Here is a 112,315-nt window from a genome sequence, read left to right on the forward strand (position 1 = left end):
ACCGAACTTTAGGGAGAACGTTGTCCACGCACAAGCATCGCGCCGAAAGCGGCGCGTTTGTAACGACTAGTGTTTGTCACACCCCGCGATGGCGTCGGGGGCATGAAGGAAGGCGGCTTGCGTTTCGCCTGACTTTGCGCTGGCGGTCAGCCCCCGCGACGCTGCACCACCAGATTGCTGACGAAGATCTGCACCACTTCATCGTTCTGATTCAACGTTGTCGTGCGCGCTTTCACCAAGCCTTGCTGGGGCCGGGTCTTGGACGGCCGCACTTCAAGCACTTCGCTTTCAATCCGCAATTCGTCGTCCGGGCGCACGGGAAGCGGCCAGCGGATTTCGTCCACGCCGGCGCCGATGATGCCGCCCGCGGGTTTGAATTCGCTGGCGACCAACAACTGCATCGTCAGCGCGGCGGTGTGCCAGCCGCTGGCGGCCAGGCCTTTGAATAGCGTGGCGCTGGCGGCCTCTTCGTCCACGTGAAAGGGTTGCGGGTCGAATTCGGATGCAAAGGCCTTGATGCGCTCGCGGGTGACGCGCACGCGGGCGGTGCCGATAAAGCGTTGTCCGGGGCTCAGGTCTTCCAGGTAGTGCGGGGGCATGGGGTTTGGCTCCATCCAATGGGCAATGAATTCAGGGCAATGAATTCAACGCAACGAATACAGGGCAACGAATTCAGGGCAACGGAAACGTCAAGCGGCGGCTTTCGGCGTCAGGGACGCAATCAATTCACTGCGGCAGGCCTCCAGGATTTCGTCGGCCAGCGGGGAATCATCGGGGCAGGCGCGCGACAGTGCCACCGCTCCAATCACGTGGGCAAGCAAGTCGATGCGTTTGGCGCGGGCGCGTTTTGGGTCCGCGTCCTGCGGCGCGGCGTCGTCCCGGCCCAGCACGGCCAGCATGTCTTCGATGCCCGCCGCAAAGGTGGCCTTGACGTCGTCTGATTGGCGCGCGGCGTCGCCGCACAGGGCGGCCATGGTGCAACCGGCGCTGCGCCCGTCGCGGTGCGCGCGTGATACGTAGACGCTGATGAACTTGGCCAAGTCCATGTCGCCCGTCATGGCCAGGGATTGCGACAGCCCCGACGCGGCCGTCTCCGCCATCAGGTCGGCCTTGGACCGGAAGTGTTTGTAGAAGCCGCCGTGGGTGAAACCAGCGGCCGCCATCAATTCGGCCACACCCACGCCGTCGTAGCCGTGCTCTCGGAACAGGGCCGATGCGGTCTCGACGATATGCGCCCGGTTGGCCTGCGCCTGCGCCTTGGTGACTCTCATTCTCTGTCCCTCATTCGTTGTTTCTCACTTCGCGGCCCACATCGCGTGCCTCGTTGATCAATGCAGTGCCCAGGACGTGAATATACATTGATGTCGATCATCATCAAAGTACTTGACGATTTAGATGTTGATCATCATCATTAACGCCGTTAGCGCATCCAGCGCCAGCGCAACAGGCCAAGCACGCACTTTCGGCCTTGGCGCTCAACCCTCTTCGATGGACCCGACCATGACCGACAACGCTTTGTTCCAGCCCTACCAACTGGGACCCCTGACGCTTTCCAACCGCATCGTGATGGCGCCGCTGACGCGCAACCGCGCCGAGGCGGGCTTCGTACCCAGCCGGTTTGCCGCCACGTACTACAGCCAGCGCGCCTCCGCGGGCTTGTTGATTGCCGAGGCAACGCAGATTTCGCGGCAGGGGCAGGGCTATCAAGACACGCCGGGGATCTACACGCCCGCGCAGGTCGAGGGATGGCGCCAGGTGACGCAAGCCGTGCACGCCAAGGGCGGCAAGATCTTTCTGCAGTTGTGGCATGTGGGCCGCGTGTCGCACGTGGACTTGCAAGAGAACGGAGCCGCGCCCGTGGCGCCGTCCGCCATCCGGGCCGAGACCAAGACGTTTGTGAACAATGGCTTTGTACCGGTGTCGACGCCGCGCGCGCTGGCGTTGGAGGAACTGCCCGGCATCGTCAACGATTTTCGCCAGGCGGCGGCCAACGCCATCGCGGCGGGCTTTGACGGCGTGGAAGTTCACGGCGCCAACGGCTATCTGCTTGAACAGTTCGCCAAGGACGGCGCCAACCACCGCGACGATGCTTACGGCGGCTCGGTGCAGAACCGTGCCCGGCTGTTGCTTGAAGTCGTCCAGGCGGTGGCCGCAGAGGTTGGCGCTGACCGCACAGGCGTGCGGATCTCGCCGGTATCGCCCGCCAATGGCATCTCGTGCAGCGACCCGCAGGCGCAGTACGACTACATTGCCGACCAACTGAATGCGCTGGGCGTGGTCTATCTGCATGTGGTGGAAGGCGCCACGGGCGGCCCGCGCGACGTGGCGCCGTTTGACTACGATTCGCTGCGTCGGCGCTTCAAGAAGACCTATATCGCGAACAACGGCTATGGCCTGGACCTGGCTGCTACCCAGCTTGCCCAGGGCCATGCCGACCTGTTCGCATTCGGGCGTCCGTTCATCGCCAACCCGGACCTGGTCCAGCGCCTGAAGACGGACGCGCCGCTGGCGCAGTTGGACCCGGCCACGCTGTACGGCGGCGGCGCGGAAGGCTACATCGACTATCCGGCGTTGGCTGACGTGCGCTGAGCCGCATTGACTCCTCTTGACCCGCTGCGCATCGCGGCGGGGTCCATTCCCACTTACAAAGAGAGCTGCAAGATGAATTCCTCCACAGTGTTGATTACCGGCGCGTCCTCCGGCATTGGCGCAACCTATGCCGAACGCTTTGCGCGGCGCGGCCATGATCTGGTGCTGGTGGCGCGCGACCAAACCCGGCTTGACACCCTGGCCGCGCGCTTGCGGCAAGACCATGGCGTTGCGGTCGACGTGCTGGTGGCAGACCTGACGCGCGACGACCACATCGAAGCCGTCGAGGCCAGGCTGCGCGATGACGTCCGCATCCAGATCCTGATCAACAACGCGGGCGCCGCGCAGACGGGCAACTTTGTGGCGCAAACGCCCCAGGCGGCCGGCCAACTGGTGGCGTTGAACACGACGGCCCCAACGCGGCTGGCCAGCGCCATCGCGCCGCGCCTGGTGCAAGCGGGCACGGGCGCTATCGTCAACGTGGGGTCGGTGGTTGGCTTCATGCCGCAGTTCGGCATGGCGGTCTACGGCGCAACCAAGGCCTATATGTTGTTCCTGTCGCAGGCCTTGCACGAAGAGCTGTCGCCCGCCGGCGTCTATGTGCAGGCTGTGCTGCCCGCCGCCACGCGCACCGAGATCTGGCAACGCGCGGGCATCGATATCAACGCGCTGCCGGAAGTGATGGATGTGGGCGAATTGGTGGACGCCGCGCTAGTTGGCTTTGACCGGCGCGAAACGGTGACGATCCCGCCGCTGCATGAGGCGTCGCGCTGGGAGGCCTTGGACGGCGCGCGGCAGGCGCTGTTGGGTGACATCAAGATGGCCAGCGCGGCGGCACGCTATCAACCGTCTTGATGCGTCGCGACCGCGCGGCTGCGGGAGCGGCCGCAGTTGTGCCTGGGTTGTGCCCGGGTTGTGCCTGATATTGCGCCCGGCATGCGCCGGGCGCAAGGCTACCCGCCTGGAAATCAAGTCACGTTGACCGAGATTTTTCGCGGCTGCGCTTCGCGCAGGCGCGGGATCTGCAAGGTCAGCACGCCGTGCTTCAAGTTGGCGGTGATGTTGTCCTTGTCCAGGTCATGGCCCAGCGTGAAGCTGCGGCGGAACAGCGGTTCGCGCAGCTCGTTGTGCACCAGCCGCACCTCGGCCGGCACCTGCACCGCGGCTTCGCCTTCGATCAGCAGTTCGTTCGACTGCACCTTGATCGATAGCCTGTCCTTGGACACGCCCGGCAGGTCCGCCAAGAGCGTAATGCCGGTGGCGTTCTCGTAGATGTCCACGGCGGGCAGGGTGGCGGGGCGGTTGCTGTCGTTCGCGACCTTGGCCAAGGACTCCGAGCCGCGCGTGGCGGTCAGTTGGTTCCGTTCTTCCATGATGGTCCTCCTGTGTCGTCAACGTGCGTTCATTGGATGGAGATCAGGCGCGGCTTGGCCGATTCGCGCTTGCCGATCGAGATGCAAAGGCAGCCGTCGGTGTAGCGCGCCTGGATGTTTTCCGGGTCGGCGTCGCTGGGCAGTTCCACCACGCGGCTGAAGCGGCCACGCGCGCGTTCGCGGGCATACAGGGTGGTTTGCCCGGCAGGTTCCTCTTCGCGCCGTTCGCCGGAAATGGTCAGCAGGCCTTTTTCCATGGTGACCTCAAGCGCTTCCGGATCCACGCCGGGCACGAAGGCCACAACTTCAATGGAATCGGCGCAGGCGCCCACGTTCACGGGCGGAAAATCCCCGCGCGCGGTGGAGCGCAGGTTGGAAGGCGCGGTCGAGGACCGCAGGATTTTGTCCAGTTGCTGCAGGGTGTCCAGGGCGGAACTGATGCCGCTATCGAAAAATGGATACGTTGCCATGTTCGTCTCCCGATAAGGTCTGGTTCAGACGGCGTCTGGCATTGCGGCTGGGGAAACCTGTGCTGCGCTGCCTCGCCATAGCGCAAAAGTGGTAGCGGGTTGGCAGGCTTCAAGAGTGGGGTTTGATTGATTTCTTCAATCAAGTCAGACGGAAAAATTGCTGATTTTTAGCAACGCAATTTCAAGGGGGAAATTTTTGGCGCCACCTTGCTGGCGGAGTCAGGCGTCGAACAAGGCGCGCTCGTTGTCGAAGACCTCAACCAGGTAATCAACAACCGTGCGGATGGGCGGATCTTTACGGTCTTGCCTGCGCGTCAGCAACACGATTTCGCGCGGTGGCGGTGCATCATCCAGCGTGCAGGCTTGCAGCCCTGGCGTCGTGCGTCCAAGGTAGTGCGGCAGTAGGGCAATGCCCACGCCAGACTGCGCCGCCAAGGCTTGCGCCGCCTGGTTATTGGCCCGAAAAGCCAGACGTGCCCGAGGGAAATGCCGTGCCAGCCAGGCGGCTTCGGGCAGATAGGCGTTGGCCTCGTCGAAGCCGACAAACACCGGTTCGGCGCCGCTTGCTATCCGTTCGCAACACGCCGCATCGCCGTAAAAGCCATACGCGATGTGCCCCAGCGGCTTCGCAATGAAGTCACCATCCTGGGGGCGGCCCAGCCGTACCGCGATATCGGTGACATGCCGTTCAAGGCTTACCGAGCGCAAGTCGGTGGCCAGCTCAATATCGATGCCGGGATGCCGCAGCCCCAGCCTGGCTAGCCGGCTGACAAGAAACCCCTGCGATAGCGCGGGCGGGGCGTTGACCCGGACCAGGCCGCGTAACGCGTTGTCCGCACCGGCGCGTCCCAGGGTGTGGACCGCGGCTTCCATGTCGCTTGCCGCCGCCAGCGCGCGGCTGCCGGCGGGGGTCAAGACGTAGCCTTCGGGCCGGCGTTCGACCAGTTTTTCGCCCAGGGTGGCTTCCAGCGACTGGAGGCGCCGCGAAATTGTCGAATGGTTGGTTGATAGCGCCCGCGCGGCGGCCGAGAGACTGCCGTAGCGACCTAGCGCGAGGAATACGCGGATGTCCTGCCAGTCGGGCTCTGTGCGTTTTTTATCAGCCATTGGGCAAGAATAGCGGATTTTCGATCAGCGCCAATACGCCTAATGTTCCTCTCACATCAACCCCATCTGTGAAGGAAACATCATGAGCAATGAACGGAAAGTCGCCATCGTCACGGGCGCATCGCAAGGGCTGGGCGCGGGTATCGCCCAGGCATTCCTGGATCGCGGCTACCGGGTCGTGGGAACGTCGCGGTCAATCCAGCCGTCGGACGATCCCAACTACCTGACCATCGCCGGGGATATCGGTGACCCCGCCACGGGCAAGGCTGTCGTGGAACAGGCGTTGGACCGCTTCGGCAGGGTGGACACGCTGGTGAACAACGCCGGCATTTTCATCGCCAACGCCTTTACCGCCTATACCGAACAGCAATACCGAGACATGCTTGCCACGAACCTGGCGGGCTTCTTCTACACGACGCAACACGCCGTGGAGGCGATGCTGAAGCAGGGCGGTGGCCACATCGTGCAGATCACCACGACGCTGGTCGATCACGCGAATTCCAACGTGCCGTCGGTGCTGGCGTCCTTGACCAAGGGGGGCCTGGCCGCCGCCACGCGTAGCCTGGCCATTGAATATGCAACCCGGAATATTCGCGTCAACGCGGTGTCGCCGGGCATCATCAGGACGCCCATGCATGCGCCCGACACGCATCAGGCCTTGGCGGCATTGCACCCCATGAAGCGTTTGGGGGACATCGCCGATGTGGCGCAGGCGGTACTGTATCTGGAGGATGCCGGCTTTGTGACCGGCGAGATCCTGCATGTTGATGGTGGACAGGTGGCGGGCGCCTGAGGGCCAACCCCCAATCCGTGGCAACGTTTGGTTCAAAGGAGAACAACCATGCCCTACGTGAATATCAAAGTTACCCGCGAGGGCACAGCGCCCGGTGCCGCGGCAACGACGCCCGAACAAAAGCGGGCGCTGATCAAAGGCGTCAGCGACCTGCTGTTCGAGGTGCTGGGCAAGCCGCATGCGTCAACCTTCGTGGTGATTGACGAGGTGGAGCTGGAGAACTGGGGGGTAGGCGGCGTAACTGTGCCCGAATACCGGGCGCAACTTGCCAAGGCGGACAAGTCGTAGCGGCCCGCCTTGGCCGGCTTGACCCTTAGCCGCCGATGGGGGTTGCTTACCCCTGGCGGCCCATGATGCTCAACGCCACCGCTTCAGCAATCTTGATCCCGTCCACGCCCGCCGACAGGATCCCGCCCGCATACCCCGCGCCTTCGCCCGCCGGGAACAGCCCTTGGGTGTTGATGCTTTGCAGCGTGTCGTTGTCGCGCTTGATTCGCACCGGCGACGACGTGCGCGTTTCCACGCCGGTCAGTACGGCGTCGTGCATGCCGAAGCCCTTGATGGTCTTGTCGAAGGCGGGCAGCGCTTCGCGAATGGCGGTGATGGCGAAGTCGGGTAGCGCCGTGGCCAGGTCGGTCAGGTGCACGCCCGGCGTGTAGGACGGCAGCACGGAACCGAATTCCGTCGACGCCTTGCCCGCGATGAAGTCGCCCACCAACTGGCCGGGCGCGCTGTACGTTTCACCGCCCAGCACGAAGGCCTGCGATTCCCATTTGCGCTGGAAGTCCACGCCGGCCAGCACGTGTTCCGGGTAGTCTTGCTCGGGCGAGATCCCCACCACGATGCCTGCGTTGGCATTGCGTTCGTTGCGGGAATACTGGCTCATGCCGTTGGTGACGACGCGGTTCGGTTCCGACGTGGCGGCCACGACGGTGCCGCCCGGGCACATACAGAAGCTGTACACCGAACGCCCATTGCTGGCGTGATGCACCAGTTTGTAGTCGGCCGCGCCCAGGATGGGGTGGCCGGCGCTGGGGCCGAAGCGCGCCTTGTCGATCAGCGACTGCGGGTGCTCGATCCGGAAGCCGATCGAAAACGGCTTGGCTTCCATGAACACGCCCTGCTCATGCAGCATCTGGAAGGTATCGCGCGCGCTGTGGCCGATGGCCAGCACCACGTGATCGGCTTCGATGTGTTCACCACTGGCCAGCGTGACGCCGGTGACCTGGCCGTTTTCGCGTTGCAGCGTTTCCACCTTGCTGGAAAAGCGCACTTCGCCGCCCAGCTTGGTGATGGTGTCGCGCATGACTTCCACCATGCCCACCAGCCGGAACGTGCCGATGTGCGGCTTGCTGACGTACAGAATTTCTTCCGGCGCGCCGGCCAGCACAAATTCCTTCAGGACCTTTTCGCCGTAGTGCTTGGGGTCTTTGATCTGGCTGTACAGCTTGCCGTCCGAGAACGTGCCCGCGCCGCCTTCGCCAAACTGCACGTTCGACTCGGGGTTCAGGATGCGCTTGCGCCACAGGCCCCAGGTGTCCTTGGTGCGTTCCCGCACGGCCTTGCCGCGTTCCAGGATGATGGGCTTGAAGCCCATCTGCGCCAGCACCAGGCCGGCGAACAGGCCACAGGGGCCGGTCCCGATCACGATGGGGCGCTTGGCCAACGTGGCGGGCGCCTGGGCGACGAATTTGTATTCGGTGTCGGGCGTGGGCTTCACATGACGGTCGTCATGAAAACGAGCAAGCAGCGCCGCTTCATTTTCAACGTCGATATCCAGCGTATAGGTCAGCAGGATATTGTGCTTTTTGCGCGCATCGTAGCTGCGCAAAAAGATGGTGAAGCCATGCAGGTCGCTAGCCGGAATGCCCAGTTTCTTAAGAATCGCGGCGGGCAATTCTTCGGGCGTGTGGTTCAACGGCAGCTTGATTTCGGTCAGTCGCAACATGCTTCGGTCCAGAGGGTGGGCGATCACAACGTCGCCAAACGCGGGATTGTACTGGAGCGCTCAAGCGGCGGCGTTGCCGATTCGCCACCACGGGGAACCTGCCCCAGGCGCTTCCATCGCCACCCGTTCCCCCATCACAGGCGTCGTCAGCGCGACCCCTTTGGACGATGCCAGCGCCGCGATCCGTTCAAACGGGTCTTCCCACGCATGCAGCGCCAGATCGAAGGTGCCGTTGTGGATCGGCAGCAGCCAGCGGCCGCGCAGGTCCAGGTGGGCTTGCAGGGTTTCTTCGGGCTGCATGTGCACGAAGGCCCAGCGCTTGTCGTAGGCGCCGGTTTCCATCAGTGTCAGGTCGAAGGGGCCGTAGGCGTCGCCGATGGCTTTGAAACCGTCGAAGTAACCGCTGTCGCCGCTGAAGAAGACGCGCAGGTCGGCGTCCTGGATGACCCACGAGGCCCACAGGCTGCGGTCCGTGTCGGTCAGGCCGCGTCCCGAGAAGTGCTGCGCCGGGGTGGCGGTCAGGCGCAGGCCGTCGACGTCGGTGGATTGCCACCAGTCCAGTTGTTCGACGCGCGCGGGGTCGACGCCCCAGGCGATGAGCTGGTCGCCCACGCCCAAGGGGGTGATGAAGCGGGCGGTCTTGGCGGCCAGCTTGTCGATGGCGGCGCGGTCCAGGTGGTCGTAGTGGTTGTGCGACAGGATCACGCCGGCAATGGGCGGCAGGTCTTCGATGGAAATGGGGGGCGCGTGAAAGCGCGCGGGGCCGGCCCATTGGACGGGCGAGGCGCGCTTGGAAAATACCGGGTCGGTCAGCCAGTAGCGGCCGCGCAGTTTCATCAGGATGGTCGAATGGCCCAGGCGGTACAGGCTGCGGTCGGGCGCGGCTTGCAGGTCGGCCAAAGTGATGGGGCGTACGGGAATCGTTTGCGCGGGGACCGTGCCACGGGGCTTGGCGAAGAAGAAGGTCCACATGAGCTTCACGCCTTGCCAGAAGCCCAGCGAGGGGCGCGGCAGCGGGTTGCGGAAACGGCCTTCATGGTGTTGGGGCGACTGCGGGTAGCTGGGTTGGGCGGACGGGCAAGAGGTGAGGGCGGTCACGGCTAGGGTTCCAAGCGGGAAGGGGCAAGGGCGTTGCGGCTGATACAACATGCACCGCGCAAAAATTACACTGCGCAGTGTAGTTTTGATTTTCTGAAAAGTACACTGGCCGGTGTAAAATTTCGCGTCGCCAATGGGGCGAGTTTCAGCCACATACTTCAGCCACATACTTCAGCCGCGCACATCGACGCGCACACCTCGCCCGCGTGCGCCACCCACCTGACAACGAGCCCGCTTCATGCCCAATCCCCCGCTCCGCCTGACCGACCGCAAACGCCAGGCCATCGTGCGCGCGGCGGTGGAAGAGTTTCGGTCAGCCGGGTTTGATGCCACCAGCATGGACCGCATCGCCGCTGTGGCTGGGGTCTCCAAGCGCACGGTCTACAACCATTTCCCCAGCAAGGAAACGCTGTTCTCGTTGATTCTTGAAGAGCTATGGGCCAGCAGCGCGGCCAGCGTTGCGCTGGCGTATCGGGCCGACGTGGCGCTGGATCAGCAGTTGCGGCAGTTGCTGATGCAAAAGCTGGACCTGCTGGCGGACCCCAACTTCATCGACTTAGCGCGCGTGGCCATGGCTGAAATCATCCATTCCCCCGAACGCGCCCAGGCCATCGTGTGCCGCATGGGCGAGAAAGAGGGTGGCGAAACGGCGTGGATACGCGCGGCGATCCAGGACGGACGGCTAGTGGATGTGGACCCTGAGTTCGCCGGCCACCAGTTGCAGGGGCTGGTCAAGAGCTTTGCCTTCTGGCCGCAGGTCACGCTGGGGCAAGCGCCATTGAGCGCAGCAGAGCGTAAGCGCGTGGCTGATTCGGCGGTGGAGATGTTCCTGGGGTGCTACGCGCGGCGGGGGTGACGGGCGCCGTATCAGACTGAATGAAGGATCCAAGCATCCCTTGTTTTCACGGCGAGCAACGGAGAATTAAGCCTTTGGCGTAAACGGGTGGCAGCCAACCCGTACGCATCAATGTCGATTGCCATTAGTTGTCAGTTGACAACCTTGCCGATCGATTGAATACTGGGGGCTTACATGGTTCGTTCATCACATCCAAAGAAAGAGATTGAATCGGTGTTGCGTCACGCAGAGCAACAAGGTTGGCGCGTGAGGCTTGGTAGTGGTCATGCGTGGGGCCGCATCTATTGCCCCTACAACGATCAAGATTGCCGTCGTGGTGAGTTTTGTATCGCCAGCGTGTGGAGCACACCGAGAAACGCCGATAGCCATGCACGTTTGCTGCGCCGCGTACTGAATCAATGCACTGCGCATCTTGAGCAGACTAGAACCCTATCCCGTCGGGAGCCCTAACAGTGGAATACACCTTCACCTTGCGATATCGGTTGGGCCAAACCGAAGAGTCGCTTGACGACCTGATCGGCCGTCTGGCCGAAGCAGGTTGCGACGATGCCCTGGTCGGATCGGGGCAGCCTGGACGATTGGCGCTTGAATTCGCGCGAGAGGCCAACAGCGCCCGGGCGGCGGTGCATGGCGCATTGGCGGATGTGAAGCGCGCGATTCCTTCCGCGCGCTTGATCGAAGCCGGCCCTGACTACGTGGGGCTGACGGATGTGGCCGAGTTGATGGGCATGTCGCGCCAGAACATGCGCAAGCTGATGCTTGCGTATTCAGACAGCTTTCCCTCGCCGGTGCATGAAGGCAAGGCGTCTATTTGGCGCTTGTATCCCGTGCTGGATTGGTTGAAGGCCAAAGGTGGGTATGACGTGGATGACGGCTTGCTTGAGGTGGCCCGGGTGGTGCTGGACGTGAACGTCGCCAAGGATGGCATGCGGGCGCCGCCGTCAGCGCAACGGCAACTGGAGCGCTTGTTGGCTTGAAACGGTCAGCTTGAAACGGTTGGCGTGAACGGTGGGCGTGATCGCTTAGCCGCCGCCGCGCCTGCTAGAACAGATTCAACGCCCGCGCCACCCATAGCGCCAATCCCACGGCAATGCCGATCAACAATGCGCGGCGCAGCCCGCCGCTCTTGGGAACGGCCCCGGGGGACGCGGCTGGGTCGGCACTTGCGCGCGCAATTTCGGCGGCCTCAAGGGGGCGCGCCGGTGCGCTTGCGATAGCGTCCGCGCTGCCGTTGTCCGTCTCAATCGTGAACGCAGGCTTGCCTGCGCGCGCCGCGTGATCACCGGGCAGGTCTTCGATCTGCACGCCGGCGTTTTTCAGCATGTCCCACAGGCCTTTCATGCCTTCGCCGTCGCGCAGCGACTCGATGCGTTCGCGTTCCGCGCGCGGTACGTCGTCCAGGCTGTCGTAGTGGCGGCCGTTGACGGTGACCGCGCCGTTGTCAATATCGACCTTGAACGCTTCGCCGTTTTCCGTGCCGGCGTAGCTCCATTTTTCTTGCACGCTGACGCTGCCCAGCTTCCCGCCCAGCAGTTCTTCGATGTTCTCTTGCTGCTCGGGCGTCAAGTTCGTGGTGGAACTCCAACTGCGTGTTGTCGTCGAACTTTTCCAGATCTTCGTCTTGTCGTTCATGCCTGCCGTCCTTGGTGTTCCAACCGCGAAATATACAGAATTCGTTCACCTAACTGTCAGAAAAGCCCGCTTTTGCGGGCTTCTTACTTTGTCCTTAAAGCAAAACACTTTTCCATGTCAATAAATTCAATCTGATCTGGTCCTACAAGCAGATCAGATGCATGAATAAGCGCATAATGCCAGCACCTTCTCTTACGTCCCCATTGAAGAGCAGGTTCAAATTTTTCTGAAGTACAGAGCGTGTTGTCACTAGCTCGGCAGTTCGTGTTTCCAGGGTTCATGTTCGGTAGCGCGCTAGGACAACTTGGAATATTCACGGAGATGTCTATGACAGATGATGCAAAGCCGCGTCGTCGGTTTCTTCAGGCGTTGGCGATCGTGCCCGCGTCGACATTGGCGGTTGGCGCGCTGACCACTGGCTGTACCAACGCCGCGGACGACAAGACCGCCGCGGCGGCCAAGCCCTACGAACCCACCTATTTCACCAAGCCCGAATGGGACTTCATCGTTGCCGCGGTGGATCACCTGATCCCCGCCGACCAATATGGTCCGGGCGCGATCGAAGCGGGTGTGCCGGAATTCATCGACCGTCAGATGGAAACGCCGTTCGGCCACGGCAAGCTCTGGTACATGCAAGGCCCGTTCCACACCGACCAGGTGCCTGAACTGGGCTATCAGCTGAACCAAAACCCGCGCGAGGTCTATCGCCACGGCATTGAAGCCTGCAACGCCTGGTGCGTGAAAACGCACGGCAAGGTCTACGCCGAACTGGACAAGCCCTTGCAGGAACAGATCCTGAAAGACCTGCAAGGCAACAAGATCAAGCTGGAAGCCGTTCCCGCATCCACCTTCTTCAGCTTCCTGCTGGCCAACACCAAAGAAGGCTTTTTTGCCGACCCGATGTACGGCGGCAACAAGAACATGGTGGGCTGGAAGATGGTGGGCTTTCCCGGCGCGCGCGCCGACTACATGGACTGGGCCGACCAGCCCAACGTCAAGTACCCCTATGGCCCCGTGTCGATCTCTGGGGAAAAGGGTTAATCAATCATGGCAATCAAGAAAGACAAAGTTGATGCGGTACTGGTCGGATTCGGCTGGACCGGCGCGATCCTCGGCCAAGAGCTGACCGAAGCGGGCTTGCACGTGTTGGCGCTGGAACGCGGCGGCATGCAAGACACCCCCAAGGACGCCGAGTACCCCAAGGTGATCGACGAGCTGGCGTATTCGGTGCGCGGCAAGCTGTTCCAGGACCTGTCGAAAGAAACCGTGACCATCCGCCATGGCGTGGACGATGTGGCCGTGCCGTATCGGCAGAACGGTTCGTTCCTGCTGGGCACGGGCGTGGGCGGCGCGGGCTTTCACTGGAACGGCATGCACTACCGTGTGCTGCCCGAAGAGCTGGAACTGCGCACGCGCTACGAAACGCGCTACGGCAAGAGCTTCATCCCGGAAGGCATGACCATCCAGGACTTCGGCGTCACCTACGACGAACTGGAACCGTACTTCTCCAAGTTCGAATACGTGTGCGGCACGTCGGGCAAGGCCGGCAACCTGAACGGCAAGATCGTGGAAGGCGGCAACCCGCTGGAAGGCAAGCGCAGCAAGGAATTCCCGCTGGCGCCGCTGACCACCACCTACGGCGCGCAGTTGTTCGAGAAGGCCGCGCGCGAGGTGGGTTTCAACCCCTATCCGACGCCCGCGGCCAACGCTTCCGCCCCGTACACCAACCCCTATGGCGTGCGACTGGGACCCTGTAATTTTTGCGGCTTCTGCGAAAACTACGGCTGCTACATGTATTCCAAGGCATCGCCGCAGACGACGATTCTGCCGGTGCTGCTGAAGAAGACCAACTTCGAACTGCGCACGCATGCGCAAGTGATCAAGGTCAACCTGGATTCGACCGGCAAGAAGGCCGTCGGCGTGACGTACATCGACGCGCAAGGTCAAGAGATCGACCAGCCGGCCGACCTGGTGATCCTGTCGGCGTATCAGATGCACAACGTGCGCCTGCTGCTGCTGTCGGGCATCGGCAAGCCGTATGACCCCAAGACGAACGAAGGCGTGGTCGGCAAGAACTACGCCTACCAGATGAACGGCGCGGTCAACGTGCTGTTGCCCAAGGGCACGCAACTGAACCCCTTCGTGGGCACGGGCGCGGGCGGCGTCGGCATGGACGATTTGAACGGCGACCAGTTCGACCACGGCCCGCTGGGTTTCGTGGGCGGCGCCAGCATCCGCCACGTGCGCTACGGCGGCCGGCCGATCAAGCAAACGCCCACCACGCCGGGTACACCGTCGTGGGGCACGGCCTGGAAGGCCGGCGTGCAAGATGCCTACCAGCGCTACATGACGATCGGCATTTCGGGCTCGGTGATGTCGTACCGCGACGCCTACCTGTCGTTGGACCCGACCTACAAGGACGCCTTCGGCCAGCCGCTGTTGCGCATGACGTTCGACTGGCACGACAACGAGTTCGACATGCTGGGCTACATGGGCAAGCGCATGGAGACCGTGGCCAAGGCCATGAACCCGGAAAAGCACTTCGTGGCGGTGCGCAAGAAGGGCGCGCGCTATGACACGCGCGTCTACCAAAGCACGCACAACACGGGTGGCGCGATCATGGGCTCGAACCCCAAGGAAAGCGTGGTCAACAAGTACCTGCAAAGCTGGGATGTGCCGAACGTGTTCGTGATGGGCGCCTGCGTGTTCCCGCAGAACATGGGCTACAACCCGACCGGGTTGGTGGGCGCCTTGGCCTATTGGGCCGCGCAGGCCATCCGCGATCAGTACCTGAAGAACCCCGGCCCGCTGGTCCAGGCTTAAGGAGACGGAACAATGTTGAAGCAAACCATTGTTGCGGCCTTCTCGGCCCTGGTCGCCAGCACCGCTTTCGCGGCGGACGGCACGCCCGCGTCGAACGACGCCCAGATGATCAAGCAGGGCGAATACCTGTCGCGCGCCGGCGATTGCATTGCCTGCCACACGGCTGGGGGCGGCAAGCCCTTTGCCGGTGGATTGGGCATCGAATCGCCGCTGGGCACGATTTATTCGACCAACATCACGCCCGATAAAGAAACCGGCATCGGCAACTACACGTACGAGGACTTCGACCAGGCCGTGCGCCATGGCAAGGCCAAGGATGGGCATTCGCTGTATCCGGCCATGCCTTACACCGCCTACGCCAAGGTCACGCCCGAAGACGTGAAGGCGCTGTACGCGTACTTCATGCATGGGGTCGAGCCGGTCAAGCAGGAAAACAAGGACACGGATATCTCGTGGCCGATGTCGATGCGCTGGCCGCTGACCGTGTGGCGCTGGATGTTCGCACCCGACGTCGTCAACGGCCCGGCCGCCAGCGACCTGAAGGGCGCGGACCGCGCGGCGCTGCTGCGTGGCCAGTACCTGGTTGAAGGGCTGGGGCATTGCAGCACCTGCCACACCCCGCGCGGCTTTGCCTTGCAGGAAAAAGCACTGAGCGACGCGGACGGCTCGGCCTTCCTGTCGGGCGGCGTGGTGGAAGGCTGGCTGGCCAAGAACCTGCGCGGCGACGTCGTGGACGGCCTGGGTAGCTGGACCAAGGAAGACATTGCCGTCTTCCTGAAGTCGGGCCGCAACGGTCATTCGGCCGCATTTGGCGGCATGGCGCAGGTGGTGCAAGACAGCACGCAGCATCTGACGGACGACGACCTGAACGCCATCGCCGTGTATCTGAAGAGCTTGCCGCCGGTCAACAAGGATGCCGCCAACAAGCCCTTGGCCTATGACGAAACCGTGGCGCAGGCGCTGCGCACGGGCAAGGACAAGGGCGACGGCGCCATGGCGTTCCTGAACAACTGCGCGGCCTGCCATCGCAGCACCGGCAAGGGTTACACGGAAACGTTCCCGCAGTTGGCGCTGAGCTCGACGGTGAATTCGGCGGACCCGACGTCGCTGATCCACATCGTGCTCAAGGGTGCGCAGATGCCGGGCACGACGGCGGCCCCCACCGCCTACGCCATGCCTGGCTTTGACTGGCGCATGACCGACAAGGAAGTCGCCGATGTGGTGACCTTCGTGCGGTCAAGCTGGGGCAACAAGGGCGCGGCGGTCAGCGCGTCGGATGTGGCCAAGGTCCGCAAAGACGTGGGCGCGGCAGCGCAGCCGGCGCGATAAGGTGGTGTTGGGTGGGCGGCCATTGACAAGAATTCGCGCCAAGCGCAATCTCTTGCCCATGCGCCGCCCCCTGACCGCCTTCGCCGTGATTATTAGCCTCCTTGGTACCAAGGTGGGTTAGCGCGCATCGGCATATCGCTACATAAACCCGCCAACCGGCGGGTTTTTTGTTGGCTCGCCAGGCACACGCTCCAGGAGAGCCTTGCATGACACCTTCGTCCTCGTTACCCGGCACCTTGCACTTTCTCTGCGGCAAGATCGCCGCGGGCAAGTCCACATTGGCCGCGACGCTTGCCTCGCAACCCGGCACGCTGTTGATCAGCGAAGACCATTGGCTGGCGGCGCTGTATCCCGGCGAGATCCAGGGCATCGCGGACTACGCGCGTTGCGCCGAGCGGCTGCGCGACGCCATGGGCGGCCATGTGGCGGCAGTGGTGGGGGCGGGGGTGTCGGTGGTGCTGGACTTTCCCGCCAACACGCGCCCGGCTCGGCAATGGTTGCTTGAGGTGGCGCGGCAAGCGGGTTGCCCGCATCAGCTGCATTATTTGCAGGCGTCCGATGCGCTGTGCAAGGCGCGGTTGCGCGCCCGCAATGCCGCCGGCACCCATGCGTTTTCCACCTCGGACGCGCAGTACGACGCCATCACCGCCTACTTTGTCGAACCCGATCCAGAGGAAGGGCTGAACATCGTGCCGCACGTGCAACGCTGAAAATAGTGGCAAAAATGGCCCGGTGCGACGCCGGGCCGCCTGCTATGATTACTGGATAAAAAACCAGCTATCCAGCCCGGCCGATGTTTCCCCCGCACCGCTACTACTACTTGCACAATTTCCAGCGCGCTTTGGCGTGGGTCGGCGACCGCTATGTCGACCTGCTGGACGCTGACGAGCACCGTTTTCTGGCTGACTTTCAGGCCCTGCCGCAAGCCTCGCAGGCCTTGATGGTGCGCATGCTGATGCGCCGTGGGCCGTGGTTTCGTGCCAGCCGGCTGGTCTATGAGGAAATCGGCGGCGCGGTGGATGCGGCCGCGCCGCTCGCGGCGCTGGGTTGGCTGGACGCGCTGGCGCCGATGTCGCTGGACGAACTGTTCGGCCTGCATACCAAGCCGGAACTTTGCCGGCTGGCTTTGGATCTGCCCCTTAAACCCTCCGCCCGCAAAGCCGATCTTCTGGACGCCCTGCGCGTCGCGCACGACACCCCCCGGCCATACGCCGAATGGTTTCCGGGTTCGCAAGAACCCGTCTGGCGCGTCATGGTCGGCGATCTTTGCGAACGCTTCCGGCTGATGTTCTTCGGCAATCTGCACCAGGACTGGTCGGAGTTCGTATTGGCCGACCTGGGTGTGTTCCAGTACGAGACCGTGCTGTTTGATGCCTCGTCGCGCGCGTTCCAGACGCGGGCAGACGTGGATGCTTATCTGCAATTACATGCGTGCCGCACGGCGTTGGATGACGGCGCGGACGTTGCCGCTTTGCTGGCCATGGTGCAAGGCTGCGTCAGCCAGAACGCCTGGCTGGAAAAGCGTCGCGCCAAGGTGCTGCTGCGGATCGGCCAGGCGTGTGAACGCGCGCAGGATTGGGCAGCGGCGCAAGCGGCCTATGAACACTGCGCCTACCCCGGCGCGCGCCATCGTCGCATTCGCGTCCATGAACGCATGGCGCGGTATGACGAGGCTTTAACCCTGGCGCTGCAAGCGCGCGACGCGCCCGAAAGCGAAGAGGAAAGCCAGCGCGTGGCCCGCATGCTGCCGCGCTTGTATCGCGCCGTGGGTCAGGGCCGGCCCACCCGCGCGCCCGCCCACGCCGTGCCGCGCACCGACCTGACGCTGCAACGGCCAGCCACACCGGCGTCGGTCGAATTCGTCACACGCGACCACCTGCATCAAGACGATGCGCCCGTGCATTACGTGGAGAACGCGCTGCTGAATTCCCTGTTCGGCCTGCTGTGCTGGCCGGCCGTGTTCGCGCCCTTGCCGGGCGCGTTCTTTCACCCGTTCCAGCGTGGCCCGGCCGACCTGGACGCGCCGGATTTTCACGAACGACGCCAGGCGCTGTTCGCCGATTGCCTGGCGCAGTTGGACACACCGGCTTATCGCGACCTGATCCTGCAACGCTACGCCGACAAGGCGGGCGTGCAGTCGCCGTTTGTGTTCTGGGGCGCCTTATCCGAAACCTTGCTGACCCAGGCGCTGGACTGCCTGCCCGCCGCGCACCTGAAGCTGGTCTTTACTCGCCTGCTGCGTGACGTAAAGACCAACCGGTCAGGCCTGCCAGACTTGATCCGCTTCTGGCCGGCCGAGCGCCGCTATGAGCTCATTGAAGTCAAAGGCCCCGGCGACAAGCTGCAAGACAACCAGATCCGCTGGTTGCAATACTGCGTGGCGCACGGCATGCCGGTCCGCGTTTGCCACGTTACGTGGCAGGAGGGCGCGGCATGAGCTACGCCGTGGCGGTGCGCGCGCTGTGCGAATTCACGGCGCGGGCCGGTGACCTGGACTTGCGCTTCACGCCCGCGCCAAGCGGGGTGGAGGGCATGGCGGGGCACGCGGTCGTGACGGGGCGGCGCGGGCCTGACTACCAGACCGAGGTGTCCTTGTCCGGCCAGCATGAAGGCCTGCTGGTGCGGGGGCGCGCCGATGGCTATGACCCCGTGGCTAATCAGCTTGAAGAGATCAAGACGTACCGAGGTCAGTTGGACAGCGTGCGCGAGAACCATCGCGTGGTGCATTGGGCGCAGGCGCGGGTCTACGGGCATCTGCTTTGCCAAGCGCGCGGGCTGGAACAGGTGCGCGTGGCGCTGGTGTATTTCAACGTGGTCACCGAGGAAGAAACGGTGCTTACGGAAACGCACGACGCCGCCGCGCTGCAAACGTTCTTCCAGGAACAGTGCGACCGCTTCCTGGCATGGGCCAAGACCGAACTCGCGCATCGGCAGGCGCGCGATGCGGCGCTGGAAAAGCTGGCGTTTCCGCATGGTGAATTCCGTGCCGGGCAGCGCGATCTGGCCGTGGCTGTGTACCGCACGGCGCGTGATGGGCGCTGCCTGATGGCGCAGGCGCCCACCGGTATCGGCAAGACGCTGGGTACGATCTTCCCCATGCTCAAGGCCAGCCCCGGCACTGGCCTGGACAAAATCTTCTTCCTGGCGGCCAAGGGCTCGGGCAGGGCGCTGGCGGTTGAAGCGCTGGACACGGTCAACGGGCAGCCCGCCGCGCCCGGCTTGCGCGTGCTGGACTTGCAGGCGCGAGATAAAACCTGCGAGCATCCGGACCTGGCCTGCCACGGGGATTCCTGCCCCTTGGCGCAGGGCTTTTACGACCGCTTGCCCCAAGCGCGTCAGGCAGCGGTGCAGCACGCACGGCTGGACGCGCCCACGGTGCGCGCCGTGGCTCGTGAACACAGCATCTGCCCGTACTACCTGTCGCAAGAGCTGATCCGCTGGAGCGACGTGGTGGTGGGCGACTACAACTATTACTACGATTCGTCGGCCATGCTGTACGCCATGACGCAGGCCTACCAATGGAAGGTGGCGGTGCTGGTGGACGAGGCGCACAACCTGGTTGACCGCGCCCGCCGCATGTACACGGGGGACTTGGATCAGGCCTCGTTGTCGGCGGCGCGCTATGCCGCGCCGAAGGCCTTGAAGAAGCCGCTGGATGGTTTGCAGCGGTCGTGGAATGCGCTGAACAAGAAGCAGGCAGAACGCTATCAAGCGTATGACGCGGTGGCGCCGGGTGTGCTGGCGGCCGTGCAGAAAGCGGTGGGCGCCATCATGGAATACATGGCCGAGTCCCCCTTGCCGCAAGACGACCCGGTGCTGACGTTCTACTTCCAGGCGCTGCAATTCATGCGTCTGGCCGAGCAGTTCGGCTCGCATGCCTTGTTTGATGTGACGCTGTCGGACGTGGGCGTGGCCAGCGCCAAGACCCGGCCGTCCACCCTGTGCGTGCGCAATGTGATCCCCGCGTCTTACCTGGCGGCGCGCTATGCGGCGGCGCACGCTACCGTGCTGTTCTCGGGCACCTTGAGCCCGCAGCAGTTTTATCGCGACACCTTGGGGCTGCCCAACGAAACACCTTGGATAGACGTGGCCGCGCCGTTTCAGGCCGAGCAACTGGCGGTGCGCGTGGTGGGCAATGTGTCCACCCGCTATCGCGACCGCGAGCGTTCGCTGGCGCCCATTGTTGACCTGATCGCCACGCAGTACGCGGAACGCCCGGGCAATTACCTGGGCTTTCTCAGCAGCTTTGACTACCTGCGCCAGGTGTCGGACCTGATGCGCGCACGCCATCCGACGGTGCCCATCTGGCTGCAAACGCCGGGCATGGACGAAGCGGGCCGGGCAGGGTTTCTGGCGCGTTTTACCGAAACCGGCCAGGGCGTGGGCTTTGCGGTGCTGGGCGGCGCGTTCTCGGAAGGGGTGGACCTGCCTGGCAAGCGGCTGATCGGCGCCTTCATCGCCACGCTGGGCCTGCCGCAAGTGAACGCCGTGAACGAAAACATGAAGCGCGCGATGGACCTGCGCTACGGCGAAGAAAACGGCTACGACTACACCTATCTGTACCCCGGCATGCAAAAGGTGGTGCAGGCGGCCGGCCGCGTGATCCGTACCGAAAGCGATGTGGGCACGGTGCACCTGATTGACGACCGCTACCGCCGCGCCAAGGTGCGCGGGCTGCTTCCTAGCTGGTGGCGGGTGGACTAAGCCGCGCCGCGACCGTTTCGCGCCGGCCCAGTAGCAGGGTGATGCACAGCGCCGTCAACACGGCGATGCCGGCCAGGGCATGCAGCACGTGACGAAAGGCGCTGTCATAGGCGTCGTGCAGCAGTGGCATGGTCTCGGCCGTTGCGTGCGGCAGCAGTGCGGCGGCTTCGTCCAATTGGCCCAGCGCCGCGCGGTTGGCGGCCATCACCAGGGCTTGAGCTTGTGGTGCGTTTGACTGTGCTTCGACCTGGACTCCGGGCTGGGGGGCGGGCAGGGTGGCCGGCAGTGAGGCCGACAGTGAGGCCGACAACTGCGTCTGGATCAATAGCGCCAGCAGCGCGCTCAGTACCGCGATGGCAACGCCGTCGGCCGACACGCGCACTGTGTTGAAGATGCCGGTCGCCATGCCGACGTTGCGCGCATCGACCACGCTGACCGCCATGGCGTCCATCAAACCCCATGGCAGACCGATGCCGCAGCCGATCAACAGCATGGGCATCCACAGGCCCGCCGCGCCCGCGGCCATCACGTCGGCCAGCCAGATCAAGCCCGCCGCCACCGCGATCAGTCCGATGGCCGACAGCAGGCCAGGGCGGAACCAGCGCGTCAGCAGCGCGGCCAGGAACGGCACGACCAGCAAGGGCGCGGCCAGGCCGATCATCAGTTGCCCGGCTTCCAAGGCGCTGTAGCCGTCGATGCCGATGAAGCGGCCGGGCAGCAGCGCGATCAGCGCGATGAACAGAAACGCCGGCGACGCCGCCAAGACCTGCACGCCCACAAAGCGCGGGCTGCGAAACAGGCTCAGGTCCAGCATGGGGCGGGCGACGCGGCGTTCAATACGCACGAAGGCCACGGCCAGCAGCACGGAAGCCAGCAGCGCGCCGACGACGTGAGCGTCCGTCCAGCCCGCCTCGGGCGCCAGCAAGATGCCGTAGGTGAACAGCCCAAGCGCGCCGGTAAAGCTGATGGCGCCCGGCCAGTCCAGCCGGCCTTGCGCCACGCTTGCCGTGGGGCGCACGCTGATGGCCACCATGACGGCGCCCAGCAGACCCACCACGCCCGTGGACAGAAACACCCACTGCCAGCCGGCCACCTGCACCATCCAGCCGGAAGCCAGCGGCCCGAACGACAAGCCGATGCCGAAGGTGGTGCCCAACAGGCTGAACGCGCGGGTGCGCGCCACGCCATGGAAAAGCGGCGCCAGCGACGACATCGCCGCGGCAAACGCGGCCGCGCCGCCCACGCCCTGCATCAAGCGCATAAAGTTGATCCAGCCGGTCGTGGGCACGAACGCAATGGCGAAGGTCGTGACGCAAAACATCGCCAGGCCCAGCAGCCACACCCGCCGAGGCCCCACCAGATCGGTCAGGCTGCCCGCCACCATGATCACGCTGCCGTAGGCCAGGATGTAGCCGTTCAAGATCCAATTCAGTTGCACGGGCGTGCCGCCCAGGTCGTGGCTGATGGACGGCAGCACCACGGCGGGGCCGGTGAAGCACAGCGGAATCAACAACGCGGTCAGGCAGGCCGACAGCAGTTGCAGCCAACGGTGGCGGGGGGCTGGAAAGGGGGTGGAAAGGTCGGGGGTAGGCATGACGCACATCAGGGAATACAAAAGGGATGGCCAGCTTATGAGCCCCGGCATAAAAGAAAAATAGGCTAGGATTCCTAACATTCCGGACGTGGATGTCCGCATTGGAGCGTGGTGAATGGATAGCCTGAGCGGCATAGGGGTGTTCGTGCTGGTGGCGCAAGCGGGCAGCTTTGCCGAGGCGGGGCGCGTGCTGGGGGTGTCGCCGTCGGCGGTGGGCAAGAGCATTGCGCGGATGGAAGCGCGCTTGAAAGTGCGGCTGTTTCATCGCAGCACCCGCCAGCTTGCGTTGACGCCGGAAGGCGAAAAATTCCTGGATCGCTGCCGCCGCATCTTGTGCGAGGTCGAAGCGGCTGAACTGGAATTGTCGGCGGCGTCCGACGCACCGCAGGGCAAGCTGCGCGTGAGCCTGCCGCGCTATAGCGGCTTGTACGACGCCAGCATCGCCAGCTTCATGCGGCAGTACCCCGCCGTGGAACTGGACCTGGATTTCACCGACCGGATGGTGGACGTCATCGGCGAAGGCTACGACGCCGTGGTCCGTTCGGGCGACATGGACGACTCCGGCTTGAAGCGCCGCCGCCTGGGCGCGTTTCGCCGGGTGCTGGCGGCATCGCCCGACTATCTGCGCCAGCACGGCACGCCCAAGCGCGCGGCCGACCTGATGCGCCATGCCTGCCTGCATTACCGCTATCCGGCCACGGGCCGTCTGGAAAAATGGCCGTTCAAGCTGGGACCGGACGCCCAGGCGCCCGAACTGCCCTTGACGCTGGTGTGCAACAGCGTGGAAACGCGGCTTGCGCTGGCCGTGGGCGGGCAGGGCATTGTTTGCCTGCCGGACTTCACGATCCGCCGCGAGCTGGCGGCGGGGCAATTGCAACTCGTCATGGAAGACCGCACGCGGGGCGGCGGCACGATGTGGGCGCTGTGGCCCGCCAGCCGTCACGCGTCGCCCAAGCTGCGCGTGTTCATCGACCACCTGGCGCAGCATTTGTTTCCGCAAGGGTAGTGCTGGCCCCGCCCAGCTTGCGTAGTATGTCGTCTGGGTGAACTGGCCAACGCGCCAGCCTGACAACGACCAAGACATTCCGGAGACCCTCGCATGCCCCTCGCCACGCCGACCGACGCCGCCAGCCTGAACCCCATCGTCGCCATGCCGGCGCATGCCTTGTCGGACGCGATCCGGCGCCGCGAGCTGTCCTGTGTCGAGGTCATGCGCGCGTATCTGGCGCACATCGACAGCGTCAACCCGAAGATCAACGCCATCGTCGCCCGCCGCGACGCCGATGCGCTGCTGCGCGAAGCCGCCGAGCGCGACGCGCAACTGGATGCGGGCCAATGGCTGGGCTGGATGCATGGCATGCCGCAGGCGCCCAAGGACCTGACGGCCGTGCGCGGCATGGTCACGTCGATGGGCTCGCTGGTCTACAAGGACCAGGTCACACAGCACGATTCGATCATCGTCGAGCGCATGCGGGCGTCGGGCGCCATCTTCATCGGCCGCACCAACGTGCCGGAATTCGGCTTGGGCTCGCATACCTACAACCAGGTTTATGGCACCACGGGCAACCCCTACGACCCATCCAAGACGGCGGGCGGCAGCAGCGGCGGCGCGGCGGCGGCGCTGGCTGCGCGCATGCTGCCCGTGGCCGACGGCAGCGATTTTGGCGGCTCGCTGCGCAACCCGGCTGCGTTCTGCAACGTGTACGGCATGCGGCCGTCGGCGGGGCGCGTGCCGTTCGGGCCGTCGCCCGAAGTGTTCCTGAAGCAACTGTCGTATGAAGGGCCAATGGGCCGCACGCCGCGCGACGTGGCGCTGCTGCTGTCGGTGATGGCGGGGCACGACAAGCGTTCGCCCTTGTCGTTGCGCGACGACCCCGCGCAGTTCGCCACGGCATTGGACGCCACATCAGACGCGGACCCGCGCGGCAAGCGCATCGGCTGGCTGGGCGACTGGGGCGGTTACCTGCCCTTGGAGCCGGGCATTCTGGACGTGTGTGCGCAAGGCTTGGCCACACTGGATACCGTGGGCTGCGACGTCGTTGATTACCAGGTGCCGTTCGCGGGCGACCGGCTGTGGCGCATGTGGTTGACGCATCGCCACCTGATGGTGGGCGGCCAATTCCATGCGCTGGTTCAAGACCCGCAAACGCGCAAGCTGCTCAAGCCCGCGCTGATCTGGGAAGTGGAAGGCTTGGACGGCATGACCGCGCACGAGGTCTATCAGGCCACGCAGGAACGTAGCGCCTGGTACCAGACGGTGCTGAGCATGTTTGAAGAGGTCGATTTCCTGGCGGTGCCGTCGGCGCAGGTGTTTCCCTTTGACGCCACGCTGGACTGGCCCAAGCACATTGCCGGGCGCGCCATGGATACCTATCACCGCTGGATGGAAACCGTGACGCCGTGGACGCTGGCGGGCTGCCCGGTGATCAGCGTGCCGGTGGGCTTCAGCCCGCAGGGCCTGCCGATGGGCATGCAACTCATCGGCCCGCCGCAGGGCGACCTGGATGTGTTGCGGCTGGCGCAAGCCTATGACCAGGCGTGCGACTGGGTACAAGCCCACCCGCCAGCGTCGCTGTGGCAAGCGGCCTAGCCACGCCTGCGGTACGCACTGTCACGGAAAAACACAAGTTCCTGTAAGCGGACTTTGCGTTTTTCTGACGGACATCCCCAAATTTACGGGGATTTCCCTAGTTTTTCATGGCTCGCCGCACTCGCCTTTGCAATAATCAGTGCATTTCCCCACATCCGGTAATGGGTGGGTCGGGCGTTGTCGTGTTGAACCTGCACAAAGGTCTACCTGAATGAAGAATCTGACTCTGCGCCAACGCATTCTGGCCAGCTTCATGGTCATCTTGGCCATCATGACGTTGATGGTGGTGGTTGATTACCGACGCCTGCTGCACATTGAAGATGAAGTGGTGATGATCAACACGGACGCCGTGCCGGGCATCTACTACAGCACGTCGATACGCGCGTCGTGGTTTGCCGGGTTCGTGGTGGTGCAAGACGCTTTCAACAGCGATTCCGACGCAGAGCGCCGCACGGTGCTGGAGGCGCTGCCCAAGAGCGACCAGCAGTTGGAAGAGCACATCGACTTTTACCGCCGCACGATTTCGCGCGAGGACGATCGCGCGATGTTCGCGGATTTCGAGAAGGCCTTGCAGGATTACAAGCGCATTCGTGCCGATATCCTGGGTAGCGCGATGGCGGGCGATACGCTTGGGGCGAAAAGCCGCGTCAAGAATGAATTGCGGCCCGCCTTCTACCAGGGGCGCGACATCCTGGCCAAGATGGTGGTGGAAAACAAGAAGCAGGCAGACGAGGCCGCCGTCAGCATCAAGAAGGCCGTGGATGCCGCCGAATACGGCATGTTGTTGTCGCTGGGCCTGGCGATCGCGGCCGCGATCGTATGCGGCGTGATGCTGATGCGCGCCATCGGCAACCCCATGCGCGACATCGTCAAGACCCTGGAATCCACCGGCAGCGGCGACCTGACCCGCCGCCTGGCCTTGGCGCGCAAAGACGAATTCAACGCCATCGAAACCGGTTTCAACGGCATGGTGGACGAACTGACCGGGCTGGTTGGCAAGACCCAGCGTTCGGCCGTGCAGGTGGCGACGTCGGTGACCGAGATTGCGGCCACGTCCAAGCAGCAGCAAGCCACCGCGTCCGAAGTGGCGGCCACCACCACCGAAATCGGCGCCACCTCGCGTGAAATTTCCGCCACATCACGCGAGCTGGTGCGCACCATGACCGAAGTGTCCAGCGCCGCCGAGCAGACCGCGTCGCTGGCCGGCAGCGGGCAGGTTGGGCTGGCGCGCATGGAAGACACGATGCGCAACGTGGTGGGCGCGGCGGGCTCGGTGAATGCCAAGCTGGCCATCCTGAACGAGAAAGCCGGCAATATCACCCAAGTGGTTACCACGATCACCAAGGTGGCGGACCAGACCAACCTGTTGTCGCTCAACGCCGCCATTGAAGCCGAGAAGGCCGGCGAGTACGGCCGTGGCTTCGTGGTGGTGGCGACCGAGATCCGCCGACTGGCCGATCAGACCGCCGTGGCCACGTATGACATCGAACAGATGGTGCGCGAGATCCAGTCGTCGGTGTCGGCGGGCGTGATGGGCATGGACAAGTTCTCGGAGGAAGTGCGCCGGGGCATGGCCGACATGCAGCAGGTGGGCGACCAGTTGTCGCAGATCATCCAGCAGGTGCAGACGCTTGCGCCGCGCGTGCAGATGGTGAACGAAGGCATGCAGGCGCAGGCAACGGGCGCCGAGCAGATCAACCAGGCCTTGCAGCAGTTGAGCGACGCCGCCCAGCAAACCGTGGAATCCCTGCGCCAGTCCAGCCTGGCGATTGAAGAGCTGACGGTGGTGGCCAACGACCTGCGCAGCGGCGTGTCGCGCTTCAAGATCTGAGCCCCGTCATGGCGGAACTTGCACCATCGTCCTCGTCCGGCCCCTTAAGGGCGGCCGGGGCGGCCGCGCGGCGGCTGTATCTGCTGTTTCGCATCGGCGGCGACCGCTATGCGCTGGATGCGGGCGAGGTCATCGAGGTGTTGGGCTTGCGCACGTTGAAACAAGTGCCCGGCGCGCCCTTGTGGGTGGCGGGCATGCTGGACAGACGCGGCGCACCGGTGCCCGTGATCGACATGAGCGAGCTCGCGGGGCAGGGCGCCGCCGCCCGGGTCACCAGCACCCGCCTGGCGCTGGTGCATTACCGGCCGGCTGCGGCTGCGACTGCAACTGCGGCTGCAACCCCGGCTGCAACCCCGGCTGCCACTGCAACGGCGTCAGCAACTGCAGCTGACCCCAGCGCGTCTGACCATGTGCTGGGGCTGATTCTGGAACACGCTACCGAGACCCTGCATTACGACCCGGCCGCGTTCCAGCCTTCGGGCCTGGACAGCCCCAACGCCCGCTACTTGGGGCCGGTGCTGAGCGATGCGCACGGCATGGTCCAGGCCGTGCGCGTGAATGACCTGCTGGCGCCGTCCGTGCGCGCGATGCTGTACCCGGCCGACCTTGATGGCGAGGCCCAGCCATGATGCTCGTCGACGAATTCAGCGCCTTGCTCAAGCGCAAGATGGGGCTGGATAGCGGCTCCATCGGCAAGGCGGCGGTCGAACGCGCCGTGCGCCACCGCATGAACGCGGTGGGCGTGGCGGACGAACACGAGTTCCTGCGGCGGCTGCACACGGTGGCCGACGAAATGCAGCAACTGATCGAAGCCGTGATCGTGCCCGAGACCTGGTTTTTCCGCTATCCGGAATCGCAAACCGCCATGGTCAGCCTGGCACGTGAACGCCTGTTCGCGGCCGGCGTGCCGGAAAGCCGGGTGCTGCGGATATTAAGCGTGCCGTGCGCCAGCGGCGAAGAACCGTATTCCATTGCCATGGCCTTGCTGAATGCAGGCGTGCCCGCCGCGCGCTTTCAGGTGGACGCCGTGGACATCAGCGAACGCATGGTGCAGTTCGCGCAACGCGCACTGTATGGCCGCAACGCATTCCGTGGCGACGACCTGGCGTATCGCGACCGCCACTTTGTTGAAACGGCCGACGGCCATCAACTGAATGCGCAGGTCCGCGAGCGGGTCCGCTTTCAACACGGCAACCTGTTCGACGGCAACCTGCTGGCGGGCGTGGCCCCGTACGACTTCGTGTTCTGCCGCAACTTGCTGATCTACTTCGACGGGCCGACCCAGGAACGTGCCGTGCAGGTGCTGCGGCGCTTCACGCGCAATGACGGCGTGATTTTTGTCGGGCCGGCCGAGACCAGCCTCTTGACGCAGCGCCGCCTGCCCGCGCTGCCGTTGGCGCGATCGTTCGCCTTCCGGGCGCAGGCCTTGCCGCCACCGCCTGAGCCCGCGACGCGGGCCATGGGCACGGCGGGGGGATTGGGTGCCACCGCAGTCACCCCCATCGTGCATGCCTGGGCGCCGCCCCGGCGGCCCGTGGCGCAGGCGCCGGCCGCGCGACTGCCCCTGGCGCATGCGGCAATCGCCCCGGCGCCTGGCAATGGCGACACCAGCGCGGCAAACGGCAACACCAGCACGGCCATGGGCAACACAAACGCCACGGCATCGCTGCGCCAGATCGCGCAGATGGCGGATCGCGGTCGCGTGCAGGACGCCTTGGCGCAATGCCGCGCCCACATAGACCTGCACGGCGTCAGCGCCGACGGGCTGCATCTGCTGGGCCTGTTGCAAGACGCCGCCGGCGACGCGCATCAGGCGCAGGCGGCTTACCGCAAGGCGCTATACCTGGACCCGACCCACCGCGAAGCGCTGCTGCACCTGGCCGCCTTGATCGCATCGTCAGGCGACATCGAAGGCGCGCGCCGCTTGCAGGCGCGGGCGGCGCGACAGGAGGCCCGACGTGATTGAGTCTCTTGTGCGCCTGTCCGACATTGACGACTGCTGGAACCGCATCGGTATCCGTGGCGACAAAAGCTGCGACCAGTTGCCCACGCATGTGCATTGCCGCAACTGCCCGGTCTATGCGGCGGCCGCCAAACGCATTCTGGACCGGTTGCCGCCGCAACTTGAGTCGTTCGACAGCGATATCGAGCAGCCCCGGCAAGACGTTCGCTTGTCTTCGCTGCTGGTATTCCGCGTGGGCGCGGAATGGCTGTCTCTGCCGACGCGGGCCCTGGACGAGGTGGCCGCCACACGCCAGATCCTGACGCTGCCGCATCGCCGCGACCCGGCGGTGCTGGGCGTGACCAATGTGCGCGGCACCTTGACCGTGTGCGTGTCCTTGGCGCGCCTGTTGGGGCTGGACGCGGCGGGCGATGACACGCGCGAGCGCCCCGGCGCGGCCCGCATGCTGATCTTCGGCGGCGCGGGCCGGGCCGTGGTGCTGCCGGTGGACGAGGTTGAAGGCATTCATGCCGTCAACCTGGACCAACTGGAACCGCTGCCGTCAACCGTAGAGGGCGCCAGCGTGAAGTACTCGCGCGGGGTGGCCCCATGCGGTGGTCGCAGCGTGGGTGTGCTGGATGAAGCCCTGTTGATGCAAGCTTTGGAACGGAGCCTGGCGTGAACCCGGACGAGATGCGCGACGCCTCCTTGCTTGAGCTGTTCCAGCTTGAGACCCGCACCCAGGTGCAGGTGCTGAACAACGGCCTGCTGGCGCTGGAACACGACCCGACGTCGGCGGCCCAGCTTGAGGCCTGCATGCGCGCGGCGCATTCGCTCAAGGGCGCCGCCCGCATCGTGGACCTGCACCCCGCCGTGCGTATTGCGCACGCCATGGAAGACTGCCTGGTGGCCGCGCAGGAAGGGCGGCTGCGCTTGCAGGCGGATGATATCGATGCCTTGTTGCTGGGCACTGACCTGCTGCAACGGGTGGCCACGCCCGGCGCGGATCTGGGTGGCGAGATCGATGACCTGGTGGTGCGCCTGAGCAATGCGCCGGCTGTCCCGCCCGCGCCGACCCGTGCGCCCAGGCCGTCGGATTACTTGCCGCCGATCCAGCGCTTCGACGATTTGCCGGCCTCGGCCCGTGTCCCGCAACCGGGCCGGACGGCGGCAACGGCGGCGGTACCCACTGCGGGTTCGAGTGCACTCCCGACCGCCAGCCCGAGCCCGAGCTTGGCAGTGACACCACCGCCGCCGACAACACCCCCCGCTCAGCCGACGACACGCCGCAGTTCCGACCAGGGCATCTTCGAAGGCGAGCGCGTGCTGCGCGTTACCGCCGACACGCTGAACAAATTGCTGGGCCTGTCCAGCGAGACGCTGGTGGAGTCGCACTGGGTTGGCCCATTCGGGGCATCCATGCTGCGGCTGCGGCGCTTGCAGGCGGGCGCCGCGCAGGCGCTGGACGGCGTGCGCGGCGCGCTGGCCGGCCAGCATGTGGACGCCCGTGCGCAGGCGGCGCTGGACGACGCCCAGCGTATTGTTGAGCAATGCCAGCAAGAACTGACCCAGCGCACCAACGAAGTCGATGAGTTCGGCTGGCGCATGAGCCATCTGGCCCAACGCCTGTACGACACCGCGCTGGCTTGCCGCATGCGGCCCTTTGGCGACGGCGTGGGCGGCATGCCGCGCATGGTGCGCGACCTGGGCCGCTCGCTGGGCAAACAGGTACGGCTGGAGATCGAGGGCGACACCACGCAGGTGGACCGTGACATTCTTGAAAAGCTGGACGCGCCGTTGATGCATCTGCTGCGCAACGCGGTGGACCATGGCATTGAAATGCCGATGGACCGCCTGGACGCCGGCAAGCCCCCGGAAGGCCTGATCAAGCTGTCGGCGCGGCACTCTGCCGGCATGCTGGTGGTGGAACTGAGCGACGACGGCGCGGGCATTTCGTTGGACCGGCTGCGCATCGAAGTCGTGCAGCGCAAGCTGACCACGGCCGACACCGCGGCGCGCCTGAGCGAAGCCGAACTGCTGGAATTCCTGTTCCTGTCCGGCTTCAGCACGCGCGGCGAAGTGACCGAGATTTCAGGGCGCGGCGTGGGCCTGGACGTGGTGCAGACGATGGTGCGCCAGTTGCGCGGCGCGGTGCGCATTCATCAGACCAGCGGGCAGGGCACGCGCTTCGTGCTGGAAATGCCCTTGTCGCTGTCGGTGGTACGCAGCCTGCTGGTTGAGGTGCAGGGCGCGATCTATGCGTTTCCGCTGGCCTACGTCAGCCATGCCTTGCAGGTACGCAGGGAAGACATCGAACAGTTGGAAGGCCATCAGCACTTTCGGTTCATGGACCGGCAGGTTGGCCTGGTGTCGGCGCGGCAGATCCTGCGGGGCGGCGAGCCCGCGCCCGCAACGGAATCCGTGGCGGTGGTGGTCGTGGGCGATCACGACAAGCGCTACGGCATCGCGGTCGACCGCTACGTGGGCGAGCGCACGCTGGTGGTGCAGCCGCTGGACCCCCGGTTGGGCAAGGTGCAGGACGTGATGGCGGGCGCCTTGATGGACGACGGCACGCCGCTCTTGATCCTGGACGTGGAAGACATGCTGCTGTCAGTGCGGAAACTGATCGAAGCCGGCCGCCTGACGCGGGTGGACGGCGCGGGCCAGGTCGCGCAGACGCGCCGCCGCAAGCGCGTGCTGGTGGTGGACGATTCCCTGACCGTGCGCGAACTGGAACGCAAGCTGCTGGTGAACCGGGGCTTTGACGTGGCCGTGGCGGTTGACGGCATGGATGGCTGGAACATGCTGCGCGGCGAAGATTTTGATTTGGTCGTGACCGATGTGGACATGCCGCGCATGGATGGCATCGAACTGGTGTCGCGCATCAAGGCCGACGCCAAGCTGCAAGGCCTGCCGGTGATGGTGGTGTCGTACAAAGACCGCGAGGAAGATCGGCGGCGCGGGCTGGATGCCGGCGCTGACTACTATCTGGCCAAGGGAAGTTTCCATGACGACGCGTTGCTGGACGCCGTCGAAGACCTGATCGGAAAGGCACTGACGTGAGAATCGGCATCGTCAACGATCTGCAAATAGCGGTCGAGGCCCTGCGGCGCGCCATCGCGCTGGAACCGGGGCTGGAAGTGGCGTGGGTGGCGTCCAACGGCGAAGAGGCCGTGGCGCAGTGCGCGCGCGACCGGCCCGACGTGGTGCTGATGGACCTGATCATGCCCGTCATGGATGGGGTGGAGGCCACGCGCCGCATCATGGCCGAGTCGCCGTGCGCGATTGTGGTGGTCACCGTGGACGTGGCCCGCCACACCGCGCGCGTGTTCGACGCCATGGGCCACGGCGCGCTGGACGCGGTGGATACGCCCGTGGTCGGCGGGGGCGACCTGCGCAGCGCCGCCGCGCCCTTGCTGCGCAAGATCCGCAACATCGGCTGGTTGATCGGCCGCTACGGCAGCCGGCCCAACTTGACCCCGGTGCCCCACGCGGCCGCGCGCGCGGATGCGCAACGGCTGCTGGTCATCGGGGCGTCGGCGGGTGGGCCGGCCACGCTGGCCCAACTGCTGCGCGATCTGCCGCTGAGTTTCCCCGCCGGCATCGTGCTCGTGCAGCATGTGGATGCGTCGTTTGCGGCGGGCATGGCCGACTGGTTGAACGACCAGGTGCTGTTGCCCGTGCGGCTGGTGCGCGAAGGTGAACGGCCCTTGCCGGGCCAGATCCTGCTGGCGGGCACCGACGACCATCTGCACCTGCTGGCCGACGGCACTCTGCGCTACACCCCGGACCCCAAGGAAAGCCTGTACCGGCCGTCCATCGACGTGTTCTTTCATAGCGTGGCGCAGCACTGGCGCGGCACCGCCGTGGGCGTGCTGCTGACCGGCATGGGTCAGGACGGCGCGCGCGGCCTGAAGGCCATGCGTGAACGCGGCTGCCTGACCATTGCGCAAGACCAGGCCACCAGTGCCGTGTACGGCATGCCCAAGGCGGCGGCCGCCTTGCAGGCGGCGGTGGAAATCAAACCGTTGGACCAGATCGCGCCGCGCGTGATCCAGGCCTTGGCCTGAGCGCCCAACATTGCCAGACATCAAGGAATAGCGATGCACCCTCCCATAGACAGCGCAGGCTCGGCGGATTTGAGCGCGCACGCGGCCATGGTGCTGCTGGTTGACGATCAGGTCATGGTGGCCGAAGCGATCCGGCGGGCGCTGGTCGTCGAGGGCAATATCGATTTCCACTATTGCTCGGACCCCTACAAGGCGCTGACGGTGGCTATTCAGACGCGGCCCACCGTCATCTTGCAAGACCTGGTGCTGCCGGGCGTGGACGGCTTGAGCCTGGTGAAGGAATACCGCAACCACCCGGTCACGCGCGACATTCCCATCATCGTGCTGTCCACCAAGGAAGACGCCGCCATCAAGAGCGCGGCGTTTTCCTCGGGCGCCAACGATTATCTGGTGAAGCTGCCCGATTCCATCGAACTGGTGGCGCGCATCCGCTACCACTCGCGCTCGTATCTGGCGCTGGTGCAGCGCGACGAGGCCTACCAGGCGCTGCGTCAAAGCCAGCAGCAACTGCTGGAAAGCAATATGGAATTGCGCCGGCTGACCAATTCCGACGGCTTGACGGGCCTGGGCAACCGCCGCTACTTCGATGAATACCTGAATGCGGAATGGTTGCGCGCGCGCCGCGATGGCCGCGAGATCAGCATGTTGATGATCGATGTGGACCACTTCAAGGCCTACAACGACACCTATGGGCACATAGCAGGTGACGAAGCGCTCAAGCGCGTGGCCAACACCATCTTCGCTAGTTGCGACCGCTCCACCGACCTGGCGGCCCGCTTTGGCGGGGAAGAGTTTGCACTGGTGCTGCCCGGCACGCCCGGTGGCAGCGCGCGACTGGCAGCCGAAAAACTGCGCCGCGCGGTCGAGGCCATGCAGATTCCGCAAAAGGATACGGGGTCAGGGCCCTGGCTGACCGTCAGCATCGGCACGGCCACGGCCATTCCCACGAATGACCAGCCCTGCACCGACCTGATCCTCACGGCGGACCGCGGTCTCTACCAGGCCAAGCGCAACGGCCGCAATCGGGTCGTGCCCGGCCAGATGCAAGCGGACGAATAGGCGTTATCGTCGCAACATGCGACACGCGCCTGCCCGGTCGGCTGGAATCCCAGAGTAAGAGGCACACCATGACGTATTCGACTTATCACAAGAAGGATATTTTTGGACGCCCGCTGCATGCGGAAACGCAGATGATGTCCTATGGCTATGACCCCTTTCTGTCCGAAGGCGCGGTCAAGCCGCCTGTCTTTCTGACTTCTACCTTTGCGTTCCGGTCCGCCGAGGACGGCGCGGCCTTCTTTGATGTGGTGTCGGGCCGCAAGCCCCTGCCGCAAGGCGAATCGGCCGGGCTGGTCTACAGCCGCTTCAATCATCCCAACCTGGAAATCGTGGAAGACCGGCTGGCCTTGCTGGACGGGTCCGAAGCGGCGGCGGTTACGGCCAGCGGCATGGCCGCCATCAGCGCCGTGTTGATGGCGTTCTTGCGCCCCGGCGACCAGTTGGTGCAGTCGCTGCCCTTGTATGGCGGTACCGAGACGTTGATTGCCAAGGTGTTTCCGGAATGGGGCATCGGCTCGCATGCCATCCGCGACGGCCTGTCGCCCAAGGCCATGCGCGCGGCGCTGGAGGAAGCGGCGACCAAGGGGCCCGTGCGCGTGCTCTACGTGGAAACGCCGGCCAACCCCACCAACGCGCTGATCGATTTCGAAGGCATGAAGAACGAGCTGGATGCCTTTGAAACGCGCCACGGCTATCGCCCGGTGTCGGTCTGCGACAACACGCTGCTGGGGCCCATTTTTCAAAAGCCGGCCGACCATGGCGTGGATCTGTGCGTGTATTCGCTGACGAAGTACGTGGGTGGCCACAGCGACCTGGTGGCGGGCGCCGTCACGGGCAGCAAGGACCTGATCAAGAAGGTGCGCGCCATACGCAGCGCGTTCGGTTCGCAACTGGACCCGCATTCCTGCTGGATGATCACGCGCTCGATGGAAACGGTGGTGCTGCGCATGAAGCAGGCGGCGCGCACGGCCACCAAGGTGGCGCAATGGCTGGCCGGCAATCCTTATGAGAAGGTCGCCATCTTTCATCCGGAAATGATCTCTGACCGCGCCTACCAAGAGGTCTACAAGCGCCAGTGCACCGGCCCCGGCTCAACCTTCGCCTTCGTGCTTGATGGCGGCCGCGAGCGGGCGTTCCGCTTTATCAATGCGCTGCATCTGTTCAAGTCGGCGGTCAGCCTGGGCGGCACGGAATCGCTGGTGTGCCACCCGGCGTCCACGACGCATTCCGGCGTACCAGCCGAGGAACGCGAGGCGGCGGGCGTGTCGGAAGGGCTGATCCGGATTTCGATCGGGCTGGAGCACGAAGAAGACCTGATCGCGGATATGGACCACGCCTTCCGTATTCGCTGACAGTCGCGGGCGGGGGCGCTGGCCTGGCGCAGCGCCTCGGCACAGGCCCCCGGATCAGGCCCTCGGCTTAGGTGCTCGGCTTAGACCCCGGATCAGCCCGGATCAGCCCGCTGCCGGCTGCCGGCGCGTGCGGTTCAGCAGCACGAACGCGGCGGTGGCCAGCAGCATGACGGTGGCGGTGGCGATCACGGCGGCATAGCCGGTGTCGAACGCGGTCTTGGCCAAGTGCGTCAAGGTGGCCGCGAGGTCTGTCGGTAGGCCTTCCGCCACGATCAACGCTTCGTCCAGGCTGTCACCCAGCGCGGGCGCCGCGGCCAGAGCAGGGGGCACGTCCAGCGTGTTGGCATAAACGCCCGACAGGATGGACCCCATCAAGGTCACGCCCAGCGCGCCGCCCAATTCGTAGGACACCTCTTCAATCGACGCTGCCATGCCGGCGCGTTCCGGCGTGGCGCTTTGCATGATGGAGCTGGACGCCGCCGTCATGGTCGCGCCGATGCCCAGGCCCAGCACGCTCAGGCTGAGCATCTGCGGCAGGATGGCGCCGTCATAGCAGAGCAGATAAGCGCCCATGCCCGCGGCCGACACGGCCAGCGCCAGGAACATCAGGCGCGGGCCACGCACATAGGCCAAGAGCCAGCCCGCCAGCGGCCCCGCCACGAAGGCGGCAAGCGGCAGCGGCAGGATGAACAGCGCGGCCTGGATCGGCGACATGCCCAGCACCAATTGCAGGCGTTGGCTGAACACCAGTTCCAGCCCCAGCAGCGCGGCGCCCGCGAACAGGGCGGCAGCTACGCCCGAACTGAAGGTGGCGTTGCGGAAGATGGCGAAGTCGATCAGCGGATACGGGCGGCGACGCTGGCGGCGCACGAACAAGGTCAAGATGGTGACCCCAGCCGCGCAAGCCAGGCCGGCATGTAGCCACGAGGTGGTGGCGCGGCCCAGTTCTTTCAATGCATAGGCGCACAGGATCAAACCCGCCATGACTTGCAAGGAGCCCATCAGGTCCCAGGGGCGGGCGGCGGCGGGGCGGCTGGCGGGAATGCAACGCCAGGCCAGCGGCAGCGCAAGCAGCACGATGGGCACATTGATCAGGAACACCGAGCCCCACCAGAAATGCTCCAGCAGCACGCCGCCCACCACCGGCCCCAGCGCCGCGCCGCCGGACGCCACCGAAGCCCAGATGCCGATGGCCACGGCACGCTCACGTTCCTGGGCGAACGTCAGGCGGATGATGGACAAGGTGGCGGGCATCATCATGGCCGCGCCCACCGCCAGCAGCACGCGGGCCGCGATCAGCGACGCCGCGCCCGGCGAATAGGCGGCGGCCAGCGAGGCCACGCCGAAGACGACCAGCCCCATCATGAACAGGCGCTTGTGGCCCAGCCGGTCACCCAGCGTGCCCATGCCCAGCAACAGGCCCGACACGACCAGGCCGTACACGTTCACGATCCATAATTTTTCAGACGCGGTGACGCCCAGTTCGTGCGTGAGCCGGGGCAGGGCGGTATACAGCACCGTCATGTCCACCACGATCAACAACAAGGCGATGGACACGATGCCCAGCACCAGCCAACGGCGCGGGTCGGCCGTGGCGACAGCGTTCGAATGAGTCCGCTGCATAGTTCTACTCCTGTGTAAACCACACCCGGCCGCGCTGTTTCGGCGGCGCTACGAGTGCAAGGTCGGCATTATCTATCTGTTTATTTGCCTTAAAAAGTTTGATTCCATCTATAAAATAGATGAATTAAGGAGGGCAACATGCAATGGACCCTGGATCAACTTCGGCATTTCGTGGCGGCGGCGGATGCCGGTTCGTTTTCGGCGGCCGCGCGTGCGCTGGGCCGCGCGCAGTCCGCCGTGAGCACGTCGGTGGGCCTCTTGGAAGCCGACCTGGGTGTGGAATTGTTCGACCGCTCGCGGCGCAACGCCACGCTGACGCCCGCCGGCGAAGTCATGCTGCAAGAGGCGCGTGAACTGCTGCGCCAGGCCGGCGGGCTGGACCAGCGGGCGCTGTCTTTCGCGGCGGGGCAGGACGCGCGGCTGGCGATCGCGCTGGACGAGGCGCTGCCGTATCAGGTGCTGGGCGCATTGATGGTGGAAGTGGCCGACCGCTTTCCCGCGCTGGAACTGACGCAGTTGAACGGCACCGCGACCGAGGTGGCCGACTACGTGCAGCAGGGTCGCGCCAGCATCGCGTTCCACTTTGACCGGGGCGACCCCGGCAGCGCCTTCGCGCACCGTTACCTGGGCAACGTGGCGCAGGCGGTGTTCGTGGCGTCGGGGCATCCGCTGGCGGCCCTGGCCGAAGTCACGCGCAGTGACCTGGCGCGCTACCGGCAACTGGTCATGCAGATGGAAGGCGTGGAAGAGGTGGTGCTGAGCCCCACGGTCTGGCGCACGGACAGCTTCTACAGCATTGCCGGCATGGCGGCGGACGAACTGGGCTGGGCGATCCTGCCGCTGAACATCGCCGAATACGAGAGTTTTCGCCGAACGCTGACGCGGGTGCCGTGCACGGGCCTGTCCTTGCCGATGTTGTCGGTGCGCACGTTGTGGCTGCAAGGCGCGTCGTTAAGCGCGACCGAGCTGTGGTTGCAGCAGCGCATGGAGCAAATGCTGGGGGGGACGAAGGGAGGTGAGGCGAACGCGGGCTAAGACGAACGCGGGCCGGGGCGCTTGGCCACTGCCGGGTCGTTGGCTCAGCCAGCTTAGCTAAGCAGCGCCGTGACCAAGTCCCCGCCGCCCGCGCTGTCGTCGGTGAAATTCAGCGCGGTCTGTACGTGTTCCAGGTGTTCGTCCATCAGCGCGCAGGCGCGTTCGGTGTCCCCCGCGCGCGCGGCCTCGATGAAAGCGTGGTGCTCTTGCGACGAGCAACTGGCGTCATGCGAGCTTTGGTACAGCACGGTGATCACGGCGCTGCGCGCGGACAGTTCGCGCAGCATGCCCGTCAGCACCGAATTGCCTACGGCTTCGGCCAGCAGAATGTGGAAGTGTCCCAGCAGATGGTTGCGCTTTTGCACGTCGCCGGCTTCCAGCGCCAGCCGTTCCTCGGCCAGGTGGGCGTCAATACGGCGGTAGTCGGCGGCAGTGGCGCGCGCCACGAATTCCTTGGCCAGCGCGGCTTCCAGGATGCGGCGCACGGCGTAGACCTCGCGCGCCTCGTTGGCGTCCGGCTTGCTGACAAACGCGCCCTTGTCAGGAACGATGTTGATCAGCTTGTCCTTGGACAACATCAGCAGCGCCGCGCGAATCTTGGTGCGGCTGACCTTGTAGACCCGCGCCAGCGCCTCTTCGCGCAGCCGGGTGCCGGGGGGAAGCTTGTGCGCCACGATGGCGGCGGCCACTTCCTTGGCAATATCGTCGGCGCTGGGGTCTAGCGGAACTTCCTGAGTCATGGGGCGCGGCTGCGGCGGCCGGAGGGGAAAACAATCGGGCAGCCAGTCTATCAAAAACCCGGACAGGAAAGGCAGACATTTTTTGCATACAAACGTAGCATGCAAAGAAAGCCGCCGTCCCGTCCGGCTTGTTTTGGCCCTGTTTCAGGGCGCTTTACCCGGCAGCCCGGTCAATCCTTCGCCATCAGCCCCAGATACTCGATCAGGCCCTTTTCCTTTACGAACGTTGTCTGGGCCCAGGCCTTGTAATCCGCGCTGTTGCGGTACGCGGGTTCCTGGTTCAGTTGCTTCATGACGTCCATGCTGGCCTTGTCGAACAGCGCTTTCTTGAAGGCGTCATGCAGCGTTTTCACGACGGCCGGGTCCATGCCCTTAGGGCCGGCCAGACCGTACGGCGAGGTCGACACGACCTTGTAGCCAAGCTCCTGCGCGGTGGGCACGTCGGGCCAGCGCGTGGTGCGCTTTTCGCCGAAGGTGACCAACAGCCGCATCTTGCCGGAGTCCACGAACTGGTCCCAGCCGGTGGCGTCGCTTTGCGCCATGACGTGGCCGCCCAGCAGCGCCTGCTGCATGTCGGCGTTGCCCTTGAACGGCACGTGGTTCAGCTTGACCTTGGCGTTGATGGCGATTTCTTCAATCAGCAGGTGCGGCGACGAGCCCACGCCGGTGGAGCCGTAGTCGATGGTGCCTGGCGCTTTGCGCGCGGCCTCGATGTATTCGTTGAACGTCTTGTACGGCGAGTCCGAGCGCACCGTGAAGCCGAAGGTGTAGCCCGACAGCCCGATGATGAAGCTGAAGTCGTTGATGGGGTCCCAGCTGCTTTTCTGCATGTACGGCATGCGCAGCATGGCCAGCGTGTACAGGCTGATCGTGTAGCCGTCCGGCTTGGCGGTGCGCGCCATGGTGGCCGTGCCCAGGGTGCCGCCCGCGCCGGGCCGGTTTTCCACGATGACCTGCTGACCCAGATACTTGGAAGCGTCCTGCGCCACGATGCGCAGGTGGCGGTCGGTGGAGCCGCCGGCCGGGAAGGGCACGATCAGCGTGATGGGCTTGGTGGGAAAGTCGGTTTGCGCGCTGGCGGCCAGCGGCAAGGCGGCGCTGGTGGTGGCAAGCAACAAGGCGGCCAGGCAGGCGCGACGCATCGGCATCTTCAGCATGGGTTGTCTCCAGTGGTGTGTGTTGTGGTTTGTTGTGGTGTGTGGTGATGAGTTGTGTTGGTCGGACCGCCCCGGTTCAGTCGCGCAACACGACTTTGACCGGCAAGCGCGCCAACGCTTCGCGCAACTGCTCCTTCAGCGGCGCGGACACGCCGGATTCCGCTTCAACAGCGACATCCGGTTGCGCATCGGCCAGCACGCGGAAGATCTTGCTGTCTTCCGCCAGCCCGGCCTTTTGCAGGGTGCGCGCCACCACGGCCTCTACCGATACGGCAGTGGCCAGATGGCGCAAATCAGGTTTGTAGATCTTGCCCACGTTGGTCATGGGCATGGCCTCCAGCACGATGACGCGCTTGGGCCGCGCCGGGCCTTCATCCACGTGCGCGGCCGCGTAGGCAACGAGTTCGGCTTCGGTGGCCTGCGCGCCTTCCATCAGCGTGACGAAAGCCACCGGCAGTTCGCCGGCATAGGCGTCCGGCGCGCCGACGGCGGCGCACAGGTGCACGGCCGGATGCGTGGCCAGCGCGTCTTCGATGGTCTTGGGGTCGATGTTGTGGCCGCTACGGATAATCAAGTCCTTGGCGCGGCCTTGCAGGTGCAGCCGGCCTTCGGCGTCCATGAAGCCCACGTCGCCGCTGATCAGCCAGCCGTCTTCGGTGAAGGCGCGGGCGGTGTCGGCGGGGTCCAGAAAACCGGGGATCACGTTGGGCGCCTTGAACAGCACCATGCCGGGCGTGCCCGGCGGCAAGTCCTGCGCGGCTTGCCCGGCGGGAATGTCCAGGCCAACGATGCGCACCTGCACATAGGGCAGCGGGTAGCCCACGCAGTTGACGGGAAACACCGAGCCCGGGGGCGTGATGGACGAGATGCCGGCCATTTCCGTCATGCCCAGGCTTTCGTTCACTTGCAGGCCGAACAGCCGCTTGAAGCGCGCGGCCAGTTCAGCCGGCAGCGGCGCGGCGCCGGTGCGGCAGTAGCGTAACGACGAGATATCGGCGCCTGCCAGCGGTACGTCGGCCAGGGCCGCGAGTATGGTCGGCACGCCTTGCAGCGAGGTCGCGCGATGCTTTTCCACCAAGCGCCAGTAGTTGCGCAGCACGTCGCGGTTGCGCAGCAGCATGGGGGTGGGGATGACGGTTTCCACGCCGGCCGACAAGGCCGCCAGCGAGGCCGGCAATACGCCCGCCACGTGGAACAGCGGATAGCCGTTGATGACCACGTCCGTCGGCCCCGCGTTCTGCAACTGCACGGCCGCCCAGGCGGTGAAGACCTGATTGGCGTGGGTGTGGATGGCCAGCTTTGGCGCGCCCGTGGTGCCGCCCGTGTGGAAGTAGGCCGCCACGTCGCTGGCGCGGATGACCCGTTCGCTGAGCAGGCGGTCGGCCGGTTGCGCCGAGCGGTTGGCGTTGAAGTCCAGCGCGTAGTCGGGCAGCGCGGGGCGATCTGACAGTGGCTCGGTGTGCGGCGCCACGCGCAGCAAAGTTTGCAGGGTCGGCACGCGCTCGCGCAGGCGCAGCGCCTTGGACCACATTTCGCAATCGGCATCCGCGCCGTAGGCGATCAACACCTTGGCGCGCGCGGTGGTCATCAGCGAGGCCAGCTTGTCTTCCGTCAGCAGCGGGTTCAGCGGTTGGACAATGCCGGCCGCCTCGCCGCCCCACAGCGCCAGGTGGTATTCCAGGCAACCGGGCAGCATCACGGCCACGGCGTCGTTCGCGCGCACGCCCAGGTCGTGCAGCAGGTTGGCCGTCTGGTGGATGCCGGCCAGCAGCTCGCGATAGCTCCAGCGGATGGCCTCGTCGTCCGGGTCCGCCGAGCGCAGGAAGGTCAGCGCGGTCTTGTCGCCAAAGGCCGCGGCCGAGTTGCGGAAGATCTCGTAGGTGCTCTGCACCGTCAACGTTTCCGCCAGCGGGCGTGCTTGCAGGCGCTGCACGTCGGCGGCGCTGCGCACGGGAAACGGCGCCGAGAACGGAGGTGATAGCGGTGGAAGAGCAGCGTGGGCCTGCGTCATGTCGGCTGGCCTCCGTTCACGCCTGCGCCAGCGCGATGTAGCGGCGCAGGTGATGGTCTTCGTCGCCCAACTGGTGGTCGATCATGACCAGGCGCTTGGCGTAGTGCGCCAACGGCAGTTCCCAGGTCATGCCGATGCCGCCGTGCAACTGGATGCTTTCCTCGGCCACCAGCGTGCCAATGCGGCCGATGGTGAACTTGGCGGCGGACAGGGCGCGTTCGCGGGTGACGCGGTCGGGGTTGTCCAGCGCGGCGGCGGCGTTGATGACGGCCGAGCGCGCTTGTTCAATTTCCAGCAGCACATCCGCCATGCGGTGCTGCAAGGCCTGGAAGCTGCCGATGGGGGTGCCGAACTGGCGGCGCGTGCGCAGGTATTCCAACGTGGCGTCGCGGGCGCAGTCCATCGCGCCCACGGCTTCGGCGCACAGCGCCAGAATGCCGCGCCCGGTGGCGCGTTCCAGCAGCGGGTAGCCCGCGCCGGCCTCGCCCAGCAAGGCTTCGGGGCCCAGCTTGACGTCGGTCAGCGTGACTTCGGCGGCGCGTCCACCGTCGATCAGCCCGTAGCCGCGCACCGCCAGGCCCGGCGTGCCGGCGCTGACCAGGAACAGGCTGATGCCGGCTTCGTCATCTTCCGCACCGGACGTGCGCGCCGACACCAGGAACAGGTCCGCGTGTTCGCCCGCCGTGACCACGGCCTTGGCGCCGTTGAGCACCCAGCCGTCGCCCGCCGGTTCGGCGCGCGTGCTGACCCGCGCCAGCTCATAGCCGGAATCGGGCTCGCCCTGGGCCAGCGCGGCCGTGATTGTGCCCGCGATCAGGCCGTCCACAGCTTCGCGTTGCGCGGGCGTGCCGGCGGCGGCGATGGCGCTGCCCACCATCAAGGCGTCCAAAAAAGGTTCCACGACCAGGCCGCGTCCCAGCGCCTCAAAGACGACCGAGATATCAAAGCCCGCGCCGCCCAGGCCGCCATCGGCCTCGGTGAACAAGGCGCCGATCGCGCCCAGTTCGGCATAGCGGCACCAGAATTCCACGCTGTAGCCCTGGGCCGATTGCGCGTGGCGTTCGCGGGTGGCGAAGTCGTACTGCTCGCTAACAAAGCGGCGCAGCATGTCGGAAAGCATGCGCCGGTCTTCGGTGTGTTCAAAGTTCATGGCCGGCCCTTACAGTCCCAAGATCATCTTCGAGATGATGTTTTTCTGAATTTCATTGGAGCCGCCGAAGATCGACAGCTTGCGGTTGTTGAAGTACTGCGCCGCCGCGCTGTCGGCGCCCTCGGGGCCGATGGGGGCGGCGTCGTAGCCGTCGTGCAGCGCTTCGGGCACGAAGGGGCGCGCGTACGGGCCCATGGCGCGGCGGTTCAAGGCCGTGATTTCCTGGCGGATCTGCGTGCCGCGTATCTTCAGCATCGAGCTTTCGGCGCCCGGTGCGCCGCCGCCCGCCACCGCCGCGACCACGCGCAGGTTGGTGGTGCGCATATTGGCCAGTTCGATTTCCACGCGCGCCAGGCGGGCGGCAAAGTCAGGGTCTTCGGCCAGGGGGCGGCCGTTCTTTTTCTGCTTGGCGGCCACGGCCTTCAGACGTTCCAGCGCGGCGGTGGATTGGCCCACGCCGGCAATGTTGGTGCGCTCGTAGGTCAGCAGGTACTTGGCGCAGGTCCAGCCCCGGTTTTCTTCGCCCACCAGGTTCTCGACGGGCACGCGCACATCGGAAAAGAACACTTCGTTGACTTCGTGTTCACCGTCCAGCGTGATGATGGGGCGCACTTCGATGCCCGGGCTGTTCATGTCGATGAGCAGGAAGCTGATGCCCTCCTGGCGCCGACCTTCCTGCGAGGTGCGCACCAGGCAGAAAATCATGTTGGCGTACTGGCCCAGCGTGGTCCAGGTCTTTTGCCCGTTGACGATGTAGTGGTCGCCGTCGCGCACGGCGGTGGTCTTGACGGAAGCCAGGTCGGAACCCGCGCCGGGTTCGGAATAGCCCTGGCACCACCAGTCGCTGCCGTCCAGGATGCGGGGCAGCCAGTACTGGCGCTGGGCTTCGTTGCCGTACTTGATCAGCACCGGCCCCAGCATGCTCAGGCCGAAGGGCACGATGCGGGGCGCGGCGGCCAGCGCGCATTCGTTGTCGAAAATGAACTTTTGCGTGGCGCTCCAGCCGGTGCCGCCGTATTCCACGGGCCAGTGGCTGGCCAGCCAGCCTTGCTGGTTCAGGATGGCGTGCCATTCCACCATGTCGTCTTTGGTAAGCAGCTTGCCCAGCCCAACCTTGTCGGAAAGGCGCCGGGGCAGCTTGGCCGCCAGAAAGGCGCGCACGTCGTCGCGGAAGGCGTTTTCTTCGGGGGTGAATTCCAAGTCCATGTCGGTCCTTAATGCATATCAACCGTAGATTTCAAACAGGCCGGCCGCGCCCATGCCACCGCCGATGCACATCGTGACGACGGCATAGCGGGCGCCGCGGCGGCGACCTTCGATCAGCACATGGCCGGCCAGGCGAGCGCCGGTGACGCCAAACGGGTGGCCCAACGCAATGGAGCCGCCGTCCACGTTCAGGCGGTCCATGGGGATGCCCAGCTTTTCCTGGCAATACAGCGCTTGCGACGCAAACGCCTCGTTCAGTTCCCACAGGTCGATGTCATCGACCTTCAAGCCATGGCGCGCCAGCAACTTGGGCACGGCGTAGACGGGGCCGATGCCCATTTCGTCGGGCTCGCAGCCGGCAATGGCCAAGCCCCGGAACGCGCCCAGCGGGCGAATGCCGGCGCGTTGGGCGTCGCCGGCTTCCATCAGCACCAAGGCGGCCGCGCCGTCGGACAGTTGCGAGGCATTGCCGGCCGTGACGAACTGGCCTTCGCCGCGCACGGGCGCAAGGCCAGCCAGCGCGTCGTAGGTGGTGCCGGGGCGGTTGCAGGTGTCTTTGTCGATGGTGACTTCGCGTTCGCTGACGACGCCCGTGGCGCGGTCGGTGACGGACATGGTGGTGGTGACGGGGATGATCTCTTCGCGGTAGCGGCCGGCGGCCTGGGCGGCTTCGGTGCGCGCCTGGCTTTGCGCGGCGAAGCGGTCCTGGGCTTCGCGGCTGATGCCGTAGCGGGCAGCCACGATGTCGGCGGTTTCGATCATGGGCAAATAGAGTTCGGGCTTGTTGGCCAGTATCCAGGGGTCCATGCCGCTGACGCCGTCGTCGCGCGTGCGGATCTGCGACACCAGTTCCACGCCGCCCGCGATCACGGCCGGGGCGCCGTCCATCACGATGCGGCCGGCGGCCGACGCAATGGCTTGCAGGCCCGACGCGCAGTAGCGGTTGATGGTGGCGCCGCCCACGCTGACCGGCAGGCCGGCGCGGATGACGGCTTGCCGGCCGATGTTGCGGCCGGTGGCGCCTTCGGGGTAGCCGCAGCCGATGAAGGCGTCTTCGATCAGCGCGGGGTCGATGCCGGCGCGGTCAACGGCGGCGCGCACGGCATGCGCGGCCAGCGTGGGGCCGGCGATCTGGTTGAATTCGCCGCGCCCCGCCTTGGTGATGGGGGTGCGGGCGGTAGAGACGATGACGGCTTCGCGCATAAGGGTTCCAGTCGAAAGTGGGTTCTGTATTCAGGCGGGCGGTGTTCAGGCGGCCGGCGGCTAAAAAAACCTGCGTTCAGGCAGCCTGATTCAGGCTGGCGAAGTTGCGGCCGGATTCGGCCAGGCGCACCAATAGCGGCGACGGTTTCCAGAACGCCGGGTCTTCCTGCGCATAGGCGCGGATGTCGGCCAGCACGCGGTCCAGGCCCACGCTGTCGGCGTAGTGCATCGGGCCGCCGTGCTGGCGCGGAAAGCCGTAGCCGGACAGGAACACCACGTCCACGTCGGACGGGCGCAGCGCAATGCCCTGGTCCAGCACGTTGGCGGCTTCGTTGATCATGGCGGCCAGGTAGCGGCGCTGGATGTCTTCGTGCGTGAATGGGCGCGGCGTGACGCCCGCGCGGCGGCGTTCGTCGTCGATGATGGCCAGCACTTCCGGATCCGGCGTGCCCACGCGCGCACCATCGGGGTACAGGTAAAAGCCACGGCCGGTCTTCTGGCCGAACCAGCCGCGTTCGCACAGACGGTCGGGAATCTGCACATAGCGCAGGGCGGGGTCGCGGGTAGCGGCGCGGCGCTTGCGGGTGGCCCAGCCGATGTCGCCACCGGCCAGGTCGGCCATCTGGTAGGGGCCCATGGGGTAGCCGAACTCGCGCACGGCAGCGTCGATGTCGTAGGGGGACGCGCCGTCTTCCATCATCATGTCCGCCGCCTGCCGGTGCACGGCCAGGATGCGGTTGCCGATGAAGCCGTCGCACACGCCCGCGCGCACGGGTGTCTTGCGTAGTTTGCGTGCCAGTTCGAAGCCGGTGGCCACCGTGTCGGGCGCGGTGTGCTCGCCCACCACGATCTCCAGCAGCTTCATGATGTTGGCGGGTGAAAAGAAGTGCAGGCCCAGCACGTTGCCCGGATGTCGCGTGGCGGTGGCGACGCGGTTCACGTCCAGGTACGACGTGTTGGTGGCCAGCACCGCGCCGGGCTTGGCCACGCGGTCCAGTTCGGCAAACACGGCCAGCTTCACGTCCATGTCCTCGAACACGGCCTCGATGATCAGGTCGGCATCGCTCAGAGCGTCGTAGGTGGTGGCGCCCGTCAGGCGCGCCAGCCGGCCATCGCGTTCTTCTGCCGTGATGCGGCCTTTCTTGAGCAGCAGGTCGTACACCTGCGCGACGCGCGCGCGGCCACGTTCCAGCGCGGCGTCGTCCTGCTCAACCATCACCACCGGCAAGCCGGCGTCCAGCACCGACACCGCGATGCCCGCGCCCATCGTGCCGCCGCCCACCACGCCGATCTTGTTCAGGGCGCGCGCCTTGCCTTCTTTCAGTTCGGGGACCTTGGTGGTTTCACGCTCGGCAAAAAATGCGTGCACCAGGCCGGCGCGCTGCGGGCTGTCCAGGCATTGCAGGAACAGCGCGCGTTCGGTGCGCAGGCCTTCGTCAAAAGGTTGTTCGATGGCGGCACGCACGGCTTCAACGATCTTCGCGGGCGAATACAGCCCGCGCAGCGTCTTGGCGATGCGTTCGCCGGCCGCGGCGGCTTCGGCCAAGGCGGCGGCCTTGTCGGCCAGCGCGGCGGTGGCGTCACGGCTGCGGCGGGGGCCCGCGCCTTGCGCCAAGAGTTGGCGTGTGTAGGCCAGCCCCGCTGCCAGCGGGTCGTTGCCTTCAGCCAGCGTGTCCACCAGCCCGGCGCGCAATGCGGCGTCGGCCGACAGGTGCTTGCCCGACAGCATCAGGTCCAGCGCGGCGGCCGCGCCTATCAGGCGGGGCGTGCGCTGCGTGCCGCCGGCGCCCGGCAACAGGCCCAGGTTTACTTCGGGCAAGCCCAGCTTGGCGCTGGCAAGCGCTACGCGGTAGTGCGCGGCCAAGGCCACTTCCAGCCCGCCGCCCAGCGCCGCGCCATGCAGCGCGGCCACCACCGGCTTGGTGCTGGCTTCAATCTGATTGCAGACGTCGGGCAAGGCGGGGGGCTTGGGCGGCTTGCCGAATTCGCGGATGTCGGCGCCGGCGATGAAGTTCTTGCCCGCGCCCACCAGCAGAATGGCGCGTACGTTGGGGTCGGTTTGCGCGGCCTGGATGGCGTCGGCCAAGTCGCGCCGCACGTCCGCGCTTAGCGCGTTGACCGGAGGGTGGTCCAGGGTAATGACCAGGATGTCTTCGTCGCGGCGCGCGTGGGCGGCGCCGGCAGTGCTGCTGTCCGTCATGGGTCCTTGTCTCCGTTGGGGCGGCCGTCGTTGCGGCGCCTGGCAAGCGGGAAAACCGCTTGTCTTGTTTTGCGTCTATCGCTTAGTTCTTTATTCTTTCCCAGTAAAGATGTCTTGACAATGACATCAGGAATTGACACGACGGATAAAAAAATTTGACAATCCGGCCCAAGGAGACGCCATGGACACCAAATCCCTGACCTTGCTGGTCGATATCCTGGACGCCGGCAACTTGAGCGAAGCCGCGCGCCGGCTGAAGATGACCCGCGCCAACGTCAGCTACCACCTGAATCAGTTGGAGCGTTCAGTCGGCATGCAACTGGTGCGGCGCACGACGCGCCATGTGGAAGCCACCGAAATCGGGCTGAAGCTGTATCAGCATGGCCGCAGCATCCAGGACGAACTGGTCGCCGCGCGCGAGGCGGTCGACACCCTGGGCAAGACGCCCCAAGGCAAGGTGCGGCTGAGCGTGCCCAGCGGCTATGGGCAGTTTGTGATGACGCCCTGGCTGCTGGAGTTCAAGCAGGCGTATCCCGATATCGTCCTGGACGTGCTGTTCGAGAACAGCGTTGACGATCTGCTGCGCGACGAGGTCGATATCGCGGTACGCATCATGTCCGAGCCGCCGCAGAATCTGGTGGCGCGCGAACTGGGGCTGGTGCGCTACGTGGCGTGCGCGTCCAAAGCCTATGCCGAGGCCCGGGGCCTGCCCCAATGGCCCGATGACCTGGCCCAGGCGCCCGTCATCAGCGCGGCCGTCATTGGCCGGCCGTTGCGGCTGTCCGCCTATTACGGCGGCCAGCCGCGCCAGCACGTCGTACTGGAACCCACGGTCATTTCACGCAACTACGCCTTTCTGCGCGACGCCATCCGCGCTGGCTTGGGCGTGGGCGTCGTGCCGGACTACGTGGTGCACGACGACATTGCGCGCGGCGAGCTGCTGGCCGCGCTGACGCAATGGCGGCTGAGCATTTTTGGGCGAGGGATGTACATGCTGTACATGCCCAACCGACACCATCCGCGCGCAATTTCCATGCTGATCGAATTCATCCTGGAGCGCGCGCAGCGCGATCACGAAGGGCAGGCGGGCCTGCTGGCGGTGAAGGGCTGAACGCGCTGGAAAGCGGCGCTGAAAAGCAAACCGAACGTCCCCAGGCACGATACTTGCTGTCCGCGTTCACCAAAACGAAATGCGAGGGGACGGGATGGAAAGCGCGACGCCGGGGAAGGTGACGCCGGGAAAGATCACGCCGGAAAAAGCGGCGCCGGAAACCATGTCACCCGAAGAGCGGGCGGCGGAAAAGTCCGGGCCGGACGATCGCGCCTCGGATGAAAAAGCCACCGTGCAGGACGCCGGCATCATTCCCGAACCCGCGCCCAACGTCACGCACGTCTGGGCGCGCGGCGCCTGTCTGACCACGCTGACCGTTCTTGCCGTGCTGTTTTCCCTGAAGATGGCGCAGGAATTCATCGTGCCCGTGGTCATGGCGATTGTGGTCGCGTATGCGCTGGACCCCGCCGTGGCCCTGATGGAACGGGTGCGCCTGCCGCGCCCGGTCGGCATCATCATCCTGATGGCCGTGATTTTCTTCGGGCTGGCGGGCCTGGTGTATGCCACGCAAAGCCAGGTCAGCTCCATCATCGAGGCGCTGCCCGAGATTTCCGGCAAGATCTCGCGCACGCTGAACGGCTTTGCCAGCGGCGATGGTTCCTTCATTGAACGTATCAAGGGCGCGGCCAGCGTGCTGCAGGATACCGGCGGCGTGCAGCCCGGCCGCCAGGTGGTGGTGGCCAAGTCGGACGCGGGCTTCAGCGAATTCCTGCTGTGGGGCTCCAAGGGGCTGGCCACCTTTCTGGGCCAGGCGACCATGAGCGTATTCCTCGTGTTCTTCCTGCTGCTGTCGGGCAACGCGTTCAAGCGCAAGTTCGTCAAGGTGGCGGGCACAACCTTGTCGCAGAAAAAAATCAGCGTGCACATGCTGGACCAGATCAACAATTCGATCCACATGTACATGGCGATGATGCTGGTGACGAACGTGGCGCTGGGCGTGCTGTCGTGGGGGGCGTTTCGCCTGCTGGGCCTGGAGAACGCCGCCACCTGGGCGGTGGTGGCGGGCGCCTTGCACATCATTCCGTACTTCGGCCCGCTGATGACGGCGGTTGGCACGGGGATCGCGGCGCTGATTCAATTCGGTGAAATCGGGCCCGCGCTACAGGTGGCGGGTAGCTCGGTGGTCATTGCCTTGCTGATCGGCGTGCTGGTCACCACCTGGATGTCGGGCCGCATTGCCAAGATGAACTCGGTGGCGGTGTTCATGATGCTGCTCTTGTTCACCTGGCTGTGGGGCATCTGGGGCACGCTGCTGTCCGTGCCCATTGCCTTTATCGCCAAGGTGGTGGCGGACCACATCGAAGGGCTGGAGGCCGTGTCGGAGTTCCTGGGCGAGTAGCGCAGTTGTTATGCTGACGCCTCGCTTGCCACGCCGACACCGCCATGCCTGATAAGCCCGAACCCGCCGACACGTCCAAGACGCCCGACTCGCCGCCCCTGCCCGGACGGGCCGCCGCCGCGTTCGCCACGCATTCCAGCTTGGCCTCCGACGCGCGCCGTACGCAGTTGCGGCGCATGAAAATCGCCGCGCTGGCGCTGCTGGTGGCCATGGTCTGCGGCTTCATCACCAGCCATGTCATGGGCGGGCAGGGGGCATGGGCCTGGGTGCGGGCGTTTTGCGAAGCGGCCACGGTGGGCGCGCTGGCGGACTGGTTCGCGGTGGTGGCGCTGTTTCGCCGTCCGATGGGGCTGCCGATTCCGCACACCGCCATCATCCCCAGCAACAAAGACCGCATCGGCGACAACCTGGCCGTGTTCGTGCGCGACCACTTCCTGGACCCGGACACGCTGATGGAAAAGCTGCGCGTGTTCGACCCCGCCACGCGGCTGTCGCGTTGGCTGGTTCGGCCCAAGCAGGCGCATGCCTTGAGCGACGGCGCGCGCCGTGTGGCGCTGCAAACGCTGGACATGCTGGACGATCACGCGGTACGCGGCGTAATCCAGGAATTCGTGGTGAAGAACCTGCGCGGCTGGGACGCGGCGGGCACCGTCGGCGAAGTGCTGGGCCTGTTGACGCGCGACGGGCGCCACCAGGAATTGCTGGATGCGGCCATGGAGCGCCTGGGCGGCTACCTGGGCGAAGACGACGTGAAGGAACGCGCGTCCACGCTGCTGGTGAAGTTTGCCCGCAAGGAATGGCCGCGCATCATCGCGGCGGTGGACGTGGTGAAGTCGGTGGACGGCATTGCCGACAACCTGGCCGACCGGCTGGCCATGGCCTTGATGGACGAACTGCGCGACGTGCTGTCCGAACCCGACCACCCCGTGCGGCGCGACTACGAAGCCTGGGTGCTGAATTACATCGAACGCCTGAAGACCGACCCGGCATTGTCCGCCCAGGTTGAAGCCCTGAAGCAGCGCGCCATCGACCACCCCAAGGTGCAGGAATACGTGCAAGGCCTGTGGGACGACATCCACGCCGCCTTGCGGCGCGACCTGTCCGACGAAAACTCGGCGCTGGCCGGCCATCTGGAACGCGCCATGCTGGCGCTGGGCCGCAAGCTGGGCGAAGACCCAAGCCTGCGCGACGCCATCAACAGCCACGTGATGGGCAGCGCGCGCCGCCTGACGGGCCGGCTGCGCATCGGCGTGACCGAACACATTTCACGCACGGTGAAGAACTGGGACGAACGCCACCTGGTCGACGAACTGGAACTTAGCGTGGGGCGCGACCTGCAATACATCCGCTTTAACGGCACGCTGGTCGGCGGGTTGATCGGTGTTGCGCTGCACGCGCTGGTGCTGCTGGTGAATCGTTAAGAAGCCTGATCGCTTGTATCAGGAAGGAAGAATGCTGGTGCGCCGACTTGCCCCGGTGCTATTGTTTTCTGCGCCCTGGGCCAGGCGGCAAGGTTCGCGCTGGCCGGGCATCCGCACCTTGCGTGCATGATTCCAGGAGGCACTTCATGAAGAAAATCTCGATGCTTGTCGCGGCGCTGACGATGGCGGGCGCGTCTGGCGCCGCGCTGGCCGAAGACGTTTCGATGTCATTCCTGACCGCCGACGGCCTGGGCAAAAGCGCCGGCACGATTTCACTGAAGGACACCAAGGGTGGGCTGGAGATCACGCCCAACTTAACCGACTTGAAGCCGGGCGAGCACGGCTTTCACGTCCACGAAAAGGGTTCCTGCATGCCGGGCATGGTGAACGGCAAGATGGCGCCTGGCGGCGCCGCGGGCGGGCATCTGGACCCGAAGGGCACCAAGGCCCACAAGGGGCCGATGGCCAAGGATGGGCACCAGGGCGACCTGCCGCTTATCGTGGTGGCGGCCGACGGCACGGCCAAGAAAGCCGTGGTGGCCCCGCATCTGAAGCTGGCCGACGTGAAAGGGCACGCGATGATGGTGCACGTGGGCGGCGACAACTACAGCGACAAGCCCGAGCCGCTGGGCGGCGGAGGCGGGCGCCTGATCTGCGGCGTGGTGAAGTAACACAGCAGGCTGGCTGATCGTCCAGCGGACCAGTCAGCCAAGCCCACCCGTCAAACCATGCCGTTGCGCCCGTACAGCCGGTAGCCCTCGCGGGCGGCCAGCCGGTCGTAGTAAGCGCTGACGGCGGGCAGGGTGGGTTTTTCATGGGCAGGGCCGAAAGGCGTCGCGAACCAGCGGTTGACCGATAGGCCGATGGGGATGTCCGCCAAGCTGAAGGCCTCGCCCGCTACATACGCACCGGTTTGCGCCAGCCGGGTATCCAGGATGCCCATGTACAAGGCCCAAGCCTGGCACGACGCCGCGATACTGGCCGCGTCCTGATGCGCGGGCGATTGCCGCGCCAGCGCCATGAAGGCGTAGCTCCAGGACCGGTTCAGGTCGGTGGCCTGCCAATCCATCCATTGATCCACGCGCGCCCTTAATTTCGGTTCAGCCGGATAGAGCGCCTGCCCGCCGTACTGCGCGGCCAGGTAGCGGATGATGCTGTTCGACTCCCACAGCACGAAGTCTCCGTCCTGGATGACGGGCACCATGGCGTTCGGGTTCAGCGCCAGAAAGCACGGGTCGCTGGTGGGCTGAAAGCCCGAGCCCCAGTCTTCGCGGGTAAACGGCAGGTTCAATTCCGCGCAGGTCCAGAGCACTTTGCGCACATTGATGGACGAGGCTTTACCCAGGATTTTCAGCATTTTTCGGTGGCCAATCAGGCGGTGGGTGGGGCGGCGGGAAGCCATATCAAAGGGGTATTGCCGAAGTCTAGCGGCCGGCGTGCAGGGCCGCCAGATACAGAGCCACGCGCGCGCAAGCACAACAGATTGCGGGCGGCCTTCGGCCCCGGCCTCAGGCTTCAACGGTGCGCGGTTGGCTCTGCAGGCGCGCAACGGGCGACGTGAACAACACCACGAACTGCACCAGAAAGCCCGCTGTCGACACCCAGAGGCAGGCGTCCAGCCCGATGCGGGCGGCCAGCGCCGCGCCAATCAGCGCGCCCACGGGTCGCGCGCCATAGGTCGCTGTCAGGATCACGGCCGATACGCGGCCCAGCAGCGCGTTGGGCGTGACGGCCTGGCGCAAGGTGGTGGTGGTAATGGTCCACAGGATGGGGCCCGCCCCAAACAGGAAAAAGCCCGCCGCCGCCACGACGCCCGAGGGGTACGCCAAGGTGAACAGCAGCAGGACGCTTGCCGCCAAGGCCGATAGCGGACCGGCCGCGATCATCGCGCCGAAGGACAGGCGGCGCGCCAGCCATGGCGCGGCCAAGGCGCCCGCCAGCATGCCGCCGCCGTACACGCCCAAGGTGATGCCCACCCCCGTGGCGTTCAAGCCCAGGCGCTCAATGGCATAGACCACGTACACCGCTTGCAGCACAAACCAGGCGGTATTGAAGAACACCGCCGTGATCAGCACGGGACGCAGCAGCGGGTGCGTGGCGACGAACGCGGCGCCTTCGCGCAGTTCGGTCAAGGGATGGCGGCGCGGGGCGTTGGCCAGGTTCCCGTTACTCGCCGATCCATCCCGAGGCAAGCCCGCCAGCAGCGCCGCCGCCAGCAAAGACAAGGTGGTGGCCAGCACGTAGGCGGTGGGCGCGCCCATCCAGCCGACCAGCGCGCCGCCCGCCGCCGGGCCCGCCGCGAACGCGCTGCTGCGCGCCAGTTCCAGCCAGCGGTTGGCGCTGGCCAATTCGCTGGCGGGCACCAGCCGGGGCAGCAATGCCGGCGCGGAAACGTTGTACGCCACGGTGCCAACCGCGCCCAGAAAACCCAGCGCGGCCAGCCAGGCCAGGTTCAGTCCCCCCATCCACAGCAAGGCCAGCAGCCCCAGCAGGCTGGCGGCGCGCACGCATTCGGCCGCCGTCATCAGGGCTTTGCGCGACATGCGGTCGGCCAGCACGCCCGCCGGCATCGATAGCAGCAGAAAGGGCAAGGTTTGCGCGGCTTGCAGCGTGCCGGTCTGCGCGGCGGTGGCGCCCAGCGCCAGCACGGCGACCAGCGGCGCGGCCGCCAGCGCCATCTGTTCAGAGAACTGGGCGGCCAGGTTGGACGCGGCCAGGCGGCGAAATGCAAGGGGCAGGGTGGGCATGGGGGAACAGATGCTGCGCCGAAAACGGCAAGGGCACGATCATGATCGTGCCCTTGGCGGCTTGCACTCCGGTCCTTGCCCTTTGCGCCTATCCGGCGTGATCAGGAAAGGCTGGGTTCACAGGAAAGGCGCGTCAGGGAATCGGCGGATAGTCGCCGTAGCCGTCCGGCCACGGCGTCAGCACCTCGTAGCCGGTGTCGGTCACCACCACCATGTGTTCCCATTGCGCCGACAGCGAACGGTCTTTGGTGACCACGGTCCAGCCGTCCGGCAACTGCTTGGTGGCCGGCTTGCCCGCGTTGATCATGGGTTCGATGGTGAACATCATGCCGGGCTGCAGCACCAGCCCTTCGCCGGGCCGGCCATAGTGCAGCACCTGCGGTTCGTCGTGGTAGATCTGGCCGATGCCGTGGCCGCAGTATTCGCGCACGATGGAAAAGTGTTCGCGGTGCGCCACGGTCTGGATCGCGTGGCCGATGTCGCCTAGCGTGGCGCCGGGCTTCACGGCCATGATGCCGGCGCGCGTGGCTTCATAGGTGGTGTTGACCAGGCGGCGCGCCAACGGGCTGGGTTGGCCCACGTAGTACATGCGGCTGGTGTCGCCAAACCAGCCGTCCTTGATGACGGCCACGTCGATGTTCAGGATGTCGCCGTTTTTCAGCACCTTGGCCGACGGAATGCCATGGCAGATCACATGGTTGACCGACGCGCAGATGGTCTTGGGAAAGCCGTGGTAGCCGACGTTGGCCGGAATGGCTTTCAGCACGTTGACGATGTACTGGTTGCAGATGCGGTCAAGCTCGTCGGTGGTGACGCCGGGGCGCACGTGTTCGCCGATCATGTGCAGCACTTCGGCCGCCATGGCGCCGGCCTTGCGGGCCATTTCGATATCAGCGGCGGATTTGATGGATACCTTGCGTGCCATTTACGCGACCTCCTGGGCCGCGTCCGGCAGCCGCCGGGACAGGGAGGCAATGGTGAAGCCTTCGCCCTGTTCAATGCGGATCAGCAACTGGCAGATGTCAGCGTGGCGCAGTTCCGGATAGAGCTCGGACAGCATGCCGATGCGCATCCAGTGTTCGGCTTGGGAATTGATTGAGCGGCTGAGGGCGCCGCTGGCGACGCGCAGATTCTCATGCATCTGCTCAGAGATTTTGACGAGGCCCATAAAGAATGATCCATATATGGTTTGTATATGGATCGTATGGTACAGCGCGGTGGGGGCCTCGCGCAAATCGAGGTGGCCCCCGCCTTAGCCCTGCTGGCTAAGCGCCCGCGCAATCCGGTTTTTCGACACGGTGGTTTTTGGCACCTTGAACGGAAACCAGGTCCGCACGTCTTCATCCAGGCCAATGCCGTGCATGTAGTTATAGATGGCTTTTTTCAGCGCGCGGCCCAGCGCATCGTGATCCACGCCCGTGGGGTCATGAAATCCGATGTCGTTCTTGGCGAAGGTAACAGGCGGCAGCGGTTGCAGCGTCACCCCGTATTCCTCGGGGTTCTTGCCCACCGGCGAATGCACCGTACAGGCAAAGCGATGGAAGAACCCGCTTTGGATGCAGTCGTTGGCAAACAGTTGGCGCACGTATTCCAGCGCGTCCACGGTGTCTTGCACCGTCTGCGTCGGAAAGCCGTACATCAGATACGCATGTACCAGGATGCCGGCGTCTGAAAACGCGCGCGTGACGCGGGCCACCTGATCGACCGACACGCCTTTCTTCATGAGGTTCAGCAAGCGGTCGGACGCGACTTCCAAGCCGCCTGATACGGCGATGCAGCCGCTGTCGGCCAGCAGTTCGCACAATTCCGGGCTGAAGGTTTTTTCGAAGCGGATATTGCCCCACCACGAAATGCCTGCGTTGCGTTCGATGAGCTCGGTGGCCAGCGCCTTGAGCGACTTGGGCGGCGCGGCCTCGTCCACAAAGTGGAAACCGGTCTGCCCGGTTTCACGCACGATGGCTTCGATGCGGTCGGCCAGTACGGACGCCGACGCGCCTTCATAGCGGCCGATGTAGTCCAGGCTGACGTCGCAGAAGCTGCATTTTTTCCAGTAGCAGCCATGCGCCACGGTCAGCTTGTTCCAGCGCCCGTCGCTCCAGAGGCGGTGCATGGGGTTCAGCATGTCCAGCAGCGACAGGTAGCGGTCCAGCGGCAGGCCGTCCCAGGTGGGCGTGCCCACTTCCGCGAAGGCCACGTCGGGTTCCACCAAGTTCACGTACTGCACGGCGCCGCTGTCCTGGTTGCGCACGAAGGTGCGCACCAGGCGCTGGCGCGAGCGCTTGCCCTGCACGTGTTCCAGCAAGGCCAGCAGCGGGCGTTCGCCGGCATCCAGGCAGACGTAGTCAAAGTAGTCGAACACGCGCGGGTCTTTCAGTTCGCGCAGTTCGGTATTGACGAAGCCGCCGCCCAGCACGGTGACGATGCTGGGGTCTTGCGCCTTGATGGTCTGCGCGATCCGAAACGCCGCGTATACCGCACCAGGAAACGGCACCGACAACAGCACGATCGTTGGCGCGTGGCGCGTCAGGGCTTCGGTCGTCAGTTCGCGCAGTGTGTCGTCCACCAGCGTGGGCGCGCCGGCCAGGGCATGGGCCAAGGGGTCGAACGTGGGCTGGCTGCCCGCCAGCGATTCGGCATAGCGCACGAATTCAAAGCGATCGTCCACGGCGTCGCGCAGCACGTCGGCCAGGTCGTTCAGGTAGAGGGTGGCAAGGTGCTTGGCGCGGTCTTGCAGCCCCAACGCGCCGAAGGCCCAACCCAGCGGGTCGCCGCCGTCTTCGTCCATGTAGACGTCCAGCGTGCTGAAACGCGGGCCTTCGGGCAGGAAGTGGCGGCCCACGATGCGGTGGGCCAGCGTGGAATCGCGCCCTTGCAAGAATGCGATCGTTGGCCCGATGGTGGCCAGGTAGCGCGGCTCCATCGCCACGAACGCCTGGATGGCGGGCGTGTGCTTGTCAAGCGGCAGCGCGTTGACCCGATCCGCCACGGCGCGCAAGCCCTCCGCCGACAACAGGCGCAACACCAGCGCAAGCGCCAGGTCTTCCTGCACCGCGTTCACGTCGCGCGAACGCAGGAAACCGGTCAGGTAGGCGGTGGAGGGGTAGGGCGTATTCAGCTGCGTCATCGGAGGGATGATGGACAGCACGCGTAGAGGCAAGGTGGACATGAGGCACGGCATGGCTGCCGTCAAAGCGGAAGTTGGGACGATGGGTCGGGGCGACGGGCTTGGGGTACGGACTTGGGGTACTGACTTTCTGCGCTGGATTCGAGGCGCAGGCTTTGGCAATTATAGGCAGCACGCGCGGTTGCTCGGATCGCGGGCTGCCTGTGGGGCGCGTGGGTAGGCTTATAGGTACGCCGGGGAACGCCGGGAAACGCCGAGGTACGCCTGGGTACGCTTACCGCGCCTTCGCCCGCGACGATTTCTTGGCGGCGCCTCGCGCGGCGTCCTTGGGGGCGGGGGCGGTGGCCGCGTGGATCTGTTCCATCCACATCAGCGCGTCCGTGTACGACAGGAACTGTTGCAGGTAACCGGGTGACAGCTCGCGCATCAAGGACAGCGCGCGGTGCACCAACTGGTTGGAATTGAGCGGACCGGCGTTCTTGTGCACCTGCTGCTGCGACTGGCGCACCTGCCGGTCAGCGCTGACGCGCGACCAGACGGCGCGAAAGTACTCCAGCATTTGCACGTCGGGGTAAGCGTCGCGCAGGCCGAGCGCGTCGCGGTTCCAGAGGGCGCCGTCCGCCGTGTTTTGGCCTGGGGCAGCGCCTGGGTCTGCCAGATAAGCCAGCAAACCGGCCAGCGCGCTGGGGGCGTCGTTGGCGGGCTCCGCTGGCGGTGGTGTGTTTGGCTCAATGTTTGGTTCGGCATCCGCCTCGGCCCCCGGATTGGCATCCGCATCGGCATCCGTCTCGGCATCCAGCACCTGCGCATAGGCGTTCATATACCCGGCCAGTTTTTCGTCCAGCAACTGCCGCGCCAGGCCATCCAGCACGGCGGATCGCCTCGCCATGGCTTGCAGGAAGCGAAAGCGCACCGGGTCTACCCGGTCGGCGCCACCCTCGCGCCAAGCGTCCAACACGGCCTGCGCGTCCAGCGTGCCCGGGATGCTGCCGTCACTGCTCACGCGGTTTTCCCGGTGCATCGGTTTGCTTGGGGATAGGCGTGATTTCCACCCGGCGATTCTTGGCGCGGCCGTCCTCGTCGGCGTTGGACGCCACGGGCTGCTCCGACCCGAACGCCGCCGCGAACACGGTGGAAGACGGCACGCCTTCGTCGATCAAGGCGCGCGTGACGGTCAGGGCGCGCTGCGCCGACAAATCCCAGTTGTCCGCAAAGCGGCGGTTGCCTTCACGCACCTGCTGGTCGTCGGTATAGCCGCTGACCATCAGAATTTCGTTGTGCGTCTTCAGGTACGCGGACAGCGGTTCGATCAGCGATTTCAGGATCTCGCGGCCTTCGGGCTGCAACTGGTCGGAGTTCAGCGCAAACAGCACGCTGCCGCTGATGCCGATGCGGCCATTGACCAGGGTCACGCGGCCCGCCGCCAGCGGGCCCGCCAGCGCCTGTTCCAGCGTTTCGCGGCGCTGGGTTTCTTCCTGGCGCTGCTTGACCTCTTCTTCCAACTGCGTCGACAACTGCAACTGCATGCCGATCACGCTGACCAGGATCAGCACGAAGGCGCCCAGCAGCACCGACATCAGGTCGCCGAAGACGGCCCAGGCGGGGGCGGAAGTCTCGATGCCGCCGTCGATGTCGTCGCTCATGCGGGTTCCGCGCTGGCGTCGGCGCGCTGGACGGCCAACTGTTGCAGGTTTTCAATAATCTGCTTTTGCGACATCAGGCTCAGGTCCACCACTTCGCGCGCCTGCGCCACGTAGTAGGACAGTTGCTCGTCGCCCCGCGCGATGGACTTGTCCAGCGCGGCTTCGATGCGTTGCAGGTGCGCCACCAGCGTGTTGTTGGACTCGCCGAACAACTGCACCGCCGCGCCGAACGATTCGCCCAGGCTGGCCACTTCCAACGCGCTGGTGGTGACGTGCGCCGCCACGTCGGTCAGCTTGCCGGTTTCGGCTTCGACGCGCTCGGTGAACTGCGTGCCCACGCGCTCCAGCAATTCGGCCGACGAGGCCAGCAGCGCGTCCACCGCCGAGCGTTGTTCGGCGGCGGTGTGGTTGACGGCGTTGAGCAAGGTGTCCAGCGTCTCCAGCAGCCGGTTGCGCTCTTGCAGCATGTCGTTGTCGCGCACCATGCTGTCGGACAGCTTCTGGCGCAGTTCGCCGATGACGTCGGCGGCGGCCTTCGGCGCTTCCGACGCGGCCTGCACCAGGCGGCCGATTTCGGCAATGGTCTCGCTGGCGTGGGCTTGCGTTTGCGCCGTGATGCCGTCCGCCGTTTGCGCCAGCGTGTCGGCCAGCGCGGCCAGCTTGGCGGTCCAGGCGGACAGGCGTTCTTCGTCCTTGGCGGCCAGCGCCGCTTGCAAGTCCGCGTGCGACTGGTCCAGCGTGTGCAAGAGCGAGGCCGAGTGCTGCTCGAAGGTGGCCGCGGCCGCCTCCAGCGCCTGCTGATTGGCCTCGGCCAATTGCTGGCCTAGCTGTTCCTGGCGCGTCTGCGCGTCGGTCCAGGCTTGCGTGACGTGGTTGGCGGCGGTTTCCAGGCGCGTGGACACGTTTTCCAGCACGCCCGCCTGCGCCTGGGCTTGCGCCGTGATCTCTTGCGTGGCTTGTCCCAGCGCCTGCGTCAGTTCCTGCTGGCGGGTGGCGGCCTGCGCGCCCGCCAGTTCCCATTCCTGGCCCAGCGCGTCAGCCATCGCGGCCAGTTTGGTGGTCCAGGCAGACAGGCGTTCTTCGTCCTTGGCGGCCAGTGCGGCTTGCAGGTCCGCGTGCGATTGGTCCAGCGTGCGCAGCAGCGCCGCCGAGTGCTGCTCGAACGCGGCGGCGGCGGTGCTCAGGGCTTGCTGGTTGTCGGCGGCCAGCTTCTCGCCCAGCTGCGCCTGGCGGGTCTGTGCCTCGGTCCAGGCCTGGGTCACGCTGCCGGCCGCGCTTTCCAGACGGGTCGACACGCTTTCCAGCAGACGGGATTGCGCTTCGGTCTGGCCCGTGACGTTCTGCGCGGTCAGGGCCAGCGCATCGCTGATTTCCTGCTGGCGCGCCACGCTCTGGTCGCCGGCTGCCTTCCATTCCTGGCCCAAGGTGGCGGCCATGGCGGCCAGCGTATCGGTCCAGGCGGACAGGCGTTCGTGGTCCTTCGCGGCCAGGGCTGCATGCAGCTCGGCATGCGATTGGTCCAGCGTGCGCAGCAGCGACGCCGAATGCGCCTCGAACGCGGCGGCCGCCGTCGTCAAGGCTCGTTGATTGTCTTGCGCCAGCTTCTCGCTGACCTGTTCGTGGCGGCTCAGCGCGCTGTTCCAACGGTCCGACACGCTGTTGGCAGCGGCTTCCATGCGGGTCGACACGGCTTCCAGCACGCGGGCTTGCGCGGCGGCCTGGGTGTTGATGTCGCGCACGGTCTGCGCCAACGTGTCGCTGATGGCCTGTTGGCGGTCGGCGGCTTGCGTGCCGGCCTGTTCCCATTCCTGGCGCAGCGTGGCGCCCATGGCGCCCAGGGTCTCGGCCCAGGCGGCCAGGCGTTGCTGATCGCGCGAAGCCAGGTCCGACTGCAGGAGCGTGTGCGAATCGTTCAGCGTGCGCAGCAGCGACGCCGAGTGCTGTTCGAAGCTGGCGGCGGCGGCGGTCAGCGCTTGCAGGTTGTCGCCCGCCAGCTTTTCGCTGACGCGCTCCTGGCGCGACAGCGCGGAAGTCCAGGCTTCCGACATATTGCCCGACGACGCCTCCAGGCGCGCGGACACGCCGTCCAGCAGCGCGGCCGAGCGTTGTTCGAAGGTTTCGGCAAAGCGATCCATCGAGGCGCGCAGGTCTTGCGCCAGCGTTTCGCTTGCGCGTTGCTGGCCGGCCAGCGCCTGGTTCCAGATGTCGGCCACATTGGCGGTGGACGCTTGGAAGCCCGAGGTCAGGCTGCTCAATTGTTGCTGCACGGCTTGCGCCACCGTGTCTTGCAGGCTGGCGGTTTCGCGCGACAGGCTTTCCATCGTGGCCTGTACGACGGGCTGCAAGGCCACCCCGGCGGAACGCGCGCTTTCGGCCACGCCTTCCTTCATGGACTGTTCCATCACCGACGCCAGCCGGGCGTAGGCGGCTTCGGCCTTGCCCTGGAAGGCGTCCTGGCTGGCCAATTGGCGGTCATTCATGGAGCGCGTCTGCTGCTCCATGTTCTGCATCATGGCTTGCAGGCGGTCAACCAGCGTCGGCATGGCCTCGGCCTGGCGCTGCATGACTTCGGCCTGGCGTTGCAGCAGCTTGAACGATTCTTCGCGCTGATAGCTTTGCGAATACACGCGCAAGGTCGTGGCGATCTTGCTGTCCAGCAGTTGCGCGGCCTGCACCCGTTCGCGGCGGCACAGCGCGGCCAAGAGGCCCAGCATGGCGGACGCGGCCACCCCGGCAATCGACGTGCCGAACGCAAACCCCAGGCCCTTGACCGGCGCGGCGAGCGACGCGCGTATGGCACCCAAGTCGGTCGCGCTTTCCAGCGCGATGCCGGTGCCGCGCAGCGTCACGACCATGCCCAGGAACGTGCCCAGCATGCCCAGCAACACCAACAGGCCAACCAGATAGGGCGCCAGGGCCGGGCCGGGCAAGCCCACCCGTTCGCCTTCCACGCGCAGGCGCGCGGCGTTGCGCAGGCTGGGGTGCAGTTGGTCCAGCCAGGAAGCCAGGCTGGCGGGGGCTTCGGACAGCGCTGCGGTGGACCGCGCCAGGCTGGACGTGGCTTGCTGATAACGCAGCAGTTCCCAGGCGCCGGCCAGGTAACAGACGCCTATCAGCAGCGTCACGGCCAGCGCAAGCGGGTTGGACCCCGCGTAGCCCGCGCCGATCCAGCCCACAACGGCCAAACCGGCCAAAAACACAACGAAATTGATCAGAGTCTTGGACATGGTGTCCTGGTTAGCTGGCGCGAAGGGCGGCAAGCAGCCCTTCCACCGGTTGTAAACGTACATCCAATTCGGCAAGCAGAACGCTGCGCATATCCTTGCGGAATACGTCCAGCCACGCGCCGGGAGTCGCGGGCTCTTGCGCTTCTTCGGCCAGGCGCAAACGCTCGAAATGCCCTTGCAGCAGCTTCGGGATCGCGCCCAGCAGGGTGCGTTCCTTGGGCAGCAACGCGCGGTCCATGATGGCGTCCACCACGGCCAAGCGCGTCATCTCGCCATTCCGGGCGGCGACCATGCCGCGCAGGCGGCTGCGCAAATTGCCCACGCTGGTTTCCATCGTGTGCTGCAAGGACACGTACCGCTGACGAAAATTCGAGTAATCGGCCTGGGCTTCTTCAACCGCCGCCGACGGCTTGGCCGGCGCCTGTCCCGGAACGAGCCGTTTGGCGCTTGTGGCCGCCGTATCGCTGGCGATGGCGTCGGCCAGCGTCGTGCGCACGCGCACGCATTCACGCTCTTCGGCGCTGCTGAACAGGCGCGCGCCGGGGGCGATCACCGGCGGGCTCGTGGTCAGGGCCGCGGACAGCGCGATCGCGTCCGTCCAACCGAGCCACTGGCTCAAATGGTCGGAAAGCGATTGCCTGGATTCCGGAACGTCGACGTCCGTCAGGCGAGTCAGCAAGCGAATGAGCGTCGGGCCGCTTAAACCTGTGCGCTGTGGGGCTTGCAACATACCACCAGAGTCAAAAAGGGGGGAGTTTACACGCTGGCAGGCTGCTTAAGGGCGGGTGGGGGAGGCGCTGCCTTAATAATGGGGTCGCATCATGGGTTGCTTGGTCATGGGTTGCATCTCCAGGGGTTGCATCATCAGGGGTGCATCGTCGTTCTGACGCTGGCTTGCCCGCATCCGCGCCACGGGCAGTGGTAGATTCAGTCGCAACCGGCATGGGGAAGGGTTGAAGGTGGCGAGACATCCATGGATTTGCTGATCACAAGCGCCGCGCGCGCCCTGGCCGCGGGCGACCCGCTTACCGCGCTGAACCACGTTGCGCTGCGCGATGACGCGCCCGCCCTGGCCTTGCGCGGCATCGCCATGGCGCAACTGGGCGACTTCGTTCGGGCCAAGGCCTTGTTGCGCCAGGCAGCCCGCGCATTCGGCCCGGCGCAGGCCGTGGCGCGCGCCCGCTGCATCGTGGCCGAAGCCGAAGTCGCGCTGGCCTCGCGCGACCTGACCTGGCCCGAGAAATCGCTGGCGGCCGCGCGCGCCACGCTGGCCGCGCAGGGCGACGCCATCAATGCGGCGCATGCCGCGTATCTGGCGGCGCGGCGCTTATTGATGTTGGGGCGCCTGGATGATGCCGAGCAAACGCTGGCCAGCGTGGACGGCAACGCGATGCCGGTCGCGTCCCGCGCCATGCATGAACTGATCGCGGCCGGTATCGCGCTGCGGCGCGTGCAGGCCGGCCGTGCCAGCGCGGCGCTGGCGCGCGCCGAACAGGCTGCGCGCGAGGCGGGCATCGCCGCCTTGCAGGCCGAGGTGGATCAAGCGGCTCAGACCCTGCGCGCGCCGGCCGCGCGTCTGGTCGCGCAAGACGGCACGCGGAACCTGCTGCTGGACGAGGTGGAATCGCTGCTGGCGTCTCCAGCGCTGATCATCGATGCGTGCCGCAACGTTTTGCGCCAGAACGGCCAGACGGCGCCACTGGCCAGCCGCCCCGTGTTGTTCACGTTGGCGCGCATGCTGGCCGAGGCCTGGCCACAGGACGTGACCCGTGAACTGCTGGTCGCCCGCGCTTTCCGCACCGGCTTTCAAGACGAGTCGCATCGCGTGCGGCTGCGCGTGGAAATCGGGCGTTTGCGCACCGCGATGCAAGGCATGGCGGACGTGAATGCCACGCGGCATGGCTTTGTGCTGCGCCCGCATGCGGACACGCAGGTCATCGTGCTTGCCCGTCCCGTCGATGTTGCGGACCGCGATCACGCGGCGGTGCTGGCCTGTCTGGTGGATGGACAGGCGTGGTCGAGTTCTGCGCTGGCGTTGGCTTTGGGCGCGAGCCAGCGCACGGTACAGCGCGCCTTGGATGCGCTGGCGGCGTCGGGCCAGGCGCAGCCGCTGGGCCATGGCCGCGCGCGGCGCTGGACGACACCGGCCGTGCCGGCATTCACGACAAGCTTGTTACTCCCGTCGCTGGTGCCCGGCCTGTAGCATGGATTCACCCCATTACAAGGAGCCAGACATGAAACGAAGCCAAGCCCAAATCCTGCGTGAATATGGTCCTTTCCCTGATGTCGACGCCGTCCATGGCGTGAGCTACGACGGCCGCCAGATCTGGTTCGCCACGGGCGACAAGCTGCTTACCCTGGACCCCGACAGCGGCGAAACGCCGCGCACGTTGAACATGGTGGCCAACGCCGGCACCGCCTTCGACGGCAAATTCCTTTATCAAATTTCCGACGGCAGCATCCTCAAGCTGGACCCGGCCAACGGCCGCGTGCACGCCACCATTCCCGCGCCCGGCGGCGCCGAAGCGTCGGGCATGGCCTGGGCCGACGGCTCGCTGTGGGTCGGCCAGTACCAGCAACGCAAGATCCACCAGGTGGACCCGGAGAGCGGCCGCGTGTTGCGCACCATCGAATCCAATCGCTACGTGACCGGCGTCACCTGGGTAGACGGCGAACTCTGGCATGGCACCTGGGAGAACGACGACAGCGACCTGCGCCGCTTGGATCCGGCAACCGGTGCCGTGCTGGAAAGCGTCGAGATGCCGGCGGGCGTGGGCGTGTCGGGCCTGGAGTCGGATGGCGCGGGCCGCTTTTTCTGCGGCGGCGGCAACAGCGGCAAGGTCAGGGCGGTGCGTCGGCCAGAGTAAGCCTGCTTCATGAGGGCATGCGCATTGCCTGGCCGCGCGGCAGGTCAGGCAATCGCGGCCCCCCCTTCATATGCACTAGCCCTCCTGTAGGGTAATTCCCGACTACAAGCTGATTGTCAGCCGTTAGTCAGGCAGGTTTAATCAGCACAAAGTTGCAAAGCAGTCGTAGCCCCGACACAGGGAAGCGCGCAGCAGGCGATCCCCGCGTCCTCGCAGGTGCAGTTACTACAAGCTGGTCCCATGTAGTCCACCAAGGAGACAAAAAGCCATGCAACACGTCACAAAGCCCCGCCGCAAGTTCATCTCCGGCGCTGCCGTCGCGGGCGCCGCCGCACTGGGTTTTCCTGCTGTTACCCGGGCGCAGAACGCGCCCATTTCTTTGCGGTTCCAAAGCACCTGGCCCGCCAACGATATCTTCCACGAGTTCGCACGCGACTACGCGCAAAAGGTCAACGACATGGCCGGCGGCCAGTTGAAGATCGAGGTGCTGCCGGCGGGCGCGGTGGTGAAGGCGTTTGATTTGCTGGACGCGGTGTCGGCCGGCACGCTGGACGGCGGGCATGGCGTGGTGGCGTATTGGTATGGCAAGAACACGGCCGTGGCGCTGTGGGGCTCGGGGCCGGCGTTCGGCATGGACGCCAACATGCTGCTGGCCTGGCACGAGTACGGCGGCGGCAAGGACCTGCTGACGGAAATCCAGAAGGCCATGGGCGTGAACGTGGTGTCCCTGATGTATGGCCCGATGCCGACGCAACCCTTCGGCTGGTTCAAGCGGCCGGTGACCAAGATCGAAGACGTCAAGGGCGCGAAGTTCCGCACCGTGGGCCTGGCCATCGACATGTACACGGCCATGGGTCTGGCGGTGAACGCCTTGCCGGGCGGTGAAATCGTACCTGCCCTGGATCGCGGCCTGCTGGATGGCGCCGAATTCAACAACGCGTCGTCTGACCTGGCGCTGGGCTTTCAGGACGTGTCCAAGATCTGCATGCTGCAAAGCTTTCACCAAAGCGCGGAGCAGTTCGAAATCATGTTCAACAAGGCCAAGTACGACGCGCTGCCGCCGCACTTGAAGCACGTGCTGAGCTATGCGGCGCAGGCCAGCAGCGCCGACATGTCATGGAAGGCGGCCAACCGCTATTCGCAGGACTACATCAAGCTGCAGAAGGAACACAACGTCAAGTTCTACAAGACGCCCGACGCCATCCTGCAGCAGCAGTTGAAGATCTGGGACGAGATGATCGCCAAGCGCTCGGCCGAGAATCCCCTGTTCAAGAAAGTGCTGGAATCGCAGCGCGCATTCGCCGAACGGGTGGGGCGTTGGCAGGGGGACACCTCGGTCAATTTCCGAATGGCCTACAACCATTATTTCGCGCGCAGCAGCAAGCCGGCCTGACCCCAAGGCCCACCGATGCTTCGTCTCGTCCGTCTGATAGACCGCGTCTCCACCTTCGTCGGCAAGACTTTTGCCTGGCTGATCGTCGTACTGACCCTGCACGTGTGCTGGGAGGTGGCGGCGCGGTATCTGCTGAACAAGCCCAGCGCATGGGCGTTCGACATGCAGATGATGTATTACGGCATCCTCTTCATGATGGCCGGCGCCTACACGCTGGCCAAGAACGGCCATGTGCGCGGCGACATCCTCTACGGCTTTCTGCCGCCGCGCGTGCAAGGCGGGCTGGACCTGATCCTGTACCTGGTGTTCTTCTTTCCCGGCGTGATCGCGCTGGTGTGGGCGGGCTGGTATTACGCCAGCTATTCCATTGCCATCGGTGAGCACTCGTCGCTGATGGCCAACGGGCCGCCCATCTATCCCTTCAAGGCGTTCATTCCGATTGCGGGCGCGGTGCTGCTGCTGCAAGGCGTGGCCGAGGTGCTGCGTTGCGTGCTGTGCCTGCGCCAAGGCGCATGGCCGTCACGCGAAGAAGACGTCGAGGAAGTGGACATCGACAAGCTGAAAGAGATGGTGCACGTGAAGGACGAAGACATCGCCCAACTGGACCGTTACGTGACCACCCCCGGGGAACCCCACCGATGAGAATCCACAAGGCGTTGTGGTTTGGCCTGTCCTGCATCGGGATAGTGCTGTTGATGATCGCCTTCCTGACCCCGTGGGGTGAGATCACCACGGGGCACATCGGGCTGCTGATGCTGGCGCTGATCGTGGTGGCCATCATGCTGGGCTTTCCCACGGCGTTCACGCTGATGGGCATGGGCGTGCTGTTCACGTTCCTGGCGTATTACATGCAAAGCGCCGATGCGGGCCGCTCGATCGGGCAGACGCTGGATCTGATGGTGCAGCGTACCTACGCCACCATGACGAACGATTCGCTGATTTCGATTCCGCTCTTCGTCTTCATGGGCTATCTGGTCGAACGCGCCAACCTGATTGAAAAGCTGTTCAGGTCCATGCACCTGGCGCTGGCGCGGCTGCCGGGCGCGCTGGCGGTCGCAACCCTGGCCACCTGCGCCATCTTCGCCACGGCCACCGGCATTGTCGGCGCGGTGGTGACGCTGATGGGCTTGCTGGCGATGCCCGCCATGTTGAAGGCAGGCTACAGCGTGCGCTTGACGGCCGGGTCCATCACGGCGGGTGGCTGCCTGGGCATCTTGCTGCCGCCCTCGGTCATGCTGATTGTGTACGGCGCGACCACCGGCGTGTCGGTGGTGCAGTTGTACGCGGGCGCGCTGGGTCCCGGCATCATGCTGGCCGTGCTGTACATGGTTTACGTGATCATCCTGGCCAAGCTGCGCCCCGACATGGCGCCGCCCTTGCCGGTCAGCGAGCGCGGGGTGCCTTTGTCGCCCGAAACCAAGACCTTGGCCGCCGCCGGATACACGCGCGCGTTGACCGGCATGGTGGCCGCCATGTTCAAGGGCCGCCGCAACCACGGCGTGTCGTTCGGCTTCATGCTGCGCAATATGGCCACGGTGCTGGCGCCGCTGGCCGTGACCGTGTTGCTGGTGGCGGTGGTGCACCATGGGCTGACGCGCCCGGTGGTGGAATACGAGATTCCCGCTGAACTGCAATTGGGCTCCAGTGGATTTGATTCCGGACTCAGCGAACCGCCGGCCGACGGCCTGGCCGAGCCGCCGTCGTCGGATGCCGGTGGCTTGTCGGAACCGCCCGGCACGCCCCAGGACTCGTCCCAAGCCGCACCCGAAGCCGCTGCCGCCGCGTCCGCCGCTGCCGCTGAAGACCCCAGCGTGCCCGCGCCGACCGGCTTCTGGATATTCGCCGCCATCTGCGCGGTGATGCTGGTGGTGTTCTACGCCGTGCTGACGTGGGCGCGGCTTGAGATCTTCAAGATGCTGATGGGCTCGTTCTTTCCCTTGGCGGTGATGATCGCGGCGGTGCTGGGCTCCATCGTTTTCGGCCTGGCCACGCCCAGCGAAGCCGCGGCCATGGGCGCCATGGGCGGCGCCTTGCTGGCGCTGGCGTACCGGCGCCTGAACCTCCCGGTGCTGCGCGAATCGGTGTTTCTAACCGCCAAGACCAGCGCGATGGTGTGCTGGCTGTTCGTGGGCTCATCCATCTTCTCGGCGGCGTTCGCGCTGCTGGGCGGCCAGCGCATCATTGAAGAATGGGTGCTGTCGCTGGGCCTCACGCCCATCCAGTTCCTGTTGCTGGCGCAGGCCATTATTTTCCTGCTGGGCTGGCCGTTGGAATGGACCGAGATCATCGTGATCTTCATGCCGATCTTCGTGCCGCTCTTGAACACCTTCGGCATCGACCCCTTGTTCTTCGGCCTGCTGGTGGCGCTGAACCTGCAAACCGCGTTCTTGTCGCCGCCCGTGGCCATGTCGGCGTTCTATCTGAAAGGCGTATCGCCGCCGCACGTCACGCTGAACCAGATTTTCCTGGGCATGATGCCGTTCATGGGCATCCAGATCGTGGCGATCTTCCTGCTGTACATGTTCCCGGAAATCGGGATGTGGCTGCCGACGGTGCTGTATCGGTAAGCGGCAGGCGGTAAGCGCGGGCGGGCGGTAAGCGATAAGGGCGCGCCCGGCCGGGGCGCGATCCCGCTATTCGCCAACCAGATACGCCTGCCCGCCCGGCGCCAGATACGGCGTCAGGTCCTTGAACGGCACGCTTGCGTGCGTGCCCAGGCATACGCCCATCGCGTGGCCCACGCCAGAGACTGACAGGGTCAGCTCGCCCGGCGCCTGGGTGCCCAAGGCCAGATAGCTGGGCCAAAGGTCAGAGCATTCCTTCAGCGATGTCTCTTCCGGGTTCTCGACGTTTGCGCCGGCCAGCGGCGCGCGCGCTTTCTCCACCAGCGCAAGCAGGGCGGGGCTTTCCTGGCGCCATCCGTTTTCGCCCGGCACGTATGCGTTCAGCACGCGGTTCCAATCCAGATAGCCGCCTTGCAGCAGGTCGAAGGTATAGGGCTCGAAATGATTGTCGGGATGCGCGCCACCGCAGTACAGGCTGCCGGACTCGGTCACGGTCATCAATGCGGACGACAGCCACTGCACGGTGATGGCTTCGTCGTCATAGCTGCCCAGCGTGCCGGCGGCGGGGTTGCCGTCGGTATACGCCGACGCCATGCAAGCCAGCGCAGCCAGATTCATCTGCCAATGGCGTTGTTCAAGCAGGTGGTTGATGCGCGCCAGCACTTGCGGGTCGGGGTGGCGGCTCAGGCGCGGGTAGCTGAACTTGGTGCGCGGATCGCGCCACATTCGGTAGGCGACGGCGCCCGTGCCGCTGTCGGGGCCGACCGGTTTGGCGTAAGCCGCAAGCTTCAGGGTTTCGTACGGGGCGTTGGTGGCATTGATGCCGACGCCGCGATCGATACCGCTGCCCGTGCCTCCGCTGATCGCGTCGGTAACGGCCTGCCCGTGCGCGCGTCGATCCATCGTCCGCGATAGCCGTCGGCGTCGCGCCGCCCTTGCCAGGTGGCCGCGGCGGCTGCCGGCGTGTCGGGGTCGATGCCGGCTTGCGCCAGGTCCTGAAACAGGCGGGGTTCGGTCAACGCCTCGGGCGTGCCTTTCAAGGGAATGTCGACGCCGTGCTTCGGATAGAAGTATCGGCCCGTCAATGTGCCGCCCGAAGACGCCTCACTATCCAGTTCCATCACCACATCGCCCGCGCCTTCGAGCGTGCCACGGTAAACGGTGCGCAACGCGGCGTCGGCCGGCGCGGCGCAGGGCGCCAACACGGCCAGTGCCAACGCGCCAAGCAGCAGACGGGCAGGAAGGAGAGGGATCATCGGATGGGCGGATCGCTAAGGGGAAGATCGGGATGATAGCGGCAGGGGGCTCGCGTTGGATCGTGGGACTTTTCAACGGGCAACCCCCGCGCTTGCCGTCTTATGATTAGGTGCCTTACTATCTGCCCGTGAATTGAACCAGGAATCTCGCCTTGCCCCCCGACCTCCCCATGCTTGAACCCAAACATCACGCGCTGCTGGACGAAGCCGCGCGGCGCGGCCTGGCCTCGGCCGACGATATCGGACTGTGCTTTCAGTTGTTGTCGCTGGCCAATGCCATCGACCGCGATTGCGCGGCGCGCCTGGCGCCCCGGCAATTGTCGGAAGGCAAGTTCGTGCTGCTGTTTCTGTTGCACGAGCAGACCGATGGCTTGTCGCCGCATCAGTTGGCGGACGGGGCGGGCGTTACGCGCGCCACCATCACGGGCCTGCTCGATGGCTTGACGCGGGACGGCTACGTGCTTCGCCAGGCGGGCCAGGGCGATCGCCGCAAGATCATGGTGACCTTGACCCCCAAGGGCAAGACGGCGGCGGCGCAATTATTCGACGAGCACACGGCCTGGATTGCGTCGCTGTTCGGCAAGTTGAGCGCGGCGGACAAGACACAACTAAGCGGATTGCTGGCGCGCGTCTGGCGCGGCACCGATGCCGGCCGCGCCGCTATCGCGCAGAGGCAGTCATGAGTACAGCCAAATCATCCACGGCCAAATCACTTACCGCCAGATCACGTACCGCCAGACCACGCACCGCCAGATCACCCACCGCCAACATGCCCACCGCCAAAAAATTGCCCATTGCCAAACCCAGCGGGCGTGGCGTCAAGGACATCCCCGCCGCGCGGCTGGCGCAGTTGAACGCGGGCGCGCCGGCCACGACGCTGACCGAATGCCTGGCGGTGGATTTCGCGGTGCTGATGAGGGCGGCGGCGCCGCAAGCCGGGCTCGAGGCCATCGCGCGGATGCAGGCGCAGGCGGCGCTTGGAATTTCCAAACGCATGGCGCTGGCCGCCGAACTTCTGGTGGAAGCCCTGGGCGCCGATTGCGACGCGCAGCTTGCCGCGTATGCGTCCGACACCGTGCGCGGCTGGGCCTGCTTCGTCATCGGCGCACTGCCGAACTTGCCCTTGCGCACGCGACTTGAGCGGATCCGCCCCTTGGCCGACGACTCGCATTTCGGCGTACGCGAATGGGCATGGCTGGCGGTGCGCCCGCGCCTGGCGGCGGATCTGCCGGCGGCCATCCAGGCCCTGCGCCCCTGGACCCAAGACCCGTCCGAGCGCGTGCGCCGCTTTGCCAGCGAATGCCTGCGCCCGCGCGGTGTCTGGTGCGCGCACATCGCGGCGCTTAAAGCCGACCCCGCCATGGCGCTGCCCTTGCTGGAGCCGTTGCGCGCGGACCCCTCGGTGTATGTGCAGGATTCGGTGGCCAACTGGCTGAACGACGCCGCCAAGGACCAGCCCGCCTGGGTGCGCGAAGTCTGCGCGCGATGGCTGACGGGCAAGCCGGCCGCCGCCACCGAACGCATCTGTCAGCGCGCGTTGCGTTCGATCGGGACGTAGCAGAGGGGGCTGCGATGATGAGTCAGAGCTGATGAGTCAGCGCTGATGAGTCAGAGCTGACTCATTCCCCCATCCACGATGATCTCGGTGCCCACGATGAATGCGGATTCCGGGGCGGCCAGATGCAGCACGGTCGAGGCCAATTCCTGCGGGGTGCCGAAGCGGCCCAGCGGGATCTGCGCTTGAATGCCGGCGGCCGTCTTTTCCAAGCTTGCCGCGTCCAGGCCCAGCTTGCCGTAGATGGGAGTGGAGATCGGGCCGGGGCTGACCACGTTCACTCGGATGCCGCGCGGCAATAGTTCCGCCGACAAGGTCTTGGCTAAGGAGATGAGCGCGGCCTTGCTGGCGGCGTAGATGCTGGATGCGGGCATGCCGATGTGGGCGTTAATGGAACCGTTCAGCACGATGGACGCTCCGGGGTTCAACAGCGGTTCCAAGGCCTGTAGCTGAAAGAACACGCCCTTGATGTTGGTGTCGAAAGTTTGGTCCCACAGGTCTTCGGTGGCCTCGGCCAAGGTGGCGAACTTGGCGATGCCCGCGTTGACGAAGACGGCATCCAGCCGCGCGTCCGCGTCTTTCAGCGCCTGGGCCAGCGCGGCGGATGCGCCTGGCGCTCCGGCCACGTTGCGGATGGCCAGCGTATTGCCGCCCAGGGTGGCCCGCGCCGCTTCCAGCGCGGTTTCGTCGCGCCCCGTGACGATGACGCGGGCGCCTTCGGCCGCAAACGCCTGCGCCGCCGCCAGCCCAATGCCGCTGGTGCCGCCGGTGACCAATACGGTCTTGTGTTCAAAACGGTTCATGGTGATCTCCTTGGGAGTCGTTCGATAAGGTGTAGCCATGTTGCGCCTGGGTGGGCGCTTTGTCGTACGATCTTTCGGACGAACACGTTCGAAGGAATCGCACATGTTGACGGCCAATGAACTCGCACTGCTGGAAGCCATCCGGGACAGCGGCAGCCTGTCCCGCGCGGCGGTGAAACTGGGACGCGCACCCTCATCGGTATCTCACGCGGCGCGCCAACTGGAAGAACGGTTCGACGCCTTGCTGTTCGATCGGCGCCGCTACCGCCTGCAATTGACACCGGCCGGCCAGTTGCTGGCCGACGAAGCCGCCCGCCTGATGCTGGACGTGTCGCGGCTGACGCAACGCGTCAAGCAAGTGGCCAACGGCTGGGAAGACCGTCTGCACATCGTCAGCGACGAGATTCTGGAATTCGAATTGATGCTGCCCTTGATCCGCGCGTTTGATCGCCTGGAATCCGGGGTAAGCCTGCGCGTGACGCACGAGGTACTGGGCGGCACCTGGGAGGCGCTGCGTGAAGGCCGGGCCGACCTGATCGTGGGGGCGACGAACGAGCCTCAGTCTATGCCCAATCTTCAGTGGGCGGAATTGGGCGCGATGGAATGGTTGTTCGCGGTGTCGCCGCGCCATCCGCTCGCCAAGCTGAAAGCACCCTTGCGGCAAGACCAGATCCAGCAGCATCGCGCCGTGGTGGTCGCCGACACGTCGCGCGGCGCGGCGGCGCGGGGTTATGGCCGCGTGGGTGGTCAGGCGGTGCTCGCCGTACCCAGCATGCGCGCCAAGATCCTGGCGCAGCGCGACGGGCTGGGCGTGGGCTGGGTGCCGCGCCATCGCGTGGCGTCTTTGCTGGCGCGTGGCGAACTGGTGGAAAAAGTTACCGAGACGCCGCGTGAACCCAACTTGTTGTACCTGGCCTGGCGGGGTGGCCACGAAGGGCGCGCGCTGACGTGGTGGTTGGAGCAGTTGCGCCAGCCAAAGATGGCGCAGGCGCTGATGCGCGGCGTGGATGCGTTTCGTTGAATGCGGCAGCGAGCTGCGACGGCAACATGGCGCGCGTCAGGGGTTACGTAGCGCTGGCAAGCCCTTCGGCCGCCAACGCCGCCCGCACGCTGGGCCGCTCGCCAATGCGGGCCATATAGTCCGCCAGGGCGGGCCAGCGCGCCAGGCTGATGTCGAGGAACGCGGCCCAGCGCAAGACGGTGTACAGGTAGGCGTCGGCCACGCCGAAGCGGTCGTCGACCAGATACGAATGCGGCTGCAAGACGCCCGCCACATAGTCCAGCCGTTTTTCCAGTCGCGCCTGCCACCATTGGCGCGCGTCAGCGGGCAACGCGCGCTTGAACAGCGGCCCGAAGCCGCCGTGGATTTCGGTGCTGATGAAGTTCAGCCATTCCTGCAAGCGGCTGCGCTCCCACGTGCCGTTGGCCGGCGCCAATCCGGCTTCCGGCTTCAAGTCGGCCAGGTACTGCACGATTGCCGGCCCCTCGGTCAGCACCTGCCCGTTGTCACGTTGCAGGGCGGCGACGTAGCCCTTGGGGTTGATCGCCAGGAAATCACCGCCGTCTTCCGTGCGCTTGGTCTGGTTGTTGACGCGCACCAGCGTGAAGGGCAGGCCCAGTTCGCGCAGCACGATGTGCGGCGACAGCGAGCAGGTGTCGGGGGCGTAGTACAGCTTCATCGGTCACTCCTGATTCAACAAGGCGTTCAGCTTGAGGCTGCTCGAGCCATGCGTAAAATTACTTCTTCAAAAATGTGAAATAAGAAGAGCTAATGCCATGATGAACCTGATGCATTGGCGCCTGGTGCTGGCGGTGGCCGACGCCGGCAACATCACGCACGCGGCGGCCGAGGTGGGCATGACCCAGTCCGGCGCCAGCCAGGCCATCGCCAACCTGGAGGACACGCTGGGCGCGCCGCTGTTCACGCGCGAACGCCGGCAGACGTTGCCCACCGCGCTGGGTCTGCGGGTGGCGGACGAAGCGCGCGTCATGCTGGATGCGCTGCGACGCATACAGGATATGGCGCAAGACGCGCGCGGTGCAGCGCGCGGCACCTTGCGGCTGGCCAGTTTTCCGATGGTGTTCTCGACGATTCTGCCGCCCGTGTTGCGGCGCTTTCGGCAATTGCATCCGGCCATCGATGTCGTGTCCCTGGAAGCCAGCGATGACGAAGTTGAAACGCTGCTGGCCGCCAATACCGTGGATGTGGGCGTGGTGCTGAACGCCGCGCCCGACCGGCTCGTGTGCCCGCTTGGCGAGGATGAATGGTTGGCGGTGCTGCCCGCCACGCATCCGCTGGCACGCGCGGGCAACGCCATCGATCTGGCCGAGCTTGCCTGGCAGCCCTTCGTCTTGGCAACGGGCGGATGCAGCGTGCATGCGCAAAGCGTCGCGAATGGCGAGGGCGTGACGATTACGGACGTGCGCGCCACGGTGCGCGACTGGAGCAGCGCGTTTGCGCTGGTGCGCGAAGGCGTGGGTGTGTCGCTGGTGCCCGCGTTGACCTTGCCCGAAAACCGTCGCGGCTTGCGTGTGCTGCGACTCGCTGCGCCGCTTTACCGGTCGTTCGGGCTGGCGGCGTCCGCGCAGTCGGCGGCCAGCGCGCCGGTTCAGGCTTTGTTTGCAATGTTGCAGGGGCGTGCGCCAGGCGGCATTGGGCGCACACCCTGACCCTGGGCCTGTGTGTTTCATGCATGGGCGGATTGGTGCATGCTTACGGCTGATCAGCGATTGGGCAGCAGGCGATCAAGCCGCGCCCAACTCGTCGGCACGAATTCCCATCGCGGCAGACGCCGCGCACAACAGTCCAAAGGACGGGTATGGAAGAGACAACGCAAGACGCGGCCTTGAACTGGCCGCAATTGGTGGACGACCTGAACAAGCTGCTGCGCTTGAAGACCACGGTCATCGGCATGAAGCTGTTCGAGAACGAAGCGGACATGGCCGGCGTGAAAGGCTTGCGTCGGCCGCAAGCCACGCACACCACCGACCAGATCGTCGGCATGGCGGCGCGCTTGGGGTGGACGGTGGGTATCACGGGCGATGATCTTGTCGGGTCGCAATGCCGTGCGGTGATAGGTCTTGGCCCGCAGGACGAAGCCTGGAAAAGCGGCAAGGAGTACGTGGGCGTGTGGCATGCCACCGAAGCCGACGCGCGTGCACGCCAGGAAGCGCTGTCCTGTGTGCCGGCGGGCAAGTACCGGGGCATGGTGGTGTCGCCGCTGGCCTCGGGCCGGCTGGACCCGCCCGACATCTGCTTGGTGTATGCCACACCGGGGCAGATGATCATTCTTATCAATGGCTTGCAGTGGAAGAACTATCGGCGCTTTGATTTCAGCGTGGTGGGTGAAACCGCCTGTGCGGATTCCTGGGGCCGGGCGCTTGCCACGGACGAACCGAGCTTGTCGTTACCCTGTTTCGCCGAACGCCGCTACGGCGGCGTGCCCGATGAAGAAATGCTGATGGCGTTGCCGCCGCGCTATCTGCCGATTGCCATCGAGGGCATGAAGGCCTTGGCCGCCAATGGCTTGCGCTATCCGATTGCGCCTTACGGCATTCAGAACGATGTGCGCGCGGGTATGGGGGTGAGCTATGCGCAACCGCCCGCACGGGGGGATCGCAAGAGGTAGGGGGCGAGAGGTGTCGCAGGCGGAGCTTGCGGCTTGGCGCGTAGGCGCGATGCTTGGGTGCAATGCGTAGGCGCGATGCTTAGGCGCTGGCCCCCAGCGCATCCGCAAACGCACGGGCGGCAGGACCCAGCGGCATGTCGATGCGGTGCGCCAGGTACGTCTCGGTGGCGACCTCGCTGCCGCGTCCCAGGCTCTGCGTGGGCAGGCGCACCAGGCGGCCTTCGGCCAGGTCGCGCTCCACCTGCCAGAGCGGCAGGCGGCCCCAACCCAGGCCCGCCACGATCAATGCATGCTTGGTGTCCTGGCCGCTGACGCGGCAGGTTTGCGGCGACAGCACCGCAAAGTCGCGACCCTCGCTCAAGCTGGACGGATCGGACTGCACGATCTGCAAGTGGTCGGCCAATTCCGGTGCGCCCAGCGCGGCGTCGCCCGTCGCGTGCCGCGCCAACGGATGGTCGGCGCCGACAACGGCCACCATCTGCACCGACGACAAGGCCTGCACGGCGATACGCGGGTGGCGAAAATGTTCGCCCGCAATGATGCCCAGCGTGTGGCTGCCCGACAGCAAGGCATCAATCGGCCCGCCCAAGGGCAGCACGGCCACGCGCGTCGCCACCATTGGATAGGTGGCGCGCATGGTCTTTAGCGCCGCGCCCACCGTGGCGATGGGGAACAGGGTATCCACCACCAGCGAAAGCTCTAGTTCGACGCCCGTGCCCATGCCTTGCGCCCGCGCGCGCATGGCGTCCACGCGCAGCAGAATGTCTCGGGCATTGGCCAGCAGCGCCTGGCCTTGCGGCGTCATCACGGGGCGATGGCCGGCACGGTCGAACAGCGTCACGCCCAATTGCAGTTCCATATTGGCGATGGCGTGGCTGACCGCCGACTGCACGCGCGACAGGCGTCGGGCGGCGGCGCGGAAGCTGCCGGCGTCCGCCACGGCGGCAAACACGCGCAATTGGTCCATGGTCAGGGCGTCTATCATCGGGCGGGCTGGTCAATTCAATGATCTATTCCGTCGATCATTTTCATCGAAAAATTATCACTTCTCAAGATCGCTTCCAGCGGGCATGCTGGCGACCATCGCATGGGTATCGAGGCAGCAATGAATCAGGGTGAAACCCGTTGGGCCGGGGTGCTGGCTATTGTGGGCGCGGGCGTGGTGGCGTCGTTGCAGGTGGGCAAGGTGATCATCGCCGCGCCCTTGTTGCGCCAGGACATGGGCCTGGACCTGGCGTCGGTCGGCACGCTGACGGCGGTGTTTTCCCTTTTGGGCGTAGTGGGTGGTATTGCCGCCGGCGGCGTGATCGCGCGTTTTGGTGCGCGGCGCATGCTGCTGCTGGGCTTGCTGGCCACAGCGCTGGGCACGACCCTGGGCGCGATGGCGCCCAGCTACGGCTTGCTGCTGGCGTCCCGCGTGGTCGAGGGCCTGGGTTTCCTGATGATCACCGTGGCAGGCCCCGCCGCCTTGCAGCGCATGGTGTCGGCGTCCGGGCGGGATTTCGCCTTTGCGCTCTGGAGCTGCTACATGCCGACCGGCATGGCCGTCGCGATGCTGGCCTCGCAGGCGTTTGACCACTGGCAGGCCTATTGGTGGTGCGCAGGTGCGGCGGTGGCCGTGGCGCTGGCAAGCGTGGCGGCGTTGGTGCCCGTGGGGGAGTCCACGACCTCGGCATCGCTGTCTTGGCGCGGCATGCGGCAGGACACCGTCGATACGCTGGGCGCTGCCGGGCCGGTATTGCTGGCCTTGTCGTTCACGCTTTACAGCCTGATGTTCTTCGCGCTGTTCACCTTCCTGCCGGTGCTGTTGATGGAGCAACTTGGCCTGACCTTGGCGCAAGCCGGCCTGTACAGCGCCATCGCCAGCGCCGCCAACATCATCGGCAACCTGGGCGCGGGCGTGCTGCTGGCGCGCGGCTGGCGGCGATCCACCCTGATTGCCTGCGCCAGCGCCACGATGGGCGTTGTGGCGCTGCTGATCTTCCAATCCGTGCTGCCCGCGATGCCGACCTTCCTGCTCTGCGTGCTGTTCTCGGCGGTGGGCGGCCTGATTCCCGCCACCTTGCTCGGCACCGCGCCACTGGTCGCGCCGCGCCCCGCGTTGACGGCGGCCTCGGTCGGGCTGGTGATGCAGGGCAGCAACCTGGGGCAGGTGATCGGACCGGTCACCGTGGGCGGGGTGATAGACCGTTTTGGTTGGGGGGCGGCGTCGTATGTGGTGCTGGCGGCGGCGGTGGGGGGCTTGGTGATCGCGGCCGGTCTACGGCGAGTTCGGGCGGCCCGCTTGTAGGGGCGCAGGCACCGGCACCGGCTTGACGCGCACCGCGCGCAGCACGCCCACCACCAGGCAGGCGATGCCGACCAAGGTCAGAGGTTGGGGCATGGCGCCGCGCAGAATGAAGGCATAGGCCAGCGCGGCCAGCGTTTCGAAAACGATAAGCTGGCCGGCCAGGGCGGTGGGCAGGCGCTGGCTGGCTTCGTTCCAGCACAGCGTGCCCAGCCAGGACGCGAACAGGCCGATGGCGATCATCAGGCCCAGGAATACGTCGGGGCGCGGCCCCAGCGGCATGTCGAACGGGCTGCCGGTAGCGGCCATGCCGGCCCATAGCACCGCGTAGCCCGCCAGCGCCAGCGGCAGGGTGGCCACGCCCTGCGCGGTGGCCCAGGTGCTGGGGCTGCGGTCGGGATGCGCCCGCAGCCAGTCGGCGTTTCGCAGGGGATACCAAGTCCAGCAGGCGACGGCGGCCAGTGTCAGCAAAGCGCCCACGGCGTAGCGCGACAAGTCGGCATCGGCGTCCTGGCGCAGCGCTTGCAGCTCTACCTGGTTGACGCAGCCAATGCCCAGTGCAATCAGGGCCAGCGATGGCGCCAGCCGTTTCCATGGCAGCTTGCCGTCGCGGCGCGCATTGCGCAAGTTGGCGCAGACGGCAATCACGACAGGCAGCGTGCCGATGATCATCGTGGGCACGGGGCCACCCGCGCGCTGGATGGCGCTGGCCAGGCACAGGTAGTAGAGCAGGTTGCCGATGGCGGCGAGTTTCAGCGCCTCGATCCAGTCGGCGCGGCGCAACTGCCGTAGCCGATTGCGGTCCAGCCACGCCAGCGGCAGCGCGATCAAGCCAAACGCCAGGTAGCGCGCCACCGATTGCAGCGCTGCCGGGTATTCCGGCAGCAACAACGGCCCCACGAACACCAGCCCCCACATCAGGCCGGCGGCCAGCGCGTATAGGGTTCCTGCCCACATGCCATGCTCCTGCGTATCGATGCGGGCAGTCTAGCGGCGCGAGCGGGGCGAATCTTGTACCAGATTGCGGTGTGGTTCGCGGCGTGCTTGGGCTTACGCCCGCGCCGGCTTCTGATTTGCGGGGTGGCCGGGCCTACTCACGCGTCTGCTTCTGAGTTGCGGCGTGGCCGGGCCTACTCACGCGTTTGCTTCTGATATGCGGTGGGGTCGGGCCTGCCCGCGCACCTGCTTCTGGTTTGCGCTGGGGCCGGGCCTACCCGCGCACCTGCTTCTGATAGCGGGCGGGCGTGACGCCGTAGCGGCGCGAAAACGCCCGCGTCAGGTGCGCTTGGTCGGTCAGGCCGGCTGCCAGCGCCGCCTGCGCGGGCGGGATGCCCGCAGCCAACAGCCGCTTGGCTTCAAACAGGCGCAAGGCCATCAGCATCTGCTGGGGCGTGGCGTGGTAGTGCGACTGAAAGCGCCGCAGGAAATGAAAGGGGCTTAGTCCGGCGACCGCTGCCAGCTCCTCCAGCGTGAGGCGGCGCGACAGGTTCGCGCGCAGGTAGTCGACGATGGGGGCAAAACGCGGCGCGCCCTCGGACGGCGCATCGCGCGGCACCTGGGCGTGGCGGCGGAATTCACTGAGCAGCGTGTAGAGTGCGCTGTCGAAAGCCAGCGGTTCGCGCGCCTGCCACAAGGAGTCGAGCAGGGCGGTGACGCGCTGTGCGCTGGCGGCGTCATGGCCGACTGCCGTGTTGAACCACCACCCGGCCTCGCCCGACACGCGGGCCACCACGTCGGGGTCGATGTACACCATGCGGTAGCGCCAGCCGCCTTCCGTTTCAGCGCGGCCGGTGTGCAGTTCGTCGGGGTTCATCAGCACGACAGAGCCGGACGGCGCCAGGTGATCGGCGCCTCGATAGCGAAACCGTTCGACGCCGGATTCGATGGCGCCCAGGCCATAGGCTTCGTGCGTGTGCGGTTCGAAGGCGTGTCGGATGATGTGGGCACGGTACAGCTCCACACCGGGTTGATACGCCGCGCGGCGAAATTCGGCGCGGTCGTTGGGATGGTCGAACGCCGCCGGCACGCCCGTCAAGACGGAAGCGCCGGCATCGGACGGGGCGGCAGGCAGGGAACCCATGCTTGGAATTTAAGCACGGCGCAGGGTTGTCGGCCTGTCGGCAAGGCGCGCATCGCGTGGGCGTGCATCGGCTAGCCAGGAATTACCTACGCCTGCATCGCTTGGGCGCGCGCCAACAGAAGCTCGCGTTCGCGGGCGTTGCGGGTCATGCCGGCCGCGCGCTCGAATTCTGTGCGTGCCTCGGCGTTGCGCCCCAGCTTGGCCAGCAGGTCGCCGCGCACGCTGGGCAGCCAGTGGTAGTTGGCCAAGGCGGGCTCGCTGGCCAGCGTGTCGACCAGGTCCAGCCCCGCCTGCGGCCCGAACGCCATGCCCACGGCCACCGCGCGGTTCAGCGCAACCACGGGCGAGGGCGTCAGTTGCACCAGCGCGTCGTAAAGCGCCACGATGCGTGGCCAGTCGGTGTCGGGCGGCGTGGCCGCGCGCGCGTGGCAGGCGGCCAGTTCAGCTTGCAAGGCGTAGGGGCCGGGTGGCCCGCCCAGCGCGGCGGCACGGGTCAATGCGGCCAAGCCGCGCCGTATCAGCAAGGGGTCCCAGCGGCTGCGGTCCTGGTCCATCAGCAGCACCGGCTTGCCGCCAGCGTCCGTGCGCGCATGCAGGCGCGAGGCTTGCAGTTCCATCAGCGCCACCAGGCCGTGGACTTCCGCGTCGTCAGGGGTGAGTTCGGCCAGGATGCGGCCCAGCCGCAGGGCTTCGTCGCACAGCGCCGGGCGCATCCAGTCGTCGCCCGAGGTCGCCGAATAGCCTTCATTGAAGATCAGGTAGATGACTTCCAGCACCGACGCCAGGCGCGCGGCGCGGTCCTTGGCATCGGGTACTTCAAACGGCACATTCGCGGCGGTCAAGCTGCGCTTGGCGCGCACGATGCGCTGGGCAATGGTGGATTCGGATGCCAGAAACGCGCGGGCGATCTCGGCGGTGGACAGCCCGCCCAGCAGGCGCAGCGTCAACGCCACCCTGGCATCGGTGGACAGCACCGAATGGCAGGCGGTGAACACCAGGCGCAGCAGGTCGTCGCCGATGTCGTCCTGGCGGGCGGCGTCCAGGGCGTCGACAAAGTCGGGTTCCACGTCCGCGTGCAAGGCTTCAAGTTCGTGGCCGATCTGCTCGTGCTTGCGGGTGTGCAGCGCATCCAGGCGCAAGCGGTCGCGGGCACGGTTCTTTGCGGTGGTCATCAGCCAGGCTCCCGGGTTGTCCGGCACGCCGGTCTGCGGCCAGCGTTCCAGGGCGGTCACCAGCGCGTCCTGCGCCAGTTCTTCGGCCAGCCCGACGTCGCGCACCAGGCGCGCGACGCCGGCGATGACGCTGGCGGCCTCGATCCGCCAGACCGCCTCGATGGCACGATGCGTGGCCGCCTGCGTCATGCCGCGGGAACCTCGCCGGGCGCCATGTGGACCAGTTCCCAGATGTGGCCGTCCAGGTCTTCGAAGCCATGCGCGTACATGAAGCCGTGGTCTTGCGGCTCGCGCGGCACGGTGCCGCCGGCGGCCCGCGCGCGGGCGACCAGGTCGTCGACTTCGGCGCGGCTTTCGCAAGACAGGCAGATCAGCACTTCGGTTGCCTCTTTGGCGTCCACCAGCGGTTTGCCGGTAAAGCCCTGGAAGAAATCGCGCGTCAGAAGCATGGCGTAGATGTCATCGCTGATGACCATGCAGGCGCCTTGCTCGTTGGTGAAATCCGGGTTGAAGGTGAAGCCCAGCTTCTTGAAGAAGTCCTGCGATTTCTGCATGTCGCCGATGGCGATGTTGACGAATATCTGCTTGTGCATGGCTTTGTCTCCTGAATATCAATGGCTGACGCCGGGAATGTCGCGAAAGCGTTCGACTTGCTGGCTGGGTTCGAAGTCTTCCAGTTCGTACAACTGGCGCACTTCGATCGCGCAGTTCTGGCCGGGGAAGGGTTGCGGAAAGCGCATCGCCCATTGCATGGCTTCTTCGCGCGAGCGCACCTGAATCAGGGTGTAGCCCGCGATCAGTTCCTTGGTTTCCGCGAAAGGGCCGTCCACCACCTGGCGTTGGCCGTCCGCGTATTGCACGCGCCAGCCTTGGGACGTGGGCTTCAAGCCATTGGCGTCCAGCAGCACGCCGGCCTTCATCAGCGCCTCGTGGTAGGTCGCCATCGCGGCAAGCAGGCTGTCGTCCGGCATCAGGCCGGCTTCGCTATCGGGCGTGGCCCGCACAATCATCATGAAACGCATCCGAGTCTCTCCTTGGAGTGGGACTTCGCCGCCCGATCCGGGGTGGATCTTCGGGGGCTTGTAGGGGGACGACGAATGGAAGGCGGTCAGATCGACAGGAATGTCGCGAAGCTAGGGTAAGTACTAGTGCGGCGGGTGCGAGGCGCCCCAAGGGTTGATGACGGAAACCCCGGCGGCTTCAAAGGGCGCCACGTCCCGGGTCGCGACGCTCATGCCGTGCGCGGCGGCCGTGGCGGCGATGTAGCCGTCTGGCCCACGGATGGACTGGCCCGAGGCCCGCGCACGCGCCATCAGCGCGGCGTATTCCAGGCTGGCGGCGGTATCGAAAGCCAAGATGCGCCCGGCAAACAAGGCCAGGACGCGCTGTTCCAGGTCGCCATGCAAGGCGTCGCGCCGTTTGCCCACCGGCATGCAGGCCACGCCAAACCGCAATTCAGCGACGGTAACGGCGGAAAGGAACAGGGTTTCCAGAGGCTGCCGGTCTATCCATTCGATGACGGCGTCGGCGGGCGCTTGGCGTAGCGGCTCCGAGATGACATTAGTGTGCAGCAGAATCATTCAAACCTCGGTGGGGCGGCGGGCACCTTGTCGCGTTGGTCGAACAAGGCGGCTTCCTCGTCGGTGAGCTTGGCCTGGCGGCCGATCTGCGCAAGCAACGAGCCCAGCTTGACGCGCCCTTCAGGCTTGACGGCGTCTTCAAGAATGGCGCGGACCTCGGCTTCGGTGCTTCGGCCATGCTGGGCGGCGCGCACGCGCAGCGCGCGGTGCACTTCTTCAGAGATATTTCTAACGGTCAACATGGGCATGATGCGATCGCTCCTGGTGCAGTCAACGCATGCATCCTAGGAATATGCAGTCACGTGTGCAACCTAAGTTGCCGTGGCCGACCAGGCGCAAGCCTCGGCCCTACATAAAGCAGGGCCCAAGTTCACGGACTTCGACCGTTGCCCATTGCGCAGCCGGGCATTCAGCGGCCAGGGCCAGCGCCTCTTCGCGGGTGTCGCAGGTCAACAGGAAGAAACCGCCGATCATTTCCTTGGCTTCGGCGTACGGCCCGTCCATCAGCGACCGTTCGCCGTCGCGGATTTGCAGGCGCACGCTTTCGGATTCGGATTTCAATGATTCAGCGCTGACGAGCAGGCCGCGGCTTTTCAGGCCTTCGGCGTAGCGCACCATCTGCGCATAGGCCTCGCGGCCTTCGTCGGGCGTGCGCTGTGCGCGCTGGCCTACCGGTTCAACGATCAGCAACATATAGGACATGGCGTTTCCTGGTTCGGGCACTGGGGCGATTGGGCGAAGCTTACCGCCCTTGCCCAGTGCCCCGCCACCCTGACCGTGAGGCTTTTGTCCGCCCTGGAGCGGCACAAACCACGTGCTGATTATTGTGATGCCGCCCGTGCTGGGCGTGTTGTGGGGCCGTCTGATCAGGATCGCGCGGGTGCCGCGTCTGCCTGTGACGCGGACGGCTCGGCGGGGGCTTGGGCGTTCTTCGTGGACGCCTGTTTCGGCGCGATGTCCATGATCAGCTCGACGCGGCGGTTGGCGGCGCGGCCAGCCGGGGTGTCGTTGGATTCGATCGGGCGCGTTTCCGCGTAGCCCACCGCGCGCAGTCGATCGGCGGACACGCCGTCGCGCACCAGTTCGCGCAGCACGCTGGTGGCGCGGCTGGTGGACAGTTCCCAGTTGGACGCGAATTGGCGCGTCTGGATCGGCACGGGGTCGCTGTGGCCTTCCACGGACACCGGGTGCGGGTTCTTGTTCAGGATGACCGCCAGGCGCTTGATCACGTCCAGGCCGGCGGGGCTGAGCGTGGCCTGGCCCGACGGAAACAGCAATTCATTGCTGATCCGAAAGCTCACGGACTGCTCGTTGATGATCACGTCCACCGACTTGCCCAGGTCGTCCAGTCCCAGGGATTCCTTGGACGGGGCGATCAGCGGCGGGGCGGCGTCGGCCACCTTCACGCCGTCTTCGACCGGCGCCGTTTCGGCCGTCTGGACGGCGGCGGCGGGCGGTGCGGGCGGTTCGGCCCAACTGGCGGGAATGGCGACGGCGTCGAATTCCGAGTATTCACCGTCGTACACGGGCAAGCCGGCGGTTGCCAGCGTGCCGACCAGTTCGATGGGCTTGCCAGAGGCTTCAGTGCCCAGGCCGTGCAGGCGCGACACCGCCAGCATCACGACCAGCATCGCCAGCAGCAGGGTGATCAGGTCCAGGTAACTCAGCAGCCAGTTCTCGGCGTCCTGCTCGACCTGTTCCTCGACGTGCCAGCGGGCATAGCGATCCTTGCGGTCGCTTTTGCTGGGCCGCCAGGCGTTCGTGTCCGCGGCTTTCTGGGCGCGCAATTGGGCCTGGCGGGCCAGTTCGATCCGCTGCGCCAGGGAAGGGGAAATCAGGCTCATTGACGCGCGGCGGCTGGGCGGGTGATGGACACGGGCGGGTTGGCGGCGGGGGCGGCGCCTTTGGTGGCGCCTGTGGTGGCCCCCTTGGCCGGCGTTGCCGCCTTGGGCTTGGACGCCGGCGCGGCCGCCACGCCGCCGTCGTAGATTTCGTCTTCGACGTGCAGCACGAAGGAATTCAGCGTTTCACGCACCACGGCCGGGCCGCGCTTTTCGCACATCATGGAGATGCCTTGCAGCACCATGTTCATGGATTCCACGCGGCGCGCGGTGCGGCGTTCCAGCTTCAGCGCGATCGGCTTGCAGATCAGGTTGGCCAGCAAAATGCCGTAGAAGGTCGTCATCAGGCCCACTGCCAGGTGCTGGCCGATCGTCGTCATGCTGCCGTCGCCCAGCACCGCCATCATGTTGATCAAGGCGATCAGCGTGCCCAGCATGCCGAAGGCGGGCGCGAACGTAGCCATCACGCGGAACATCTGCGCTTCGGCCTGTTCGCGGGCGCGCAGTCGAGCCACGCGCCATTGCAGCACTTCAATGATCTGGTCTTCGGGGGTGTTGTCGATGATCAACTGCACGCCGGTGCGCAGGAACGGGTTCGACACCTTCTTGAGTTCTTGTTCGACCTTGTGGACGTCGGTGTTCATCCACAGTTGCGCCATCGTCGCCAGTTCTTCGATGTCGCGCTGCTGGTCGTGCTGGTCGTTGCGGAACACCGTGCGGACCAGCTTGAAGATCCGCAGCACTTCCGGCAGCGGGTAGGCGATGAACAGCGCGGCGCAGGTGCCGCCCAGCACGATGGCCAAGCCCGGCAGGTTGATGTACATGCTGGCGTCGGTGGCGGACAGCGCCACGACGATCACAAGGGTAAGCAGGCCGACGGCGGCGCCGATGAGGGTAGACGGATTCATGGATCTTGCCCGAAGGGAATGGCACGCCGAGCCGGAATGCCGGATTGTCGGGAATTCTAGCCAGCGCGCGCCCAAGTCAATCCGCCGGAAAGCGGGGCGAAAGGGCCGGTAAGCGCCGGCTTAGGCAAGTCGTCAGGATGTGGCCGGTAGCGTCGGAAACGGGGCCGGGTCATGCCGCCGCGGGGGGGTAAATGGGCGGCTGACGGGAAGGGAAGACGGGGGCAAAGCCGGATATGTATATCATGAGCGCTATCTGGCGGCCCGAAGCACGTGGCCGCCTCGCTTTGGAGAAGAATATGACTACCCCCAACGAAAACGTCAGCATGGCGCTTTTCTGCGACTTCGAGAACGTGGCGCTGGGTGTGCGGGACACCAAATACCAGAAGTTCGACATCCGGCCCGTGCTGGAACGCCTGCTGCTCAAGGGCAGCATCGTCGTCAAGAAAGCCTATTGCGACTGGGAACGCTACAAGGAATTCAAGGCCCCCATGCACGAGGCCAATTTCGAGCTGATCGAAATTCCGCACGTGCGCCAATCGGGCAAGAATTCCGCCGACATCCGGCTGGTCGTGGACGCGCTGGACTTCTGCTATACCAAGTCGCACGTCAATACCTTCGTGATCATCAGCGGCGATTCCGACTTTTCGCCGCTGGTGTCCAAGCTGCGCGAGAACAACAAGAAGGTGATCGGCGTGGGCGTGAAGCAATCCACGTCGGACCTGCTGATTGCCAACTGCGACGAATTCATCTTCTATGACGACCTGGCGCGCGAAGGCCAGCGCACCGCCGACGCCCGCCGCGACAACCGTGGTGGCGCCGCTGCCGGCACCGGCCAGCGTCGCACGCCGGACGAAGAACGCCGCCGCAAGGAAGAACTGGAAGCGCGCAAGACCCAGGCCGTGGACATGGTCGTCGAGACCTTCGAGGCGCTGATGGCCGAGCGCGGCGACAGCGGCAAGATCTGGGCATCGGCATTGAAAGATGCGTTGAAGCGCCGCAAGCCGGATTTCAACGAGTCGTACTACGGCTTTCGCGCCTTCGGCAATTTGCTGGACGAAGCGCAGTCGCGCGGCTTCCTGGAAGTGGGCCGCGAAGAAAAGTCCGGCACCTATGTGTATCGCGACAGCATCGACGGCGCGCCGGCCGTGAACCGCTCGGGCAACCTGGGCGGATCCCGGTCGTCGCAAGGCCGCCAGTCGGCACAGGCGGCGCAGGCGGACTCCGACGACACCCAAGCGGGCGTGGTGCAAGAAGAAACCAGTTCGCGGCCTGCCCGCAAATCGCGCGGCGGCCGCAAGTCGGGTGGATCCGGCCGAGGCGCCAGCCATGCGGTCGAGCAAGGCGCGGGCGAAGCGGCGATGGTTGCGCCGTCTGACGTCGCGTCGGACGCGCAGTTGGTCCTTCCGGTTGCCGCGCCCGAGGGTGTGCAAGAGGGGGCGCAGGAAGGCTCGCATATGCCGTCCAATACGCCAGCCACTACGCCGCCCGTATCGTTCCAGGGCGCGGCCCAGGCCGAACGCCAGGCCAACAAGCAAGCCCAGGTGGACAAGCAAGCCGAGGCCGACGACGAAACCGCCAAGGCGCTTGCCCGCGAAGTCGCCAAACTGGAATCCATGCGCGCGGATGCGCTGGCGCGCGCTCAGGCGCCCAAGCCTGTCCAGCCGTCGCGCCTGCCGCCCATGCCGACGCCCTTGCCGCAGGCGCGCCAGCCGCTGCCTGCCGTGAATATTGCGGAATGGACGTTCGTTGAGCCGCCGGCGGACACGCGCCGCGAGGCAGCCGACAAGGCGCCCGCCAAAGTGGCTGACCCGTTCGCGGGCGGAAACGCCAGGCCGGCGGCGGAACCCGCGCCGGCTCCGGCAGCTCCGGCCAAGCGCGGCCGTACTGCCAGCAAGACCACGAAGGCCAAGTCGGCGGAATCCGACGCTGGTCGTCCTGCCCGAGCTGTGGCAACGGAATCGGCCGCAACCAAGTCGGCGGTAACGAAATCGGCGGTAACCGGATCGACGGCAACCGAGGCATCGGCACCGGCTGCTGAACAGCAGGCGGAGGCGCCAGCCAAGCCTGCCCGCAAGACCGCGTCGCGCACCCGCAGCCCCCGCAAGACGGTGGCCAAGGAATCCTGATCTGGGTTAAACCACCGGGCCGCGAAAGCGGCCCGGCGTGATTCCGACTTCACGCTTGAACATGGCGATGAATGCACTGATGTTGTCGTAGCCCAATTCCAGCGCCACCGTCGTCACGGCGCTACCCGCCGCCAGCATTTCCTGGGCCCGCATCAGGCGGGCTTGTTGCCGCCATGCGCCTAGCGGCAGGCCGGTTTCGGCCAGGAAGCGGCGCGCCAAGGTGCGCGGCGCCATGCCGATCCGCGCCGCCCAGGCATCCAACGACCGGGTGTCCGAGGGGTGATCCGAAATGGCTACCGCAAGCTTTTGCAAGCGCGGATCGCCAGGCAGGATCAGCGCCTGGTTGGCCAGGGGTAGGGTGCGTATTTCGTCCCGAATCAATTCCAGCACGCGGTTGCGCGCGGCGGCTGTCTCATTGCCATTCCACGATGCGGCGCGGTCCACGGCCGCCAGCAGCAAGGCTGATGTTTGCAGCACGCGGGCAGTGGTGGGCATGCCCGCGCAGGCCGTGGGACTCAGGTAGGCGCTATAGCCCGCGTAAGGTCCGTGCGACTGCAAGCCATGGGGCTGGCCGGGCGGAATCCACACCGCGTGCGCGGACGGCACCACCCATTGCCGCGCGCCCGCAACCACCGTCACCAAGCCGCGATAGGCGCCCAGCAATTGGCCGCGCGCATGCTGGTGCATGGCGGTGTCGCGCAGCAGGCCGTCATCACGGCGCACGGCGATCAGTGCCGGGCCGCGCGCCGATTGGGCCTGTTCGGGGGGCAGCAGGGGAGTCGTCATGTCAGCAGGGGGTGGGTGCGTATGGCATGTGGCGCGTGGCATGTGGTACGTGGCATAGGGCATGTGGCAGAAACACAGTATTCATTGGCCAAAATACCGCAGTAACGCCAACGTGATGCCGCTATCGTAACGCTTGTGTCTCACCATCAGGAGCCAGGCATGCAAGCCAAAGACATCTTGCCGGACGGCATGAACCACAGTGAATTCAACGGCGTGCCGGTGCGCAAGGGCACCGTGGGCGCGTTTCTGGCGAACGCGCGTGTATGCACCGATGCCAAGGCGTCGCCCGAGGCGGTGGCCGAAGCGCGGCGCGACATTCAAGACGCGCTGCCGGCCTTGCAAGCGCTGGGCCTGTTCGATGTGCTGGAACTGCGCGACCCTGACTTGCGGGCGTGGATCCACACGCTGACGCCGGGCCGTCACTGAGGCGCGTGGCGGCTGGTCTATGATTCAGGGCTGCTTATTTCCAAGCCCGGTCCTGTTTGAGTTTCCGATGCAATACGTGTTGATCAGCTCCTGCCTGTTGGGCAACCCGGTGCGCTATGACGGGCGCGCGGTGCCCAACGATGACGCCGTCCTGGCCCGCTGGCGCGAGGAAGGGCGAGTCGTGCCGGTGTGCCCGGAAGTCGCGGGCGGCATGGCTACGCCGCGTCCGCCCGCCGAGATCGAGCCGGGCAAGCAAGCCGCTGACGTGCTTGCCGGCGGCGCGCGCGTGGTTGCCGTGACGGGAGACGACGTCACCCAAGCATTCGTGCAAGGCGGGCACGCGGCGTTGTCCGTGGCGCGCCAGCAAGGCATTCGCATCGCGGTGCTGAAAGAAGGCAGCCCGTCGTGTGGCAGCGGCTATGTGTATGACGGCCATTACTCCGGCCAGCGGAAAACGGGTGTGGGTATCACGGCCGAACTGCTGATCGGCGCCGGCGTGCATGTCTTCAGCGAAAAGCAATGGGCCGAGGCCGAGGCTTGTCTGGCACGGTTGGAGGCGCACGATGTGGCTTAGCGCGGCAGCCGTTGTGTTGGCGGCGCTGGTCATGGCGGCGTGGGGCGGACGGGCGGCGAGGCGGTCGGGTGGTAAGGACGAAGTGCGCCGCCATCCGTGGCGTGCGCGCGTTGGCGCCGTGCTGTGCCTGGGGCTGTCCGCCTTCTTCTACTACGCCTGGTATGCGTTCTATTGGAAGTGGGACTTCAACGAATTGGGTCGCTATTACGATCCGGTGGACCAGGTGGTCTACACGTCGTCAGGTTTTGTGTGGGTGTTGCCGGCGACGGCATTGCTGGCCGCCGGATTGGTACTGGCGTGGCGCGCTTGGCGGCGCCACGCCCGCTGACAGGCTTTATTGGCTGCGGTAACCGCGGCTGGTCATGCAAGAGTCCAGCGAATGGTTGTACGAGTCCACCATCACTTGCGTCGTCCATTGCGAAATGGTGGCTGGGTTGTAGCCGCTTTGGTTCATGGCCCAACGCTGGCAATCGGTGGTGGCGCTGGCCTGGGCGGCGCTGACCTTGGGCGCGGCCTCGTATTGCACGGGTGCGTATTGCGGCTGCGATTCAAGCTGCGATTGCGGTTGCGCATAGGCAACGGACGGGTCGGCGTACACGGGCGGCGCGTCGTAGACGGGCGCGGCATAGATGGGCGGGCTGGTGTAGGCAATGCCAGGCGACGCATAAACGCTGGTCTGCGCATAACTGGGGCCAGAGTTGGCTGCCAGCAATAGGCCAACGGTGGCCAGCGCGAAAGCGCCGCCTATCCACCAACCGTCCGAGCTGCTACCGCCGCCGCCATGGTGGTGATGACCACCGCCGCCGTAATAGCCGCCGTGGTAACCACCGCCGCCGCCCCAACCACCGCCACGGCCGCCCGCCATCGCGGGCGCACTTGCCACGGCAAGCGCCAACGTCACGGCAACCATCCGGCCTGTAAACCGTTTCATGATCTTGCTCCTGTTCGCCTGGCGCGGACATAGTAGAAATGCGCTCGGCGATAGCGCTACTTTACTGCTGCCGAGGCACAAAAAGTTGTTGCAAAAGCTACGGGCATTTCAAGTGACTTCAAGGTGTAGGGAAGGGGCGGGGAAGCGGCCCGGAGGGCATGGGGAGCCGCGTTTGTCGCGAAATCGAGACGGCTTGGTTTCAGTAATTTGTAAGCTTTTCGGTTGGCCCCGTGGCGGGCGTTGTAATGCCGTGACATCGCGTTGCGGGAAGGCCGTGCGAACTAGTAGCGCAAAGCTATGAAGCAGGGTACTTTCTCGCGATGATGACGGCACGACCCCCTTCTTTATCGCAAGACAAGCGTCTCACCAAAGGTGAACGTACCCGCTTACAGCTTTTGCAAGTTGCCGCGGCGGAATTCGCCGAACGCGGGTTCCAACACACGCGTATCAGTGACATCGTCGCCCGCGCCGGGGTCACCCAACCCGTCTTCTATCAGTACTTTTCAAGCAAGCAAGCCGCCTACGACGAACTGGTCGGCATGTTCGCGCAACGCTTGCGCCAGGCGATCAGCCAGGCGCGGCTGCCGGCTGATTTGGACGGCGCCGAGTTGGCCGATCGCATTCGTGGCGGCGTGCTGGGCCTGCTTGCCATCCTGCAAGAAGACCGCAACCTGACCCGCATCGGCTTTTTTCAAGTAGCGGCGGCGGAATCCTTGAAGGACGAGCTGGTGACGATGATTGCCGACAACATTCGCGCCGAGCAGCAGGCAGGCCTGTTCCGCACCGAGGTTTCAGCGGATTGGTTCGCACAATCACTGATGGGCATCATCGAACGCTTCACGCGCCAAGCGCCCGACGCGCAACAGCAACAGGCCGTTGCCACGTTTATTACGGACGTGCTGCTAAACGGTATCCGCCGCCCGTAGGGTGGGTGAAGCGCGGCACGCTGGTATCCGGCTCCCGTAGGATGGGTGAAGCGCGGCACGCCGGCGAAAAAAATGCAGATAGACAACGCGCGCAACCCATCAAGCAACGTCAGAGCCATAACAGCTTCAGCCACATCGTCAGAGCCAAAACAGCTTCAGCCACATCGCATCGGCTGCATGATGGGTTACGCGCGTTTGGCTCTGGTTTTCTTGTTTCGATCTTCCCGCGCTTCACCCATCCTACGGGTTCGGCTTTGGCCGCCCCTGTGCTGCTGAACGGTATCCGCCTCCCGTAGGATGGGTGAAGCGCGGCATGCTGGCGAAAAAAACGCAGATAGACAACGCGCGCAACCCATCAAGCAACGTCAGAGCCAAAACAGTTTCAGCCACATCGCATCGGCTGCATGATGGGTTACGCGCGTTTTGGTCTGGTTTTCTTGTTTTGATCTTCCCGCGCTTCACCCATCCTACGGGCTCGGCTTTGGCCGCCCCTGTGCTGCTGAACGGTATCCGCCTCCCGTAGGATGGGTGAAGCGCGGCACGCCGGCGAAAAAAACGCAGATAGACAACGCGCGCAACCCATCAAGCAACGTCAGAGCCAGAACAGCTTCAGCCACATCGCATCGGCTGCATGATGGGTTACGCGCGTTTGGCTCTGGTTTTCTTATTTCGATCTTCCCGCGCTTCACCCATCCTACGGGTTCGGCTTTTGCCGCCACTGTGCTGCTGAACGGTATCCGCCTCCCGTAGGATGGGTGAAGCGCGGCACGCTGGCGAAAAAAACGCAGATAGACAACGCGCGCAACCCATCAAGCAACGTCAGAGCCAAAACAGCTTCAGCCACATCGCATCGGCTGCATGATGGGTTACGCGCGTTTGGGTCTGGTTTTCTTGTTTCGATCTTCCCGCGCTTCACCCATCCTACGGGTTCGGCTTTTGCCGCCAATGTGCTGCTGAACGGTATCCGCCGCCCGTAGGATGGGTGAAGCGCGGCATGCTCGCGAAAAAAAAGCAGACAGACAACGCGCGTAACCCATCAAGCAACGTCAGAGCCAGAACAGTTTCAGCCACATCGCATCGGCTGCATGATGGGTTACGCGCGTTTGGCTCTGGTTTTCTTATTTTGATCTTCCCGCGCTTCACCCATCCTACGGTTCGGCTTTTGCCGCCACTTTTCTGCGTACAACACCAGCGGGATCGCGCATGCCGCGCAGGCGGCCATGGTCATGAAACCGCCGGGCGCATAGCTGCGGTATAGCGCGCCGCCCAACTGGATGCTGGCGAACATGAATACGCCGCCTGACAGCAAGGCATACAGCGCAATCGCCGAGGTCTTGCAGGCGGCGGGGACGTGGCGGGTGATGTACCACATGATGGCCGCGTTGTTCCCGGCCAGCGTGAAGCACTGCAGAAGCTGCAACGCCGCTATCTGCGCCGGGTCCGTCGTGGCGGACAATCCCGCCCAGCGGATTACCGTCATCATTGCCGATGCCAGGATCAACCGTTGCGCGCTGGTGCGTGCCAGGATCTTGGGCGCCAGAAAGAAGAACAGGACTTCGCTGACAACCCCCACCGCCCACAGCATCGAGATCACCGCGGTCGACAGGCCGCTGGCCGTCCAGTAGAGCGTGGAATAGGAATACAGGAAGCCGTTGCTGGCTTGCACGAGCGAGGCCGCGCCGATACACATCAGCAGCGGCCGGTTGCGTAGCACTTCCAACATTGGCAGCCGCACGGGCCGCCCCGGTGCCTCGCCCGACGCAGGCTGCGGCGTCTCGTCCGAAGCAGGCTTCCCCGGCGCCTCGACCGACGCAGGCTGCGGCGTCTTGTCCCAAGCAGGCTTCCCCGGCACCTCGCCCGACGCAGGCTGCGGCGTCTCGTCCGAAGCAGGCTTCCCCAGTGCCTCGCCCGACGCAGGCTGCGGCGTCTCGTCCGAAGCAGGCTTCCCCGGCACCTCGACCGACGCAGGCTGCGGCGTCTCGTCCGAAGCAGGCCGCCCCGGCGTCTCGCCCGACGCAGGTCGCCCCAGCATGTCGACCGAAGCAGGCCGCCCCGCGCGGGGCAATAAACGGACGCAAGCCAGGCACGCGATGATCAACAGGATCGACAGCCACATCACCCAGTCGGCGTTAAACGTCTTGATCAGATAGCCGCCCGCCATCGTCACCACGGCGAAGCCCAGCGAACCGCAGGCCCGCATGATGGTGTAGGAATTACCTTGTGCCCGGCCGCTGGCGATGGCCATGCGGTCCATCAAGGGCAGCACCGCCGGAAATACCGCGTTCAGCAACAAGGTAGTGCCCAACAGCCAGCCCGCCCCATGCATGAACGGATAGCAGATGAACAACACCAGCGAGGCCGCCAACGCCGACGCAATCAAGGCATGCGCGCGACCGGTCTGGTCGGCCACGTGAGCAACGACCGGGGTGGACAGGATCTTCGGCAGGAATGACGTGGCGACGATCAGGCCGATCGTCGCTGCGTCCAGGCCACGGCTGGCGAACCACAAAGGCAGAAAAGGGATGCTGACGCCCTGCAAGCCGTAATACAGGAAGTAGAAACCGTGCAACGCAATGGCGCCTTGTCTGGCGTCGGGATTGCCGCGCATAGCGATAAGTGAATCTGGCTAAGACGAAGCGGCGTAGCATACTCCCCGGCTTGGGGCGGGGGGAGGGGCCGCTGGATATCCCGACGCGACGCTACCTGAACAGATATCTGGGCACCAGCCACACATACGCCACCATGCCGAACAGTTCCACCAGTGACTGCGCCACGATGACCACGGCCGCTACCTCCCAGCCGGCAGGAAGCAGCAGGGCCAAGGGCAGCACCACGAATGAATTGCGGGTGCCCATGCTGAATGCCAGCGTGCGTCCTTGTTCGACGGGCAGGCGAAGCGTGCACGCAATGGCCTTGGCCAGCAAGGCGGCGGCCATCAGGAAGAGCGCGAACGCGGGCAGCGTCTGTTGCAGTGCATCCGTGGCGCGCGCGACGGTGCCCACCTGTGCGCCCGCAATCAGGAACACCACCAGCGACAGCAGCGGCACCGGCCACCAGGCCAAGGCGTCTCGCAGGCGTTCGGCTTTGGGATGGGCCTGGATCCACCGTTCCGTCAGCGCCGCGCCGGCCAGGGGCGCCAGCACGATGAATACGGCGGGGGCCAGCGTGGCCCAATCCCATGAGCCCAGGCTTTGCGTGTCCGCCATCAGCCAAAGGTACAGCGGCAGCAGGGCCAATTGCAGCACCAGATTCAGCGGCGTGATGGCTATGGCACGGGGCACGTCGCCCTTGCCCAGTTGGCTGAATATGATGAACCAGTCCGTGCAAGGCACCAGCAGCACCAACAGCACGCCCAGCCGCACTACCGGATCAAAGTCGAACGCCTCCACCAGCACCCATGCCAGCAGCGGAAGCACCACGAAGTTGCCCAGCAGCACGGCTAACGAGAAGCGCCGGTCGCGCAGGGCGTTTCGCACATGCAGCAGCGGTACTTGGAGGAAGGTGGCGAACAGCAGCGCGGCCAGGGTGGGCCACAACAAGGCTTCCATGGCGGGGCCGACCCGTGGCCATGCGGTGCCGGCGGCCAAACCCAAGCCGATGGCAAGCAGATAGGTCCAGACCTGATAGCGTTCCAGCGTCAGGCGGGTCATGAGCAGGCCCCCGCCGTGGTGGTGCGTACAGATAAGTGTGGACAATTGCCGTTCATCGCGGTGGCGCTCAGACTGGCTCTGTCGCCCAGCCTTGCCCTGTCGCTCAGGCTTGCTCCGTCAATCACGCCTGCTCCATAACCCATGCCTGCCGTGTCACCCCTGCTTGGGAAACCCGCCGTTTGCCCATTCAGACGCCCGCTGCACGCTCAGCTTGTACGTCGGCACCACGTGGACTTGCGCCACTTGTTCGCCGGATTCGTCGTAGGCGCTTAGCACGGCATACGGCTCGTAGTCGTCGGGCACGATGTCCAGCTTGATGGTCAGGCGGCCGGCCTCGGTGTCGATCTTCACGCTCTTGTGCAGCGTGGCATGCAATTGCTGCTCGTGGCGGCGCAGGACTTCGTTGGCGGTCTTGACCAAGGTGATGAACGCCGGCGAGTCCAGTGGCTTGGGGTTCTTTTTGTCACGGCCCATGGTCCAGGGGCCGACCAGGGCGGGTTCGGCTTGCCCGTCCAGGGTCATCTCCACGGCCCAGCCGTCATCGTCTTCATTCTTGATGATGCGGGCCGTCCAGCCGTCATCGCGCCAAAGCCTGGCTTCCTGTTCCTTGCGGTCTTCGGACATACCGGCGTCGTCGGGGGTGGAGGTGTCTGTCACTGCGGTACTGCTCCTGGATTTCTGTGCTTGAACATCGGCACTGTAGCCGAATGCCGGCGTTGCCTTCCGGCGCACGGGATCCTTGCACGACAATTTGGCACGACCACGTCGGGGCGGGCGCAGTCAAGGCGTCCGCCCCGATATCGTTCCTAGATGCCTTGGCCGCCGGATATCTCGATCCGCTGGGCGTTGATCCATCTATTGTCCTCGGCCAGCAGGTTTGCCACCGCCGGCCCGATGTCGTCCGCCACGCCCACACGGCCCAGCGCCGTCATCTCCGCGAAGAATCTGTTGAACTCCGCCGTGTCGCGCACCGCGCCGCCGAAGAAATCGGTCTCGATCGCGCCCGGCGCCACCACGTTGACGGCAATGTTGCGGCTGCCCAGCTCCTTGGCCAGGTAGACGGTCAGCACCTCGACCGCGCCCTTGACCGCCGCATAGACAGACCAGCCGGGGGCAGAGACACGGGTCAGGGCGGTCGATAGATTCACGATGCGGCCCCCATCCGCGACCAGCGGCAGCAGGGCCTGGGTCAAAAAGAACACGCCTTTGAAGTGCACGTCGACCAATCGGTCGAACTGCGCCTCGGTCGTCTCGGCGATCAAGGCTACATCGCCATGGCCGGCGTTGTGGACGATGTGATCAATCGTGTCGCGGTGCCAGGTGTCGCGCAGCGTGACCTTCAGGCGCTGGACGAATGCGGGAAAGGCGGACGTGTCGCCGACATCCAATTGCAGGGCGACCGCCTTGCGGCCCATCTGTTCGATGTCGGCCACAACGGCCTGGGCATCCGTTTCGCGGCTTTGGTAGGTAAAGACAACATCGCCGCCTTTGCGGGCGATATTCAGGGCGGCGCTACGGCCCAGGCCACGGCTGCCGCCGGTGATGAAGGAAATGCTTGTCATGCTCAGGCTCCCTGGTGATAGAAAATCAGAATGTGATTCTGAAGCGCCCGATCCCCGCGGCCTTTGCCTGAATCGTGATGTTCTTGGCCTGTTTCTACAAAGGTGAGGTCCCGGCCGCGAAATGTCCGTTACGATCACCGCGAACGAAGATCACTGCGCCAGCGTATGAACGACCCCCTGCTCAGAGCTGTCCGACGTTACGTCGAGGCAAACGCCAACCCCAGCGGCGTGGCCCCAACCCCCATCCCCGGCTTGACCGCCATTCGGTCCGCCCAGCCCAGCGGGCTGGAATATGCCATCTCGCGACCCCTGGCCTGCCTGGTGTTACAGGGCAGCAAACGGGTCTCGATGGGCACCCGTACCGTTGACTTCACCGCAGGCGATTCGCTGCTGATTACGGCGGATGTGCCGACCGTCAGCCAGATCACGGCCGCCAGCGCCGACCAGCCATATATTTCGCTGGTGTTGGATCTGGACATGGCGGTTATTGCGGAACTGGCCGTCGACATGAAACTGCGCCCCGTGGCGCAAGACGCTGCGGTTCTCGTCGAACCCACGGATGCCGAAGTTGCTGACGCCGCGCTGCGCTTGATGCGCCTGATGGATCGGCCCGACGCGTTGCCCGTACTGCAAGCGCAAGGCTTGCGCGAGATGCACTACTGGCTGTTGGCCGGCCGGCATGGCGGCGCGATTCGTCAGCTTGGCGGGCCGGGCAAGCACGCCCAACGCATTGCGCGTGCCATTGCCCTGATTCGATCCGAATTCACACAGCCGCTGCCGATGGAGCGGCTGGCGGCCGAGGCCGGCATGAGCCCGTCGTCGTTCTACCAGCATTTCCGCGCGGCGACCTCGCTGTCGCCGCTGCAATTCCTGAAGCAGTTGCGCTTGATCGAGGCCAGGCGCTTGATGGCCACGGGCGATGTGTCGGCCAGCAGCGCGGCGTTTTCAGTGGGCTACGAAAGCGTGCAGCAGTTCACCAGGGAGTACCGCCGCCTGTTCGGCTTGCCCCCGGGCAAAGCCTCGGAAGCGCTGCGGGCCCACATCGCCGAGGCGCAGGCGTAAGCTTGCATGGCGAATGCCGGCGTGGAGTCTGGCAGGGATAGGCGAGCGTCGGTGAAGTCGGTGACGTAGGTGACGCACGTGAAGTATGGGACGTATGAAAAATATGGGACATAGGGAGAACACCATGGGCCTGGCATTCAGCGATCCGATGCATGACGAGTTTGGCACCTGGCCGGTTGCCTACATTCCGTATGGCGGTGCGGATATGGGCGAGATCCTTGCCGTTGGCCAGGCGGTGGGCGACGGCGACGACAGCGCTTTTCATGAAGCCTGGATGGCAGCGGGCGACCGTTTGGCGGACGAAGCCGTTCAAACGCAAAACCGTGGCCTGCGCGCCAGCGCAAAAGACCTGTTCCTGCGCGCCAGCGTGTTCTATTCCGCGTCTTACCATCCGCTGTATGGCCCGCAGCGCGACCCGCGCCTGCTGGCGGCCTTTCGCAAGCAGATTGATGCGTTTGACAAGGGGCTGGCGCTGTCCGACGTCCCAATTGCACCGATGCGGATTCCGTTCGAAGGCACTTCCATGCCGGCCTACCTGATTCCGGCTGTCGGGCGGGAACAGGAAACCCGTCCGCTGGTCATCTTCACCAATGGGTACGACGGCACCGTCACGGATCTTTATTTCGCCTCTGCCGTGGCGGCGTCGCGCCGTGGCTACCATTGCCTGATTTTTGATGGGCCAGGGCAGGGCGAAATGTTGGTTGAGCAGCGCATTTATCTACGCCCAGACTGGGAAACCGTCATCGCGGCGGTGGTTGATGTGGCGCTTGGATTCAACATCGTCGACCCCAAGCGCATCGTGCTCAGCGGCTGGAGCCTGGGCGGCTATCTGGCTCCGCGCGCCGCATCCCAAGAGCATCGCCTTGCCGCATGCATCGCCGACCCCGGGTTATGGGGCATGCCCGGGCCGTTCCGCGCGCTTGCCCTCAAGCTGGGCGCATCGCCCGACTCGGTATCGGACCTGGGGAATCTTGATGACAAGACCCTGGCGCAATTCGAGCAGGTGATCGCGAACGACCCCGGCCTTAAGTGGAAGATTTACCAGCGCGGCTTCTGGACCCACGGGGTCGACAACCTACGCGATTTCCTGCGCAGCGCGGAACCGTTCACCATGGACGGGCGCGCCGGCGCCATCTCATGCCCGGTGTTGATGACGCATGCCGAACAGGATGGCTTGTCTGCCGGCGCCCAGGCCTTCTTTGAGCAGCTTCAAAGCCCGACAAAAACCCTGCTTCGATTCAGTGCCGCCGAAGGCGCCGGCATGCACTGCGAGATGCGAAACAGGTCGCTCTTGAACCGCAGGGTTTTTGACTGGCTGGACGAGGTGCTTTCCCGCTAGCCCGAAGCAACGGCCAGCACAGGCCAGCACCAGTCAGCCAGGCCCGTATCAGCCCGCCTTGCCCGGCGCGGGCGTGTTCAGCAACTGCTGCTCCCACAGGTACGCGATGCCGCTGCCGCCGGCATGCTGCGTGATCACTTCGGTCAAGGCGGCGGCTTGTTCGGCGCGCGCCCAGTCCCGCTGCCATTCGGCCGCCACCGCCAGCCAGGTCATCATGTTGGCGCCGGCCGCGATCATGCGCTGGATGGCCACCTGATGGGCCTCGACCGACACCGCGCCCGACGCATCGGTGACCACGGTGACGTCCCAACCCTCACCCAGGGCCTGGATGGTGGGCATGGCCACGCACACCTCGGTCCACAGGCCGGCGATGATCAATTGCTTGCGGCCCGTGGCCTTGACCGCGTCGACCACCCGCTGGTCCTGCCAGGTGTTGATGAGCGTGCGGTCAATGACTTCGTGCTTGGGAAACACCTCGGTGATCTGGGGGAAGAGAAGCCCGCCCCGTTCAGCGATCACGGTGGTCAGGATGGTGGGCACGCCGAAGGCGCGCGCGGCCTTGGCCAGACCCGCCGTGTTGTTGATCACCATCTGCGGTTCGTGGCTGTTCACGTTTGCAAGCTGGTAAGGCTGGTGGTCGATCAGAACAAGTACCGAATCCTCGGGACGAAGCAGGGAATCAAGGCCGTTGCGAAAAGTCATTGATGCATCCTTATTGCTGTGGGGTCAGAGAGTGGCTCCAAGGCGTGTGCGCCAGTGTGGCGTTGCCCGGAACCCTATTCTGTTGTTCCTGAATTCGATGCGGTAGTACCATTTTGCGCTGAGCTGTGTCGCAGAATGGGGAACGTCAAAGTGGATATCGAAGCGCTACGTACATTCGTTGCAGTTGCTGATACCGGGGGAATTTCGTCTGCCGCGCTTCGGCTGGGGGTGTCGAAATCCATCGTCAGCCGTCGGCTTGCGGGACTGGAATCAGAGCTGGGTGTCGTGTTGCTGGCGCGGACGACACGCGGCGCGGCGCTGACCGAAGCCGGGGCCGCGTTTCGCAACCATGCTGCCCGCGTCTGCGCGGAAATCGACGTGGCCCGCGAAGCGATTCTGCCGGCCGGCGAGCTACGCGGGCGCTTGCGTGTGTCCGCGCCGCTGTCTTTCGGCGGGGCTCACTTCGCGCCCATTCTTGCCGAGATGGCGCGACGCCATCCCCAGCTTCATATCCAGACCTGCTACAGCGACCGCTTCGTGGACATCATCGCGGAAGGCTACGACTGCGCGATACGGGTGGGCTATCTGCCGGACTCGAACCTGGTCGCGCGACGTATCGGCCCGGTGCTTGGAAAGCTTGTTGCCAGCCCGGACTACATCAAGGCGCATGGGTCGCCCGAGACGCCGGAAGATCTGGTCGCCAATCACCAGGCGCTGATGCAAGGCACCGAGGCGTGGCAACTCAAGGATGGTGACAAGATCATCACGGTTCGTCCGCAAGGGCGCTTCAAGGCGGACAACGGCACGGCTTTGGTTGCGGCGGCGGTCGCCGGACTGGGCATTGGGTATCTGCCGGATTGGCTTACCCACGAACACCTGGCCAGCGGGGCGCTCGTGCCGGTGATGACCCGTTATCCGCCGCCGCCGGCAGGCGCCTATGTGGTCCGGCCGCCCGGTCAGCATCCCGCCAGAAAGATACGGGTGCTGACCGAACTCTTGATCGAGTATTGCGACCAGGCCGAGCACCCGGTGTAGGCGTCTGCCCGCGTTGCGATTAACGAGCGATGCTGCGCGCGGCGGCGTCGATGGAGTCGGCCACGGTCTTCGGTTGGGTGAAGAAAGCCACGTGACTCCCCACGACCTCGGAACGCACGGCGCCAATGCGATCCGCCGTGTGGCGCAGCAGCTTCGGGTCGATCGCCTTGTCTTGGGTGGCGATGATGGCCCAGCTTGGCTTGGTTTTCCAGGCGGCGTGGCTCACCTTGGCATTGAAGATCTGCATGTTGATCGGCACTTGCGAATCGCGCAGGAAGGCGGCGTCGGCGTTGGTCGTGTCGCCGGCGAAGCCGATCTTGAACTTTTCAAGGTTGACGAAACCGTAGCCATCTTTCTGCGTCTCGATCACGAATTCAGGCGGGGGCGGGATGTCCTTGAACTGTGATGCCGTGGTCTCGCCGACGTCGGGCGCCAGCGCGGAAACATAGACCAGGCCCGCCACCTTGGCATCGACGCCGGCTTCCGTGATCACCGTTCCGCCGTAAGAGTGGCCGACAAGAAGCGTCGGGCCGTCCTGGCGATCCAGTACGCGCTTCGTGGCGGCAACGTCATCGGCCAACGACGTCAGCGGGTTCTGAACCACCGTGACGCGGTAGCCGCGCCCGGTCAGTTCGTTGTACACGCCGCGCCATCCCGAGCCGTCGGCAAAAGCACCGTGGACCAGCACCACATTGCGCACGACCTGCTTGGCGGCAATGGGTTCGGCGGCGTGGGTGAGGGTGGCCGCTGCAATACCCACGATGGCGGTCGTGGCGGCGAGGAGGGCTTTGATCTTCATGGTAGGGTCCTTTTGGTTGTGTGATAAGAATTATCGCGATAACTAACTGCGAGGAACGAATGCTAGGGCGTGTTTTCAGGCGCGTCAAGCGATAAATGTTATCGCGATATATATTCTTGCAGCATGTTATTCTTCGCGCACCCTGGAGCGATGCCATGAGCGCTAAAAAAGACACGTCCCCGCCGCCGCTGGACGGCCAGCTTTGCTATGCCGTGTATTCGGCCGGCATCGCTATCCAGCGCATCTACAAGCCCTTGCTGGACAAGATGGGGCTGACCTATCCGCAGTACCTGGTGCTGAACGTGCTTTGGCGGGAAGACAGCCAGACCGTCAGCGGCATCGCGGAAAAATTGGCCCTGGAACCCAGCACGCTGACGCCGCTTCTGAAGCGGTTGGAAGTGGCAGGCTTTCTGGGCCGCGTGCGCAACCCGGACAATGAACGCCAAGTGGTGGTGGCACTGACCGAGCGCGGCCGTCAGCTTCAAAATACGTCAGGCTGCCTGGGCGAATCCTTGCTGGCCGCGTCTGGCCAGTCGCCCGCCGAACTTGCTGAGCTGAATACGCAGATTCGGCAGCTGCGTGACGCGATCTACACGCATCTGGACGGCTGGACTCCGCCTGCGTAGGGGGTCGAAAGATGCTTGGGTTCGCAGGATTGTTAATCCAGGCTGAACACCTTGCTAAGCATCGTGCATCTAGTGCGCTAAGCGCGGGCTACCTACCATGGTCCTACCTTTCACCCACAAGGTTCGACCATGCAACGACGCGACATCCTGCGCCAGGGCGCCGCCCTGGCCACCACACTGGCCGCAACCCCTTTTTTTCGCGCCGCCTACGCGCAGTCCGCCGCGCCCCACTGGACCACGGCGGCCGCGCCGTCGCTGGCGCGCCAGGAACTCTATCCCGAGGTGCTCGACGGCCGCATCTATGTGGCCGGCGGACTGCTGACGCCCAACACCGGGTATTCCGCGCACTTCGAATCCTATGACCCGGCTACCGACCGATGGACGCGGCTTGCGACCTTGCCCGAAGCGCGCCACCACATCGCACTTGCGGCTGCCGGCGGCCTGATCTACGGCGCGGGCGGCTTCAGCGGCGGGTTTCCGAACTGGCGCGCCCAGGCCTCGACCTACGTCTACGACCCGCGCGGGAATCGCTGGCGTGACGGCGTTGCGATTCCCTATCCCTCGGCCGAAGGGGTCTTCGCGGCCATCGCAGACCGGCTTTATCTGGTGGGCGGGCGCATCCGTGCCCACGAAGACGCGCGCCATTTCAATGACCACGTGGATACCGCGCAAGCCATGATGTTCGACCCGGTCACCGGGCGGTGGTCGGCCATTGCCAATGCACCCACCGCGCGCAACAGCGCGGCGGCGGCGGTCATCGATGGGCGTCTCTTTGTTGTGGGCGGAAGGCAGGCCATCAAGCAGGCCGACGGATCGCTGCGCCAGGTCAATGTGCCGCAACTAGAGGTTTACGATCCGAAGACCAATCGCTGGACCGTCCGCGCGCCCATGCCCCAGGCCCAAGGCGGCCTGGCTGCCGCCACCTATGACGGTCGCCTGTACGTGTTCGGCGGGGAACAATGGGTGCCTGAGCAGAAGGTGTTCGACAACGCCTGGGTCTACGATCCGGCCAGCGATCGGTGGCGCGCGCTGCCGCCGTTGCCCACGCCCCGGCACGGCCTGGGTGCGGCCACCTTGGGCAATCGCATCCATGTGATCGGGGGCGGCACGCGCGTCGGCGGCGACCATGCCAGCGCCGTGCATGAAGTGCTGGTGCTAGGCGACGCGTAGGCCTGGCTGCGCACCGCCGGCATCAAGACCAGTCGTAATCGCGGACGTACGCCAGAAATGCGCGCATCGCCGCGCTAGGGTGGCGGCGGCTGGGGTAGTACAGGCACCAGCTTGGCAGCGTCTGCTTCCAGTCGACAAGCAGTTCGACCAGGCTGCCTTGTTCGATAGATTCGCGCACGTAATCCTCGAACAGATGCGCGATGCCCGCGCCCGCCAGCGCGGCCTGAAGCTCCTGCTGCGCGGAACTCAGCGTCAAGCGTCCTTGGGGCGCAAACTCTTCGGCCTTGCCGTCTTTGGCGAACTTCCAGGTGACGGTCGTGCCGCCTGGAAAGCGGCGCCGGATGCAGTCGTGCGCCGCCAGGTCGGCGGGCAGGGCGGGGCGCGGATACTTCTGAAGATAGGCCGGCGATGCCACGATCGCGTAGCGCAGCGGCGCGCCCAAGGGCATGGCGACCATGTCCTGCGCCAACTGCGTGCCAAAGCGCACGCCCGCATCGAAACCTTGCTCCACGATATCGACAATGGCTGCATCACTGATGATCTCGACCTTCACGTCCGGGTACGTCTCCATGAAGCGAAACGCCAACGGACACAGTACGTGGTCCACGGCAGGCCCCGGCGCGTTGATGCGCAAGGTGCCGGTGGGGTTCTCGCGAAACTGATTCAGCTCGTCGACGGCGGCCCGGATGTCGAGCAGGGCGGGCGTCAGCCGCTCAAGCAGGCGCTCGCCCGCTTCGGTGGGCGCCACGCTGCGGGTGGTGCGGTTCAACAGCCGAATGCCTAGCGTGGCTTCAAGCGCCGTAATGGACTGGCTGATCGCCGACGACGAAACGCCCCGCCTGAGCGCCGCCGCCCGAAAACCGCCGTGCCGCACCACATCCGCAAAGATCTCCAGACTGTCCAGGCGCAGCGATGACATGGTGAATTTTCCGCTTGAGTGGTTGGGTATGCAGGGGTGAGGCGGGCGGGAAGATGGCCGATGTCGCCCGCCCGCAGTCCGTGAATTTACGGCATTTCAGGAGTGAACCGCTTGGTTAGCCAAGCCCTTGGCCAAGCCCTTAGCCTATCCCTTCGCCGATTCTCCTGGCCGAGATAGCGCGGCGCGGGAACGCTATTTGCTGCGCGTGCCGCGTCCCTGCGTTCGAGTCCACCATCAAGGAGGCGATCCAAAGTGAACACGATCATTCAACATCGGTATGCCCTGACCGTGCATCCGGTCCATGCAGTATTCCTTGCGGGGATGCTTCCCTGGTTTCTTGGCGCAGCCCTTGCCGATGCGGCGTATGCGCAGACTTTTGACATCCAGTGGAATAATTTTGCGTCGTGGTTCCTGGTGGGCGGTTTGGTGTTCGGCGCCTTCGCGCTGCTCTTGGCCGTCGTTGATGTGTTCCGGCCGAGCCAGCGCGCGCGCGGAATCATTCCGTATGCCGTGGTCTTGCTGGCGACCTGGGTCGTGGCCGTTTTCAATGCGCTGATACATGCCCGCGACGCCTGGGCAAGCATGCCAACCGGCCTCATTTTGTCGATCGTCGTGGTGGTGCTGGCCTTCGTGGCGGTAGTGCTGGGCTTTCGCACGCCGCACATCAGGGGAGCCGTATGAAAAACCACCGCATGCAATACAACCCCGCTAGCTGGCTTGCCGCTATCCCCTTGGCCGCCATGATGGGCGTGTGCGTCGGGCAGGCCGGCCCGTCGCAGGTGGGGCCCGATCCCACGTTACCCAAGCCCCAACGGGGGCTGCTGCCCGATATGGTCATTGCCAAACCCGCGCCATGGGGCGACAAGACCCCCACCGTGCCCGACGGCTATACGATCACCGCCATCGCCACCGATCTGAAAATCCCACGGCAGACGCTGATCTTGCCCAACGGCGACATCCTGGTGGCCGAGGGCAAGGGTGGCAACGCCCCGAATCTGAAACCCAAAGACGTGATCGCCGGCATCATCAAGGCCCGGGGCACCAGTTCGGTAAAGGGCGGCGACCGCCTGACCTTGCTGCGCGACAGCGACGGCGACGGCAACTATGACGTGTTGACGTTCGCCGAGAACCTGAACGCGCCCTATGGCCTGGCCTTGGTGGACAACAACCTCTACGTCGCCAACCAGGACGCGGTGGTGCGATTCGACTACCAGCCAGGGCAAAGCAAGGCCAGCGGCCCACCCGAAACCGTGACGCCGTTGCCATCGGACATCAACCACCACTGGACAAAGGCCATGACCGCCAGCGCCGATGGCCAGTACCTGTACGTGGGCATCGGCTCCAATAGCAACATCACCGAACGCGGCATGACGGCGGAAGTCGACCGCGCCCGCGTTTGGCGGATCAATGCCCGCACGGGCGAACACAAGTCTTACGCCACCGGGCTGCGCAATCCCACCGCGCTGACCATCCAGCCCGGCACCGACCAATTGTGGGCGGTCGTGAATGAACGCGATGAGATCGGCCCGAACCTGGTTCCCGACTATCTGACTTCCGTGCAGGAAGGCGCCTTCTATGGCTGGCCGTACAGCTACTGGGGGAAAAACGTGGATGAGCGCGTGCGACCCCAAGACCCGGCAAAGGTCGCCACGGCAATCAAGCCCGACTACAGCCTGGGCTCGCACGTGGCGGCGCTGGGTGTCGACTTTTCGAACGAGGCGATGGGCGCGCAGTTTGCCGACGGGGCTTTCGTCGGCGAACACGGAAGCTGGAACCGCAAGGATCCCGTTGGCTACAAGGTGGTCTTCGTGCCGTTTCGCGACGGAAAGCCCTTTGGCGCGCCGGTGGATTTTGTGGCTGGGTTCCGCGATAAAGACGGCACGACACGCGGCCGTCCGGTCGGTGTGACGGTGGATCCCAAGGGCGCGCTGATTGTTGCGGATGATCTGTCGAACACGATCTGGCGCGTCACGCCGACGCAGGCGGCGCAATCGCAGAAGCCGGTTGCGGCGGCGCAGTAGTTGGAGGGCCAGGGCAGGGGCCATGAGACGCGATCCCGCTTCAGCGCGTCTTTGGCCCGTGCTTGCCGATGAGCAGATAAGTGGTCACTGCCTAAATATTTGTAGACGACCGGTCTAATTGTAGGTAAAGTCCCACCTCATGAACTCCGCCGCCTCCCCCCAAGCTACTGACGTCCGCGAAAAGATCCTGGCCACGGGCCAGCGCATCATGGGCGGCAGGGGGTTTTCGGCGGTGGGCCTGAACGAAGTGCTGACGTCCGCAGGCGTGCCGAAGGGCTCGTTCTATCACTACTTCGGATCGAAGGAAGCGTTCGGCGAGGCCTTGCTGGAAAACTACTTCCAGGATTACCTGGCCGACATGGACCGCGTTTTCGGCCAGGCGGGCCAGACCAAAGCGCAGCAACTCGGCAACTACTTCCTGGCCTGGAAAGACAATCAGTCCTTCGAAGACTGCCAGGGCAAGTGCCTGGCGGTGAAGCTGGGCGCCGAGGTCGCTGACCTGTCCGACACGATGCGGGCCGCCCTGAATCGCGGCACATCGGCAATCATCGAACGTCTGGCCAGGGCGATTGCGGCCGGGGTGGAAGAGGGGTCGTTATCGGTAGAGGGCGATTCGACAGCCGTTGCGCAAAGCCTGTACCAGCTTTGGTTAGGGGCGAGCGTGATGGTCAAGATCGTGCGCAACACGCAGCCCTTTGAAAACGCGTTGGGCACGACAACGCAGGTGTTGCACCTCTCTCGCTAAGGCGAAGATTGTTTACGAAGCACGGTTTTGTGGCACGTTTGTTTAGCAAGTTCGAGTAGAAAGTTTGAGTAGCACTTCAGCCAGAAGTGCTTTTTTATCCATCAGGAACTAGACGACCGGTCTAATAGTTTCAATTCATTCATCGACAGGAGCATCACCATGAAAGTCCTCATCGTTCTGACCTCGCACGATCAGCTTGGCAATACCGGCCGCAAAACTGGCTTCTGGCTCGAAGAGCTGGCCGCGCCGTACTACACGTTTAAGGACGCCGGCGCCGACATCGTGCTGGCCTCGCCCCAAGGCGGGCAACCGCCGCTGGACCCGAAAAGCAACGAACCGTCTTTTCAAACTGAATTCACACACCGCTTCGAAGCCGACGCTGCCGCCAACGAACAACTGGCCAACACCGTGCGCCTGGACAGCGTGTCACAAGCCGACTTCGACACCGTGTTTTACCCCGGCGGCCATGGCCCCTTGTGGGATCTTGCCGAAGACGGCAACTCCATTTCCTTGATCGAATCATTCATCGAAGCCGGCAAGCCGGTCGCGCTGGTCTGCCACGCGCCGGGCGTGCTGCGCCACGTGAAGGCCGCCGACGGCCAGCCGCTGGTCGCCGGCAAGCAGGTCACCGGCTTCACAAACACCGAAGAAGACGGCGTCGGCCTCACCGAGGTGGTGCCGTTCCTGGTGGAAGACGAACTGAAGGCGAAGGGCGGGGTGTACTCGAAGGGCCCGGACTGGGGCTCCTATGTCGTCACCGACGGCCTGCTGATCACCGGCCAGAACCCGGCGTCGTCCTTGGAAGCCGCCGCGGTGTTGATGAAGCGGCTTGCTTCGGTCTGAGCCAGCTGCTACTCGGTTGCCCGACTGCCCCTGTCACAAGGGGCGGTCCCCAATCCACTCTGAAAAACGCAACAGATAGCCGTCGGGATCCTGCACCAGAAACTGCCGCACGCCGATTTCGACGTCATCGCTTCGGGCGACAACCCCCACAACTCGACAAGCATCGTATTGACATATCGGGAAATCCAGATATGATGACGCCATGGAATTACTCGACATATTCAAAGCCCTCTCGAACCGTACGCGCCTGGAAATCCTGAAAGGGTTGAAGGACCCGGCGAACAGCTTTCCTCCGCAGGATGAAGGCGATGTTCATACGGTCGGCGTCTGCGTCAGCAGCATTCAAGAGGGCGTCGGGCTGTCGCAGTCAACGGTGTCTGACTACCTTGCCACGCTGCAACGCGCGGGCTTGGTCGAGGCCACGCGCATTGGTCCGTGGACGTATTACAAGCGCAATGAAGCAAACATCAGGGCTCTTGCCGAGATCATCGGGAAAGACCTGTAATTTTTTTACCCCATGATATCGAAATATCCCGATATCCCACTTTACCGATAAGAGGTGATGCAATGAAAGCTGTCGTACTTAAGTCCTTTGGTGGCCCGGAAGCGTTCGAGCTGCGTGATGTGCCCAAGCCCGTGCCGCAAACGGGACAAGTCCTGGTGCGCGTCCACGCCACGTCCATCAATCCCTTGGATTACCAAGTTCGGCGAGGCGACTATCCCGACCTGGTGCCGCTGCCAGCCATTACCGGGCACGACGTATCAGGCGTGATCGAAGCCGTGGGGCCGGGGGTGACGGCATTCGCGCCAGGCGACGAGGTCTGGTACACGCCGCAAATTTTCGACGGACCCGGAAGCTATGCCGAATACCACGTTGCCGCCGAGAGCATTGTCGGCAAGAAGCCGCCGTCGCTAAGCCATCTTGAGGCGGCCAGCTTGACGCTGGTTGGCGGAACGGCGTGGGAAGCGCTGGTGGTGCGCGCGGGGTTGAGAGTGGGCGAGAGCATCTTGATCCACGGCGGCGCGGGTGGGGTTGGCCATGTGGCGATCCAGCTTGCAAAAGCCGTCGGCGCCAGGGTATTCACGACCGCGCGCGAAGCCAATTTCGAGTTCGCACGACGCATGGGCGCCGATGTCGTCATCGACTACGAAAAGGAAGATTATGCCGACGCCGTCATGCGCGAAACCGGCGGCCGTGGCGTCGACGTGGTATTCGACACCATCGGCGGCGACACCTTGTCGCGCAGCGCCGACGTGCTTGCTCAACTGGGCCGCGTGGTCTCGATCGTGGACATTGCGCAGCCCCAGAATCTGCTGCAAGCCTGGGGCAAGAACGCCAGCTATCACTTCGTCTTCACCCGGCAACATCGCGGCAAGCTGGATGAGTTGAGCGCATTGATCGAGCGCGGCCAATTGCGGCCGCATGTGGGCGCCGTCTATCCGCTGGCCGACATTGCGCAGGCCCATGCCAGGCTTGAGACGCCCAACAATGGCCTGCAGGGGAAAATCGCGATTGCCGTCGCGCCGTAAGCCCGCGTGCTTGCCGGCTCAGGGCCAGTTCCGACGCGGGACGACTCGCTTCAGCCTTCGTCCCGCGCCAGGAACCGCTGCGCCAGCCGCACGAAATACGCCGCGCCCAGGGGGATGGCGTCGTCATTGAAGTCGTACGACGGGTTGTGCAAACGGCAAGGCCCCGGGCCGTGCCCGGGCTCTCGGTGCGCACCCGCGCCGTTGCCCAGCAGCACATAACAGCCCGGCCTTTCAGCCAGCATGAACGAGAAGTCCTCGGACCCCATCAGCCGGGCCATGTTGTCCGACACGCGGTCCGCGCCGGCCACTTCGCGCATCACGTCCACCGCAAAGCGGGTCTGCTCCTCGTCGTTCACCAGCGACGGGTAGCAGCGTTCGAACGTCAGCGTGGCCGTGCAGCCGAAGGTGGCGGCGGCGCCGTCGGTGATTTCACCGATGCGCCGTTCGATCATGTCCAAGGTGTCGTCGCGGTGCGTGCGCACTGTGCCGCCCAGCCATGCCTGCTGCGGGATGACGTTGACCGCGTCGCCGCCGTGAATCTGCGTGACGGATAGCACTGCCGGTTCATCGGGTGCGCGGTTGCGCGAGATGACGGTTTGCAGCGCCAAGAGGATGTGGCCCGCGCAGACCAGCGGGTCGACGCTCAACTCGGGCTGCGACGCGTGGGCGCCCTTGCCGGCGATGTCGATACGAAAGCGGTTGCTTGACCCCATGAACGGGCCGGCGCGCACGCCCAGGCTGCCCACGGGCAGGTCGGGCCAGTTATGCAGCGCGAAGACGGCATCGCAGGGAAAGCGTTCGAACAAGCCGTCTTCGATCATGGCACGCGCGCCCGCCTGGCCGCCTTCCTCGGCGGGCTGGAAGATGCAGTGGATGGTGCCGTCGAACTCGGCGTGATGCGCCAGGTACCAGGCGGTGGCCAGCAGGATGGCGGTGTGGCCGTCGTGACCGCAGGCGTGCATGCGGTTGTCGTGCTGAGACTTATGCGCGAACGCATTGGCTTCGGGCATGGCCAGCGCGTCCATGTCGGCGCGCAGGCCAATGCTGCGGCCGGTGCCGCTAGTGCCCCGCGTCAGCGTGCCGACCACGCCGGTCCCGCCGATGCCCGTCGTTACCTGCCAACCCCAGGCGGCCAGCTCGCGCGCCACCAACGAGGCGGTGCGATGTTCTTCAAAGCCGATTTCCGGATGCGCGTGCAGGTCGCGGCGGATGTCGCGAAACGCGGGGTTGGCGCTGATGGTTTTCAGAATGTCTTGAATGTCGCGATGCGGGTTCATTCGGGTCCTTAAGGGTTCAAGGGGCTTGCCGCAACCGGCTCGCTGCAACGGCCTGGCTTCAAGGCTGCGTCGGCAGGTTCAAGGCGCGCAGGGCAGCGACGTCGTCACGGATGCGCGTGTCGAAGCTGGCCTTGTCGTAGGCGCTTGCCGACACCATGCCCATGGACAGCACGCGCTCGCGCACCTCGGGCTTGTCCAGCACGGCCGCTAGCGCGTCGCGCACCCGTTGCAGGCGCTCGGGCGGCACGCCCTTGGGCGCCAGCATGCCAACCCAGCCCACCATTTCCATGCCTTGCACCGTCTTGCTTTCGTTGATGGTTGCCAGGTCAGGGTAGGCCGCCAGGCGTTGGCGGCTGATGACACCCAGCGACTTGATGCGGCCTTGCTGCAAGTGCGGCAGCGCGGTGGGCGGGGCCATGACGGCCATGTCGATCTGGCCGCCCAGCAGGTCGTTGATCAAGGGCGATGCGCCCTTGTACGGCACGTGCAGCATCTTCGTGTCGGTGCGCCGTTGCAGGTCTTCCACCACCACCTGCTGGAACGTGCCTTGCCCCGGGCTGCCGTAGCTCAAGCTTTCGGGGGCGGCGCGCAGCGCCTGCACCACCTCGTCAATATTCGATTGCGGCAAGTCCTTGCGTGCCACCAGGATCAGCGGCGACGTGAATACCAGGGAAACTGGATCGAAATTATCCGTGCCATAGCGCAGGTTGCGATTCAGCAGCGGCTGCAAGACCACGTCGTTGATGCTGCCGGCCAGCAGCGTCGTGCCGTCCGCCTTGGCTTGTGCCACGCGGCCCGCGCCGATGGCGCCGCTGGCACCACCCACGTTCTCGATGACGACCGTCTGGCCCAGCCGTTCGCTCAGTTGCGGGGAAATCGCCCGCATCACGGCGTCGATCGACCCGCCCGCCGGGAAGGGGATGACGATGGTGACCGGCCTGTCGGGCCAGGTTTGCGCCTGGACCGGCGCGGCCGTCGTACCCAATACCAGCGCGGCGGACAGCACCGCGCGCAGGCGCGCACGACGTAGAAAATGCAGCATGTGGAACCCCTTGTGTTGTTGGTGTCAGGCTGCTATTGCGCCTTGAATAGCTATACTTGAATAGTGAAATATCACGCATAGCTATGCTGTTTTGGAATAGATAAGCCCATGTCCATCGCCACGCCCGCAAGCGCCTCGTCCGCCGCAACGCTCTTGAACCGCCTGCTCGCGCGCACGCGGCTGCGCCATTTG

110 protein-coding genes (1 of these 110 only partly in view) are annotated in these 112,315 nt (G+C 65.2%); 58 read left to right on the forward strand and 52 right to left on the reverse strand.

Annotation, left to right across the window (positions count from 1 at the left end):
• Positions 1–146: 146 nt before the first annotated feature.
• Together M2361_RS05220 and M2361_RS05225 are read right to left on the reverse strand one after the other, a co-directional pair.
• Entirely contained in the window at positions 147–599 is a 453-nt protein-coding gene (locus M2361_RS05220) for a MaoC family dehydratase (RefSeq protein ID WP_259246676.1), read from the reverse strand.
• 90 nt (positions 600–689) lie between these two features.
• Positions 690–1,271 carry a TetR/AcrR family transcriptional regulator gene (locus tag M2361_RS05225; RefSeq protein WP_259246677.1) on the reverse strand — a complete coding sequence of 194 codons (582 nt, stop codon included), beginning with the start codon at positions 1,269–1,271 and terminating at the stop codon, positions 690–692.
• A 229-nt stretch (positions 1,272–1,500) separates the two neighbouring features.
• Here M2361_RS05225 and M2361_RS05230 point away from each other — a divergent pair, with 229 nt between their 5' ends.
• Positions 1,501–2,589, forward strand: a complete 1,089-nt coding sequence (locus M2361_RS05230; protein ID WP_259246678.1) for an alkene reductase — start codon at positions 1,501–1,503, stop codon at positions 2,587–2,589.
• A gap of 72 nt (positions 2,590–2,661) precedes the next feature.
• Positions 2,662–3,444 (forward strand): SDR family oxidoreductase, encoded by a 783-nt coding sequence (locus M2361_RS05235; protein ID WP_259246679.1) that lies wholly within the window; start codon positions 2,662–2,664, stop codon positions 3,442–3,444.
• Positions 3,445–3,557: 113 nt separating this feature from the next.
• Here M2361_RS05235 and M2361_RS05240 read toward each other — a convergent pair whose 3' ends face one another.
• From M2361_RS05240 to M2361_RS05250, 3 genes are all read right to left on the reverse strand, one after another.
• Complete coding sequence (locus tag M2361_RS05240; RefSeq protein ID WP_259246680.1) at positions 3,558–3,962, reverse strand: Hsp20/alpha crystallin family protein; 405 nt, start codon at positions 3,960–3,962, stop codon at positions 3,558–3,560.
• A 29-nt stretch (positions 3,963–3,991) separates the two neighbouring features.
• Positions 3,992–4,432, reverse strand: a complete 441-nt coding sequence (locus tag M2361_RS05245) for an Hsp20/alpha crystallin family protein (protein WP_259246681.1) — start codon at positions 4,430–4,432, stop codon at positions 3,992–3,994.
• Positions 4,433–4,651: 219 nt separating this feature from the next.
• Positions 4,652–5,539 (reverse strand): LysR family transcriptional regulator, encoded by an 888-nt coding sequence (locus tag M2361_RS05250; protein ID WP_259246683.1) that lies wholly within the window; start codon positions 5,537–5,539, stop codon positions 4,652–4,654.
• An 82-nt stretch (positions 5,540–5,621) separates the two neighbouring features.
• Here M2361_RS05250 and M2361_RS05255 point away from each other — a divergent pair, with 82 nt between their 5' ends.
• Entirely contained in the window at positions 5,622–6,332 is a 711-nt protein-coding gene (locus tag M2361_RS05255; protein ID WP_259246684.1) for an SDR family NAD(P)-dependent oxidoreductase, read from the forward strand.
• 48 nt (positions 6,333–6,380) lie between these two features.
• Complete coding sequence (locus M2361_RS05260; protein WP_100856092.1) at positions 6,381–6,620, forward strand: 4-oxalocrotonate tautomerase family protein; 240 nt, start codon at positions 6,381–6,383, stop codon at positions 6,618–6,620.
• 46 nt (positions 6,621–6,666) lie between these two features.
• Here the strand turns inward: M2361_RS05260 and M2361_RS05265 are convergent, their stop codons facing one another.
• Positions 6,667–8,280, reverse strand: coding sequence for an NAD(P)/FAD-dependent oxidoreductase (locus M2361_RS05265; protein ID WP_100856091.1), 1,614 nt, complete (start codon positions 8,278–8,280; stop codon positions 6,667–6,669).
• 60 nt (positions 8,281–8,340) lie between these two features.
• A complete protein-coding gene (locus tag M2361_RS05270) occupies positions 8,341–9,429 on the reverse strand; it encodes an MBL fold metallo-hydrolase (RefSeq protein WP_404976274.1) in 1,089 nt (362 codons plus the stop codon).
• 187 nt (positions 9,430–9,616) lie between these two features.
• Here M2361_RS05270 and M2361_RS05275 point away from each other — a divergent pair, with 187 nt between their 5' ends.
• The 3 genes from M2361_RS05275 (at position 9,617) to M2361_RS05285 (ending at position 11,211) form a co-directional block, all read left to right on the forward strand.
• Positions 9,617–10,234 carry a TetR/AcrR family transcriptional regulator gene (locus M2361_RS05275; RefSeq protein ID WP_259246689.1) on the forward strand — a complete coding sequence of 206 codons (618 nt, stop codon included), beginning with the start codon at positions 9,617–9,619 and terminating at the stop codon, positions 10,232–10,234.
• Positions 10,235–10,408: 174 nt separating this feature from the next.
• Positions 10,409–10,684, forward strand: a complete 276-nt coding sequence (locus tag M2361_RS05280; RefSeq protein ID WP_259246691.1) for a hypothetical protein — start codon at positions 10,409–10,411, stop codon at positions 10,682–10,684.
• 2 nt (positions 10,685–10,686) lie between these two features.
• Positions 10,687–11,211 carry an AlpA family transcriptional regulator gene (locus M2361_RS05285; RefSeq protein WP_259246692.1) on the forward strand — a complete coding sequence of 175 codons (525 nt, stop codon included), beginning with the start codon at positions 10,687–10,689 and terminating at the stop codon, positions 11,209–11,211.
• Positions 11,212–11,275: 64 nt separating this feature from the next.
• Here the strand turns inward: M2361_RS05285 and M2361_RS05290 are convergent, their stop codons facing one another.
• A complete protein-coding gene (locus M2361_RS05290) occupies positions 11,276–11,866 on the reverse strand; it encodes a hypothetical protein (protein WP_259246693.1) in 591 nt (196 codons plus the stop codon).
• Positions 11,867–12,193: 327 nt separating this feature from the next.
• On the opposite strand from M2361_RS05290, the gene M2361_RS05295 reads away from it, so the two are divergent.
• The 6 genes from M2361_RS05295 (at position 12,194) to M2361_RS05320 (ending at position 20,722) form a co-directional block, all read left to right on the forward strand.
• On the forward strand, positions 12,194–12,907 hold the full coding sequence (locus M2361_RS05295) for a gluconate 2-dehydrogenase subunit 3 family protein (RefSeq protein WP_259246694.1): 714 nt from the start codon (positions 12,194–12,196) through the stop codon (positions 12,905–12,907).
• Between the two features lie 6 nt (positions 12,908–12,913).
• Complete coding sequence (locus M2361_RS05300; protein ID WP_259246696.1) at positions 12,914–14,689, forward strand: GMC family oxidoreductase; 1,776 nt, start codon at positions 12,914–12,916, stop codon at positions 14,687–14,689.
• Between the two features lie 12 nt (positions 14,690–14,701).
• Positions 14,702–16,018: a cytochrome c gene (locus M2361_RS05305; RefSeq protein ID WP_259246697.1), complete on the forward strand. Its 1,317-nt coding sequence runs from the start codon at positions 14,702–14,704 to the stop codon at positions 16,016–16,018.
• A 206-nt stretch (positions 16,019–16,224) separates the two neighbouring features.
• Positions 16,225–16,728, forward strand: coding sequence for an ATP-binding protein (locus tag M2361_RS05310; protein WP_259246698.1), 504 nt, complete (start codon positions 16,225–16,227; stop codon positions 16,726–16,728).
• Positions 16,729–16,811: 83 nt separating this feature from the next.
• A complete protein-coding gene (locus tag M2361_RS05315; protein WP_259246700.1) occupies positions 16,812–18,455 on the forward strand; it encodes a VRR-NUC domain-containing protein in 1,644 nt (547 codons plus the stop codon).
• Entirely contained in the window at positions 18,452–20,722 is a 2,271-nt protein-coding gene (locus tag M2361_RS05320) for an ATP-dependent DNA helicase (RefSeq protein ID WP_259246701.1), read from the forward strand. The genes M2361_RS05315 and M2361_RS05320 overlap by 4 nt, the downstream gene beginning before the upstream one ends.
• On the opposite strand, the gene M2361_RS05325 is transcribed toward M2361_RS05320, so the two are convergent.
• Entirely contained in the window at positions 20,700–22,316 is a 1,617-nt protein-coding gene (locus tag M2361_RS05325) for an MFS transporter (protein WP_259246703.1), read from the reverse strand. The two genes, M2361_RS05320 and M2361_RS05325, sit on opposite strands and share 23 nt — an antisense overlap.
• Before the next feature lie 115 nt (positions 22,317–22,431).
• On the opposite strand from M2361_RS05325, the gene M2361_RS05330 reads away from it, so the two are divergent.
• From M2361_RS05330 to M2361_RS05375, 10 genes are all read left to right on the forward strand, one after another.
• The gene (locus M2361_RS05330) at positions 22,432–23,322 is read left to right on the forward strand and encodes a LysR family transcriptional regulator (RefSeq protein ID WP_259246704.1); all 891 of its coding nucleotides are present in this window, start codon (positions 22,432–22,434) and stop codon (positions 23,320–23,322) included.
• A 93-nt stretch (positions 23,323–23,415) separates the two neighbouring features.
• A complete protein-coding gene (locus M2361_RS05335) occupies positions 23,416–24,906 on the forward strand; it encodes an amidase (protein WP_259246706.1) in 1,491 nt (496 codons plus the stop codon).
• Positions 24,907–25,117: 211 nt separating this feature from the next.
• A complete protein-coding gene (locus M2361_RS05340) occupies positions 25,118–26,737 on the forward strand; it encodes a methyl-accepting chemotaxis protein (protein ID WP_259246708.1) in 1,620 nt (539 codons plus the stop codon).
• A gap of 8 nt (positions 26,738–26,745) precedes the next feature.
• Positions 26,746–27,366: a chemotaxis protein CheW gene (locus M2361_RS05345; RefSeq protein WP_259246709.1), complete on the forward strand. Its 621-nt coding sequence runs from the start codon at positions 26,746–26,748 to the stop codon at positions 27,364–27,366.
• Positions 27,363–28,703 (forward strand): protein-glutamate O-methyltransferase CheR, encoded by a 1,341-nt coding sequence (locus tag M2361_RS05350; RefSeq protein ID WP_259246710.1) that lies wholly within the window; start codon positions 27,363–27,365, stop codon positions 28,701–28,703. The genes M2361_RS05345 and M2361_RS05350 overlap by 4 nt, the downstream gene beginning before the upstream one ends.
• Positions 28,696–29,361, forward strand: coding sequence for a chemotaxis protein CheW (locus M2361_RS05355; protein ID WP_259246712.1), 666 nt, complete (start codon positions 28,696–28,698; stop codon positions 29,359–29,361). The genes M2361_RS05350 and M2361_RS05355 overlap by 8 nt, the downstream gene beginning before the upstream one ends.
• Positions 29,358–31,742, forward strand: a complete 2,385-nt coding sequence (locus M2361_RS05360) for a hybrid sensor histidine kinase/response regulator (protein ID WP_259246713.1) — start codon at positions 29,358–29,360, stop codon at positions 31,740–31,742. The genes M2361_RS05355 and M2361_RS05360 overlap by 4 nt, the downstream gene beginning before the upstream one ends.
• On the forward strand, positions 31,739–32,749 hold the full coding sequence (locus M2361_RS05365; RefSeq protein WP_259246715.1) for a chemotaxis response regulator protein-glutamate methylesterase: 1,011 nt from the start codon (positions 31,739–31,741) through the stop codon (positions 32,747–32,749). The genes M2361_RS05360 and M2361_RS05365 overlap by 4 nt, the downstream gene beginning before the upstream one ends.
• Positions 32,750–32,782: 33 nt before the next feature.
• On the forward strand, positions 32,783–33,808 hold the full coding sequence (locus tag M2361_RS05370) for a PleD family two-component system response regulator (protein ID WP_100856072.1): 1,026 nt from the start codon (positions 32,783–32,785) through the stop codon (positions 33,806–33,808).
• Positions 33,809–33,876: 68 nt separating this feature from the next.
• The gene (locus tag M2361_RS05375) at positions 33,877–35,160 is read left to right on the forward strand and encodes a cystathionine gamma-synthase family protein (protein WP_259246717.1); all 1,284 of its coding nucleotides are present in this window, start codon (positions 33,877–33,879) and stop codon (positions 35,158–35,160) included.
• 102 nt (positions 35,161–35,262) lie between these two features.
• Here the strand turns inward: M2361_RS05375 and M2361_RS05380 are convergent, their stop codons facing one another.
• Positions 35,263–36,783, reverse strand: coding sequence for an MFS transporter (locus M2361_RS05380; protein ID WP_259246718.1), 1,521 nt, complete (start codon positions 36,781–36,783; stop codon positions 35,263–35,265).
• 138 nt (positions 36,784–36,921) lie between these two features.
• On the opposite strand from M2361_RS05380, the gene M2361_RS05385 reads away from it, so the two are divergent.
• A complete protein-coding gene (locus M2361_RS05385; protein ID WP_259246719.1) occupies positions 36,922–37,818 on the forward strand; it encodes a LysR family transcriptional regulator in 897 nt (298 codons plus the stop codon).
• Positions 37,819–37,871: 53 nt separating this feature from the next.
• On the opposite strand, the gene M2361_RS05390 is transcribed toward M2361_RS05385, so the two are convergent.
• The 7 genes from M2361_RS05390 to M2361_RS05420 form a co-directional block, all read right to left on the reverse strand.
• Positions 37,872–38,558, reverse strand: a complete 687-nt coding sequence (locus tag M2361_RS05390) for a GntR family transcriptional regulator (protein WP_100856068.1) — start codon at positions 38,556–38,558, stop codon at positions 37,872–37,874.
• 170 nt (positions 38,559–38,728) lie between these two features.
• Positions 38,729–39,715 (reverse strand): tripartite tricarboxylate transporter substrate binding protein, encoded by a 987-nt coding sequence (locus M2361_RS05395; RefSeq protein WP_259246721.1) that lies wholly within the window; start codon positions 39,713–39,715, stop codon positions 38,729–38,731.
• Positions 39,716–39,791: 76 nt separating this feature from the next.
• Positions 39,792–41,726, reverse strand: coding sequence for an acyl-CoA synthetase (locus M2361_RS05400; RefSeq protein ID WP_259246722.1), 1,935 nt, complete (start codon positions 41,724–41,726; stop codon positions 39,792–39,794).
• Positions 41,727–41,742: 16 nt separating this feature from the next.
• The gene (locus M2361_RS05405) at positions 41,743–42,876 is read right to left on the reverse strand and encodes an acyl-CoA dehydrogenase family protein (protein ID WP_259246724.1); all 1,134 of its coding nucleotides are present in this window, start codon (positions 42,874–42,876) and stop codon (positions 41,743–41,745) included.
• Between the two features lie 9 nt (positions 42,877–42,885).
• Positions 42,886–44,082 carry an acyl-CoA dehydrogenase family protein gene (locus M2361_RS05410; RefSeq protein ID WP_050446668.1) on the reverse strand — a complete coding sequence of 399 codons (1,197 nt, stop codon included), beginning with the start codon at positions 44,080–44,082 and terminating at the stop codon, positions 42,886–42,888.
• 18 nt (positions 44,083–44,100) lie between these two features.
• Complete coding sequence (locus tag M2361_RS05415; protein ID WP_259246728.1) at positions 44,101–45,285, reverse strand: acetyl-CoA C-acyltransferase; 1,185 nt, start codon at positions 45,283–45,285, stop codon at positions 44,101–44,103.
• Positions 45,286–45,361: 76 nt separating this feature from the next.
• Entirely contained in the window at positions 45,362–47,485 is a 2,124-nt protein-coding gene (locus tag M2361_RS05420) for a 3-hydroxyacyl-CoA dehydrogenase NAD-binding domain-containing protein (RefSeq protein WP_259246729.1), read from the reverse strand.
• 181 nt (positions 47,486–47,666) lie between these two features.
• On the opposite strand from M2361_RS05420, the gene M2361_RS05425 reads away from it, so the two are divergent.
• The 4 genes from M2361_RS05425 (at position 47,667) to sodC (ending at position 52,027) form a co-directional block, all read left to right on the forward strand.
• Positions 47,667–48,596 carry a LysR family transcriptional regulator gene (locus tag M2361_RS05425; RefSeq protein ID WP_259246730.1) on the forward strand — a complete coding sequence of 310 codons (930 nt, stop codon included), beginning with the start codon at positions 47,667–47,669 and terminating at the stop codon, positions 48,594–48,596.
• A 94-nt stretch (positions 48,597–48,690) separates the two neighbouring features.
• A complete protein-coding gene (locus M2361_RS05430) occupies positions 48,691–49,935 on the forward strand; it encodes an AI-2E family transporter (RefSeq protein WP_259246731.1) in 1,245 nt (414 codons plus the stop codon).
• 176 nt (positions 49,936–50,111) lie between these two features.
• Positions 50,112–51,356, forward strand: coding sequence for a DUF445 domain-containing protein (locus M2361_RS05435; protein WP_259249242.1), 1,245 nt, complete (start codon positions 50,112–50,114; stop codon positions 51,354–51,356).
• 146 nt (positions 51,357–51,502) lie between these two features.
• Complete coding sequence (gene sodC, locus M2361_RS05440) at positions 51,503–52,027, forward strand: superoxide dismutase [Cu-Zn] SodC (RefSeq protein WP_259246732.1); 525 nt, start codon at positions 51,503–51,505, stop codon at positions 52,025–52,027.
• A 50-nt stretch (positions 52,028–52,077) separates the two neighbouring features.
• Here sodC and M2361_RS05445 read toward each other — a convergent pair whose 3' ends face one another.
• The 9 genes from M2361_RS05445 to M2361_RS05485 all read right to left on the reverse strand — a co-directional run bounded on the left by M2361_RS05445 (position 52,078) and on the right by M2361_RS05485 (position 62,827).
• The gene (locus tag M2361_RS05445; protein ID WP_259246733.1) at positions 52,078–52,713 is read right to left on the reverse strand and encodes a glutathione S-transferase family protein; all 636 of its coding nucleotides are present in this window, start codon (positions 52,711–52,713) and stop codon (positions 52,078–52,080) included.
• A gap of 151 nt (positions 52,714–52,864) precedes the next feature.
• Positions 52,865–54,103, reverse strand: coding sequence for an MFS transporter (locus tag M2361_RS05450; RefSeq protein WP_259246734.1), 1,239 nt, complete (start codon positions 54,101–54,103; stop codon positions 52,865–52,867).
• 133 nt (positions 54,104–54,236) lie between these two features.
• Positions 54,237–55,028, reverse strand: coding sequence for a type I methionyl aminopeptidase (gene map, locus M2361_RS05455; protein WP_259246742.1), 792 nt, complete (start codon positions 55,026–55,028; stop codon positions 54,237–54,239).
• Positions 55,029–55,271 (reverse strand): ParD-like family protein, encoded by a 243-nt coding sequence (locus M2361_RS05460; RefSeq protein ID WP_050446659.1) that lies wholly within the window; start codon positions 55,269–55,271, stop codon positions 55,029–55,031.
• Positions 55,272–55,355: 84 nt separating this feature from the next.
• Positions 55,356–57,269, reverse strand: a complete 1,914-nt coding sequence (locus M2361_RS05465; RefSeq protein WP_259246752.1) for a radical SAM protein — start codon at positions 57,267–57,269, stop codon at positions 55,356–55,358.
• A gap of 232 nt (positions 57,270–57,501) precedes the next feature.
• A complete protein-coding gene (locus tag M2361_RS05470) occupies positions 57,502–58,230 on the reverse strand; it encodes a DUF2894 domain-containing protein (protein WP_404976275.1) in 729 nt (242 codons plus the stop codon).
• Positions 58,220–58,870 carry an OmpA family protein gene (locus M2361_RS05475; RefSeq protein ID WP_259246755.1) on the reverse strand — a complete coding sequence of 217 codons (651 nt, stop codon included), beginning with the start codon at positions 58,868–58,870 and terminating at the stop codon, positions 58,220–58,222. The genes M2361_RS05470 and M2361_RS05475 overlap by 11 nt, the downstream gene beginning before the upstream one ends.
• On the reverse strand, positions 58,867–62,097 hold the full coding sequence (locus M2361_RS05480; RefSeq protein ID WP_259246756.1) for a DUF802 domain-containing protein: 3,231 nt from the start codon (positions 62,095–62,097) through the stop codon (positions 58,867–58,869). Before M2361_RS05480 ends, M2361_RS05475 begins: the two co-directional genes overlap by 4 nt.
• A 10-nt stretch (positions 62,098–62,107) precedes the next feature.
• The gene (locus M2361_RS05485) at positions 62,108–62,827 is read right to left on the reverse strand and encodes a DUF3348 domain-containing protein (protein ID WP_259246758.1); all 720 of its coding nucleotides are present in this window, start codon (positions 62,825–62,827) and stop codon (positions 62,108–62,110) included.
• A gap of 243 nt (positions 62,828–63,070) precedes the next feature.
• Between M2361_RS05485 and M2361_RS05490 the strand changes: the two genes are divergently transcribed.
• The 5 genes from M2361_RS05490 (at position 63,071) to M2361_RS05510 (ending at position 68,924) form a co-directional block, all read left to right on the forward strand.
• The gene (locus M2361_RS05490) at positions 63,071–64,300 is read left to right on the forward strand and encodes a helix-turn-helix domain-containing protein (protein ID WP_259246759.1); all 1,230 of its coding nucleotides are present in this window, start codon (positions 63,071–63,073) and stop codon (positions 64,298–64,300) included.
• Positions 64,301–64,331: 31 nt separating this feature from the next.
• Positions 64,332–64,964 (forward strand): DUF6923 family protein, encoded by a 633-nt coding sequence (locus tag M2361_RS05495; RefSeq protein WP_259246760.1) that lies wholly within the window; start codon positions 64,332–64,334, stop codon positions 64,962–64,964.
• 268 nt (positions 64,965–65,232) lie between these two features.
• Positions 65,233–66,357 (forward strand): TRAP transporter substrate-binding protein, encoded by a 1,125-nt coding sequence (locus M2361_RS05500; RefSeq protein WP_100856047.1) that lies wholly within the window; start codon positions 65,233–65,235, stop codon positions 66,355–66,357.
• Positions 66,358–66,372: 15 nt separating this feature from the next.
• Positions 66,373–66,999: a TRAP transporter small permease subunit gene (locus M2361_RS05505; protein ID WP_259246765.1), complete on the forward strand. Its 627-nt coding sequence runs from the start codon at positions 66,373–66,375 to the stop codon at positions 66,997–66,999.
• Entirely contained in the window at positions 66,996–68,924 is a 1,929-nt protein-coding gene (locus M2361_RS05510; RefSeq protein WP_259246767.1) for a TRAP transporter large permease subunit, read from the forward strand. Before M2361_RS05505 ends, M2361_RS05510 begins: the two co-directional genes overlap by 4 nt.
• Positions 68,925–68,990: 66 nt before the next feature.
• On the opposite strand, the gene M2361_RS05515 is transcribed toward M2361_RS05510, so the two are convergent.
• Both M2361_RS05515 and M2361_RS28995 read right to left on the reverse strand, forming a co-directional pair.
• Positions 68,991–69,824: a hypothetical protein gene (locus tag M2361_RS05515; RefSeq protein ID WP_310508890.1), complete on the reverse strand. Its 834-nt coding sequence runs from the start codon at positions 69,822–69,824 to the stop codon at positions 68,991–68,993.
• The gene (locus M2361_RS28995; protein ID WP_310508891.1) at positions 69,710–70,177 is read right to left on the reverse strand and encodes a hypothetical protein; all 468 of its coding nucleotides are present in this window, start codon (positions 70,175–70,177) and stop codon (positions 69,710–69,712) included. The genes M2361_RS05515 and M2361_RS28995 overlap by 115 nt, the downstream gene beginning before the upstream one ends.
• Positions 70,178–70,347: 170 nt before the next feature.
• On the opposite strand from M2361_RS28995, the gene M2361_RS05520 reads away from it, so the two are divergent.
• Complete coding sequence (locus tag M2361_RS05520) at positions 70,348–70,860, forward strand: MarR family winged helix-turn-helix transcriptional regulator (protein ID WP_259246768.1); 513 nt, start codon at positions 70,348–70,350, stop codon at positions 70,858–70,860.
• Positions 70,861–70,946: 86 nt separating this feature from the next.
• Entirely contained in the window at positions 70,947–71,735 is a 789-nt protein-coding gene (locus M2361_RS05525; protein WP_259246769.1) for a HEAT repeat domain-containing protein, read from the forward strand.
• Positions 71,736–71,785: 50 nt separating this feature from the next.
• Here M2361_RS05525 and M2361_RS05530 read toward each other — a convergent pair whose 3' ends face one another.
• A complete protein-coding gene (locus M2361_RS05530; protein ID WP_259246773.1) occupies positions 71,786–72,535 on the reverse strand; it encodes an SDR family oxidoreductase in 750 nt (249 codons plus the stop codon).
• Positions 72,536–72,638: 103 nt separating this feature from the next.
• Between M2361_RS05530 and M2361_RS05535 the strand changes: the two genes are divergently transcribed.
• Positions 72,639–73,556, forward strand: a complete 918-nt coding sequence (locus M2361_RS05535) for a LysR family transcriptional regulator (protein ID WP_259246774.1) — start codon at positions 72,639–72,641, stop codon at positions 73,554–73,556.
• 43 nt (positions 73,557–73,599) lie between these two features.
• Here the strand turns inward: M2361_RS05535 and gstA are convergent, their stop codons facing one another.
• Positions 73,600–74,214 carry a glutathione transferase GstA gene (gstA, locus tag M2361_RS05540; protein ID WP_259246775.1) on the reverse strand — a complete coding sequence of 205 codons (615 nt, stop codon included), beginning with the start codon at positions 74,212–74,214 and terminating at the stop codon, positions 73,600–73,602.
• A 97-nt stretch (positions 74,215–74,311) separates the two neighbouring features.
• On the opposite strand from gstA, the gene M2361_RS05545 reads away from it, so the two are divergent.
• Together M2361_RS05545 and M2361_RS05550 are read left to right on the forward strand one after the other, a co-directional pair.
• Positions 74,312–75,205, forward strand: a complete 894-nt coding sequence (locus M2361_RS05545; protein ID WP_259246777.1) for a LysR family transcriptional regulator — start codon at positions 74,312–74,314, stop codon at positions 75,203–75,205.
• 149 nt (positions 75,206–75,354) lie between these two features.
• Positions 75,355–76,164: a DUF169 domain-containing protein gene (locus tag M2361_RS05550; protein WP_259246779.1), complete on the forward strand. Its 810-nt coding sequence runs from the start codon at positions 75,355–75,357 to the stop codon at positions 76,162–76,164.
• Between the two features lie 79 nt (positions 76,165–76,243).
• Here the strand turns inward: M2361_RS05550 and M2361_RS05555 are convergent, their stop codons facing one another.
• Positions 76,244–77,149, reverse strand: coding sequence for a LysR family transcriptional regulator (locus M2361_RS05555; protein WP_259246780.1), 906 nt, complete (start codon positions 77,147–77,149; stop codon positions 76,244–76,246).
• Positions 77,150–77,269: 120 nt separating this feature from the next.
• On the opposite strand from M2361_RS05555, the gene M2361_RS05560 reads away from it, so the two are divergent.
• The gene (locus tag M2361_RS05560) at positions 77,270–78,454 is read left to right on the forward strand and encodes a CynX/NimT family MFS transporter (RefSeq protein WP_259246782.1); all 1,185 of its coding nucleotides are present in this window, start codon (positions 77,270–77,272) and stop codon (positions 78,452–78,454) included.
• Here the strand turns inward: M2361_RS05560 and M2361_RS05565 are convergent.
• From M2361_RS05565 to M2361_RS05610, 10 genes are all read right to left on the reverse strand, one after another.
• Complete coding sequence (locus M2361_RS05565; protein WP_259246783.1) at positions 78,425–79,408, reverse strand: DMT family transporter; 984 nt, start codon at positions 79,406–79,408, stop codon at positions 78,425–78,427. The genes M2361_RS05560 and M2361_RS05565 overlap by 30 nt on opposite strands.
• 253 nt (positions 79,409–79,661) lie before the next feature.
• Entirely contained in the window at positions 79,662–80,531 is an 870-nt protein-coding gene (locus M2361_RS05570) for an AraC family transcriptional regulator (RefSeq protein WP_259246784.1), read from the reverse strand.
• 86 nt (positions 80,532–80,617) lie between these two features.
• Complete coding sequence (locus M2361_RS05575) at positions 80,618–81,892, reverse strand: RNA polymerase sigma factor (protein ID WP_259246786.1); 1,275 nt, start codon at positions 81,890–81,892, stop codon at positions 80,618–80,620.
• Positions 81,889–82,296, reverse strand: a complete 408-nt coding sequence (locus M2361_RS05580; protein WP_259246787.1) for a VOC family protein — start codon at positions 82,294–82,296, stop codon at positions 81,889–81,891. The genes M2361_RS05575 and M2361_RS05580 overlap by 4 nt, the downstream gene beginning before the upstream one ends.
• A gap of 18 nt (positions 82,297–82,314) precedes the next feature.
• Positions 82,315–82,725, reverse strand: coding sequence for a YciI family protein (locus M2361_RS05585; protein ID WP_100856033.1), 411 nt, complete (start codon positions 82,723–82,725; stop codon positions 82,315–82,317).
• Positions 82,726–82,848: 123 nt separating this feature from the next.
• Positions 82,849–83,283, reverse strand: coding sequence for a type II toxin-antitoxin system VapC family toxin (locus tag M2361_RS05590; protein ID WP_259246789.1), 435 nt, complete (start codon positions 83,281–83,283; stop codon positions 82,849–82,851).
• Positions 83,280–83,531, reverse strand: coding sequence for a FitA-like ribbon-helix-helix domain-containing protein (locus M2361_RS05595; protein WP_259246790.1), 252 nt, complete (start codon positions 83,529–83,531; stop codon positions 83,280–83,282). Before M2361_RS05595 ends, M2361_RS05590 begins: the two co-directional genes overlap by 4 nt.
• Before the next feature lie 100 nt (positions 83,532–83,631).
• Positions 83,632–83,985 (reverse strand): YciI family protein, encoded by a 354-nt coding sequence (locus tag M2361_RS05600; protein WP_259246791.1) that lies wholly within the window; start codon positions 83,983–83,985, stop codon positions 83,632–83,634.
• 164 nt (positions 83,986–84,149) lie between these two features.
• Complete coding sequence (locus M2361_RS05605) at positions 84,150–85,127, reverse strand: OmpA family protein (protein ID WP_259246792.1); 978 nt, start codon at positions 85,125–85,127, stop codon at positions 84,150–84,152.
• Positions 85,124–86,032: a motility protein A gene (locus M2361_RS05610; RefSeq protein ID WP_259246793.1), complete on the reverse strand. Its 909-nt coding sequence runs from the start codon at positions 86,030–86,032 to the stop codon at positions 85,124–85,126. The genes M2361_RS05605 and M2361_RS05610 overlap by 4 nt, the downstream gene beginning before the upstream one ends.
• Positions 86,033–86,328: 296 nt before the next feature.
• On the opposite strand from M2361_RS05610, the gene M2361_RS05615 reads away from it, so the two are divergent.
• Complete coding sequence (locus M2361_RS05615; RefSeq protein WP_259246794.1) at positions 86,329–88,158, forward strand: NYN domain-containing protein; 1,830 nt, start codon at positions 86,329–86,331, stop codon at positions 88,156–88,158.
• A gap of 6 nt (positions 88,159–88,164) precedes the next feature.
• Here M2361_RS05615 and M2361_RS05620 read toward each other — a convergent pair whose 3' ends face one another.
• Positions 88,165–88,944 carry a helix-turn-helix domain-containing protein gene (locus tag M2361_RS05620; RefSeq protein WP_259246796.1) on the reverse strand — a complete coding sequence of 260 codons (780 nt, stop codon included), beginning with the start codon at positions 88,942–88,944 and terminating at the stop codon, positions 88,165–88,167.
• Positions 88,945–89,103: 159 nt separating this feature from the next.
• On the opposite strand from M2361_RS05620, the gene M2361_RS05625 reads away from it, so the two are divergent.
• The 3 genes from M2361_RS05625 to M2361_RS05635 all read left to right on the forward strand — a co-directional run bounded on the left by M2361_RS05625 (position 89,104) and on the right by M2361_RS05635 (position 90,272).
• Positions 89,104–89,370, forward strand: coding sequence for a hypothetical protein (locus M2361_RS05625; RefSeq protein WP_259246798.1), 267 nt, complete (start codon positions 89,104–89,106; stop codon positions 89,368–89,370).
• A gap of 67 nt (positions 89,371–89,437) precedes the next feature.
• A complete protein-coding gene (locus tag M2361_RS05630) occupies positions 89,438–89,944 on the forward strand; it encodes a DUF523 domain-containing protein (protein WP_259246799.1) in 507 nt (168 codons plus the stop codon).
• A complete protein-coding gene (locus M2361_RS05635) occupies positions 89,934–90,272 on the forward strand; it encodes a hypothetical protein (protein WP_259246800.1) in 339 nt (112 codons plus the stop codon). Before M2361_RS05630 ends, M2361_RS05635 begins: the two co-directional genes overlap by 11 nt.
• Positions 90,273–90,278: 6 nt before the next feature.
• Here M2361_RS05635 and M2361_RS05640 read toward each other — a convergent pair whose 3' ends face one another.
• Entirely contained in the window at positions 90,279–90,875 is a 597-nt protein-coding gene (locus M2361_RS05640) for a hypothetical protein (RefSeq protein ID WP_259246801.1), read from the reverse strand.
• A gap of 320 nt (positions 90,876–91,195) precedes the next feature.
• On the opposite strand from M2361_RS05640, the gene M2361_RS05645 reads away from it, so the two are divergent.
• From M2361_RS05645 to M2361_RS05655, 3 genes are all read left to right on the forward strand, one after another.
• Positions 91,196–91,801, forward strand: a complete 606-nt coding sequence (locus M2361_RS05645; protein WP_259246803.1) for a TetR/AcrR family transcriptional regulator — start codon at positions 91,196–91,198, stop codon at positions 91,799–91,801.
• Between the two features lie 313 nt (positions 91,802–92,114).
• Entirely contained in the window at positions 92,115–92,324 is a 210-nt protein-coding gene (locus M2361_RS05650; RefSeq protein ID WP_259246805.1) for a hypothetical protein, read from the forward strand.
• A gap of 232 nt (positions 92,325–92,556) precedes the next feature.
• Positions 92,557–92,778 (forward strand): hypothetical protein, encoded by a 222-nt coding sequence (locus M2361_RS05655; RefSeq protein WP_259246806.1) that lies wholly within the window; start codon positions 92,557–92,559, stop codon positions 92,776–92,778.
• Between the two features lie 116 nt (positions 92,779–92,894).
• Here the strand turns inward: M2361_RS05655 and M2361_RS05660 are convergent, their stop codons facing one another.
• The 4 genes from M2361_RS05660 to M2361_RS05675 form a co-directional block, all read right to left on the reverse strand.
• Complete coding sequence (locus M2361_RS05660) at positions 92,895–94,409, reverse strand: MFS transporter (protein ID WP_259246808.1); 1,515 nt, start codon at positions 94,407–94,409, stop codon at positions 92,895–92,897.
• A gap of 91 nt (positions 94,410–94,500) precedes the next feature.
• Positions 94,501–95,496: an arsenic resistance protein gene (locus M2361_RS05665; protein WP_259246809.1), complete on the reverse strand. Its 996-nt coding sequence runs from the start codon at positions 95,494–95,496 to the stop codon at positions 94,501–94,503.
• 108 nt (positions 95,497–95,604) lie between these two features.
• Positions 95,605–96,108, reverse strand: a complete 504-nt coding sequence (locus M2361_RS05670; RefSeq protein WP_404976277.1) for a hypothetical protein — start codon at positions 96,106–96,108, stop codon at positions 95,605–95,607.
• Positions 96,109–96,257: 149 nt separating this feature from the next.
• On the reverse strand, positions 96,258–97,013 hold the full coding sequence (locus M2361_RS05675; RefSeq protein WP_259246810.1) for an SDR family NAD(P)-dependent oxidoreductase: 756 nt from the start codon (positions 97,011–97,013) through the stop codon (positions 96,258–96,260).
• Between the two features lie 165 nt (positions 97,014–97,178).
• On the opposite strand from M2361_RS05675, the gene M2361_RS05680 reads away from it, so the two are divergent.
• Positions 97,179–98,075, forward strand: a complete 897-nt coding sequence (locus tag M2361_RS05680) for an AraC family transcriptional regulator (protein WP_259246811.1) — start codon at positions 97,179–97,181, stop codon at positions 98,073–98,075.
• 124 nt (positions 98,076–98,199) lie between these two features.
• The gene (locus M2361_RS05685) at positions 98,200–99,414 is read left to right on the forward strand and encodes a S9 family peptidase (RefSeq protein ID WP_259246813.1); all 1,215 of its coding nucleotides are present in this window, start codon (positions 98,200–98,202) and stop codon (positions 99,412–99,414) included.
• 48 nt (positions 99,415–99,462) lie between these two features.
• On the opposite strand, the gene M2361_RS05690 is transcribed toward M2361_RS05685, so the two are convergent.
• On the reverse strand, positions 99,463–100,116 hold the full coding sequence (locus M2361_RS05690) for a hydrolase (protein ID WP_259246815.1): 654 nt from the start codon (positions 100,114–100,116) through the stop codon (positions 99,463–99,465).
• A gap of 150 nt (positions 100,117–100,266) precedes the next feature.
• On the opposite strand from M2361_RS05690, the gene M2361_RS05695 reads away from it, so the two are divergent.
• A complete protein-coding gene (locus M2361_RS05695; RefSeq protein WP_310508908.1) occupies positions 100,267–101,151 on the forward strand; it encodes a LysR family transcriptional regulator in 885 nt (294 codons plus the stop codon).
• A 19-nt stretch (positions 101,152–101,170) separates the two neighbouring features.
• Here M2361_RS05695 and M2361_RS05700 read toward each other — a convergent pair whose 3' ends face one another.
• Positions 101,171–101,950: an alpha/beta fold hydrolase gene (locus M2361_RS05700; RefSeq protein WP_259246818.1), complete on the reverse strand. Its 780-nt coding sequence runs from the start codon at positions 101,948–101,950 to the stop codon at positions 101,171–101,173.
• A gap of 155 nt (positions 101,951–102,105) precedes the next feature.
• Here M2361_RS05700 and M2361_RS05705 point away from each other — a divergent pair, with 155 nt between their 5' ends.
• Both M2361_RS05705 and M2361_RS05710 read left to right on the forward strand, forming a co-directional pair.
• Positions 102,106–102,576, forward strand: coding sequence for a MarR family winged helix-turn-helix transcriptional regulator (locus M2361_RS05705; protein ID WP_111886351.1), 471 nt, complete (start codon positions 102,106–102,108; stop codon positions 102,574–102,576).
• 129 nt (positions 102,577–102,705) lie between these two features.
• Positions 102,706–103,746 carry a kelch repeat-containing protein gene (locus M2361_RS05710; RefSeq protein WP_259246819.1) on the forward strand — a complete coding sequence of 347 codons (1,041 nt, stop codon included), beginning with the start codon at positions 102,706–102,708 and terminating at the stop codon, positions 103,744–103,746.
• Positions 103,747–103,768: 22 nt separating this feature from the next.
• Here the strand turns inward: M2361_RS05710 and M2361_RS05715 are convergent, their stop codons facing one another.
• The gene (locus tag M2361_RS05715; protein WP_259246820.1) at positions 103,769–104,665 is read right to left on the reverse strand and encodes a LysR family transcriptional regulator; all 897 of its coding nucleotides are present in this window, start codon (positions 104,663–104,665) and stop codon (positions 103,769–103,771) included.
• Positions 104,666–104,917: 252 nt separating this feature from the next.
• Here M2361_RS05715 and M2361_RS05720 point away from each other — a divergent pair, with 252 nt between their 5' ends.
• The 6 genes from M2361_RS05720 (at position 104,918) to M2361_RS05745 (ending at position 109,804) form a co-directional block, all read left to right on the forward strand.
• Entirely contained in the window at positions 104,918–105,346 is a 429-nt protein-coding gene (locus M2361_RS05720) for a DUF2231 domain-containing protein (protein ID WP_259246821.1), read from the forward strand.
• Positions 105,343–106,686 (forward strand): sorbosone dehydrogenase family protein, encoded by a 1,344-nt coding sequence (locus tag M2361_RS05725; RefSeq protein WP_259246822.1) that lies wholly within the window; start codon positions 105,343–105,345, stop codon positions 106,684–106,686. The genes M2361_RS05720 and M2361_RS05725 overlap by 4 nt, the downstream gene beginning before the upstream one ends.
• Positions 106,687–106,825: 139 nt before the next feature.
• Positions 106,826–107,431, forward strand: a complete 606-nt coding sequence (locus tag M2361_RS05730; protein ID WP_259246823.1) for a TetR/AcrR family transcriptional regulator — start codon at positions 106,826–106,828, stop codon at positions 107,429–107,431.
• Positions 107,432–107,590: 159 nt separating this feature from the next.
• The gene (locus tag M2361_RS05735; RefSeq protein WP_259246825.1) at positions 107,591–108,274 is read left to right on the forward strand and encodes a type 1 glutamine amidotransferase domain-containing protein; all 684 of its coding nucleotides are present in this window, start codon (positions 107,591–107,593) and stop codon (positions 108,272–108,274) included.
• A gap of 202 nt (positions 108,275–108,476) precedes the next feature.
• Positions 108,477–108,779, forward strand: coding sequence for a helix-turn-helix transcriptional regulator (locus M2361_RS05740; RefSeq protein ID WP_259246827.1), 303 nt, complete (start codon positions 108,477–108,479; stop codon positions 108,777–108,779).
• A 62-nt stretch (positions 108,780–108,841) separates the two neighbouring features.
• Complete coding sequence (locus M2361_RS05745) at positions 108,842–109,804, forward strand: zinc-dependent alcohol dehydrogenase family protein (RefSeq protein WP_259246828.1); 963 nt, start codon at positions 108,842–108,844, stop codon at positions 109,802–109,804.
• Positions 109,805–109,854: 50 nt separating this feature from the next.
• Here the strand turns inward: M2361_RS05745 and M2361_RS05750 are convergent, their stop codons facing one another.
• Entirely contained in the window at positions 109,855–111,081 is a 1,227-nt protein-coding gene (locus M2361_RS05750) for a M20 aminoacylase family protein (RefSeq protein ID WP_259246830.1), read from the reverse strand.
• 58 nt (positions 111,082–111,139) lie between these two features.
• Positions 111,140–112,123 (reverse strand): tripartite tricarboxylate transporter substrate binding protein, encoded by a 984-nt coding sequence (locus M2361_RS05755; RefSeq protein ID WP_259246832.1) that lies wholly within the window; start codon positions 112,121–112,123, stop codon positions 111,140–111,142.
• A gap of 108 nt (positions 112,124–112,231) precedes the next feature.
• Between M2361_RS05755 and M2361_RS05760 the strand changes: the two genes are divergently transcribed.
• Positions 112,232–112,315 carry the 5' portion of a LysR family transcriptional regulator gene (locus tag M2361_RS05760; RefSeq protein WP_259246834.1) on the forward strand. 876 nt of this gene lie beyond the right edge of the window, so 84 of the gene's 960 nt are visible here — the first part of the coding sequence; its start codon is at positions 112,232–112,234; its stop codon lies off the right edge, out of view.

Origin of the sequence: Achromobacter sp. JUb104, from assembly GCF_024806975.1 — a bacterium.
Taxonomy (GTDB): domain Bacteria; phylum Pseudomonadota; class Gammaproteobacteria; order Burkholderiales; family Burkholderiaceae_B; genus Achromobacter; species Achromobacter spanius.

Coding starts and splice junctions, on each gene's coding strand:
- M2361_RS05220 (WP_259246676.1), bottom strand. CDS start 599: ATGCCCCCGCACTACCTGGAAGACCTGAGCCCCGGACAACGCTTTATC.
- M2361_RS05225 (WP_259246677.1), bottom strand. CDS start 1,271: ATGAGAGTCACCAAGGCGCAGGCGCAGGCCAACCGGGCGCATATCGTC.
- M2361_RS05230 (WP_259246678.1), top strand. CDS start 1,501: ATGACCGACAACGCTTTGTTCCAGCCCTACCAACTGGGACCCCTGACG.
- M2361_RS05235 (WP_259246679.1), top strand. CDS start 2,662: ATGAATTCCTCCACAGTGTTGATTACCGGCGCGTCCTCCGGCATTGGC.
- M2361_RS05240 (WP_259246680.1), bottom strand. CDS start 3,962: ATGGAAGAACGGAACCAACTGACCGCCACGCGCGGCTCGGAGTCCTTG.
- M2361_RS05245 (WP_259246681.1), bottom strand. CDS start 4,432: ATGGCAACGTATCCATTTTTCGATAGCGGCATCAGTTCCGCCCTGGAC.
- M2361_RS05250 (WP_259246683.1), bottom strand. CDS start 5,539: ATGGCTGATAAAAAACGCACAGAGCCCGACTGGCAGGACATCCGCGTA.
- M2361_RS05255 (WP_259246684.1), top strand. CDS start 5,622: ATGAGCAATGAACGGAAAGTCGCCATCGTCACGGGCGCATCGCAAGGG.
- M2361_RS05260 (WP_100856092.1), top strand. CDS start 6,381: ATGCCCTACGTGAATATCAAAGTTACCCGCGAGGGCACAGCGCCCGGT.
- M2361_RS05265 (WP_100856091.1), bottom strand. CDS start 8,280: ATGTTGCGACTGACCGAAATCAAGCTGCCGTTGAACCACACGCCCGAA.
- M2361_RS05270 (WP_404976274.1), bottom strand. CDS start 9,429: ATGTTGTATCAGCCGCAACGCCCTTGCCCCTTCCCGCTTGGAACCCTA.
- M2361_RS05275 (WP_259246689.1), top strand. CDS start 9,617: ATGCCCAATCCCCCGCTCCGCCTGACCGACCGCAAACGCCAGGCCATC.
- M2361_RS05280 (WP_259246691.1), top strand. CDS start 10,409: ATGGTTCGTTCATCACATCCAAAGAAAGAGATTGAATCGGTGTTGCGT.
- M2361_RS05290 (WP_259246693.1), bottom strand. CDS start 11,866: ATGAACGACAAGACGAAGATCTGGAAAAGTTCGACGACAACACGCAGT.
- M2361_RS05295 (WP_259246694.1), top strand. CDS start 12,194: ATGACAGATGATGCAAAGCCGCGTCGTCGGTTTCTTCAGGCGTTGGCG.
- M2361_RS05300 (WP_259246696.1), top strand. CDS start 12,914: ATGGCAATCAAGAAAGACAAAGTTGATGCGGTACTGGTCGGATTCGGC.
- M2361_RS05305 (WP_259246697.1), top strand. CDS start 14,702: ATGTTGAAGCAAACCATTGTTGCGGCCTTCTCGGCCCTGGTCGCCAGC.
- M2361_RS05310 (WP_259246698.1), top strand. CDS start 16,225: ATGACACCTTCGTCCTCGTTACCCGGCACCTTGCACTTTCTCTGCGGC.
- M2361_RS05315 (WP_259246700.1), top strand. CDS start 16,812: ATGTTTCCCCCGCACCGCTACTACTACTTGCACAATTTCCAGCGCGCT.
- M2361_RS05320 (WP_259246701.1), top strand. CDS start 18,452: ATGAGCTACGCCGTGGCGGTGCGCGCGCTGTGCGAATTCACGGCGCGG.
- M2361_RS05325 (WP_259246703.1), bottom strand. CDS start 22,316: ATGCCTACCCCCGACCTTTCCACCCCCTTTCCAGCCCCCCGCCACCGT.
- M2361_RS05330 (WP_259246704.1), top strand. CDS start 22,432: ATGGATAGCCTGAGCGGCATAGGGGTGTTCGTGCTGGTGGCGCAAGCG.
- M2361_RS05335 (WP_259246706.1), top strand. CDS start 23,416: ATGCCCCTCGCCACGCCGACCGACGCCGCCAGCCTGAACCCCATCGTC.
- M2361_RS05340 (WP_259246708.1), top strand. CDS start 25,118: ATGAAGAATCTGACTCTGCGCCAACGCATTCTGGCCAGCTTCATGGTC.
- M2361_RS05345 (WP_259246709.1), top strand. CDS start 26,746: ATGGCGGAACTTGCACCATCGTCCTCGTCCGGCCCCTTAAGGGCGGCC.
- M2361_RS05350 (WP_259246710.1), top strand. CDS start 27,363: ATGATGCTCGTCGACGAATTCAGCGCCTTGCTCAAGCGCAAGATGGGG.
- M2361_RS05370 (WP_100856072.1), top strand. CDS start 32,783: ATGCACCCTCCCATAGACAGCGCAGGCTCGGCGGATTTGAGCGCGCAC.
- M2361_RS05375 (WP_259246717.1), top strand. CDS start 33,877: ATGACGTATTCGACTTATCACAAGAAGGATATTTTTGGACGCCCGCTG.
- M2361_RS05380 (WP_259246718.1), bottom strand. CDS start 36,783: ATGCAGCGGACTCATTCGAACGCTGTCGCCACGGCCGACCCGCGCCGT.
- M2361_RS05385 (WP_259246719.1), top strand. CDS start 36,922: ATGCAATGGACCCTGGATCAACTTCGGCATTTCGTGGCGGCGGCGGAT.
- M2361_RS05390 (WP_100856068.1), bottom strand. CDS start 38,558: ATGACTCAGGAAGTTCCGCTAGACCCCAGCGCCGACGATATTGCCAAG.
- M2361_RS05395 (WP_259246721.1), bottom strand. CDS start 39,715: ATGCTGAAGATGCCGATGCGTCGCGCCTGCCTGGCCGCCTTGTTGCTT.
- M2361_RS05400 (WP_259246722.1), bottom strand. CDS start 41,726: ATGACGCAGGCCCACGCTGCTCTTCCACCGCTATCACCTCCGTTCTCG.
- M2361_RS05405 (WP_259246724.1), bottom strand. CDS start 42,876: ATGAACTTTGAACACACCGAAGACCGGCGCATGCTTTCCGACATGCTG.
- M2361_RS05410 (WP_050446668.1), bottom strand. CDS start 44,082: ATGGACTTGGAATTCACCCCCGAAGAAAACGCCTTCCGCGACGACGTG.
- M2361_RS05415 (WP_259246728.1), bottom strand. CDS start 45,285: ATGCGCGAAGCCGTCATCGTCTCTACCGCCCGCACCCCCATCACCAAG.
- M2361_RS05420 (WP_259246729.1), bottom strand. CDS start 47,485: ATGACGGACAGCAGCACTGCCGGCGCCGCCCACGCGCGCCGCGACGAA.
- M2361_RS05425 (WP_259246730.1), top strand. CDS start 47,667: ATGGACACCAAATCCCTGACCTTGCTGGTCGATATCCTGGACGCCGGC.
- M2361_RS05430 (WP_259246731.1), top strand. CDS start 48,691: ATGGAAAGCGCGACGCCGGGGAAGGTGACGCCGGGAAAGATCACGCCG.
- M2361_RS05435 (WP_259249242.1), top strand. CDS start 50,112: ATGAAAATCGCCGCGCTGGCGCTGCTGGTGGCCATGGTCTGCGGCTTC.
- sodC (WP_259246732.1), top strand. CDS start 51,503: ATGAAGAAAATCTCGATGCTTGTCGCGGCGCTGACGATGGCGGGCGCG.
- M2361_RS05445 (WP_259246733.1), bottom strand. CDS start 52,713: ATGCTGAAAATCCTGGGTAAAGCCTCGTCCATCAATGTGCGCAAAGTG.
- M2361_RS05450 (WP_259246734.1), bottom strand. CDS start 54,103: ATGCCCACCCTGCCCCTTGCATTTCGCCGCCTGGCCGCGTCCAACCTG.
- map (WP_259246742.1), bottom strand. CDS start 55,028: ATGGCACGCAAGGTATCCATCAAATCCGCCGCTGATATCGAAATGGCC.
- M2361_RS05460 (WP_050446659.1), bottom strand. CDS start 55,271: ATGGGCCTCGTCAAAATCTCTGAGCAGATGCATGAGAATCTGCGCGTC.
- M2361_RS05465 (WP_259246752.1), bottom strand. CDS start 57,269: ATGTCCACCTTGCCTCTACGCGTGCTGTCCATCATCCCTCCGATGACG.
- M2361_RS05475 (WP_259246755.1), bottom strand. CDS start 58,870: ATGAGCGACGACATCGACGGCGGCATCGAGACTTCCGCCCCCGCCTGG.
- M2361_RS05480 (WP_259246756.1), bottom strand. CDS start 62,097: ATGTCCAAGACTCTGATCAATTTCGTTGTGTTTTTGGCCGGTTTGGCC.
- M2361_RS05485 (WP_259246758.1), bottom strand. CDS start 62,827: ATGTTGCAAGCCCCACAGCGCACAGGTTTAAGCGGCCCGACGCTCATT.
- M2361_RS05490 (WP_259246759.1), top strand. CDS start 63,071: ATGGATTTGCTGATCACAAGCGCCGCGCGCGCCCTGGCCGCGGGCGAC.
- M2361_RS05495 (WP_259246760.1), top strand. CDS start 64,332: ATGAAACGAAGCCAAGCCCAAATCCTGCGTGAATATGGTCCTTTCCCT.
- M2361_RS05500 (WP_100856047.1), top strand. CDS start 65,233: ATGCAACACGTCACAAAGCCCCGCCGCAAGTTCATCTCCGGCGCTGCC.
- M2361_RS05505 (WP_259246765.1), top strand. CDS start 66,373: ATGCTTCGTCTCGTCCGTCTGATAGACCGCGTCTCCACCTTCGTCGGC.
- M2361_RS05510 (WP_259246767.1), top strand. CDS start 66,996: ATGAGAATCCACAAGGCGTTGTGGTTTGGCCTGTCCTGCATCGGGATA.
- M2361_RS05515 (WP_310508890.1), bottom strand. CDS start 69,824: ATGGATCGACGCGCGCACGGGCAGGCCGTTACCGACGCGATCAGCGGA.
- M2361_RS28995 (WP_310508891.1), bottom strand. CDS start 70,177: ATGATCCCTCTCCTTCCTGCCCGTCTGCTGCTTGGCGCGTTGGCACTG.
- M2361_RS05520 (WP_259246768.1), top strand. CDS start 70,348: ATGCTTGAACCCAAACATCACGCGCTGCTGGACGAAGCCGCGCGGCGC.
- M2361_RS05525 (WP_259246769.1), top strand. CDS start 70,947: ATGCCCACCGCCAAAAAATTGCCCATTGCCAAACCCAGCGGGCGTGGC.
- M2361_RS05530 (WP_259246773.1), bottom strand. CDS start 72,535: ATGAACCGTTTTGAACACAAGACCGTATTGGTCACCGGCGGCACCAGC.
- M2361_RS05535 (WP_259246774.1), top strand. CDS start 72,639: ATGTTGACGGCCAATGAACTCGCACTGCTGGAAGCCATCCGGGACAGC.
- gstA (WP_259246775.1), bottom strand. CDS start 74,214: ATGAAGCTGTACTACGCCCCCGACACCTGCTCGCTGTCGCCGCACATC.
- M2361_RS05545 (WP_259246777.1), top strand. CDS start 74,312: ATGATGAACCTGATGCATTGGCGCCTGGTGCTGGCGGTGGCCGACGCC.
- M2361_RS05550 (WP_259246779.1), top strand. CDS start 75,355: ATGGAAGAGACAACGCAAGACGCGGCCTTGAACTGGCCGCAATTGGTG.
- M2361_RS05555 (WP_259246780.1), bottom strand. CDS start 77,149: ATGATAGACGCCCTGACCATGGACCAATTGCGCGTGTTTGCCGCCGTG.
- M2361_RS05560 (WP_259246782.1), top strand. CDS start 77,270: ATGAATCAGGGTGAAACCCGTTGGGCCGGGGTGCTGGCTATTGTGGGC.
- M2361_RS05565 (WP_259246783.1), bottom strand. CDS start 79,408: ATGTGGGCAGGAACCCTATACGCGCTGGCCGCCGGCCTGATGTGGGGG.
- M2361_RS05570 (WP_259246784.1), bottom strand. CDS start 80,531: ATGGGTTCCCTGCCTGCCGCCCCGTCCGATGCCGGCGCTTCCGTCTTG.
- M2361_RS05575 (WP_259246786.1), bottom strand. CDS start 81,892: ATGACGCAGGCGGCCACGCATCGTGCCATCGAGGCGGTCTGGCGGATC.
- M2361_RS05580 (WP_259246787.1), bottom strand. CDS start 82,296: ATGCACAAGCAGATATTCGTCAACATCGCCATCGGCGACATGCAGAAA.
- M2361_RS05585 (WP_100856033.1), bottom strand. CDS start 82,725: ATGCGTTTCATGATGATTGTGCGGGCCACGCCCGATAGCGAAGCCGGC.
- M2361_RS05590 (WP_259246789.1), bottom strand. CDS start 83,283: ATGATTCTGCTGCACACTAATGTCATCTCGGAGCCGCTACGCCAAGCG.
- M2361_RS05595 (WP_259246790.1), bottom strand. CDS start 83,531: ATGCCCATGTTGACCGTTAGAAATATCTCTGAAGAAGTGCACCGCGCG.
- M2361_RS05600 (WP_259246791.1), bottom strand. CDS start 83,985: ATGTCCTATATGTTGCTGATCGTTGAACCGGTAGGCCAGCGCGCACAG.
- M2361_RS05605 (WP_259246792.1), bottom strand. CDS start 85,127: ATGAGCCTGATTTCCCCTTCCCTGGCGCAGCGGATCGAACTGGCCCGC.
- M2361_RS05610 (WP_259246793.1), bottom strand. CDS start 86,032: ATGAATCCGTCTACCCTCATCGGCGCCGCCGTCGGCCTGCTTACCCTT.
- M2361_RS05615 (WP_259246794.1), top strand. CDS start 86,329: ATGACTACCCCCAACGAAAACGTCAGCATGGCGCTTTTCTGCGACTTC.
- M2361_RS05620 (WP_259246796.1), bottom strand. CDS start 88,944: ATGACGACTCCCCTGCTGCCCCCCGAACAGGCCCAATCGGCGCGCGGC.
- M2361_RS05625 (WP_259246798.1), top strand. CDS start 89,104: ATGCAAGCCAAAGACATCTTGCCGGACGGCATGAACCACAGTGAATTC.
- M2361_RS05630 (WP_259246799.1), top strand. CDS start 89,438: ATGCAATACGTGTTGATCAGCTCCTGCCTGTTGGGCAACCCGGTGCGC.
- M2361_RS05635 (WP_259246800.1), top strand. CDS start 89,934: ATGTGGCTTAGCGCGGCAGCCGTTGTGTTGGCGGCGCTGGTCATGGCG.
- M2361_RS05640 (WP_259246801.1), bottom strand. CDS start 90,875: ATGAAACGGTTTACAGGCCGGATGGTTGCCGTGACGTTGGCGCTTGCC.
- M2361_RS05645 (WP_259246803.1), top strand. CDS start 91,196: ATGATGACGGCACGACCCCCTTCTTTATCGCAAGACAAGCGTCTCACC.
- M2361_RS05650 (WP_259246805.1), top strand. CDS start 92,115: ATGCTGGCGAAAAAAACGCAGATAGACAACGCGCGCAACCCATCAAGC.
- M2361_RS05660 (WP_259246808.1), bottom strand. CDS start 94,409: ATGCGCGGCAATCCCGACGCCAGACAAGGCGCCATTGCGTTGCACGGT.
- M2361_RS05675 (WP_259246810.1), bottom strand. CDS start 97,013: ATGACAAGCATTTCCTTCATCACCGGCGGCAGCCGTGGCCTGGGCCGT.
- M2361_RS05680 (WP_259246811.1), top strand. CDS start 97,179: ATGAACGACCCCCTGCTCAGAGCTGTCCGACGTTACGTCGAGGCAAAC.
- M2361_RS05685 (WP_259246813.1), top strand. CDS start 98,200: ATGGGCCTGGCATTCAGCGATCCGATGCATGACGAGTTTGGCACCTGG.
- M2361_RS05690 (WP_259246815.1), bottom strand. CDS start 100,116: ATGACTTTTCGCAACGGCCTTGATTCCCTGCTTCGTCCCGAGGATTCG.
- M2361_RS05700 (WP_259246818.1), bottom strand. CDS start 101,950: ATGAAGATCAAAGCCCTCCTCGCCGCCACGACCGCCATCGTGGGTATT.
- M2361_RS05705 (WP_111886351.1), top strand. CDS start 102,106: ATGAGCGCTAAAAAAGACACGTCCCCGCCGCCGCTGGACGGCCAGCTT.
- M2361_RS05710 (WP_259246819.1), top strand. CDS start 102,706: ATGCAACGACGCGACATCCTGCGCCAGGGCGCCGCCCTGGCCACCACA.
- M2361_RS05715 (WP_259246820.1), bottom strand. CDS start 104,665: ATGTCATCGCTGCGCCTGGACAGTCTGGAGATCTTTGCGGATGTGGTG.
- M2361_RS05725 (WP_259246822.1), top strand. CDS start 105,343: ATGAAAAACCACCGCATGCAATACAACCCCGCTAGCTGGCTTGCCGCT.
- M2361_RS05730 (WP_259246823.1), top strand. CDS start 106,826: ATGAACTCCGCCGCCTCCCCCCAAGCTACTGACGTCCGCGAAAAGATC.
- M2361_RS05735 (WP_259246825.1), top strand. CDS start 107,591: ATGAAAGTCCTCATCGTTCTGACCTCGCACGATCAGCTTGGCAATACC.
- M2361_RS05740 (WP_259246827.1), top strand. CDS start 108,477: ATGGAATTACTCGACATATTCAAAGCCCTCTCGAACCGTACGCGCCTG.
- M2361_RS05745 (WP_259246828.1), top strand. CDS start 108,842: ATGAAAGCTGTCGTACTTAAGTCCTTTGGTGGCCCGGAAGCGTTCGAG.
- M2361_RS05750 (WP_259246830.1), bottom strand. CDS start 111,081: ATGAACCCGCATCGCGACATTCAAGACATTCTGAAAACCATCAGCGCC.
- M2361_RS05755 (WP_259246832.1), bottom strand. CDS start 112,123: ATGCTGCATTTTCTACGTCGTGCGCGCCTGCGCGCGGTGCTGTCCGCC.